This is a genomic window from Thermomonas mangrovi, from assembly GCF_028201335.1.
Taxonomy (GTDB): Bacteria; Pseudomonadota; Gammaproteobacteria; order Xanthomonadales; family Xanthomonadaceae; genus Thermomonas; species Thermomonas mangrovi.
Genome location: NZ_JAPEVV010000003.1, coordinates 169,732 through 283,664, shown reverse-complemented (window position 1 = coordinate 283,664; position 113,933 = coordinate 169,732). Strand labels below are relative to the sequence as shown.

The window sequence follows — 113,933 nt, the reverse complement described above, 5'->3', positions numbered from 1 at the left end:
CCCACCACACCTTCGCGCCGCATGGCGCATTCCCTGGAGCATCGACATGACATCCCGCACCCTGCTCAGCATCGCCAGCCTCGCCGTCGGCATCGGCCTGGCCATCGGCCCGGTCGGCACCACCTCGGCCCAGAACAGCAACAGCCTGCGCGACCTCGTCGGCGCGCGCGCCGCCGGTGGCGAATCCGACCTCGAATCGCGCGGCTACACCTTCATCACCGGCGCGCCGGCCTACGGCGGCAGCAAGGCGGGGTTCTGGTGGAACGCCTCCAGCAGGAATTGCGTGCGCGTGGAAACCTTCGACGGCAAGTTCCGCTCGATCACCGAAGCGACCGGCGCGCAATGCAACCAGCATTCCTCCGGCAGCAACAGCGAGCGCAACACCGCCGCCGCGATCATCGGAGCCGCGGCCATCGCCGCCGCGATCGCGCACAAGAACAATGCGCACGACAACAAGGCGGATAGCGGCGGCCAGTACGACCTCGGCTACAACGACGGCCTGCACAACGCGCCCTACTACAACCCCGGCCGCTCGGATGCCTATTCGTCCGGCTACCAGGCCGGCGTCGACCAGCGCTCGCGCAACATCTCGTACCACGGCGGCACCGGCGGGTATGACCGGGTGGACCATCGCCCTGCCCAGGTCACGTGCACGTCGGTTGGCGGCAAGTACACCGAATGCGCGATCCCGGGTGGCGGCGACATCGTCATGAAGCAGCAGTTGAGCAAGGCCAACTGCACCAAGAACGAGACCTGGGGCGAGACCGGCGATGGCGTCTACGTCAAGGACGGTTGCCGCGCGATCTTCGAAGCCATGCCCTGATCGCGGACGCCGCACCAGGCCCCGCGTGGCGATGCCGTGCTGTTGTCCGGCAGCACGGCATCGCGTTCGATGTTCCGTCCTCGTCATTCCATCGGAAATGCCTCCATGACGCGCGCAACCCCCATGCATCGCCACCCGCCCCTGCCCCTGTTCGCCGCCATCCTGCTCGCGCTTGGCGGCCTGGCTGCCGTGCATGCGCAGGGCGCAGCGGGGACTGAGGTCAAGCTGCCGCTGGGCTATTCGCCGTTGAAGATGGATCGCTCGGCGGATCCGCGCCAGGACTTCTACCGCTATGCCGCCGGCCAATGGGTGCAACAGACCGAGATCCCGGCCAGCGACCCGGACATCGGGTCGTTCGCGCTGCTGGGCCACCAGCTGGACCAGAAGCTGATGGCACTGGTCCGGCAGGCCGCCACGGCGGGCGACGCCCCGAAGGGCAGCCCCCGCCAGCAGGTGGGCGACTACTACCGCGCGGCGATGGACGACGCGCGCCGCGATGCCGCGGGGCTGAAGCCGCTGCAGGGCGACCTGCAGGCGATCGCCACCGCCGGCGCCACGCCTGCCGATTACGGCCGCCTGGCCGGCAGGCTGCAGGACGGCTACAGCGCCTCGCCGCTGCTCAATGCGATGGCGATGCCGGATGCCAAGGACAGCAGCATCTACGTGCTGGCGCTGGGACCAGGGGCGCAACTGCTGGAGCAGGACGAGTACGCCAAGCCGGAACACGCGGGCCTGCGCGCCACCTATCGCGCGTACGTGGCCTCGCTGCTGCAGGCGACCGGGGACTCCGCGGCGACGGCGGCCGCCAACGCGGACCGCATCCTGGCCCTGGAGTCGCGCAACGCCGCGGCGATGATGACCGTGCTGGACATGCGCGATCCGGCCAAGACCTACAACATGATGTCGCTGGAGCAGGCGCAGGCCCTGATCCCGGCGCTGGACCTGCGCGCTTTCCTGGCGGCGCAGGGCGTGGCGGCGCCGGCACGGGTGCAGGTACTCGACATCGGAGCGATGAAGGCGTTGCAGCGCCTGCTCACCGAGCTGCCCGCATCCGACGTCAGGCTGCTGCTGCGCTGGTTCCTGGTGGCCAGCCGCGCGTCCGAACTCGGCCAGCCGTATCGCGGGCTGGAACAGGAGTTCTCGCGCCAGCGCAAGGGCCTGGCGGCGGCCCCGGACCGGGAGCGCGTGCTCAGCCAGCAGATCGGCATGCAGCTCTACCACCCGCTGTCGCAGCTTTACGTGCAGGCGCATTTCCCGGATTCCACCCGGCGCGAGATCGCCGAAATGGTGGGCCACTTCAAGGACGAATTCGCGGCCCGCCTGCGCGCGAATGCGTGGCTGGACGAGGCCACCCGCACCGCGGCGCTGGCGAAGCTGGCGCGGATGGACATCCAGGTGGGCTACCCGCAGGAGTGGGTCGACTTCGCCCCGCTCGACATCCGCGCGGACGACCATTTCGGCAACGTGCAGCGCGCCAACCGCTTCGCGGTCCAGCGCGAGCTGTCGCGGATCGGCCAGAAGGTGCTGGACGACCGCTTCGGGGTGGCCGGCAAGACCACTCCGATCGCGGCGAACTCCGCCTACAACTTCACCACCAATTCGATCGACATCACCGCCGCGATCCTGCAACCGCCGTTCTTCCGGCCGGGCGGGGACGCCGCCGCCAACTACTGCGCGATCGGCGCGGTGATCGGGCATGAACTCACCCATGGCTTCGACAGCCTCGGGCGCCAGTACGACCCGCAGGGCAACCTGCGCAACTGGTGGACGCCGGAGGCGGACCGCCAGTTCCAGCAGCGCACCGACGTGCTGGTCGACCAGTACAACCGCTTCGAGATCCTGCCCGGGCTGATGCACAACGGCGCGCAGACCGTCACCGAGAACACCGCCGACCTGGGCGGCCTCACCCTCGCGCATGCGGCCCTGCAACGCCACCTGGCCAGCCATCCGGAGGCGAAGGCGAAGGTCGACGGCCTGACCGCCGACCAGCGCTGCTTCGTGGCGTGGACCCAGATGTGGGCGTTCAAGGCGCGCCCGGAGCGCCTGCGCTTCCTGGTGTCCGTGGATGTCCACGGGGTCTCGTTCGTGCGCGCCGTGGCACCGCTGGTGCACCTGGACGCCTTCCACCAGGCGTTCGGTACCCGCCCCGGCGACGCCATGTGGCGCGCGCCCGAACAGCGGGTGGTGATCTGGTGATCGCCACGCGGGTGCGGGTGGCCATCGCGGTCGCGTTGCTGGCCTGCGCAGGCGGGGCCGTTGCGGCGGAGGATGAGCCTGCCTGGCTCACGCGCGCGAAGGCAGAACCGGCGCGCGTCGAGGTCCGCGGCGACACTCTGTACTACAGCGGCAACCTGTCGGCGGCGAGCACGAAGGTGTTCGATGCCGCGGTGGCCGGCATCGCACCCGGCCAGCTCACCCGGCTGGTCGTCAGTTCAGGCGGCGGCGACACCATCGCAGGCCGCCATGTCGGTCGCTGGGTCCAGCGCATGGGACTGGTGGTCGAGGTCGACGCGATCTGCTTCTCGTCCTGCGCCGACTACCTGTTCCCGGCCGGCCGCGCGCGGGTGATCCGCGCCGATGCCTGGGTCGGCTGGCATGGCAACGAGCGCCAGTTCGACGTGCTGGCCGCGCGCCACGGCGTGCCGCTCGCCGACGAGCTGCGCCGTTTCGTGCCAGCGAACACGCCGAAACCCCAGGCGGATGCGTTCGTACGCGATCTCGTCGCGCGCATCGCCGAAACCCGCCAGGACGAAGCGGATTTCTACGCCGGGCATGGCATGGACGATGCCTTCGCGGTGTGTGCCGTGGGCGATGAACTGGAACAGCGCTTCGGCTTCACCGGGCGCAAGGGCTGGGGCTTCTCGGTCGAGGACATGGTGCAGCTGGGCCTGGCCAACACCGTCTACCTCGGCAGCGGCCGCTACGAACAGGATTCGGCAGGCTTCAAGCGCTACCTGGCGCAGATCAGCGCCGGGGATTGCCGCCAGTTGTTGCAACCACCCACCCCTTCACCTGAGCACGGGACACCCACGCGATGACATCCACCATGCAAGCGCAAGCAACCAGCGGCGAGCGGTTCAAGCGGCTGGAAGACGCGGGGCGGGACTTCCCGTACTACAACGACGCGCCGACCACGATCACGACCGCGCAGTGGCTGCTCGTACTGGTGGCAGTGGTGGTCGCGTTCCTGCTGCTGGCCTTGCCGATCGACTGGCCCGGCGATGCCATCGGGCCATGGATTCCGGCCCTGCTGTTCCCGGGCCTGCCCCTCGCCGCCCTCGCCTTCGTGGCTGGGAAGCACTGGACGGCGATCTTCGGCAAGGTGGGCTTCCGCGAAGTGCGCCTGATGATCGGGTTCGCGTTGCTCAACATCGTCGTCAGCATGGCCATCGGCTTCGCGGTCAAGGCGATTACCGACGTCGCCCCGAACGCCGCCAACGCGATCCTGGCGGGCATGGGCACCGGCGAGCGGGCCGGCTTCTTCGCCAAGATGATCCCGCAGCTGCTTGGCGAAGAGGTCATCACCCTGCTGCCGTTCCTGGCCCTGCTGCAATGGTCCACCCGCAACCTCGGGATGGGCCGCAAGGCGGCGATCATAGGCGCATGGCTGGTCTCGTCGCTGGTGTTCGGCCTGATCCACCTGCCGACGTATGACTGGAACTTCGTCCAGTGCATCGTGATCATCGGTTCGGCGCGGTTGGTGCTGACCCTGCCGTGGATCCTGACCAAGAACATCTGGGTCTCGACCGGCGCGCACGTGATCAACGACTGGCTGCTGCTCGGGATGGGCCTGCTGGGCGCGGGGCTGGTGGCCAACACATGATCCCCGCCGTGCCGATGCCCTCGTACGAGGGGCGCGTCACGAAGGCATCGGCAGGCCGTGCAGGGTGCGCGGGACCTGTGCATCATGGCGGCACGCGGCGCTCGCCCCGGTCGCAGGCAGTGGGAGGCTGACATGAATCCAAGCATGCCGGCATGGCGCGTCCTGATCGTGGACGACCACCCGATCGTGCGCACCGGGCTGGCCGCGCTGATCGACGCCGAAGCGGACATGACGGTGTGCGGCCAGGCCGAGGACTTCGACGGCGCGCTGGCGGCGATGGCCGAACTGCGCCCGGACGTGGCCCTGGTCGACCTGTCGCTGCGCGGTGCGAGCGGGCTGGAGCTGGTGAAGGAAGCAGGACGCCATGGCATCCCGACCATCGTGGTCTCCATGCACGAGGCGCCGACCTGGGCCCAGCGCAGCCTGGCAGCGGGTGCGCGCGGCTACGTGCAGAAGAGCGAGGCCGGCCGCACCGTGGTCAATGCGATCCGCCGCGTGCGCGCGCGCCGGATCTACCTGGGCGATGCGATGGCGCAAGCCCTGCTGGAGCGCCGGCACGGCCACCACCACGACGAGGCCGGCGTCCACGTGGAGGCCCTGAGCGACCGCGAGATCGAAGTGCTCACCCGCATCGGCAACGGCCTGACCACCCAGCAGATCGCGGCCGAGCTGGCGATCAGCGTCAAGACCGTGCAGACCTTCCGCGAGCGCATCAAGCGCAAGCTGGACCTCGGCAGCGCCGCCGAACTGTCGAGCATGGCCACGCGCTGGGTGCTGGAACGCGCCGACTGACCACCCGCCACGCGCGGCTGCACTGAAGTTGCGCCGCCAGGAATGTCACGCGGGAGATGGATCGGCACCGCGCTGCTCCGTGCAGCGGATGGTGATCCGGGTACCCTGCCCAGGTGCACTCCCGATTTCCAGACCAAGGCCTGCCAACCGCGCACGCTCGCGCATGCTGGACAGGCCCAGGCTGTCCGCCTGCCGCCGCTGCGCCGGATCGAAGCCGGTCCCGTCGTCCTCGATGGCCACCCGGAACCCGCCCTCGCAGGCCGCGACCCGGACCTGCACCCGGCATGGCCCGGCGTGGACCCGGGCATTCCGGAGCGCTTCCTGCACGATGCGATAGACGGCGATGCCGACGTCTTCCTCCACGTCCACCGATGCCAGGTCCGCGCGATAGGCGACCGCCATGCCGGTGCGCCGCGAGAAATTGGCGCATTCCGCGGCCAGCGCATCCAGCAGGCCCAGGCCTGCCAGCGCCGGCGGATGCAGCTCCCGTGCCATCGCCTGCACATCGTTGGCGAGCCGTTCCAGCTCGCCGGCGAGTTCCTGCAGGTTCTCGCCGGTTCCCGACTTTGGCGTCGACGCCGCGGTGCTCCAGGCCAGCATCGCCAGGCCCGCCAGTCGCTGGGTCAGGTCGTCGTGCATCTCGGCCGCGAGCCGACGGCGTTCGTCCTCCTGCGCATGCAGCAACCGCCGCGACAGGTCGCGCGCTTCCTCGCGGCTTTCCCGCAACACTTCGCGGTTGCGCAGCAATTCGAGCTCCGCCAGCTTGAAGCTGGTGACGTCCACCGCGGTGCCGATCACGTGGTCGACCGCATCGGCATCGGGCCCGATGCCCGGGCGCTTGACCACCCGGAACCAGCGCGCGCGGCCGTGGACATCGGTGATCGCCAGCTCCGGGATGCTGCGCTCCTCGCCGGTCCGCAGCACGTCCTCGTCCATCGCTTCCAGGCGCCGCAGCGGCCCTAAATCGGAGCCATACGCGGTCGCTGGATCCTGCAAAGCCGCATCGAGGCCGGGGATCTCCATCGCGGCCCGGTTGACCACCGCGTAGTCGCCGTCGCGGCGACGCACGAAGATCGGATTGGGGCTGGTGTCGATGACGTCGCGCAGGAAGGCCCGGGCCTTCGCCAGCGAGCGCGCCACGCGCTTGTCCTGGCGCCTGCGCACCCGCCACAACGCGAACAGCGCCAATCCGGCGAGCGCCGCGAGCGCGCCCTTGAACAGCATGGTCTCCCAGAAGTACGGCTCCACCGTGATCGGCACGCCTCCGGGTGCTTCCACCCAGTCCTGGCCGGGCAGCCGCGCCTGCAGGCGGAACCGGAATGTCCCGGGGTCGAGGTGCGGGTAGACCACGTCGCCGGACCGGCCGGCCGGCAGCCAGTCCGCATCCAGCCCTTCCAACCGGTAACGGAAGGTCACCGACTCCGGGCGCAGCTTCTCGATGGCGGAGAACTCCACCCGCAGCGCCCGCTCCTCCGGCACCAGCACGGCGGCGCGCCCCACTGGCAACTGCCTGGCGTCGGCCCACAGCCGATCCACGTAGACCTCGCCGGGGTCGAGGCGGGATGTGTCGCGGTGGCTGACATCCACCAGCGCGATGCTCGCGCTCCCCGGATAGGCCAGGGTGCCGTGCGGCAGGCGCAACGAATCCGGGCTGCCCCAGCCATTGATCTCGACGTCGCGCAGGCCATCGCGGTGGCCCAGCTGCACCATCGGGATGGCATCGATCTCGCCGTTGCGCCAGCGCGCATGGTCGGCCAGCAGGAAGTTCACCAGGCCGTCGTCGCCCGACATCCAGAGCCGGCCATGGTCGTCCAGTTGCAGGCTGTGCACCGGCCAGAACGGCAAGCCCTGCGCGGTACCGTAGGCGCGCACGTCGCCGCCCTCGACCCGCACCAGGCCGGCGGTATCGCTGGCGAGCCAGAGCACGCCCGCCTCGCCCTCGATGATCGCCGACACCGCAGCCACCCCGTGGCGCGCCGGCAGCAGCGGGTGCCAGCCACTGCTGTCCAGGACGTAGACACCCCGGGCCCCGCCCACCAGCAGGCGACCGCGGCGGTCGCGCAGGAAGGCATGCACGAAGCCGACATCCAGGCCGTGGCGGCCATCGTGCGCACGCGCGCCCTGCGGCCGCAGCTCGACCACGCCGGCTTCCGGATGCCCGATCCACAGGGTGTCCGGTTGCGCCGGATCGACATACATGAAGCGGATCGGATCGCGATAGGCCAAGCCGGCGGGGCCTTGCCGGCGCAAGGCGCCGTCCTGCCACCAGGCCAGGCCCTCATCGCCGCCCACCCAGAAGCCTTGCGGGTGCCTGGGATCCGCGGCGAGTGCCCACGCCCCGCGACCCGGCAACCCGGTGTCCTGCGTCCAGCGGCCGGTGACGCCCCGGTTCCAGGCCCAGCGCGCCAAGCCGCCCGGCATCGCGCCCACGAACAGATCGCCGCCGGGCCCCAGCAACAGCGCGGTGGGACCATCGACCTCGAGTCCCTCGGGCGCCCCGATGCTGCGCACCACGCCATCGTGCAGCCGCACCAGTCCACCGGAGAACGTGCCCAGCCAGAGGTCGCCGGCGCTGTCGCGATGGAAGGCGCGCATGCGCCAGTCGGGCAGCATCAGCGCCCCGCGGCGGACGTCGGTGCGTCCGCGGTGCCAGCGGGTGAGGCCCTCGCGGGCCCCGAACCACACCGCGTCGTTGCGGTCCACGTGCAACGGGCCCACGCCGGCCGCATCGCTGACCCGTTCCCAGCGCGACGCATCGCTGTCCCACCGCCAGATGCCTTCGGCGCACGAGGTGTAGAGGCTGCCGGCTTCGCCGGTCGCCACCGACGACCCCTTGCAGCCGGGCGCATCCGGATGCGCGGAGATGCGGCCACCGTCGATCCGCAGCAGGCCGTCGTTGCGGGTGCGCACCCAGAGCACGTCGCCTTGCAGCGCCAGTGCGCGGATATCGCCGGAACGCACCTGTTGCGCGGTGCCGCCCGCAAGGCGCCACAAGCCCTGCGGGGTCGCCGCCCACAGCACGTCGTGGCGATCCACCAGCATGTCCACGGCGTGGTTGTCGACGGGGAATGCGGCCGCTGCGGGCGGGCGTTCGATGATCCCGCCGCGCATGACCCGGATTCCGCCATGGTCCAGGCCCAGCCACAGCCGCCCATCCCGGGTCATTGCAAGCGCGCTGATGCCGTTGTGCGGCAGGCCCGGCGTATCCACCGCGGTGAAGCGGCGGAAGCGGCGGCCATCGAAACGCGCCAACCCGTTCGGCGTGGCCAGCCAGATGAATCCCCGTGGATCCTCGGCGATGTCCCGCACCCAGCCCGCACCCGGTCCGTCGGGGCCGTCCCACACATCCACGCCCAGTTGCTCGATCGGCGACAACCCGGCCTTCGCTGGCGATGGCGTGGCTGCGCGCGCACCGGGCAGCGTGCCGCACAGGCAGGCCGCGAGCAGGAGCGCGCGGAGGGCGTGCCGATGGTGTGCGCCTCGCATCTGCTGAGTCTTCGTGCTTGCCCCGTGTGGATCCCAGCATAACCACGGGTCCGCGCCCGCTGTCAGTGAAACGCTGATCCCGCATCCGCGTCCCGCCGATGGACACCCCTGTTCCGCCCACGCAATCCTGCCTCGATGGCTGCGCGCGCATGCAACCTCCTGCTGGTGCTCTGCACAGCCGTGGCCGGCGCCGCATGCGGACGCGCGCAGGTGGCGCCGACGATGTCGCAGGCATCGCCGCCGAACCCGCCTTCGCCTCCCACCGCCATGGTCGCGGTCCCCGTGGAGAAGACGACGCCATTCCACCGCACGCTGGAATCACAGGGCATCCGCTTCGTGGTGGACAGCCCGAACCGTGCCGGCGGCAACATCGTGCGCATTTCCACCGAAGGCCTGGCCGACGACGCCGTCACCGTCGATCGCGACATTCCTGGACCGGTCGTTGCTGCCGAAGTGGCCGACCTCGATGCGGACGGCGCGCCCGAGGTCTACATCCATGTCGGCGCGTCCCCCCGCAGCGGTCGCGCCGCACTGGTGGCCTACAGCGCCAACCGCGGCACATCGCTGCGCGACATCTACCTGCCCCCGCTCGAGGATGGACCGGGCGCCGCCATCGGGTTCGTCGGACCCGAGGAGATGGCGGTGGTCGATGCTTCGCTGCTGCGTCGCTTCCGCGTCGAAGGTGGCAAGACGCGCCAGCTCCGGTACCGCCTGCATGCAGGCGATGCAGGCTGGGAATTCCGGCTCCAGCGCACCGACGAATTCTGACGTGGTGGCCGCCCCGCCTGGCCATCTGCGTCCAAGCCGCAGCGAAGTCTCCGGGCATTCTGTCAAGGACGCTTGACAAGCGTTTCGTGATGTCCGTATCTTGTTGTCAAGCGACCTTGACATGCGGTGGGGCGATGAAAACGACCAAGAACCTGAAGGGCGCCGGCCTGGCCTACCTCGGCGCCGGCACGGCCTTCTTCGTGGCGGCGCTGGCCGCCGGCCAGACCGCCTTCATCGGCGTCGGTGCGGCCTTCATCGCCCTCGGCGTGGTGTTCCTGGGCAAGTCGCGGCAGGACGGCTGAGATGACCCTGCGCCGCTTCATGTGGATCTTCGTGGCGATCGCCGTCGGCGCCTTCGCGCTGGCGCTGCTCGGCCGCTTCGTGCTGGCCTGGCCGGACAACATGGTCGGGATGTGGACCGGCATCGGCGCCGGCTACCTGCTGGGCGCGCTGCTGTTCCTGCTGACCCCGCGCTGGTGGCGCCAGCATTGCGATGACATGTACGCACAGCCGGCCGGCCGCCGTTACCTGCGCGTGCTGTGGCCGGCGCTGGTCGCCTATTCGCTGGCGTTGTTCGCCTCCATCTGGCTGATCAAGCAGGGCATCGCTTCGGTCCCGCTGCGGGCGGTGGTCGCGGTGCTGCCGGTGCTGCCGATCGCGCTGATGATGGGCGCCGGGCTGCGCTACCTGCGCGAGATCGACGAACTGCAGCGGCGGATCGAAACCGAGGCGATCGGCATCGCCAGCCTGCTGGTGGCGCTGCTGTATTTCGCCGGCGGCCTGCTGCAGAAGGCGAAGGTGGTCGACCTGGATGCCGCGATGGCGATGATCTGGGTGTTCCCGCTGCTGTGCGCCGCCTACGGCATCGCCAAGATGGTCCTGGCCCGGCGCTACCTGTGAGGCCGGCCCGGTGAACAACCGCCTGCGCGAACTGCGCGAACGCGAGGGCCTGTCGCAGGGCGAGCTGGCGCTGCGGCTGGAGGTCTCGCGGCAGACCATCAACGCCCTGGAGACCGGCAAGTACGATCCGTCGCTGCCGCTGGCCTTCCGCATCGCCCGCCTGTTCGGGACCCGCATCGAGGACGTGTTCCTGCCCGACCAGGCCTGAACCGCCCGCCCGTTTTTCCACCGCAACCACCACGAGGGGTTGTCCACATGATGTCCCGCAAGACCCGCATTTCCATCATCGCTGCCGTGGTGGTCGTGCTGCTCGGCCAGAAGGTCCTGCAGCGCAAGTCCGACGACACGCCGGCGGACGGCAAGCGCAAGCCCGCCGTGGCGACCGCGATCGCCCCGGCGAAGCCGCGCATGTACGGCGCCATCGCCTTCACCCCCTGCACGCTGCGCTCGTTCATGAGCCGCGACAGCCTGGAGGCGCAATGCGCGACCTTCGAGGTGCCCGAGGACCACGCCAGGCCGGGCGGCCGCAAGATCGCGCTCAACCTCGCCTGGCTACCGGCGACGAACGAGGCCGACGCCACCCCCGACCCGCTGTTCATGCTCGCCGGCGGTCCCGGCCAGGCGGCGGTCGAGACCTTCCCGGCGATGGATCCGCTGCTGCGCGAGGTGCGCAAGCGCCGGCACATCGTGCTGGTCGACCAGCGCGGCACCGGCAAGTCGAACAAGCTCGCCTGCAAGCCCGGCGACGAGGCGCCGGACGCGGCCGTCGAACCGTCCGCCGAGGCCATGCGCACGCAGGCCGCGGCCTGCGTGGCCGACCTGTCGAAGCGCGCGGACCTGCGCTTCTACACCACCACCGACGCGGTGGCGGACCTGGAGGCGGTGCGCAAGGCGATCGGCGCCGACCGGGTCAACCTGATGGGCGTGAGCTACGGCACCCGCGTCGCCCAGCAGTACGCGATGCACCACCCCGACGCGATCCGCAGCATCGTGCTGGATTCGCCGGTGCCGAACACGATCAAGCTCGGCAACATCTTCGCGCGCAACCTCGAGGACGCGCTCGCCCTGCAGTTCGCCCAATGCACCAAGGTGGCCGCCTGCAAGGACGCGCTGGGCGACCCGCGCGCGGAGCTGGAGACCCTGCTCACCAGCCTGCGCGCGCAACCCGCGACCGTCCGCTACCGCGACGCGGTGACCGGCGAGCAACGCGAAGGCCTGCTGCGCGCCGAGAGCGTCGCCGGGCTGGTGCGGATGTACGCGTACATGCCCGCCGCGGCCGCCCTGTTGCCGAAGCTGATCCACGAGGCCAACAACGGTCGCCGCGAGGACCTCATGGCGCTGGCGCAGATGATCGCCGGCAGCATGCAGGACTCGATGGCCATCGGCATGCAGATGTCGGTCGTGTGCAGCGAGGATGGCGACAGCATGGTGTCGCGCGCGGAGGATGCCGGCACCGTGCTCGGCAACCTGATGCCGCGCGGGATGGCGGCGATGTGCGCGGCCTGGCCGAAGGGGAAGGTGCCCGCCGACTTCAACCGGCCGCTGGCGACCAAGGTGCCAGCCCTGGTGCTGGCCGGCGAGTTCGATCCGGTGACGCCGCCCCGCTATGGCGAGGAGATCGCCAAGTCGCTGCCCAACGGTCGCCTGTTCGTGCTGCGCGGGCAGGGCCACAGCGTGCTCGGCGCCGGCTGCATGCCGAAGCTGTTCGCGCAGTTCGTCGAGAAGGCCGACGCCAAGGCGCTGGACGGCCGCTGCCTGGACAAGCTCGGCTACACGCCGCCGTTCACCAGCTTCAACGGCTGGGAACCCTGAGCGCACACCGGACCAAGGAACCCCTGACATGATCGTTGCAGAACAGCTACGCAAGACCTTCCCGGCGCGCGGCAAGGACAAGACCCCGGTGGTCGCGGTGGACGACGTCGGCTTCACCGCCCGCGACGGCGAGATCACCGGCCTGCTCGGCCCCAACGGCGCCGGCAAGACCACCACCCTGCGCATGCTCTACACCCTGATGTCGCCCGAGCGCGGCCGCGTGCTGGTCGACGGCGTCGACGTCGCCGGCGACCCGGAGCGGGTGCGCCGCAGCCTGGGCGTGCTGCCCGACGCGCGCGGCGTGTACAAGCGCCTGACCGCGCGCGAGAACATCACCTACTTCGGCGAACTGCACGGCCTGTCGGCCGCGACCATCGCCGAACGCACCGCCAGGCTGTCCGCCGCGCTGCAGATGGACGACTTCCTCGACCGCGCCACCGAAGGCTTCAGCCAGGGACAGCGGACCAAGACCGCGATCGCCCGCGCGCTGATCCACGACCCGCGCAACGTGATCCTCGACGAGCCCACCAACGGCCTCGACGTGATGACCACCCGCGGCCTGCGCGGCTTCCTGCACGAGCTGCGCGCCGAAGGCCGCTGCGTGATCTTCTCCAGCCACATCATGCAGGAGGTCGCCGCGCTCTGCGATCGCATCGTGATCGTCTCCCGCGGGCGGGTGTCCGCCGAGGGCACCCCTGAAGAACTGCGCGCACTGGCCGGCGAGGACAACCTGGAGGACGCATTCGTGAAACTGATCGGCAGCGAAGAGGGTCTGCACGCATGAACAAGACCTCCTTCTTCGCCAATGTACTCACGGTCGTGCGCAAGGAATGGCGCGACTTCGCCCGCGACCGCCGCACCTTGCTGTTGAGCCTGCTGGTCGCGCCGCTGCTGTATCCGGTGCTGTTCCTTGGTATGGGCAAGTTGAGCCAGATGCGCGCGGAAACCCAGCTGGAGAAAACCCTGTCGCTGCCGGTGGTCGGCATCGAGCACGCCCCCAACCTGATCGCCTTCCTGCGCGCCTACGGCATCGAAGCGGAAAAGGCGCCGGCCGACATCGAGGACCGGATCCGCGCCCAAGACGAGGATCTAGCGTTGCTCATCGACGAGGATTTCACCGAGGACTGGCGTGCCGGCAAGCCGGCCAAGGTCGACGTGGTCACCGACACCACCCGCCGCAATGCCGACGTCGCGGTGGCACGGGTCAGCAAGGTGATCGAGGGCTACGGCCGCACCGTGGGCAGCCTGCGCCTGCTGGTGCGCGGCATCGACCCGAGCATCGCCGCTCCGCTCAATGTAGGGACCCGAGACTTAGCCTCCGAGGAAGCCAAGCGCAACATGTTCCTGTCTGTGGTGCTCCCCGTCATCCTGACCATGTTCGCCTTTATCGGTGGCGCCCATCTGGCGATGGACACCACCGCAGGCGAACGCGAGCGGCAGTCGCTGGAACCGCTGCTGGCCACCCCGGCATCACGTGCCGCATTGGTCAGCGGCAAGATGCTGGCCGCGGCGGTGTTGGGCGTGATCTCGATGCTGCTGATCCTGCTGTCATTCAAGGTCAGCGCGAGCCTCGCCAGCGGCGCGATCTCGCTTGACGTGAGCTTCGCCGCCATGGGCAAGTTGCTGCTGGTGCTGCTGCCGCTGGTGCTGATCGGCACCGCGCTGCTCACCGCGCTGGCCGCCGCGGCCAAGAGTATGAAAGAAGCGCAAAGTCACATGGTGTGGCTCATGATGCTGCCGATGCTGCCGCTTTACGCGTTGATCGCCTATCCGATCAAGGACACCGCGCTGTGGCAATACGCCGTGCCCTTCCTGGCGCAGAACCAGATGATCCAGAAGATCACTCGCGGCGAGAACGCCTCGATCGAGCAATGGGGCATCTACCTAGGCGCCTCGCTTGCAATCGCGACAGTGTTCTGGTTGCTCGCAGTGTGGCGCTACAAGCAGGAGAAACTGGCGATCAGTGCCTGATCGAAGCCGGCCTGGCGGCGGGATCCACACGCAAGAAAAAGCCCGGCGCGAGCCGGGCTTTTTCGTTGCCGCGGAAGCGTCCCGCTTACTGCTGGAACGCGATCGTGCGGCGGGTGGTGGTGGACTGCGACATCGGCTGGAAGCGCCAGCGCTTCGCCGCCGCCACCGCCTCGCGTTCGAACTCGCGCGTGTACTGGCGCGGGCCATCCGAGCTGACCGCGCGCACGGCGCCCACGCTGCCGTCCGGGTTCACGGTGAACTCGACCACCACCGAACCGGTCGCGCCGGCGCGTTGCGCGGCCTGCGGATAGCGCGGGCTGGGCGTGCTGACCGCACGCAGCTCGTTCGACGCTGCGGCCGGGCGCGCGGCGGGCTGCGCGGCCTGTTGCTGGGCGGCAGCCTGTTGCTGGCGCTGGCGCTCCGCTTCCGCGGCGGCCTGGCGCTGGCGCTCGGCCTCGGCCGCGCGTTCCTGCTCGGCCGCGGCCTGTTGCTGAGCGGCGGTCGGCGCCGGCGGCGTCGCCGGCTGCGCGGCCTGTTGGCGCGCCTGCTCCTGCTGGCGGCGCTGGTCTTCCTCGCGCTGCTTGAGCAAGTCGGCCTGGCGCTTGGCTTCCTGCTCGGCGGTCAGCTGCTGCTGGGCGATGCGCGAGGCCGCAGCGGTCTCGCTGCCGGCGATGCTGGACTTCAGGCGGCCCAGCGCCGGATGCAGGCCGTCGGCCTTCTCGATCAAGGCGACCAGCCGCTTGGCTTCCGCGAAGTCCTCGCGCGCGATGGCCTGCTCGCTGGCGATCACCGTCATCGGCATCAGGTCGGTCAACGCGCTCGACGCGCCGGCGTCGGCCGGTTGCTTGTCGCGCAACGCGAGGTAGTACTCCATCGCGTTGTTGCCGGCCGGGGCATACAGGCGATTCTCGCCATAGGCCTTCGAGGCGGCATCGCGCAGCTGGTCCGGGCTCATCGCCGCGACCGTCGCCGACACCACCGATTCCGGGGTCGGTGCAGGCGCCTGTTGCTGGGCGGCGCCCGCTGCTGCGGCATCCGCCGCGGGTTCGTCCTTCTTGCAGGCGCCGAGCGCGCACGCAATGGCGAGCGTCAACGCCACCGGGCCAAGGCGGCGCAAAGAATTGTTGGCAGACATCGTGGAACTCCCCTGTGATGCAAGACGCACCTGTCGATAGGACGCGTCAGTCCGGCACGTTTGTCAAGGCGGGGGAGCTCGAAAACCCCTACTTGCCGATGCAGAAGGTCCCGAAAATGTGACCGAGTAGACCATCCGCGTCGAGCTTGCCGCCGATCTCGCCCAAGGCGGCGTGCGCCCGTGCCAGTGCATCCGCCGCCAGGTCCAGCCGCTCCGCCGCCAGTTCATCGGCGCTGCGCGACAGGTGATCGGCGGCGGCGGCGAGGGCATCCAGGTGGCGGACGCGGGCGCTGAATGCGCCTTCGTCCGCCCCTGCGCCCGCACCGGCCAGCGCCAGCAGGCGGGCGTGCAGCGCCTCCAGCCCCTCGCCGGTGCGCGCCGACACGTAGAGCGCATCCGCCGGCAAGGCGGGGCGCCCGTCGAGCAGGTCGGCCTTGTTGTGCAGCCACAGCCAATGCCCGGCCGCATGCACGTCGCCATCCAGCGCATTGCGCCCGGCGGCGGGGTCGCGGGCATCGACCAGCGCCAGGGCAAGATCCGCGCGTGCCAGTTCGGCGCGCGCACGGCGGATGCCTTCGGCTTCGATCGCATCGCCCGCGTCGCGCAGGCCCGCGGTATCGACCAGGGTCAGTTCGACGCCGTCGATGCGCAGGGTTTCCTGCAGCAGGTCGCGGGTGGTGCCGGCGATGTCGGTGACGATGGCGCGCTCGCTGCCCGCCAGCGCGTTGAGCAGCGAACTCTTGCCGGCATTGGGCGGGCCGACCAGCACCACGTGCAGGCCGTCGCGCAGGCGCCGCCCGCGTTCGGCGGCGCGACGCAGCAGGGCGAGCTGGTCGCTCGCCTCGCGCAGGCGCTCGCGCAACGCGGCACCGCCCAGCGTGTCCAGCGACTCGTCGGCGAAGTCGATCGCCGCCTCGACGTGCACGCGGATTGCCAGCACCGCCTCCATCAGCGCCTCGACGCGGCGGGAAAAATCGCCTTCCAGCGAGCGCCGCGCGGCGCGTGCCGCGCGCAGGTCGGTGGCGGCGATGAGGTCGGCCACCGCTTCGGCCTGGGCGAGGTCGAGCTTGCCGTTGAGGAAGGCGCGCTGGCTGAACTCGCCGGCCGCCGCCTGGCGCGCGCCGAGGCCGATGCAACGCGCCACCAGCGCGCGCAGCGCCACCGGGCTGCCATGCGCCTGCAGTTCGACCACGTCCTCGCCGGTGAAGCTGGCGGGCGCGCGGAAGCGCAGCGCGATGCCGTCGTCGATGGCCTCGCCGCCGGCGTCGAGGAACCGCGCATGGGTCGCCATGCGCGGCGCCAGCGGCTTGCCTGCGATGGCTTCGCCGATCCGCTGCGCCCGCGGCCCCGACAGGCGCACGATGCCCACCCCGCCCGGGCCCGGCGCGGTGGCGATGGCGACGATGGTGTCGACAGAGGTCACGGCGGGATGATCGCAGAAACGCGAAGCCCGCCTGACGGCGGGCTCCGGTGGTCACGACGCGGCCCGGTCAGGCCTTCGCCGGTTCCTCGGCGTAGCGCTTGGTGTTCCACCACTGCTGCAGCATCCCGAGCGCGCCGTTGGTCACCCAGTACAACACCAGGCCTGCAGGGAAGAAGGCGAACATCACCGCCATCACCAGCGGCATCATCTGCATCATCTTCTTCTGCATGGGATCCATGCCGACCATCGGCGTCATCTTCTGGGTCAGCCACATGACCGCGCCGTTGACGATGGGCAGGATGAAGTACGGGTCGCGCGCGGTGAGGTCGTTGATCCAGCCGAGGATCCACGGCGCCTGCCGCAGCTCCACCGCCTCCAGCAGCACGTAGTACAGGGCGAGGAACACCGGCATCTGGATCAGGATCGGCAGGCAGCCGCCGGCCGGGTTGATCTTCTCCTTCTTGTACAGCTCCAGCATCGCCATCTGGAACTTCTGCTTGTCGTCGCCGTAGCGCTCCTTCAGCTGCTCGATGCGCGGCTGGAACTTGCGCATCTTCGCCATCGACCGGTACTGCGCGGCCGACAGCGGGTACAGCGCCAGCTTGATCAGGATCACCAGCAGCACGATCGCCCAGCCCCAGTTGTGGGTCAGCTTGTGCAGCAGGGTCAGCAGCGAATGGATCGGCTGCGAGAGCACGGTGAAGTAGCCGTAGTCCATCGCCTTTTCCAGGCCCGTCGCGACCGGTTCCAGCTGGGCGGCGAGCTTGGGCCCGACCCACAGGGTGGCGTCGCTGGTGATCTTCTGGCCGGGGGCCAGCGTCGCCTGCGGCCCGTCGGCGTCGACCGCATGTAGCGGCCCGGCGACGCGCAGCGAATACAACGCGCCCTGGTCGGCCTGCGGGATCCACGCGGTGAGGAAGTAGTGCTGCGACAGCGCGATCCAGCCACCCTTCACTTCCTTGCCCTTGGGCGCATCCGGGTCCAGCGGCTTGTCGGCGAAGTCCTGGAATTTGCGCTTCTCGTATTTGTCCTGCGGGCTGTACCAGGCGGCGCCGCTGAGGCTGAACGCCTCCGGGTTGGTGAGGCCACGCTTGGGCACCGGCGGGATGCGCTGCAGGCGACGATCCACCTGCCCGGTCCAGCTTGTGCTTCCGGTATTGAGCACCTCGTCGTGCACGCGCAGCGCATAACTTCCACGGGCCAGGCGATAGGTGCGGCGCAGGGTCACGCCGTCGGCCAGGCGGCCGCTGAACACCGCTTCGACCTGGGTGGCCCCATCGGCCAGCACATGCTCGTGGACCGCGCCTTCCGGCTGCAGCGGGATGGCCTGCCCATTCGCCCCGCGCCAGCTGCTGCTCGCGCTGAAGGCCTGCGCGGCATCGTTGTCGAACAGGACGACCGGCGGGCTGCCGGTCTCGCGGGTCTGGCGATAGGCCAACAGCTCGGCTCGCACGACCTGGATGCCATCGAGCTGCAGGTCGAGCACGTCGTTGCGCAGCCGCACCAACGGTGCGCTCGCGGACGCGGTCGCGACGGCTTGCGCCGCGGGCGCTCCGGTCGGGGTCGCGGCAGGGACACCGCCCGTGGGCAAGGTGGCGGCAGGCGCGGCCATGGGGGTGGCCGGCGCCACCGGCGCCTGTTGTTCCTTGCCCCACTCCATCCACAACAGGGTGGCCACCATCAGCCAGGCAAGGAGCAGGAACGTGCGGGTCTGGGTCATCGGGCAGGCTGGTCCGGCCGTCCTGGAGCACGGCGCGTGGAGGGGGACGGGAGGGATGCGGCCGGCATTGTGCCGGCCGAGGCCGGGAGGGGCAATGCAGCGGCGCGCTGCAGCAGGGCGGCGAAGGCGGCGCGCAAGGCGGTGTTGTCGGCGCGGGCGGCGGCAGCGCGGGCCACCACCACGTAGGCGGCCGGGGCCAGGCCCGCGCGCTGGCGGCGGAAGGCGTCGCGGAGCACGCGCTTGATCCGGTTGCGGCCGACCGCATTCGGATCGACCTTGCGCGCGACCGCCAGGCCCAGCCTCGGCGCTTCGCCATCGGCGAGCAGGTGCAGCACGAATTCGGGCGCTGCGATGCGCCGGCCGCGGGCGAACACCGCGTCGAACTCCGCCTTCGCGCGCACCCGGGCTTGGCGCGGGAACGCCTGGCGGTCCGTGGATGCAGACGCGGAGACGCCGGCATCCTCGTCGGATACCGGCGTCCCGGAAGACTTCGACATCGTCACGCGCGATCCCGGCCAGCTGGCCGGAAGACGGGTCAGACGGTCAGGCGGCGACGGCCCTTGGCGCGGCGGCGAGCCAGGATCTTGCGGCCATCGGCGGTCTTCATGCGCGCACGGAAGCCGTGGTCGCGCTTGCGCTTGAGGTTGCTGGGTTGGTAAGTGCGCTTGGTCGCCATGGCGGGGCCTGCGTCGTGTTTTGGCGGAAAAGACTTGAAAGTCTAGCAGCCAATGCCTCTCGTCGCAAGGTATCCCCGCTGGCCCAAACCAGAGCGCGCTGGTGGATGGCCCGACTCGGGCCGCGGTGATACGCTGCCGCCCTCCCGAACTTATCCACAGGCGCCCTGCCCGGCGCCTGCCGGCGTCGACCCTGCCTTCGTGAACATGCCCGCCATCCCGGATCTCTGGCCGCTGTGCCTGCACCACCTCGAGGCCGAATTCCCCGCGGAAGACGTGCGCACCTGGCTCAAGCCATTGCAGCCTGACCAGCGCGGCGACGCCCTGGTGCTGTACGCCCCCAACGGCTTCGTGCGCGACGAGGTGCACAGCCGCTACCTGCCGCGCATCCGCGAGCTCGCCCGCCACTACGGCGAAGCCGGGGTCCTGCTGGACGTGGGCGCGGTGCGCCGCGCGGATCCGGCGCCGAACGCATCGCCGGCGGCCACCACCACGGCCGCCGGGCGCCCGCAAGAGCCATTCCACGGCAACCTGGATGGCCACTACACCTTCGACAACTTCGTCGAGGGGCGCAGCAACCAGCTCGGCCGCGCAGCGGCCTGGCAGGCGGCCCAGCGCCCGGGCGACCGCGCCCATAACCCCCTGCTGCTGTACGGCGGCACCGGGCTGGGCAAGACCCACTTGATGTTCGCCGCCGGCAACCTGATGCGCGCGCGCAACCCGGGCGCCAAGGTGCTCTACATGCGCTCCAACGAGTTCTACAACGCGTTCTTCCGCGCGCTGCAGGAGCGCACCGCCGACCAGTTCAAGCGCCAGTTCCAGGGCATCGACGCGCTGCTCATCGACGACATCCAGTTCTTCGCCGGGAAGGACCGCACCCAGGAGGAGTTCTTCCACACCTTCAACGCGCTGTTCGACGGCAAGCAGCAGATCATCCTGACCTGCGACCGTTACCCGCGCGAGGTCGAAGGCCTCGAACCGCGCCTGAAGTCCCGCCTGGGCTGGGGGTTGTCGGTGGCGATCGACCCGCCGGACTTCGAGACCCGCGCGCAGATCGTGCTGGCCAAGGCGCGCGAGCGCGGCGCCGAGGTCCCGCCCGAGGTCGCCCAGCTGATCGCCAAGAAGATGCGCAGCAACGTGCGCGAACTGGAAGGCGCGATCAACAAGCTGATCGCCGAGGCCGGCATGGCCGGGCGCCAGGTCACCCTGGCCTTCGCCCAGGAGAGCCTGCGCGACCTGCTGCGCGCGCAGCAACAGGCGATCAGCATCCCCAACATCCAGAAGGTCGTGGCAGACTACTACGGCCTGCAAATCAAGGATTTGTTGTCGAAACGGCGGACGCGCTCGTTGGCCCGCCCGCGCCAGGTTGCGATGGCGCTGGCCAAGGAACTGACCGAGCACAGCCTGCCCGAGATCGGCGATGCCTTCGCGGGCCGCGACCACACCACCGTGCTGCATGCCTGCCGGCAGGTCCGGCACCTCATGGAGACCGATGGCAAGCTGCACGAGGACTGGGAAAAGCTGATCCGGAAACTCAGTGAATGACGACGGGGCAACCTGTGGACAAGTCGGGGCGGGACCCCGGGGCGACGCGTTATCCACAGGCTGTCCCCCGCCGAGCGGGGCCATCATCCACCGGGTTTCTTTTCTGAAATATCGAATAAAAACAAGAGGTTGATGCAGTTATACCGGAAATTCGGCGCTACCAGCACCACCGCTTTCTGATTTATCTCTGCATCCTCAAGAGCATTGGACGCCCGCACGACGCGGGTCCCGGCATCGGAACATAGGGGTCGACATGCGGTTCTCCTTGCAACGCGAAGTCCTGTTGAAGCCACTGGCCCAGGTCGTCAACGTGGTCGAACGCCGGCAGACCCTGCCGGTCCTCGCCAACCTGCTGGCCAAGGTACGCGATGGCCAGCTGTCGCTGACCGGCACCGACCTCGAGGTCGAGATGGTGGCGCGCACGGCGGTCGACGACGCCCAGGATGGCGAAACCACGATCCCGGCCCGCAAGCTGTTCGAGATCGTCCGCGCCCTGCCCGATGGCAGCAAGGTCACGATCAGCCAGACCGGCGACAAGATCGCGGTGCAGGCCGGCCGCAGCCGCTTCAGCCTGGCCAGCCTGCCGGCGAACGACTTCCCCTCGGTCGACGAGGTCGAGGCGACCGAACAGGTCGACGTCCCCGAAAGCACGCTCAAGGAATTGATCGAACGCACCGCCTTCGCCATGGCCCAGCAGGACGTGCGCTACTACCTCAATGGCCTGTTGTTCGACCTGCGCGATGGCGCGCTGCGTTGCGTGGCCACCGACGGCCACCGCCTGGCGCTGTGCGAAGCCAGCCTCGAGGGCGGCGGCGGCAACAAGCGCCAGATCATCGTGCCGCGCAAGGGCGTACAGGAATTGCAGCGCCTGCTTGAAGGCGGCGATCGCACGTTGGGACTGGAACTCGGCAAGGGCCACATCCGGGTCAAGCGCGACGATGTGACCTTCACCAGCAAGCTGATCGACGGCAAGTTCCCCGATTACGAGGCGGTGATCCCGATCGGCGCGGACAAGGACGTGCGGGTCGATCGCGAGGTCCTGCGGGCTGCGCTGCAGCGGGCGTCGATCCTGTCCAACGAGAAGTACCGCGGCGTGCGCGTCGAAGTCTCGCCGGGCCAACTCCGGATCAGCGCCCACAACCCGGAGCAGGAAGAAGCCCAGGAAGAGATCGAGGCCGACACCCGGGTCGACGGGCTTGCGATCGGCTTCAACGTGAACTACCTGCTGGATGCGCTCGGCGCGCTGCGCGACGAGCAGGTCGTCATCCAGCTCCGCGACGCCAATTCATCTGCACTGGTGCGCGGCGCGGATACCGGCCATGCGCGGCACGTGGTCATGCCGCTGCGTCTCTGACGCATTCGTGTTCCACGTGGAACCGGCAACACGACGCCCGGCTGGTCCGGGCGTCGTCGTTTCCTGCCCTGTGAGCCCCGCCTGATGCAGATCCAGCACGTGCGCCTGCGCGATGTGCGCCGCTTCGAGGCCGTGGATTTCCATCCTCGGCCCGGGTTCAACCTCGTGACCGGGGCCAACGGGAGCGGCAAGACCAGCCTGCTCGAAGCGATCCACTTGCTCGCCCATGCGCGCAGTTTCCGCGGCCGCGTGCGCGATGGCCTCATCCGCCAAGGCCAACCATCGCTGGACGTGTTCGCCGAATGGCGGGACCGCACCGATACCCCGCATCGGGCCGGGCTGAGGCATGCCGGCGGCGATTGGGAGGCGCGCCTGGATGGCGCCCCAGTCTCCCATCTTGGCCAGCTCTGCGAGGCCATGGCCGTGGTGACGTTCGAACCGGGCAGCCATGCACTCATCGATGGAAACAGCGAGCAGCGTCGGCGCTTCCTCGACTGGGGCTTGTTCCACGTGGAACGTCACTTGGGCGATGACGGATTCCTTGCCCTGTGGCGCCGTCACGCGCGGGCGCACAAGCAGCGCAACGCCTTGCTGCGGCAGCAGGCCGATGGTGCACAGCTGGATGCCTGGGAGCATGAATTGGCGCAGGCCGGCGAGGCCCTGACCCGGTGCCGGGAGCGTTATGTCGTCCAGCTTGCGCCCTATGTCGAGGCTGGCATGGCCGAATTGCTGCCATCGGCCGGCGGGGCCGCCATTGCACTACAGCCGGGCTGGCGCCGGCAGGAACTGCCGCTCGCGGATGCGCTGCTGCTGTCCCGCGACCGCGACCGCCTGCTTGGGCATACCAGCCTGGGACCGCACCGGGCCGACCTGAAGCTGGTGCTGGAGGCGCTGCCGGGCCGCGATGGTCTCTCGCGTGGGCAGGCGAAGCTGGCGGCGCTGGCCCTGCTGCTGGCGCAGGCGCGGCATCTGGCCGACGTGGAGGGCCATTGGCCACTCCTGCAACTGGATGATCTTGCGTCCGAGCTGGATCGCGACCACCAGGCTGGGGTACTGCGTGCGCTAGCGGGGAGTGGGGCGCAAGTGATCGTGACCGGCACCGAAGCGCCGCCCGGTTTGGCGATGCTGGACATGACGGTGTCGAGGTTCCACGTGGAACAGGGGCGTGTCACGCTCGCCGACGCGGCCTGAGCGGCGGGGCCCAAGGTCGGGTTGCTATACTGCCGATCCCTATAGCTAATGTGTCGAGGCGCGCTGCAAGCCGCGCCACGGGAGCCTGAGCCGTTGATGTCGCAGCATGAGCACACCCCGGGCGACGCGCCCGCCGTCCCGTCCGGAACCTACGATTCCAGCAAGATCACCGTGCTGCGCGGCCTGGAGGCCGTGCGCAAGCGTCCCGGCATGTACATCGGCGACGTCCATGACGGCACCGGCCTGCACCACATGGTGTTCGAGGTGGTCGACAACTCGGTCGACGAGGCGCTCGCCGGCCACGCCGACGACATCGTGGTCACCATCCACGAAGACGGGTCGGTGTCGGTGTCGGACAACGGGCGCGGCATCCCGGTCGACATCCACAAGGAAGAGGGTGTCTCCGCGGCCGAGGTGATCCTCACCGTGCTGCACGCCGGCGGCAAGTTCGACGACAACAGCTACAAGGTCTCCGGCGGACTGCATGGCGTGGGTGTCTCCGTGGTCAATGCGCTGTCCAGCAAGCTGACCCTGGACATCTGGCGCGATGGCGGCCACCACCAGCAGGAATACGCGCTCGGCGAGCCGGTCTACCCGCTCAAGCGCCTTGGCGACCAGGGTGGACGACGCGGCACCACGTTGCGGTTCTGGCCGGCCGCCGAAATCTTCACCGACGTCGAGTTCCACTACGACATCCTGGCCCGGCGCCTGCGCGAGCTGAGCTTCCTCAACTCCGGGGTCAAGATCACCCTCGTCGACGAGCGCGGCGAAGGGCGCCGTGACGTGTTCCAGTACGAAGGCGGCATCCGCAGCTTCGTGGAACACCTGGCCCAGCTGAAGACCCCGCTGCATCCCAACGTGATCTCGGTCAGCGGCGAGCAGAACGGCATCACCGTGGACGTTGCCCTGCAATGGACCGACGCCTACCAAGAAGCGATGTTCTGCTTCACCAACAACATCCCGCAGAAGGATGGCGGCACCCACCTGCAAGGCTTCCGTTCGGCGTTGACCCGCACGCTCACGAACTACATCGAGCAGAGCGGCATCGCCAAGCAAGCCAAGGTCGCCCTGTCGGGCGACGACATGCGCGAGGGCATGATCGCCGTGCTGTCGGTCAAGGTGCCGGATCCGAGCTTCTCCAGCCAGACCAAGGAGAAACTTGTCTCATCGGATGTGCGACCTGTCGTTGACAGCACGTTCGCTGCACGTTTGGAGGAGTTCCTGCAGGAACACCCCAATGAGGCGCGTGCGATCGCCGGCAAGATCGTGGATGCCGCGCGCGCCCGCGAGGCCGCGCGCAAGGCCCGCGACCTGACCCGCCGCAAGGGTGCGCTCGACATCGCCGGCCTGCCGGGCAAGCTGGCCGATTGCCAGGAGAAGGATCCGGCGCTGTCCGAACTGTTCATCGTCGAGGGCGACTCGGCCGGCGGCTCCGCCAAGCAGGGCCGCAACCGCAAGACCCAGGCGATCCTGCCGCTGAAGGGCAAGATCCTGAACGTCGAACGCGCGCGCTTCGACCGCATGCTGGCCAGCGCGGAGGTCGGCACCCTGATCACCGCGCTCGGCACCGGCATCGGCAAAGACGAGTACAACCCGGACAAGCTGCGCTACCACCGCATCATCCTGATGACTGACGCCGACGTCGACGGCAGCCACATCCGCACCTTGCTGCTGACCTTCTTCTACCGGCAGATGCCGGAGCTGATCGAGCGCGGCCACATCTACATCGGCCTGCCGCCGCTGTACAAGATCAAGCAGGGCAAGAACGAGCTCTACCTGAAGGACGATGCCGCGCTGGATGCGTATTTGGCCGGCAACGCGGTGGAAGGCGCGCAGCTGGTGCCGGCCGCCGGCGAGCCGCCGATCGACGGGGCCGCGCTGGAATCGCTGCTGCTGGCTTACGCGAAGGCGCGCGAGGCGATCGCCCGCAATGCGCACCGCTACGACCCGCAGGTCCTCGAGGCGCTGATCGACTTCACCCCGCTGGATGCCGGAAGCCTGGCGCAGGGCATCGACGCCGGCGAACTGGCGGCGCTGGCATCCCGGCTCAACCGCAGTGGCCTGGGCAAGCCGCGTTACACGCTCAGCCTGCAACCGACGTCCGAACAGCGCCCGGCAGCGCTGCTGGTGACCCGCCTGCACATGGGCGAATCGCTGACCCAGGTGCTGCCGCTCTCGGCGTTCGAGCATGGCGAACTCAAGCCGTTGCGCGAAGCCGCGGCGGCGCTGCATGGCCTGATCCACGAGGGTGCACAGATCCAGCGCGGCACCCGCGCGCAAGCCATCGCCAGCTTCGCCGAGGCGCAGGCCTGGTTGCTGGAGGAAGCCAAGAAGGGTCGCCAGATCCAGCGCTTCAAGGGCCTCGGCGAAATGAACCCCGAGCAGCTCTGGGACACCACGGTGAACCCGGAGACCAGGCGCCTGCTGCAGGTCAGGATCGAGGACGCGGTCGCCGCCGACGCCATCTTCAGCACGCTGATGGGCGACGTGGTGGAGCCGCGCCGCGAGTTCATCGAGGACAACGCGTTGAAGGTGGCCAACCTCGACGTGTGAGCCATCAAGGGCGCGTCGCATTGACGCGCCCTTGAGCCGCGGGACGCTACAACGCGGGCACTCCCACGACCACCGGATCCCGCCGATGCCCCGCGCCCGCCTCCTTGCCGTCCTGCTGGCGGCCTCCCTCGTCGGCGCCTGCGCCACCACCACGTCGCCCACCGGCCGCACCCAGTACGTCGGCGCGGTTTCGCAGGCCCAGCTCGACCAGCTGGGGGCGAAGGCCTTCGCCGAACAGAAGGCGACCAAGCCGCAGGCCAGCGATGCCGCGCAACGCCGCTACGTCGCCTGCGTGACCGACTCGATCGCGGCTGGACTGCCTGCGCAATGGCGCACCTATCGCTGGGAGTCGGCGCTGTTCGTCGACGAGGAACCGAACGCCTTCGCGCTTCCGGGGGGGAAGGTCGGGGTGTATTCGGGCATCTTCCGGGTGGCCCGTGACCAGGATCAGTTGGCGGCGGTGATCGCCCACGAAATCGGCCACGTCGTGGCCCGCCACCACGACGAGCGGATCACCCGCCAGGTGGGCGCGGCGGGCGCTGTGCAGCTGCTCGGGGCCTTGGCCGGCGATTACGGGCAGGTGGCCGCCCAAGGCGGTTCGATCCTGGCCCAGGCCGGCTTCCTGCTGCCGAATTCGCGCGCGCAGGAGACCGAGGCGGACGTGGTCGGCCAGCAGCTCATGGCGGAGGCGGGATACGACCCGCGCGGCGCCGTGGTGCTGTGGCGCAACATGGCGGAGCTGGGCGGCGCACGCCCCCCGCGCTGGCTATCCACCCATCCCGAGCCTGCCTCGCGCCTGCGCGAGCTCGATGCCCGCGCGGCCAGCCTGGTGCCCGTCATGGAGCAGGCACGGCGTGCGGGCCGCATGCCGCGTTGCCGCTGACTTAACGGCGGGGACGGACAGAATGCCGGCACGGTCGAATCGGCGTACTTTCTGCTAGGGTGCGTCCCCTCGCCGGCTGTTGGCGGCAATAGTCCACATTCGAGGTGTTGCATGAACAAGTCGATCCGTCGTCCCCTCGTCGCGGCGCTCTGCGGTGCGCTCGGGTTGATGGTCCTCGCGCCGTCGGCCAATGCCCAACAGCAGTCCGGCACCACCAGCATGCGCGAGCAGCGCGCGAAGCGGATGGCGGAACTTGGCAAGACCAAGGATGCCGAGCAGAAGACCGAGGAAGCTGCGGCGCTGTACCCGAACGCGACCCGTGTGCAGCCCGAGGCCAAGGCGAACCCGAAGATCGTCAAGCAACTGCAGGAGATGCAGGAGCTGTTCGAGAAGCAGGAGAACGACAAGGTCATCGCCAAGGCCGAGGCGATCGTCGCGATGCCGTCGGCCGGCGCGTACGAGAAGTCCTTCGCCTACTCGCTCGCCGGCAACGCCGCGGCCGACAAGGACGACCAGGCGGCTGCCGCCGGCTACTTCGCCAAGTCGGTGGAAGCCAACGGCCTCGACAACAACAGCCACTTCTCCACCATGTACAACCTGGCGGTGATCCAGTTCGGCGAAGAGAAGTACGCCGACGCGCTTGCCACCATGGATCGCTTTCTGGCTGAGACCAAGTCGACCAAGCCTGAGCACGCGGCGTTCCGCGCCGGCATCCTCGCCAACATGGGGCGCCATGACGAGGCGGCGACGGCTTACAAGAAACTCGTCGCCGACAACCCCGCCGACAAGCGCCTGCTGATGAATGCCGTTGCCGCGCTGCAGAACGCCGACAAGTTCGCAGAAGGCAACGTCCTGCTGGAGGACGCCTACAAGCGCGGCATGCTGACAGAGCCGCGCGAGCTGCGCGCCCTGTACGTGGGCTACATGAACGCCTCGCGCTGGGATGAGGCGCAGAAGGTCATGGACGACGGCGCGGCGAAGGGCATCCTGCAGGCGGGGCCGGAGCTGGCCAAGGACTACATGGTGCTGGCCCAGAACGCCTACGTGGACGACAAGATCCCGCAGGCGATCGTGCTGTACGGCAAGGCAGCGCCGATGGCGGCCGACGGCGAGGCCTACCTCAACCTGGCCAAGGTGCTGGAATACGCCGGCAAGAAGAGCGACGCGAAGGCCGCCGCGCAGAAGGCGATCGACAAGGGGATCAAGAAGCCTGAGGAAGCGAAGGCGATCCTCGCGCGTTGAGACCCGGTTCGCGAAAAGGCCCGCGCGACCGGGTTTCCGGGAAGACTAGTTGGAAGAGTCGCAGGGGATTGTATAGACTACGTGGTTCCTGCGCCCGCCCGGTCGCAGGATGATGTCCCGGCGCGAGGCGCCAGGGGCCACCCTCACCAGAGCCGTGCGCATGACGCAAGATCTCGCCAACCCCGAGAACAACGACAACCGCGAAGGCGGTTTGAGCTGGCCGCGCATCGCCGGCATCAGTTTTGCCCTTGCCCTGCATGCCGCGGCCCTGCTGCTGCTGCTGGCGCCGATTTCGCCGCCGGCGCAGGATGCCGATGAGGAGGACGTGGTGAACGTCACCTTCATCGAGCCGCCGCCGCCGCCGCCGCCGCCCCCGCCGCCGCCGCCGCCGACGGACAAGCCGCCGCCGCCGATCAAGACCCTGGCGCCGCCGACCAAGGCGCCCGTGTTGCCGCCGCCGGAAGATCCGCCGGTGGTGCTCGACACCCCACGTGCGGTCGACGTGCAGGCGCCGCCACCGTCGCCGCCGGCACCGCCTGCCGCGGTCTCTGACATGAGTTCCGGCGTGGATCCGTCTTCGCGCGCCATGAATCCGCCGAAGTATCCGCCGGAAGAGCAGCGCCGTGGCATCCAGGGCACAACGGTGCTGGTCGTCAGCATCGACGCCAGTGGTGGCGTGCTCGACGTCGAAGTGGAGAAGTCGAGCGGCAACCGCAACCTCGACCGCGCCGCGGTTCAGGCCGCCCGTCGCTGGCGTTTCAACCCGGAAGTCCGCAATGGCCAGAAGGTGGCCAGCCGCGTGCGCGTCCCGGTCGAATTCAAGATGTAACGTCGATCCTGCGTTCCACCCGCTCCCGCCGTACCCGTAGTTCCTTTGTAAACCCCATCCACGACATCCAAAGGTAAGCGTATGTTGCAAGAAACGACTGCTGCCGCACCTGCCGCCGCCGGAGGCAACAACGCCGCCGCGCTGCAGCAGATGGGCTTCGACCATCTGATCCAGAACTTCGACGTGGTCGGCTGGGCCGTGTTCATCACCCTGTCGATCATGTCGGTGATGTCCTGGTACTGGATCATCATCAACTTCATCAAGAACAGCCGCCTGCGCGGCCGCGCCGACAAGGTCGTCGGCACGTTCTGGGAAACCCCGAACGCGCAGGATGCGATCCGCTTCATGGAAGAGCAGCCGGCCTCCGAGCCGTTCTCGAAGATCGCGCTCGATGCCGCCCAGGCCGCCGCGCACCACCAGCGCCATGACGGTTCGCGCCTGGCCGAGTCGCTGAACCGCTCGGAGTTCGTCGACCGCGCCCTGCGCCAGGCCGTGACCCGCGAGTCCTCGCGCCTGGAGAACGGCCTGACCGTGCTGGCGACCACCGGTTCGACCGCGCCGTTCGTCGGCCTGCTCGGCACCGTGTGGGGCATCTACCACGCGCTGATCAAGATCGGTTCGTCGGGCGACGCCTCGATCTCCGCGGTGGCCGGCCCGGTGGGCGAGGCGCTGATTATGACCGCGATCGGCCTGTTCGTGGCCATCCCGGCGGTGCTCGCGTACAACTTCTTCGTCCGCCTGAACCGCGTCACCAACAACCAGTTCGACACCTTCGCGCACGACCTGCACGACTTCTTCGCCACCGGCGCTCGCGTCGGCGAAGTGGCCGGCAAGCGCTGATCGAACGACTCGTCTGACGGAGCAACCCCATGGCCTTCAGTTCCGGTAACGACAGCGGCGGCCCGATGGCCGAGATCAACGTCACGCCCCTCGTGGACGTGATGTTGGTGCTGCTGATCATCTTCATGATCACCACCCCGCTGATGAACCATAAGGTCAAGGTGAAGCTGCCCGAGGTGGTCGTCGAGAAGAAGGACGATGAGAGGCAGAAGATCCCGCCGATCACCATCTCGGTGACCGAAGCGGGCGCGCTCTTCCTCAACGACGAGCCGACCACCAAGCAGGCGATCGAAAGCCGCCTGTCGGTCGAGGCGCAGAAGGTGCCGCAGCCGCCGGTGCAGATCCGTGGCGACAAGACCACGCCGTACCGGATGGTGAGCGACATCGTGAAGGTCGCCCAGCAGCAGGGCATCGCCAAGGTCGGCTTCATCACCACCCCGCCGAAGAAAGGCCAGTAAGGAGGATCCGCCATGGCGTTTTCGAGCAATTCCGGCGGCGGTGCGATGGCCGACATCAACGTCACGCCGCTGGTCGACGTGATGCTGGTGCTGCTGATCATCTTCATGGTGACCATGCCGATCCAGTCGGTGCCGGTCGATGTCGACCTGCCGCAGAAGACGGACAAGCCGCCGGAGAATCCGAAGGAGCCGCCGGAACCGATCAGCCTGCGCATCGACGGCTCCGGCCAGGTGTTCTGGAACGACAGCCCGACCCCGGTTTCTGCGCTGCAGAAGATGATGGAAACCGAAGTCGAGCGCGATCCGACCAACCAGCCCGAGCTGCAGATCGACACCAACGACAATGCCGAGTACGGCGTGCTGGCCAAGGTCTTGGCCGCCGCCAAGAACGCGCAGATGGTGAAGATCGGTTTCGTCCAGAACTGAACCAGACTTTCATAGGCTCCGGCTTCCGGAGCACGTCGTGGATGACGGCGCCGCCCCGCAACGGGCGGCGCTTTTTTCTTGCGCGCTTGACGCGCCAAGCGGACGGGCGCAGCGTGGAGGCGGGCATCCCGCCCCTGGAAGGAGGTTCACGATGGCCGCTTCCGCATTCCCGTCGCCGCGTGCCGTGCCGGCCGCGATCGCCGGCATCAACATCACCCCCCTCGTCGACGTGATGCTGGTCCTGCTGGTGATCTTCATGGTCACCATGCCGATCCGCAGCGAGGTGCTGGCGCTCGATATCCCGCAGGTCGGGCCACCGCAACCGCCGACGCCGAGGCCCGAGCCGGTGCGGCTCGACGTGCTGGCCGACGGCGGCGTCATGCTCGACGGGGTGCGCCTGGAGCTCGCGGTGCTGCCCGCCGAGCTGCGCGCCCAGCATTCCCAGGCGCTGACCGCCACCGTCTCGTTGCACAGCAGCGAGGCCGCCGAGTACCGCGTCTTCGCGCTGGCGCTGGCCGCGGCGCGCGCCGCCGGATACCGCGAGATCGCGATCAGGCGGTAGCGCAGGTCCCGTCCACGATGCGGCGGTACGCACGGACCGTCGCGTCGAGGCCGGCATACAGGGATTCGCCGATCAGCGCGTGGCCGATCGAGACCTCGCGCACGTCGGGGACATGGGCCAGGAAGGTGGCGAGGTTGGCCTGGCTCAGGTCATGGCCGGCATTCACCGCCACGCCGGCGGCCTGCGCGCGGCGCGCCGTGTCCGCGGCGGCTGCCAGTGCGGCCCGGGCATCGCCGGCGGCGAAGGCCTCGGCATAGGGGCCGGTGTAGAGCTCGACCCGATCGGCGCCGCAATCGGCGGCGCGTGCCACGGCGGGATCGCCGACATCCACGAACAGGCTGACCCGCGCGCCGAGCGCCTTGTACGCGGCGACCAGCGGACGCAGGCCGGCGGCATCACGCGCGAAATCGAAGCCGTGGTCCGAGGTCAACTGGCCGTCGCCATCGGGGACGAAGGTGACCTGCGCGGGCCGGGCGGCTTCGCACAACGCCAGCAGGCCGGGATAGCCGGGGCGGGGCGGGGCGAACGGGTTGCCCTCGATGTTGTATTCGACGCCGCGCGCGCGGCAGAGCGAGGCGAGCGCCAGCACGTCGTCGGCCCGGATGTGGCGCGCATCGGGGCGCGGATGCACGGTCAGGCCATGGGCACCGGCGTCGAGGCAGGCGGTTCCGGCGCGCACGACATCGGGCTCGTCGCCGCCGCGCGAGTTGCGCAGGACCGCGATCTTGTTGAGGTTGACGCTGAGCGCGGTGCTCAAGGCGCGGGCGGTTCGGTGTCGCGGGCGGCCGCCTTGCGCGCTTCGGCCTGCTCGCGCAGGCGGCGGAGTTCGGCGGGATCGATCATGCTCGACGGGTCCCGGCTGCCGCCCGCCATCCGCGCCGAGTACAGGCCGGCGAGCCATAGGATCCAGAGGCCGAGTGCAGCCAGCATGCCAAGCACCATCAGGATGCTCGACGTGGTCTTGACCGCGAACGCCAATGCAGCGAAGCCGAGCAGGAGGAACAGCCAGTGCATGCGCGGGTTCCGGCAGGGAGAAGCGCGCAGTGTACGCCGCGCCGCCGCGCCTGCGCAGCGCTCAGAGCAGGGGCGAGAGCAGGCGGGCGAAGGCCTCGGGCAGGCGCGCGCGCCATAGCGGGCGCGCCCGGTCCACCCGTACCCGCGGGGCGTTGGCGAATTCGCCCTCGATGAGTTTGGCCAGCGCGGTCGCAAGCCCCGCATCGCGCAAGAGCACGCTCACCTCGAAGTTGAGGCGGAAACTGCGGTGGTCGAAGTTGGCGCTGCCGACCATCGCGAGGTCGTCGTCGACCAGCAGGGCCTTGGTGTGCAGCATGCGCGGGCCGTATTCGTAGACCTTGACCCCCGCCGCCAACAGGGTGTCGAAATAGGAGCGCGCGGCCAGCGTCACCAGCCGGCTGTCGCTCTGGCGCGGCACCAGCAGGCGCACGTCGAGCCCGCCGAAGGCGGCGGACGTCAGCGCCATCATCGCCGCCTCGCCGGGCACGAAGTAGGGCGTGACCAGCCAGACCCGATGGCGCGCCGCGTGGATCGCGGCGACATGCAACCGGTGGATCGCTTCCCAATCCGAATCCGGGCCGGAGGTGAGCACCTGCGCGTGGATCGGGTCCTCGCTGGCCGCGATCTCGCTGCGCGGCAGGCTGGCCAGCACGCTGCGGTCGTCGGTGGCGTAGGCCCAATCCTCGACGAACACCAGCTGCAGGATGGCGACGACCTCACCCTCGAGGCGCAGGTGCAGGTCGCGATAGGCATCGGCGCGCAGCCGGTCGTTCTCCTCGTCGGTGATGTTGATGCCGCCGGCGAAGCCGACCCGGCCATCCACCACCACGATCTTGCGGTGCGTGCGCAGGTTCATCCACGAGCGTTCCCACACGCGCCCGAAGCGGATCGGGTGGAACCACGCGAGTTCGCCGCCGGCCTCCAGCAGCGGGGCGAAGAAGCGCTGCGGCGCCTTGCTGCTGCCGACCGCGTCCAGCAGCAGGCGCACCTTCACCCCGGCGCGGGCGCGCTCGACCAGGGCATCGCGCAAGGCGGTGCCGCTCTGGTCCGGGTGGTAGATGTAGTACTCGAGGTGGACATGGTCGCGGGCGCCGCGCACCGCCTCCAGCAGGGCTTCGTAGGTCGCCGCTCCATCCACCAGCAGGTCGATGCGGCGCGCGGTGCTCGGCGGCAGGCCGGTGGTGGCCTTGCCCAGCCGTGCCAGCTCGCGGGCATCGGGGTCGTCCAGCGTCGGCACCTCCCCCGCCTGCACCCGCGCACGCGCGCGGCGCAGCCGGTGGCGCCGGATCCGCAGCGGGCCGAACAGCTGGTAGACCACCAGGCCGACATAGGGCAGCGCGGCCAGCCCCAGCAGCCAGCTGAGCGTGGCCACCGGCTCGCGCTTCTGCAGCACGATCCACACGCCCAGCCCGACCAGGTAGGCGATCCAGCCCAGCGACAGGTACAGGCGGATGTGCGGGATCGCCCACAGGGCGTCCCAGGCCTGGTGCACCAGGTCGATCATCGGGGCTCCGTCGTCGCGGCCGTTGCGACCGCCACAGGGTAGGGTGCGCGAATGGAAATGTCGCGTGACGAGGACGCCCGCCAGGCCACCGCGCCGATCCGCGGGCGCGGGGCGGCGTCGCGGGTGGCCGGCCGTTTCGAGCGGCGCGAGTTGCGGGGCGAGGACGACGGCTGGGGATCGGTCTACGCCGACCTCGAAGGCGTGCCGAAGCCGGCGACGACGGTCGCCGAGGAACGCGCGCGCAGCATCATCAGCCGCAACCGCTCGCCGGACATCGCGTTCTCGCAGTCGGTGAACCCGTACCGCGGCTGCGAGCACGGCTGCGTCTACTGCTTCGCGCGGCCCTCGCACGCCTACCTCGACCTCTCGCCCGGGCTGGATTTCGAGACCCGCCTGTTCGCCAAAACGAATGCGGCGGACTTGCTGCGCACCGAGCTGGCCAAGCCGGGCTACGTCCCCGCCCCGATCGCACTGGGCATCAACACCGACGGCTGGCAGCCGATCGAGCGCGAACGCGGGATCAGCCGCGCCTGCCTCGAGGTGCTGCTGGAGGCGCGGCATCCGGTGTCCATCGTCACCAAGGGCAGCGCGATCACCCGCGACCTCGACCTGCTGGCGGCCCTCGCCCGCCAGGGCCTGGCCAGCGTGTTCGTGTCGGTGACCAGCCTCGACAACGCCTTGTCGTCGAAACTGGAACCGCGCGCGGCGGCCCCGCACACCCGCCTGAAGATGATCGCCGCGCTACGCGAGGCGGGCGTGCCCGTCGGGGTGCTGGTGGCGCCGGTGATCCCGATGGTCACCGACGCCGACCTCGAGCGCATCCTGGAAGCGGCGCGGGACGCGGGTGCGCAGACGGCCGGTTACGTGATGCTGCGGCTGCCGTACGAGCTCAAGGACATCTGGCGCGAATGGCTGCAGCTGCACGTGCCGGCGCGCGCGGCCCACGTGATGAGCCTGGTCCGGCAGATGCGCGGCGGCAAGGACTACGACAGCCGGTTCGGGACCCGCCAGCGCGGCGAAGGCCCGTTCGCCGACCTGGTGGCGATGCGTTTCGCCAAGACCCGCAAGCGGCTGGGCTTCGAAGGCCTGCCGGCGTTGCGCACGGATATGTTCCTGCCGCCGCGCATCCCGACGCCGCAGGGCGAGCTGTTCTGAATCGTCGCAGCGCCGGGCGGGGCGGGCCGGCATGGCCCGCCGCTCAGGCTCCGCATCCGGCTTCGATTCGCGGACGCAGGCCATCCATGGCCTGCTCGGTGCATGCCGGCCCGTCCCGCCCGGCCCGGAAACTCAACGCGCGGGCAGCGGGATCCGCTCGACGTCGTCGCCGGGAATCAGCCCGAACGCGCCGGCCTCCCAGTCGCGCTTGGCTTGTTCGATCCGCTCCTGCGACGACGACACGAAGTTCCACCACATATGCCGCGGCGCATCCAGCGGCTCGCCACCGAACAGCATCGCCTTGAGCGGGGTCTTCGCCCGCAGCACGTGGCGCGCGCCGCGGTCGAGCAGGACCAGGTGCTTGGCGGGGAGGTCGGTCCCGTCGAGCTGGGCCTCGCCCTCCAGCACGTAGAGCGCGCGTTCCGGCGCCTCGGGATCGATCGCCAGTTCGGCATCGGGCAGCAGGTCCAGCGCGGCGTTGAAGGTATCGGCGAACACCCGCACCGGCGATTCCATCCCGAAGCCGCGCCCGGCCACCACCCGCAGGTGCGCGCCGGCATGCCGGCGTTCCGGAAGGGTGGCCGCGGGGTGGTGGTGGAAGGACGGCGCAGTCTCCTCGTGGCTGCGCGGCAGCGCCACCCAGGTCTGCATCCCGTGCAGCGCATGCCCGTCGGCGCGGGGGTCGGGCGGGGTGCGTTCGGAATGGGCGATGCCGCGGCCGGCGGTCATCCAGTTCACGTCGCCGGGCAGGATGTCCTGCAGGCTGCCCAGGGTGTCGCGATGGCGAATCGCGCCGGCCCACAGGTAGGTCACGGTGGCCAGCCCGATGTGCGGATGCGGGCGCACGTCGATGCCGAGGCCGGGCTCGAACAGCGCCGGCCCCATGTGGTCGACGAACACGAACGGGCCGACGCTGCGCGCCTGCAGGGTGGGCACGGCGCGGCGCACTTCGAAGCCGCCGCCGAGGTCGTGGGTGCGCGGGGTCACCAGCTGGGTCATGGGTCGGGCCTCATCCGAAATGCGGCAGCATCGGGCCGCCCAGCCACAGCCAGCGCGCCATCCACGCACTGACCAGGCCGATCAGCACGGTCAGCGGCAGGCCGATGCGGGTGAAATCGCTGAACCGGTACTGGCCGGGGCCGAGGATCAGCAGGTTGCCGTGGTGGCCGATCGGGGTCAGGAACGCGACCACCGCGCCCAGCGCGGTGCACACCACGTACGGCGTCGGTGGCTGGTCCAGCACCTGCGCCAGCGCGATCGCGATCGGTCCCAGCAGCGCGGTGGTGGCGGCATCGGACATCACCTGGGTGAGCAGCGCGGCGACGGTGAACATCACCAGCAGCACCGCCAGCGGCGGCCAGTGCGCGACCACCCCCGACAGGTGCGTGGCCAGCAGGTCGGCGGTGCCGGTCTGTTCCATCGCGATGCCGAGCGGGATCACCCCGGCGATCATCACGAAGATGCGCACGTCGATCTCGCGGTAGGCCTGCTGGATGTCGATGCAGCGGGTGGCGACCATCGCCACCGCGCCCAGCAGGAAGGCCAGCGGCGCGGGCAGCCATTCGGTGGCCGCGGCGAGGATGGTGGCGCCGAGGATCGCCAGCGCCAGCGGCGCGCGCAGCCGGCGCTTGGCCTCGCCGGCGAAGGGCGCCAGCAGCAGGAACCCGTGGTGGGTGGCGAGTTCGGCGAAGCGCGAGGGCCGGCCCCACAGCACCAGCAGGTCGCCTTCGCGCAGGCGCGCGTCCGACAGGCGCTCGGCGACCTGCCCGGCGTGCCGCCACAGGCCGACCACCACCGCGTGGAACTGGCGCGAGAAATCCAGCTCGCGGATGCTGCGGCCGATGAACTCCGAGCCCGGCGCGACCACCGTCTGCACCAGCTGCGGCGTGCCGTCCCCGGACAGGGTGTCGCCGTAGCGGACGATCGCGTTGAGGTCCAGGCCGGGGTCGTCGTGCAGCGACATCAGCTCGTCGGCGCCGGCTTCGATCAGCAGGATGTCGCCCCCGAGCAGGGCGCTGCCGGCGGTCAGGTCGGTGCGCGAGGCGCCGTCGCGCAACCAGCCCAGCACCTGCACCGACTTGCCGATGGCCTTCTGCATGTCGGTCAGGCTGCGGGTGGCCCACTGCCCGCCCGGCACCACCAGCAGCTCGGTGCGGAAGCGCCCGAGGCGCAGGTAGTCGTCGTCGCCGCCCTCGCCGCTGCGCTTGGGCAACAGCCAGCGGGTGGCGAGCATGTAGGCGGTGCCGACCAGCACCAATGCGATGCCGATCGGGGTGATCGAGAAGATCCCCAGCCCTTCGGCGCCGGCGCGCTGCAGCTGGTCGTTGGCGAGCAGGAACGCTGGCGCGCTGACCAGGGTCAGGGTGGTGCCGAGCGAAGCTGCCAGCGACATCGGCATCAGCAGCCGCGAGGCCGGCATGTGGCGATCGCGCGCGTGCCGCAGCAGCAGCGGCAGCATCATCGCGGTGACCATCACGTGGTGGGTGAAGGCGGCGAGCAACGCCACCACCGGCATCACCACCGCGATCGTGCGCCACTCGTGACGGCCGCCGGCGCGACCGATCCAGGCGCCGATGTGCTCGCTCACCCCGGTGGCCGCCAACGCGCCGGAGATCACGAACACCGCGGCGACGATGATGGCGGGCTCGCTGGCGAACCCGGACAGCGCCTGCTTGCTGTCGAGCACGCCGGTCAGCACCAGCGCCAGCAGGATCAGCATGGCGGTCACGTCGACCCGCAGCTTCTCGGTGATGAACAGGTACAGCGCGCCGGCCAGGATCAGGCCGAACGCGATCTGCGACCACAGCAGGGGATAGGCGGCGAGCATGCGGGCATTGTGGCAAATCCCGGCGGCGCGACCGCCACGCCGCGCATGCACGCGGGCTTTACATTTGCCACCGGTAGACTGCGCGGATGCAGCCATCGTCGCCCGGCGCCACCGAAGCGGGCGCAAGCGCAGCAGCCACCGACGCCGCACCGGACCACGCCGCCGTGGAGCTGCAGGCCGTGCATGCGCGCCTGGAAGCCCTTGCACGTGGCATGTCGCACGACCTGCGTGCGCCATTGCGGGCGATCGAGGGCTTCGCCCGGCAGGTGGCGCGCGATCCCGCCGCGCCCGAGGCCCAGGCCCAGCTCGAGCGGATCCGCCAGGCCGCGGCGCGCATGGGTGGGTTGATCGACGGGCTGGTGGAGCTGATGCGCATCGACGGCCTGCCGCTGCGGCCGGGGCCGGTCGACCTGGGCCTGCTCGCCGAGTGGGTGGCCGCCGAGCTGCAGGATGCGCAGCCCGAGCCGCCGTTGCAGCTCGAGGTGCAGGACGGGCTCGGCGTCACCGGCGACGAGCGCCTGCTCAAGACCCTGTTGCAGCAGGTGCTGCGCAATGCACGCCAATTCGCGGGCGACGGCCCGGCCCGGGTCGAGGTCGGCGGCGAGCGCGAGGGCGACACCCTGCGCCTGCGCGTCCGTGACCACGGTATCGGTTTCGACATGGCCCATGCAGGGAAACTGTTCCAGCCGTTCCAGCGCCTGCACGGGCGCGACGAGGGGGCCGGCGACGGGCTCGGGTTGGCGATCGCGCAGCGGGTGGCGGTGCGCCACCGCGGCGGGATCGAGGCCGAGGCACGCCCGGGCGAAGGCGCCACGTTCCACGTGGTGCTGCGCGATCTGCAATGACGAGGAAGGACGCGAAGGCATGAATGGCAACAGGGACATCCTGCTGATCGAGGACAACCCGGACGACGTCGAGCTGACCCGCATCGCGTTCGCCGAGGCGGGGAGCGCACACCGGCTCACCGTGGTCAGCGATGGCGCCGAGGCGCTGGATTACCTGTTCGCCCGCGGCGCGCACGCGGGACGCGCCGCGACGGACCTGCCGGCGGTGGTGCTGCTGGACCTCAACCTGCCCAAGCTCAATGGCCGCGAGGTGCTGCAGGCGATCCGCAGCGACCCCGCCACCCGCAGCCTGCCGGTGGTGGTGCTGACCACCAGCGCCGAGCCCTTCGATGTCGACGCCGTCTACGAACTCGGCGCCAACAGCTACATCCAGAAGCCGGTGGAGTTCGAGCGCTTCGTCGATGCGGTGCGCCAGATCGGGCTGTACTGGCTGACCCTCAACCAGGCGCCCGGCAATCCCTGAGGCGGGTCAGCCCGCGTCGTGTGCGTGGTGGTAGCGGACCGCGGCCTCGACTTCGGCCTTCGAGCCCAGGAACACCGGCACCCGCATGTGCAGGCCGGTCGGCTGCACTTCCAGCATGCGCTGGCGGCCGGTGCTGGCGGCACCGCCGGCCTGCTCGACCAGGAAGCTCATCGGGTTGGCCTCGTACATCAGCCGCAGCTTGCCGCCCTTGGGCGCGCATTTGCTGTCCAGCGGATAGCTGAAGATGCCGCCGCGGGTCAGGATGCGATGCACGTCGGCCACCATGCTGGCCACCCAGCGCATGTTGAAGTCCTTGCCGCGCGGACCTTCCCTGCCGGCCAGCAGGTCGCCGACGTAGGCCTGCATCGGCGGCTCCCAGAAGCGCTGGTTCGACATGTTGACCGCGAATTCCTTCGTTTCCTCCGGGATCCGCATCCCGCGCGTGGTCAGCACGAAGCTGCCGATCTCGCGGTCCAGGGTGAAGGCATGGGTGCCGTGGCCGACGGTCAGCACCAGCATGGTGCTGGGTCCGTAGGTGCAGTAGCCGGCGGCGACCTGCGCGGTGCCCGGCTGCAGGAAGTGCTCGTCGCCCGGATGGGTGACGCCGTCCGGGCAGCGCAGCACCGAGAAGATGGTGCCCACCGAGATGTTGACGTCGATGTTCGACGAGCCGTCCAGCGGATCGAACAGCAGCAGGTAGTTGCCGCGCGGGTAGACGTCGGGGATCGGGTGCGAGGTGTCCATTTCCTCCGAGGCCAGCCCGGCCAGGTGCCCGCCCCAGGCGTTGGCTTCGAGCAGGATCTCGTTGCTCAGCACGTCCAGTTTCTTCTGCGCCTCGCCCTGCACGTTGATGCTGGCTTCGCCGGCGCTGAGCGCGTCGCCGAGCACGCCGCCCAGCGCGCCCTTGCCGACCGCGATGGAGATCGACTTGCAGGCGCGCGCGACCACCTCGACCAGCAGCCGCAGGTCGGGGTTGATGCGTCCGGCGCGTTGTTCCTCGATCAGGAAGCGGGTCAGCGAGATGGCGTGGGTGGACATGGCGGCTGGCGGGCTGGGGAAAGCGCTATTGTCGCCGATGACCATCCCCGGAGGCCGACATGCGACCCCATGCCCTGAGTGCCCTGCTGCTGGCCAGCCTGCCACTGGCGGCGTGTTCGCCCGCCCCCGCCCCGCCGACGATACCGGGCGGCAATGCCGCCGGGGCCCTCCCTGCCGCAGCGCCTCCTCCCGCCACCGAGCGCGCCGCCACCCCCGCCGCGCCGGCCGATGCCGCGCCTGCCGCCGATGGCGCGTCGATCGCGGGCGCGATCCATGACGGCAACCGCGCCCCGCCCGCGCTCCGGGTCTGCGCGCATCCGCTGGATGGCGGCAAGCCGCGTTGCATCGACACCGCGCCGGGCGCGACCGCGTACCGCCTCGCGCTGGCGCCCGGTCGCTACGTGGTCGTGGCCCAGGCCAAGGACGACCCGGGCCTGCGCTTCGCCCATGCGAGCCGGATCCGTTGCATCCGCGCACCGTGCCCGCCCGATGCCCTGGTCGAACTGTCACTGGCCCCCGGCGAGGCGCTGGCGGGCATCGACCTCACGGCGGGCGCGGCCGAACCGCCGGCCGCCGCAGACGGCTGAGCGGGCTCAGGACGCGGGCAAGGCCAGCTGCAGCGTGGCTTCGCCGCCGCGGCGGCGTTCCACTTCGCCGATGGCGATGCCGCGCGCCGACAGGACGCTGCGCAGCGCCTGTTCCCACGCATCCGCGCGGGCGTCGTCGACGCCGGCGAGGACGACGTCCACGCGCATCGCCCGCCAGCGCTGCAGCGCCCAGCCCTGGGCTTCCAGCGCCGCCTGCTGCGTGGGATCGGGGCCGATGGCGTCGTCGGTCGCGGGACCGAGCGCGATCGGCGGCAGGCCCTGCAGGGCCGGCACCACCCGCAGCGGGTCGTCGCCTTCCTGGCGCGCGCCGTCGATCTCGCGCTCGATCCGCTGCGCCCGGGCCAGCGGCACCCGCGCGTCGGCCGCCAGCCACAGTTCCCACCCGGGTCCGCTGGTCGCGCGCTGCAACCGACCGAGGTAGGGCAACAAGGCCGCGGTGACCCGCGCCTGCTGCGCCTGCGCCGCCTGCTGCTTCTGCGCGCGCACGCTCTCGGCATCCTGCAGGGCCAGCACGCTGCGCTTGAGTTCGGCGAGGGTGCCCTGCTGGCGCGCCACGGTCGCATCGTCAGCCGTCAGCACCTCGCGCACGCGCACCGCGACCGGGCGCCCGAGGCGCTCGCCCAGCGTGCGTTGCAGCCGCGCCTCGAGGCCGGCGGCGTGCGTGGGCACCAGCACCACCGCGTCCACGCCGACGCCCTCGCCGGTCGTGTCCACGCGCAAGGCCGAGACCCGCCCGTTGACGCCGGCGGCGGCCGCGTCCAGGGTCGAGCGCACGGTCAGTTCGGTCTGCGACTGCAGCGCGATCCGCTTGAGCGCCAGGCCCAGCGGAATCGACAGCAGGACGAAGGTGCCGACGATCAGCAGCGCCTGCCAGGCAGACTGCTTGGGCGTGTCGTCGCCGCCGAAACCGTACCAGCGCGCGACGATGGTCACCGACAGCGCGATCGCCAGCAGGTTGGTCATGAACAGGAACGCGGCGCCGCGCGCGATGTCCCAGTTGCCCACCGCGGTGCCGAAGCCGACCACCGCAAGCGGCGGCATCAGCGCGGTGGCGATCGCCACGCCGACGATGGTCTCGCCCTTGCGGGTGATGGTGGCGTAGGCGCCGGCGAGGCCGGACAGCACCGCGACCAGCAGGTCGAAGAAGGTCGGGCGGGTGCGCGCGAGGATCTCGCCGGTCGCCTCCTGCAGCGGCGACAGCCAGACCAGCGGGATCGCGATCGCCAAGGCCAGCGCGACCCCCGCGCCCAGCGTGCGCAGCGATTCGCGCACGGTGCGCAGGTCGAACGTCGCCAGGCCCATCCCGAGGTTGATGATCGGCCCCATCAGTGGCGAGATCAGCATCGCGCCGATGATCACCGCGGCGGAGTCCTGCAGCAGCCCGAGCGCGGCGATCCCGCAGGACATCACCACCATGAAGGCGTAGCGCGGCCCCAGCTCGCCGCCCTCGTGTACGTGCTCGAGCACGGCGATGCGGTCGACGCCGTCGACCAGCCGGGTCTTGCGCCATTGGCGGGCCCAGCGCCACCAGGCGGCGGGGGATGCGAGGTCGGGGGCGTGGTCCATCCGCGCAGGATAGCCGCGGTTCGGGGCGTTGCGGCTCAGGCGGCGCGCGGCATCCCGGCCAGTGCGTGGCGCTGCAGCAGGCGGCGCAAGGTGTCCTGGACCAGGCCCAGCGCGGCCAGCGGCGCAGCGGGATCGGCGGAGCACAGCACCCGCAGGCAGGCCTCGCGGAAATCGTCGGCCAGGGCGGCCACGTCCGCGTCTCCGAGCGTGCGCAGGCGGCGGGTCAGCCGCGCGAGCAGGGCGTCGTGCTCCGGCATCGGCGTCTGGCCGGCATCGCGGCGGATGCGGGCGCCGGCGTCATCGAGGGCGTCGAGCGCCTGTCGCCATTCGTCGGGTCCGGCGCGGGAGAGATCCTGGGCCATGCACGGGCACCTTGGTGGGTGGTGGCGCAGGATCGGCGGCGCGGCGTGATGCCGCGGTGAGCGGGTTCACGCGCGGCCCGCTTGGCGCAGGCATGCGAACTCCGCATCGGTGAACAGCCTCGATCGCACGAGGAAGCGCACGCCCTCGCCGTTCTCCAGCGAGAACATCCCGCCGCGGCCGGGCACCACGTCGATGATCAGCTGGGTGTGTTTCCAGTAGTCGAATTGCGCGGCGCTGATGTAGAAGTCGGCACCGCCGATCACGCCCAACTTCACGTCACGGTCGCCCACGATGAAATCGCCGACCGGATAGCACATCGGCGACGAGCCGTCGCAGCAGCCGCCCGACTGGTGGAAGAGCAGCGCGCCATGCTTCGTGCGCAGCCTTTCGATCAGCTGCAGCGCGGGGATCGTGGCGATGACCTGGCGGGTGTCCATGCGAAGCGATGCCTGCAGGCAAGAGACGGCGGATGCACGCCGGGGAGGGTGAGCGCGCATCCGCCGCACGGGAACCTGCCGCCATCCCCGCTCGCGCGGGGATGGCGGGCGCCGGTCAGAAGAAGCCCAGTGCCTTCGGCGAATAGCTCACCAGCAGGTTCTTGGTCTGCTGGTAGTGGTTGAGCATGTCGAGGTGGTTTTCGCGGCCGATGCCGGACTGCTTGTAGCCGCCGAACGCTGCGTGCGCCGGATAGGCGTGGTAGCAGTTGGTCCACACGCGGCCGGCCTGGATCGCGCGGCCCATTCGGTACAGGCGGTTGGCGTCGCGGCTCCACACGCCGGCCCCGAGGCCATAGAGCGTGTCGTTGGCGATCTGCAACGCCTCTGCCTCATCCTTGAACGTCGTGACCGACACCACGGGTCCGAAGATCTCCTCCTGGAAGATGCGCATCCGGTTGTGGCCCTTGAACACGGTCGGCTTGACGTAGAAGCCGCCGGCCAGTTCGCCGTCGAGCACGTTTTGCTCGCCGCCGATCAACACCTCGGCCCCTTCCTGCCGCCCGATGTCGATGTAGCTGAGGATCTTCTCCAGCTGCTCGTTGCTGGCCTGCGCGCCGACCATGGTGTTCGGGTCGAGCGGATTGCCCTGCTTGATGGCCGCGACACGCGCGAGCACCTTCTCCATGAACCGCTCGTAGATCGATTCCTGGACCAGCGCGCGGCTCGGGCAGGTGCAGACCTCGCCCTGGTTGAAGGCGAACAGCACGAAGCCTTCGATCGCCTTGTCGAGGAAATCGTCGTCCTCCGCCATCACGTCGGCGAAGAAGATGTTCGGCGACTTGCCGCCCAGCTCGAGCGTCACCGGGATCAGGTTCTGGCTGGCGTACTGCATGATCAACCGGCCGGTGGTGGTCTCGCCGGTGAAGGCGATCTTGGCGATCCGGTTGCTGGATGCCAGCGGCTTGCCCGCCTCCAGCCCGAAGCCGTTGACCACGTTGAGCACGCCGTCCGGCAGCAGGTCGCCGATCACTTCCAGCAGCACCAGGATGCTCGCCGGGGTCTGCTCGGCCGGCTTCATCACCACGCAGTTGCCCGCCGCCAGCGCCGGCGCCAGCTTCCAGCAGGCCATCAGCAGCGGGAAGTTCCACGGGATGATCTGGCCGACCACGCCCAGCGGTTCGTGGAAGTGGTAGGCGATGGTGTCGTGGTCGATCTCGGAGATGCCGCCTTCCTGCGCGCGGATCGCGCCGGCGAAGTAGCGGAAATGGTCAGCGCACAGCGGGATGTCGGCGTTGAGGGTTTCGCGGATCGGCTTGCCGTTGTCCCAGGTTTCGGCATGCGCGAGCAGCTCGAGGTTCTGTTCGATGCGGTCGGCGATCTTGTTGAGGATGTTGGCGCGCGCGGTCGTGCTGGTCTTGCCCCAGGCGTCCTTGGCCGCATGCGCGGCATCCAGCGCCAACTCGACATCGGCGGCCTGCGAGCGCGCGACGGCGGTGATCACCTTGCCGGTGATCGGGCTGGTGTCCTCGAAGTACTGCCCGCCGACCGGCGCCACCCACTGGCCGCCGATGAAATTGTCGTAGCGGGTCTTGAAGATCGAGGACGGATCGACGGCTTGCGGGCGGGGCGAGGCGACTGCGTTCATGCGGGACTCCGTGCGTGGATGTGGACCCGGTGCGGGTACTGCTGCTGGCGCAGGCCGCGTGCCACCTCGTGCTGTTGCGGTGCGTCATCGCGTGGACGCGCATGAGGACAGGCATTGCGCAAGAAACGTCCCGCAGCGCAGCATCGAAAATCGTTGCAGGGTGTCGCAATGCCGTGTTGTGTATCGGGACAGCAGGCGATCGCGCTGTCGCAAATTGCGACACATCGCCAGGAGGCACTCCGATGGGCCACGCGCCACCGACCCGCAACCCCGATCTCGCGCATGCCCGCCGCGCCTTCTTCGAGCAAGGCGGCGCGCCGGTGGGACAGCTTCCCAATGCGATCCTGCAGTCGTGGCGGCGCTGCCGTTCCCTCGGCCTGGCCGCCGATCGTCGTCCGGCGATCGAACCGGTCGGCGATGCGCGCCTGCGCGAGATGCGCGAACAACACGAGCGCCTCTGGCGACTCGCGCGCGCCGAGATCGAGATGCTCGCCAGCGACGCCGCCACGACCGGGAGCATCGCGATCCTCACCGACGCCGACGGCTGGATCCTCGACGCCGCCGGCAGCACCGTCTTCCTCGACAAGGCCGGACGGGTGGCGCTGATGCCGGGCGCCTGCTGGAACGAGGCCCGGGTGGGTACCAACGCGATCGGCACGGCGATCGCGGAAGGGCACGCCGTCGAGGTCCGCGGCGGCGAACATTACGCCGCCGCCAACCGCATCCTCAATTGCGCGGCGGCGCCGATCTTCGACCCCCGCGGCCAACTGGTCGGCGTGCTGGACATCTCGGGCGATGCCGCCATCGCGCAGGTGCACGCGCTCGGGCTGGCGAGGCTGGCCGTGGCCAACATCGAACACCGCTTCTTCGATGAAGGCCTCCCGGAGTGCGAGCTGCTGCGCGTCCATCGCGACCGCGCCCTGCTGGGCAGCGCGCGCGAAGGGTTGCTGGCCTTCCGCGATGGACGCCTGGTGGCAGCCAATCGCGCGGGGCTGGATCTGTTCGGGCTGGAGCGCCACGAACTCGGGCGCGCCAGTTGGGAGAGCCTGTTCGGTGATGCGTTGTCGCGGCTGCGGGACGACGGCATGTTGCTCGATCGCTTCGGCCGCGCGCTGTACGGGCACGTGGATGCGCCCACCCGCGCGCGGCGCGCGCGCGTACCCGCTGCGATCACCGTGTCGGCGGCCAGCCGGCCTGGCGATCCCCTGTTCGACGCCACCCAGGACCTGGAACTCGACCGAGCCAGGCGCGTGCTGGACGCCGGCATCGCGGTCCTGCTGCAGGGTGAGACCGGCTGCGGCAAGGAAGTGTTCGCGCGCGAGTTGCACCGGCGCAGCGCGCGGGCCGGCAAGCCCTTCGTGGCGGTGAACTGCGCGGCACTGCCGGAAGGACTCATCGAAGCGGAGCTGTTCGGCTACGAGAGCGGCGCCTTCACCGGTGCGCGCAAGCAGGGCAGCCAGGGCCTGTTGCGGCAGGCCGACGGCGGGGTGCTGTTCCTCGACGAGATCGGCGACATGCCACTGGCGCTGCAGCCGCGCCTGCTCCGCGTCCTGCAGGAGCGGGAGTTGTCGCCGCTCGGCGGGGGCAAGCCGGTGCCACTGGACTTCGCGCTGGTATGCGCGACCCATCGCGACCTGCAGGCAGCGATCGAGGAAGGGCGCTTCCGCGCCGACCTGTACTACCGGATCTGCGACCACGTGGTCCGCCTGCCCGCGCTGCGCGAGCGCGCCGCGCGCACGGAGGTCGTGCAAGCGTTGTGGGCGCGGATCGGCAGCGGGCGTCGCCTCGCCGAGCCCGCCCTCTCATTGCTGACCGGCTACGACTGGCCGGGCAACATGCGGCAGCTGGTCTCGTGCCTGCGGACCCTCGCGGCCTTGTCGGAACCCGGCGGCGAGGTGGGGATCGATGCGCTGCCGGCCTATCTCCGCCAACCGCCGGCCGCGGGGCACGTCGAGCCCGTGCGGATGCCGGCAGCAGCGCTCGATGCGCTCGAACTGGCGGCGATGCGCGCCGCGGTCGAAGCCTGCGACGGCAACGTGGCGAAGGCCGCGCGTCGGCTCGGGGTCAGTCGCAGCACGTTGTACCGGCGACTCGGCGGGGACGTGCGCCGACCCGCCTGAGCATGCGCCTCAGACGTCGCCGTCGGTGGGCCAGCCCTCGCCGCTGCCTCGCTGGTACACGTGGTCGGAATCGAGCACGTCGCCGGCCGGGATCGCGCCCTGGGTCGCCACCCGCGCGTAGATCGGGGTGAAGTCGGGGCGGGTCGCGTCCATCAGCTGCTCGAAGCTGTCGATCACGAAGTAGGTCTTCTGGTAGCTGTCGATGCGGTAGCGGGTGCGCATGATCCGCTCCAGGTCGAAGCCGATCCGGTTGGGCGCCGCGCTCTCCAGGCAGTGGATCGATTCGCCCTTGCTGGACACGATCCCGCTGCCGTAGATGCGCAGGCCGTCGTGCTGCCGGATCAGGCCGAACTCGACCGTGTACCAGTACAGGCGGGTGAGGTTGGCCAGCGCGTCCGCGCCGATGCCGTGCGCCTTGACCCCGCCGCGGCCGTAGGCCTGCATGTAGTCGGCGAAGGCCGGGATCATCAGCAGCGGCACGTGCCCGAACAGGTCGTGGAAGAGGTCCGGTTCCTCGATGTAGTCCAGCTGGTCCGGGCGGCGGATCCACCAGCTCACCGGGAAGCGGCGGTTGGCCAGGTGCTCGAAGAAATCGAGTTCGGGCAGCAGTCCTTCGACGCCGACGATCGTCCAGCCGGTCGCGGCCTCGAGCACGGCGTTGAGTTCGGCGAAGCGCGGGATGCGGTCCGGGCTCATGCCCATCATGTCCTGCGCCTGCAGGAACTCGTCCGAGGCGCGGCCGACCAGGATCTCGCGCTGGCGCTGGTACAGCGCCTTCCACACGCCGTGGTCGACGTCGCTGTAGTCGTCCCAGGGCTGGTCCACCACGCCGGTGGCGTAGACCGGGACCTTGCCCTTGTCGGTGACGATGTTCTCGAGGCGGGCGGGCTTGGCGTTCATGCCCAGAGTTTACGCCCGCGCCATCGCCGCGGCTTGATCGCGCTCAGCCGCCGCGGCAGTCGGGGTCGCGGCGCAGCACGTCGAGCCAGCCCTGCTGCGCGGCGCAGCGCGTCTTGCGCTCGGCCTCGCGCTGGCGCGCGGCTTCCGCCTCGGCGGCTTGCCTCGCCTGCGCCAGGCGGGCATCGCGCATCGCGGCCAGGCGCGCGCGGATCTGCGGCAGCGCGGCCTGCGCGGCGCGCTCGCCTTCCAGGATCGCGCGGTTACGCTGGGCGAAGTCGGCGGCGCCGATGTCGTTGACCTTCGGCCGGATCACGATGTCGGCACGCGCCAGTTCCTGCGCGCCGAGCTTCTGGCCCATGATCTTGATGCTCTGGTTGACGTTGCCGACCATGCTCGCCGGGCTGGCGATGCCGTCGGCCTTGCTGCCGATGTCGACCGCGATGACGAAGTCGGCGCCGAGCTCGCGCGCGGCATCGACCGGGACCGGGCTGACCACCCCGCCATCGACATAATGCGCCTTGCCGATCGCGACCGCCTCGAACACGCCCGGGATCGAGCTCGAGGCGCGCACCGCCTGCCCGGTGTTGCCGCGCACGAACACCGTGCGCTGGCCATCCTCCAGCCGCGTCGCGACCGCCGCGAACGGCTTGCGCATCTGCTCCATGCGGCGCCCGTCGACCAGTTCGTTGACGTAGTCCTGCAGCTTCTGGCCCTTAACCACGCCGCCGGAGAACAGGCTGACGTCGCGGATCCGCGATTCGTCCAGCGCGAACGCCTTCTGTTGCATCGCGTAGGCATCCATCCCGCTGGCGTAGAGCGCGCCGACCACGCTGCCGGCGCTGGTGCCGGACACCACCGCCGGCGTGATGCCGTTGGCCTCCAGGATCTTGATCACCCCGATGTGGGCGAAGCCCTTGGCCGCGCCACCGCCGAGGGCGATGCCGACCTTGACCGGCGGCGGCGTGCTGGCGACCACGCTGACCGGCGCGCGCACCTCGGGGGCACTGGCGCAGGCGGCAAGCAGGCTGGCGAGCAGGGCGGCGGCGAAGGCGCGGGGCATCGGGGGCGGTCTCGGGGCGAAGGCGGGACGGGGTCGCCGGCGGGCGAGGGCGCAGCTTAATGCGCGCTTCCGCAACGGCGGCCCAATGCAGGCGCTAGCATCGCGCGATGGACACCCCCCGCATCGCCGTCCCGCCCACCCGCCGCGAGCGCTGGCTGCTGGCCGGCGCGACCGTGCTCGCGCTGGCGGCGTCCTTCGCCATTGCCGGTGATCGCCTGACCTGGCTGCTGGAAACCGTGTGGGCGATGGCCGGATTGGCGCTGGTCGCATGGAAGTGGGATCGCTTCCCGCTGACCCGCCTGCTGTGCTGGCTGCTGTTCCTGCACGCGCTGGTGCTGGTCCACGGCGGCGCGCATACCTACGCGCAAACCCCGCTGGGGTTCTGGCTGCAGGACCTGCTGGGCACCGCGCGCAATCCGTGGGACCGGTTGGGGCACTGGATGCAGGGCTTCGTGCCGGCGATCCTCGCCCGCGAGCTGCTGCTGCGCCTGACCCCGCTGCGCCGCGGCGGCTGGCTGGCGTATCTGGTGCTGGCCGCCGCGCTGAGCTTCTCCGCGTTCTTCGAACTGATCGAATGGTGGGCGGCGCTGGTCTACGGCGCGGATGCCGACGCCTTCCTCGCCACCCAGGGCGACCCGTGGGACACGCAGTGGGACATGTTCCTGTGCCTGTGCGGCGCGGCGACATCGCTGCTCCTGCTGTCGCGCTGGCACGACCGCCAGCTGGGCGCGGCGGTGCTGGCCGGCAAGTAGTTCATTCGCCGGGGCGGCGGAACGGCAGCACCTTGCCGCGCGGTTCTTCCCCGGCGTCGCGCTGCCACAGCACCGGCACCTCGCGCGGGGCATCGGGTTCGTACATGTCGCGCTCGCGCGCCGCCTGTTCGCGCGCCAGTTCCTCCTCGATCTCCCAGCTGTACTTGCGGCGCGGCGGCGCGGGGTCGCTGCGGCGGAACAGGAAGGCGGCCAGCACCCCCGCGAGCGCGCCGCCGAGGTGCGATTCCCAGGACACCCCGGCCTCGCGCGGGAGGATGGTCATCAGCATCCCGCCGTAGAACGCGAACGCGAGCATGCCGGCGGCGATCGCGGCGCGGTCGCGGCGCAGCAGGCCGAGCACGAACACCAGGAACATCAGCCCATGGGTGACGCCGCTGGCGCCGAGGTGGTGCGAACCGGGCTGGCCGAGCAGCCAGGCGCCGAGCCCGGAGCCGAGCCACAGCAGCGGCAGGGCGCGCACCGTGGCCTTGGGGAAGGCGGTCAGCGCCAGCGTGCCCAGCATCAACAAGGCCGAGCTGTTGGCCAGCAGGTGTCCCGCCGAGCCGTGCAGCAGCGGTGCGCCGAGCAGGCCCAGCAGCCCGGCCGCCGAGCCCGGGGTGACGCTCAGGAAGGTCCAGTCGAAGGCATGCTGGGCGGCGAAGCAGGCCGCCAGCAGCAGCACGAAGCCGAGGCTGGCGTTGAACGCGCCACGCAACCGGCGCCGGTCCTGCTGCGATTGCGTGTCGGGGGTCGCGGGCGGTGGCATGCAGCCGAGGTGGGGCGCCGTGCCTGCGAATGCAAGGCGCCCCGCGCGGTCAGCCGTGGCCGGCGGGCGGCGACGCCTGCGGCCGCAGCATGCTCAACGCGATCGTCGCGCCGATGGTCGCCGCGACCACGCCCAGCGAGACCGTGATCGGGATCTTGTACACGTCGATCAGCAGCATCTTCGCGCCGATGAACATCAGCACCAGGGCCAGCCCATAGGGCAGCAGGTGGAAGCGGTCGGCCATGCCCTGCAGCAGGAAGAACATCGCGCGCAGGCCGAGCACCGCGAACACGTTCGAGGTCAGCACGATGAACGGATCCTCGGTGATCGCGAAGATCGCCGGGATCGAGTCCACCGCGAAGATCACGTCGGTGATGCCGATCATCACGATCACGATGAACAGCGGGGTGTAGAGCCGCTTGCCGTCCTGCAGGATCGACAACGCACTGCCGTGGTAGCCGCGGGTCATCGGCACGTGCCCGGTCAGCCAGCGCAGCAGCGGGTTCTTCTCCAGGTCCGGCGCCTTGCCCGCGGCCATGATCATCTTGATGCCGGTCAGCAGCAGGAACGCGCCGAACACGTAGAGGATCCAGTGGAACTTCGCCAGCAGCAGCGCACCCGCGAAGATCAGGATCGCGCGCAGCACGATGGCAGCAATGATCCCGATCACCAGCACGCGCTGCTTCTGCTCCTCCGGCACCGCGAAGTAGGTGAAGATCATGAGGAACACGAAGATGTTGTCGACCGCCAGCGACTTCTCGACCAGGTAGCCGGTCAGGAATTCCATGCCGATGCGGTTGCCGGCGTCGGGGCCGAGCTGCTGGCCGCTGTACCACCACAGCCAGGCGTTGAAGGCCAGCGCCAGCGCGACCCAGCCCACGCTCCACCAGGCCGCTTCCTTGAACGTCACCTTGTGCGGGCCGCCATGGCGCATCAGCACCAGGTCGACCAGCAGCGCGGCGGCGACCACCACGCCGAACACCAGCCACAGGAGGGGAGAACCGATCGTTTCCATGCGCAATCCACCGTCGTCGGCCGGCGGGCGCGTCCTTGCGGGATGCAAAGAGGGTGAGCGCGCTTCGCCTGGCGGCGAAGGTCTCACTCACAGGCGGTTGGCCTGCCACGGCGCCGGGGCTGTGCGCTGCTGGCAGCGGGCCCGTAATGACGACGACGTGCGCGGAGTTACTCCCCTTCTTGGGCGACAATGATGGGCCAGGCGTGAAGGCGCCGTCAATGCGAACCGCTCGCAACCGTCATGACCGAACCCCTGCCCGTCGTCCGCCTGAAGAATGCGTGGAACTCCACCCATCCGTGGATCTTCCAGCGCCTGGTCGAGAAGCCCGCGCAGCGCCCCAAGCCGGGCAGCATCGTCGAGGTGGTCGGCGTGGACGGCGCCTGGATCGGCCGCGGGTTCTACAACGGCCACTCGCGCATCGCCCTGCGCATGTTGGAGCGCGACCCCGACATCGCCGTCGACGGCGGCTGGTTCGTGCGCAAGATCGGCGAGGCGGTGCGCCTGCGCCGCGAGATCCTCAAGCTGGACGAGGTGTCCAACGCCTGGCGGGTGGTGCACAGCGAGGGCGACGGCATCAGCGGCCTGGTCGTGGACCGCTACGACGACCTGCTGGTGGTCGAGTTCTTCAGCGCCGGCGCGTGGCGGCATCGCGCGGTGATCTTCGACGCGCTGCGCGAGCATTTCCCCGGCTCCCGCTTCCACAGCTTCGCCGACGAGCACGTGCAGAAGCAGGAGAGCTTCGACTACAAGGACACCCACGGCACCGCGCCGGCGATCGTCACCGAGCACGGGCTGCGCTTCCGCGCCGACCCGGCGGGCGCGCACAAGACCGGCTTCTTCGCCGACCAGCGCGAGAACCGCGAATGGCTGTCGCGGCAGTGCGCCGGCAAGCGCGTGCTCGACCTGTGCTGCAACACCGGCGGCTTCGGCGTGTACGCGGCGGCGCGCGGCGCCAGCGAGGTGGTCGGCATCGACATCGACGCGGCGGTGATCGAGATCGCGAAGGAGAACGCCTACCTCAACACGACGCTGATCGGCGGCCGCAAGCCGCGCTTCGTGCAGGCCGACATCTTCCCGTGGCTGCGCGATGCCGGGAACAACGGCGAGCGCTTCGACGTGGTGATCCTGGACCCGGCGAAGATGACCCGCGACCGCGAACAGGTGATCAACGCGCTGAAGAAGTACCTCGACATGAACAAGCTGGCGCTGGGCGTGGTCAAGCCCGGCGGGCTGTTCGCCACCTACAGCTGCACCGGGCTGGTCAGCGAGGACCAGTTCCTCGACATGCTGCGCCGCGCCGCGTTCTACGCCGGCCGCACGGTGCAGGTGCTGAAGGTCGCCGGCGCCGGCCCGGACCACCCGTGGCTGGCGCAGGTGCCGGAATCGCGCTATCTGAAGGCCGTGTTCTGCCGGGTGCTCGACTGATGGACGCATTGCACGAACACATCGAATCGCATCGCAGCCAGCGCGCCGGCTGGCTGCGCGCCGCGGTGCTGGGCGCCAACGACGGCCTGATCTCCACCGGCAGCCTGGTGCTGGGCATGGCCACCGCGCAGGCGGCGCCCGGCGCGATCCTGCTCAGCGGCGTCGCCGGCCTGGCCGCGGGTGCGTTCTCGATGGCCGCGGGCGAGTACGTGTCGGTGAGCTCGCAGTCCGATGCGGAAGCGGCCGATGCCAGGCGCGAGGCGGATGCGCTGCGCGACCATCCGGAAACCGAGCTTGCGGAGCTCGCCGAGATCTACGAACGCCGCGGGCTGGAGTCTTCTCTCGCGCGCGAGGTGGCGGTGCAGCTCACCCGTCACGACAGCCTGGCCACCCACCTGCGCGACGAGCTCGGCATCCAGGACCACTTGCGGGCGCGCCCGGTGCAGGCCGCGCTGGCCTCGGCCGCGGCGTTCACCGCGGGCGCATTGCCGCCGGTGCTGCTGGCCTGGCTTTGGCCGGGGCCCGGACTGGCCGCGGGCATCGTCGCGTGCACGCTGGTGTTGCTCGCGGTGCTCGGTTACATCGCCGAGCGCATTGCCGGTGGCGGCGGCGTCAAGGGCGCCTTGCGCGTGCTCTTTTGGGGGGCGTTGGCGCAGGGTGCGACCGCGCTGATCGGCCACCTGTTCGGGGTGGCCACCGCCTGACCCGGACCCGCCTAGCGGGCGCGGCCGTCGTAATGGGTGACCGGGACGGCCTCGAGGTCGATGCCCTCGATGCAGCGCAGGTTGATCGCGGCCATCGCGGTGCCATCCGGGCCGACGCCCTCGCCGAACGGGTGGATCCCGCAAGTCGGGCAGAAGCGGTGGCGCACCACGTGCTTGTTGAAGGTGTAGGTGGCCAGCGCGTCCTCGCCGGAGGCGACCCGCAGGGCCGTGCGCGGCACGAACCACAGCAGCGAGCCCTTGCGCTGGCACATCGAGCAGTTGCAGGACACCCCGCCCGTGATCTCGCCCTCGACCTCGAACGCGACCTGTCCGCAATGGCAGCTGCCGGAATGGGTCGTCATCGCGTCGCTCCTGTTGGTGGGGAGCGGCGAGCATACGCCGGGGGATGCCATCGCGGCGTCGAGGTCGCAGCGCCTGCGACGGCGCTCGCTACACTGGCGGGATGGAGACGAACACCCTGTTGCTGGTCCTGTTGCTGCTGGCCGCGTTGGCGATCCTCGGCCTGCAGTTCGCGGCCCTGCGTCGTCGCCCGGGCGATGCGCTTGCGGACCTGCTGCGCGAGGAGCAGCGCGCGGGCCGTGGTGAATTGCGCGAGCAGTTGGAAAGCCTGTCGCGGCAGCAGGAACACCGCATCGACGGCTTCGGCCGGCACCTCGTCGACCTCACCCAGCGCACCGACGCGCGGCTCGACGAATTGCGCAGCGCCTTGAACGACGATGCGCACAAGGCACGCCTGGAACTGGCGACCCGCCAGCAGCAGTTCGCCGACAGCCTCGGCCAGCAGGTGCGCGAGCTCGCGCAGCGCAACGAGCTCGGCCTGGCCCAGGTGCGCGCCACCCTGGAGCAGCAGCTGCAGGCGCTGCAGGCCGACAACGCGGCCAAGCTCGAGCAGATGCGCGCAACCGTCGACGAAAAGCTGCATGCCACCTTGGAGACGCGGCTCGGCCAGTCCTTCAAGCTGGTGTCCGAGCGCTTGGAGGCGGTGCAACGCGGCCTCGGCGAAATGCAGTCGCTGGCTGCCGGCGTCGGCGACCTCAAGCGCGTGCTGACCAACGTCAAGGACCGCGGCGGCTGGGGCGAAGTGCAGCTGGGGGGCATCCTCGACCAGGTGCTGACCGGCGAGCAGTTCGCGCGCGGCGTGCGGGTGCGCCCGGGCAGCAACGAGGCGGTGGATTTCGCGGTGCGCCTGCCCGGTCGCGGCGAGGACGACGTGCACGTGTGGCTGCCGATCGACGCCAAGTTCCCGCGCGAGGACTACGAGCGCCTGCTGGATGCGCAGGAACGCAGCGACGTGGACGGCGTGCGCAGCGCCGGCGCGCAACTGGAGCGCGCGATCCGGATCCAGGCCAAGTCGATCAGCGAGAAATACGTGGTGCCGCCGCATACCACCGACTTCGCGCTGATGTTCCTGCCGACCGAGGGCCTGTACGCGGAAACCATCCGTCGTCCCGGCCTGATCGATGCGTTGCAGCGCGAACACCGCGTGGTCATCGCCGGGCCGACCACCTTCACCGCCTTGCTCAACAGCCTGCAGATGGGCTTCCGCACGCTGGCCATCGAGCAGCGCTCGAGCGAGGTGTGGCGGCTGCTCGGCGCGGTCAAGAACGAATTCGGCAAGTTCGCCACGGTGCTGGAGAAGGCGCATGGCCAGCTCGACACCGTGCAGAACAGCCTCAAGCAGGCCGGCGTGCGCACGCGCCAGATCGAAAAGAAGCTCAAGGGCGTGGAATCGCTGCCCGGCACCGACGCGCAGCACTTGCTCGGCGGCAGCGACGGCGACGCCGACGAGGCGTGATCGCACGCCACGCGCGCATTCACCTGCCTGACGCGTTCATGAGTGCGAAGACGGCCTGCACGACTCCTTGACCCGGCGCAGACGCCGCGCCGCGCAAGGTGGGCACGTCCCGGACACGAGGTCCCGGATCAACCCCACACAAGGAGCAGGACATGAGCGACATCAAGAAGGATCACAGCATCGGTGAAGGCACGGGCGCGGTCGCGGGTGCGGTCGCGGGCGCCGCAGTGGGGTCGATGGCCGGTCCGGTCGGTACCGTGGTCGGCGCGATCGCCGGCGGCGCGCTCGGCGCCAAGGGCGGCGGCGCGGTGGCCGAGGCGGTCAACCCGACCGAGTACAACAACTACTTCGAGAAGAACTACACCTCCGCCCCGTACTACGTCGGCGGCAGCGAGTGGCGCGATTACAAGCCGGCCTACCAGTACGGCTACGACACCTACGGCCAGTACCGCGGCCAGCGCTTCGAGGACGTCGAGAACACCCTGGAGCGCAACTGGAACGAAGCCAAGGCCGACTCCCGCCTGGCGTGGAGCGAAGCCAAGGGCGCGGTGCGCGATGGCTGGCACCACATCGAGCGCGCGATGCCGGGCGACGCGGACCGCGACGGCCGCTAAGTAAGCCGCACCAGGGGACGGCGATCCGCCGCTCCCGACCCTCCGTGGCCTGCGGTGGCACGCCGCACACGTGGCGACACGGCCGATCGCATCCAACGGGCCACTCCGAAGGCCGCCGCAAGGCGGCCTTCGTCTTTGTCGCGCGGCGCGCGGGCGGCGGTCTCCAACCCTGCGACCGGGCTCCGGCACAATGCGGCACCGATGAGCGCCGCGCCCGACTTCCGCCTCTACCACTCGAACGCGCTCGACGTGCTCGCGGGGTTGCTGGCCGAAGCCCTGCGCGACAACGTGCCCGGGCAGTCGCTGCTGCAGCTGGACACCGTGCTGATCCCGCAGGTGGCGATGCGGCGCTGGTTGCAGGCGACACTGGCCGCGCGCCACGGCATCGCCGCCAACATCGCGTTCCTGACCCCCGGCGAATTCGTCGCCCGCGCGCTGGACGCGAACCTCGGCAAGGCCGATGACGAACTCGACGCCGCCGGCCTGCGCTGGCGGCTGTACGCCGCGCTCGCCGATGCACGGCTGATGGCGCTGCCGGCGATGGCGACGCTCGCGGGCTATCTGCACGACGACGATGCCGCACGGCGCTGGGCGCTGGCCGGCGAACTCGCCGGCGTCTTCGAGAAATACCAGGCCTGGCGACGCGACTGGCTGCTGCGCTGGGACGGCGGCGCCGACCCGGACGATCCGCAGGCGATCCTGTGGCGCGCGGTCGCGGGCGGCCGCGGACATCGCGCACGGCGGATCCAGGCCTACCTCGCGCGCTTCGGCGACGGCGACGCGCTGCCCGCCGGCCTGCCGGCGCGGCTGTTCGCCTTCGCCACCCTCAACATCTCGCCCGACGTGCTGCGCGTGCTCGCCACCCAGGCGCGCGTCGGCACCCTGCATTTCTACCTGCCCACCCCGAGCCGCGCGTACTGGGGCGACCTGCAATCGCTCGGCGCGCGCTTGCGCGCGGGCGAGGATCCGTTCGCCGGCGATGCCGACGAGAACCCGCTGCTGCGCGACTGGGGCGCGGCGGGCCGCGATTTCATGGCCCTGCTCGGCAGCTACGAGGTGGTGCATCCCTCGGGCGAGTTCGCCGCTTACATCGATCCGCAGGACAGCAGGCACGACGACCGCCCGGACTTGATGCAGCACAGCCTGCTGCGCCGCCTGCAGGGCGACCTGTTCCATCGCCGCGCAACGCCGGCCACGCCGTTGCGCGCCGAGGTCCAGGCCGACGACACCAGCCTGCAGTTCCACGCCTGCCATACCCGGCTGCGCGAACTGCAGGTGCTGCACGACCGCCTGCGCGGACTGCTCGAGGACACGCGCTTCGACCCGCCGCTGCAGCCGCGCGAGATCGCGGTGCTGGCCCCGGACATCGATCCCTACGTGCCCTACCTGGATGCGGTGTTCGGCGGGCAGGGCGAACGCCATCCAATCCCCTACGCGCTGGCCGACGCGAGTCCGCTCGCCGACGAACCGCTGGCCGACGTGTTCCTGCGCCTGCTCGGGCTGCCGCTGTCGCGCTTCGGGCTGGAGGAAATCCTCGACCTGCTGGCCAGCCCGCCGCTGGCCGAGGCCAATGGCCTGCAGGCCGACGACATCGAGCGCCTGCGCGGCTGGCTGCGCGAGGCAGGCGCGCGCTGGGGACTGGATGCGGCGCACCGTGCGCAACAGGGCGCGCCCGCCGACGATGGCTGGACCTGGCAATTCGCGCTGGACCGCCTGCTGCTGGGCCATGCCAGCGGTGACGAGGCCGAGGTCGCCGGCGCGGGCGATCGCCAGGTTGCGCCGTGGATCGGGCTGGAAGGCAGTGCGCTGGATGCGCTCGACCGCCTGCTGCGCCTGCTGCGCGAACTGGCGCGGCAGGCGCGCGTACTCGGCGAGGCGATGCCGCCGGCGCGCTGGCGCGAGGCGCTGCTGGCCATGCTCGAGCGGGTGCTGCCGGTACCGCCGGCGACCGCGCAGGGCCAGCGTGCGCTGGACCGCCTGCGCGGCCTGGTCGATGGCTTCGCGCAACAGGCGCAGCGCGCGGACTACGAGGCCGCGGTGCCGCCCGAGGTGGTGCGTGCGCATTTCGCCGCGGTGCTGGGCGAGGCCGACACCCGCGCCCCGTTGCTCACCGGCGGGGTCAGCTTCGCGCGGATGGTGCCAATGCGGCTCCTGCCGTTCCGCGCGATCTGCCTGCTCGGCATGAACGACGGCGACTTCCCGCGCCGCGATCCCGCCGCCGGGCTCAACCGCCTCACCGCCACGCAGGGCACGCCGGAGCGGCGCCATGGCGATCGCTCGACGCGCGACGACGACCGCTTCCTGTTCCTGCAGCTGTTCGCTTCCGCGCAGGACGTATTCCACGTCAGCTGGCTCGGCGCCGACCCGCGCGACGGCAGCGCGCGCGAGCCCTCGGTGCTGGTCTCGGAATTGCTGGCCGCCGCGGCCGCGCAGCACGCCGATCCCGCCGCTGCGACGGAGGCGCTGGTGCTGCACCATCCGCTGCAGCCGTTCTCGCCGGCCGCATTCGGCAGCGAGGATGCGCGCCTCTTCAGCTATCGCGCGCAGTGGCACCCGGCCGCCGGGCGTTTGTCGGGCGCGCGCAGCGCGCTGGCGCCGTGGAGCGATGCCGCGCAGGCGCTCGCCGCGCCGGCAGGCGAGGAGGCCTCGCTGTCGCTGGATGCGCTGCGCCGTTTCCTGCTGGCGCCGGCCGCGCGCTTCCTGCGCGAGCGCCTGCAGCTGCGCCTGCCCGACGCCGACGACGCCGGCGACGACCTCGAACCGCTGCAGGTGCCCTCGCGCGGGATGCAGCGATCGCGCCTGCAGCGTGCGGTGTTCGCGCGCCTGCTGGACGGCGACGGGATCGATGCATTGCAGGCGCGGTTGCGCGCGCGCGGGCTGCTGCCGGCCGGGCCGGCCGGGCGACACGCGCTGGACGCGCTGGTCGCCGAGGTCGCGCCCTACGTCGCTGCGTTCGCGCGCTGGCGCGGCGCGGACAGTGCGGCGTCGCGGGTGCTGGAGGTCGACCTCGACGGCCTGCGCCTGCACGGCCGCATCGCCGACGTGTACGCGCCGGGCGTGGCGCGGCTGCGCATCGGCATGCCGAACGGGCCGTCGGTGATCCGCACCGGCCTGGACTGGTTGCTGCTGCGCGCGGCCGAGGTCGACGCGCCCTTCGTCGAGTTCCATGACACCGCGGACGCGGGCATCGGGCCATTCGCGCGCGACCCGCTGTCGCCCGAGGCCGCGCGCGACGCGCTGCGCGCCCTGCTCGCGCTGTGGCGCGAAGGCCTGCGCCGGCCGCTGCCGTTCGCGCCGTACGCCGGCTGGACGCTGTTCGAACGGCGCGACGACCCGGGGCGTGCGATCGACGCGGCGATGAAGCAGTGGCGTGGCCGCGACGACGGCGGCTGGGCCGAGGGCGCCGACGACGCGCTGCGATTGGCGCTGCGCGGCCGCGACCCGTTCGCCGACGGCGAGGCCCTGCGCGACTTCGCGCGGATCGCCGGCATCGTGTTCGGTGCGGTGCAGGACGGCCAGCCGCAGCCGATCGCGCTCGGCCACGTCGACCTGCCGGACGACGACGAGGCGGAGGACGCCGCATGAGCGCGCCCGATCCCTACCTCGTGCTGCCGCTGGCCGGCGTGCAGCGGATCGAGGCCAGCGCCGGCACCGGCAAGACCTTCACCCTCGCCACCCTGGTGGTGCGGCTGGTGGTCGAGCGCGGCCTGCGCATCGGCCAGGTGCTCGCGGTCACCTACACCGAGGCCGCCACCCAGGAATTGCGCAAGCGCATCCGCGAGCGCCTGCAACTGACCCTGCGCCTGCTGGATAGCGCGCCGAACGATGACGACGGCGCCGAGGCCGCGCTGACCCATGCCTTGCTGCAGCGCCATCGCGCGTCCAGCGGCGAGGACTTGGCGGCGCTGCGGCGACGCCTGCGCCAGGCCGTACTGGAGATCGACCTCGCCGCGATCCACACCATCCACGGCTTCTGCGCGCGGGTGCTGCGCGAGCATGCGTTGGACGCCGGTCAGGGCTTCGATGCGCCGGAGCTGCTGGCCAACGATCGCGAGCTGTACGCCGAAGTCGCCGCCGACCTGTGGCGCGTGCATGCGCAGGACGCGACCACCGTGGAGGACCTGGCGGCGCTGTGGCCGAACGGCCACGACGAGCTCGCGCGCGACCTGCCGGCGCTGCTGCAGGCGCCGGTGGTGCTGCCGCCGGCGGCGTTGCCCGCGCACGACCCGACGCCGGTGCTGGGCGCGGCGTCTGCCACGCTCGTCGAGGCCATCGAGATGCACGGCGAAGACGCGCGGAAGCGGATCGCGCGCGCCTTCGACGGCAAGGTCTTCGATGGTCGCCGCGCGCGTCGGCCAAGTTTCGACAAGGCGTTCGAGGAGTTGGACCGCGGGCGCGCCACCGGGCGTTGGCCACGCACCGACAAGACGCATCTGCAAAAGCTGTTGCCGGCCCAACTGCGCGATTACTGCAAGGAAGGCCAGGCCGCGCAAATTCCCGCATCGCCATTGTTCGATGCGCTTGCGGCGTGGTGCACGGCGGATGATGCGATGGAGGCCTGGCTCGCCCGTCGCCGCGCCGCCTTGCTGCACCGCCTGCGCGACGAAGGCCGCGCGCGCGTGGCCCGGCTCAAGCACCAGCGCGGCGTGCAGGGCTACGACGACCTGATCGCCGGGGTCGCCGCCGCGCTCGACGGCGCCGGCGGCGAGGTGCTCGCGCGGGCGCTGCGCGCGCAGTACGCGGTCGCCCTGGTCGACGAATTCCAGGACACCGACGATCGCCAGTGGCGGATCTTCGACCGCGTGTTCGGCCGCGGCAGCCCGGCGCCGACGCTGTTCGTGATCGGCGATCCCAAGCAGGCGATCTACGGCTTCCGCGGCGGCGACGTGCACACCTACCTCGCCGCCAGCGCGGCCGCCGCGCACGCGCCCGACCTGCGCGAGAACTTCCGTTCGCGGCCGGCGCTGCTCGCCGCGCTCGCCGCGCTGTACGCGAATGCCGGCGACATGCTGTCGCGCGATCCCGACATCGCCTTCCATCCGGTGGTGCCCGGCGGCAATCGCAGCGATGCCGATTTCCTCCGCGATGGGCTGCCTGCGCCCGCGCTGACCGTGTGGCAGGCGCCACCGCCGCCGACGGACGACCAGGGCAAGCGCAAGCCGTGGCGCGCGGGCGAAGCACGGGCGCTGGCCACCCGCGCCTGCGTCGCCGCCATCCATGATGTGTTGTCGCAGGCCCGCAACCGCGACGCACGAATCGAAGGCAAGCCGGTGCAGCCGGGCGACATCGCGGTGCTGGTGCGCACCCACCACGAGGCCACGCGCGTGCAGCAGGCGTTGGCGCTGGCCGGCATCCCCGCAGTCGCGGCCGGCAAGCAGAGCCTGTTCGCCACCGCCGAGGCGCGCGAGCTGCAGGTGCTGCTGCTCGCCCTGCTGCATGGTGGCAATGATGGCCGCCTGCGCGCCGCGCTAGCCACCGTGCTGGTCGGCGAGGATGCCGCGGCGATCGACGCACTCGACCGCGACGGCGACGCGCATCGCGCCTGGCAGTTGCAGGCGCAGCACTGGCGCGACCGCCTGCGCAGCGGCGGGCCGCTGGCACTGGTCGGCGACCTCTGCGCCGCGCAGGCCGAACGCTTGCTCGGCCTGCTGGATGGCGAACGCCGGGTCAGCAACTACCTGCAGCTGGCCGAGCAGTTGCAGGACGCGCAACGCCAGGCGCTGGGCCTGCAGGGCCTGGCCGAATGGCTGGCGCGCCGCATCGCCCGTGCCGACGCGAACGACGAGGCGCAGCTGCTGCGGCTGGAGTCCGACGCACGCCGCGTGCAGATCGTGACCCTGCACAAGAGCAAGGGCCTGGAGTATCCGTTGGTGTTCCTGCCGTTCATCGGCATCGGCGGCAAGACGCCATCGCCGGGCCGCTATTGCAGCGTGCACGACCAGCACGCGGGGCGCCGCCTGCACTGGAAGTTCGAGGCCTTGCCCGAGGCCGGCTGGGCGGCCGCCCAGGAGGCGTGGAAGCGCGAGCAAACCTCCGAGCAGGCGCGCCTGCTGTACGTCGGGCTGACCCGCGCGCGGCATGCGCTGTGGCTGGCCAGCGGTGCGTTCTACAACGCCGACAAGACCGCGCTGCACCCGTTGCTGCGCGATCAAGCCGCGTTGGCCGGGGCTGGCGTGGTGTTCGATGCGAGCGAGCCGCCCACCGCGCTCCCGCGCCTGCCGGTGCAGGACGATGCGCCGGTGCCGGCCGCGCGCCCGGTGCTGCGCCGGCTCGCCACCGACTGGTGGGTGCATAGCTTCAGCCAGCTGGCGAAGGCCGATGCCGGCCTCGACACCGCCAGCGCCGCGACCCTGCCGGTGGCCGGTGGCAACGACGAACCGGAGGCTCCCGACGATGAGGCGGGCGAGACGCGCATCGACGATCCGCGCTTCGCCGGCAACCGTTACGGCGTGGCCCTGCACGCCGCGTTCGAACATGCCGATTTCGCGGCCTGGCGCGACTGGCGCGAAGGCGACGCCGCGCCCGCCGACGAAGCGCGCGTGATCGCCGGGGCGCTGCGCGCGGAAGGCTATGCGGAGGACGTGCTGGACGACGGCATCGCGCTGACCACGCGGCTCATCGGCCATACCCTGACCGTGCCGCTGCCGGAAGGCCTGCGCCTGTGCGACCTGCCGGACGGCGAGCGTCGCGCCGAAATCGAATTCCAGTTCTCGTTGCAGCCCACCCGCGTGGACGCGCTGCTCGCCTTGCTGCATGCGCATGGCGTGGTGCGCGAGCGCCACGGCTTCGGCCTGCGCCAGCGGCTGGACGGGCTGATGACCGGCCTCATCGACCTGACCTACCGCCACGATGGCCGCTGGTACGTGCTCGACTACAAGTCCAACCGCCTGCCCGCGTACGACGCCGGCAGCCTGCAGCGCGCGATGCAGCACAGCGAATACGACCTGCAGGCGCTGCTCTACACCCTGGCCCTGCATCGCTGGCTGCGCTTCCGCCTCGGCGACGGCTACGACTACGCGCGCGACTTCGGCGGCATCCGCTACCTGTTCTGCCGCGGGCTGGATGCCGCGCGCGACGACGGCGCCGGCCTGCACGCGCAACGCTTCGCGCCCGCGCTGATCCATGCGCTGGACGCGCTGTTCGGCCTGCCGCCGGGGGAGGCCGCCGCATGAGCCTGCTGCGCGAACTCAACCGGCTCAAGGCGCTGCGCCCGCTCGACGACGCGCTGGCGCACAGCCTGCGACGGCTGGATCCCGACACCCACGACGACGTGCTGGCCGCCGCCGCGCTGGCTTCCCTTGCCGTCGCGCAGGGCCATGCCGGCTTCGATCCCGCCAACCCGCGCCGCCTGGTGGATGCCGATGTCGCCTGGCCGCAGGCCGATGCGTGGATCGCGCAGCTCGCGGCCTCGCGCTTCGTCGCCACCCCGGACACGCCGGAAGCCCCAGCCGCAAGCGCGCCGCTGGTGCTCGAGCACGGCCTGCTCTACCTGCGCCGCTACCGCGAATACGAACGCCGGCTCGCGCTGCAGTTGCGCCGCATCGCATCACACCCGATGGCAGGCACCGGCCTCGACGCCATCGCGCCGCTGTTCGCGCAGATCTTCCCCTCTCCCCTTGAGGGAGAGGGTGGCGCGCAGCGCCGGGAGAGGGGTGAGCAGCACGACGATGCCCAGGCCCGCGCCGCCGCGCTGGCCCTGCGTCGCGCCTTGCTGCTGGTCACCGGCGGCCCCGGCACCGGCAAGACCACCACCATCGCGCGCCTGCTGGTACTGCGCATCGCTCAGGCGCGCGCCGACGCTGTCGCGCCGCCGCGGATCGCACTGGCCGCGCCCACCGGCCGCGCCGCCGACCGCATGGCCGAGAGCCTGCGCCAGGCCGCGCAGGGCCTGCGCGCGCTCGGCATCGACGACGGCCTGCTCGACGCGCTGCCCACCGGCGCCAGCACCCTGCATCGCCTGCTCGGCGTGATCCCGGAGTCGCCCGACTTCCGCCACCATGCCGGCCATCCGCTGCCGCTGGACCTGCTGGTGGTGGACGAAGCCTCGATGGTCGACCTGCCGCTGATGTGCAAGCTGGCCGAGGCCGTGCCAGATGGCGCGCAACTGATCCTGCTGGGCGACCCCGACCAGCTGCCCTCGGTGGAAGCCGGCGACGTGCTCGCCGCCATCCTCGAGGCCGCCGGCGCGGGCGAGGCCCTGCGCCCCGACGATGCCGACGCACTGCAGCCGTTGCTCGGCGATGCGCCGCGCCTGGCCGACGCGCCTGCCGGCCTGCACGGCCACCGCGTCCACCTGCGCCGCGGCTGGCGCCAGCACGACAGCCTGCAACTGGCGCCGCTGGCCGAGGCCGTGCGCGCCGGCGATGCCGCCCGCACCCTCGACCTGCTGCGCCCCGGCCAGCTCGCCAACGTGCATCGCCACGAGGCCGACGCCGACCCGTTGCAGGACCCCGCGCTCGGCCTGCTCGCGCATTTCCGCGCGCTGGCCGCCGCCACCGATCCCGCAGTCGCCCTGCGCCAGACCCAGCGCCTGCGCCTGCTCACCGCCCTGCGCGAAGGCCCGCACGGCGCGCGTGGCCTCAACGCGCGGATCGAGGCCGCGCTCTCCGGCCGCCGCATCGGCAGCCCGCCCGCGTGGTACCCCGGGCGCCTGCTGCTGGTCACCGAGAACACCTATCGCCACGGCCTGTTCAACGGCGACGTCGGCATCTGCCTGCCTGATGCCGAGGGCGCGTTGCTGGCCTGGTTCGCCGAACCCGGCGGCCACGGCGCCCGCGCCTTCCATCCCGCCGCGCTGCCCGCGCACGACAGCGCCTTCGCGATGACCGTGCACAAGGCGCAGGGCAGCGAGTTCGACACCGTATGGCTGCAGCTGCCGCGCCAGGACGCCCGCGTGCTCAGCCGCGAGCTGCTCTACACCGGCATCACCCGCGCGCGCGCCGCGCTGCACGTGGCCGGCGGCGCCGAGGTCATCGCCGCCGCGTTGTCGCGGCATGCCAGCCGGGTGTCGGGGCTGGGCTGGCGCTTGTCCGCGGCCGTGGGCTGAGGCCACCCGCCCACGCGGACGCGTGCCGCGCAGCGCCGCGTGTGCAATCCGAACGGTGCGCGCCGGCGCGCAATGGGCAGGATGGTGCGCACACGGCCACCCGCGGGGAACGCATGAAACTGACCGACTTGCTGGCGCTGGTCGCCATCGGCGCGATCGCGCTGGTCGGCTTCGACCATTTCAAGTCCAGGCAGGACGCACCGGCCGAACCCGTTGCCGCGCCCGCGCGCCTCGCCGAGGTGGAGGCGGAACCGCAGGCCGAGGATCGGTCGTGGATCAAGCCCCGCGAAGGCGAACGCGCTGCGCCGGCGGCCTCAGGCGGCGGCTTCCAGTGCGATGGCCGCACGCATTGCTCGCAGATGCGCTCCTGCGAGGAGGCGCGTTACTTCATCCAGCATTGCCCGAACACCAAGATGGATGGGGATCGCGATGGCGTGCCGTGCGAGCAGCAGTGGTGTTAGGTGGGGAGCGAGTTTGCAAACGCCCAATTTGCGGGAATTAGTTCGAGAGATTAAGTCTGGAGGAATGTCTGCTTTCGACCCAAAGCGGACATCGTCATGCAACGTGCAATTGTGTATCGCGGTTGCGACCGCCTATCATTCGCAGATGCCCCGGCACACCGCTCGCTTCCGCCTGTCATTCCGTACCGTCTGGGTCGGGCTGCTGGCGCTTGCCTTGATGGTGCAGCCGCTAGTTGCGGCTATTGGCGAAGTCCACGAGTTGAGCCACGCCGCCGGGTCGCTTAGCGCAGTCGCCGCGCATGCGGACGACCATAGCGGCGCGCACCACGCTGACCAGGCTCCGAACGAGCCGGAAAGCAACGACGCCATGCACGTGCTGCTGCACTTCGCCCACTGCTGCTCGCAGACGCCGACCACCCTAGGGGCTGCGCAAGTGCAGTTTCTGGCCATCGCTGGTTCCGATGCGCCACTGGTCGCAGCTTCACCGCTTCCCCTCCAGGCTTCCACCAACGACGTTCTGAGACCTCCGATCGCGGCATGACGCCTGCCGTGCGCCGTCGTGCGCACGTCCGTTCGTGCTGACTACCGGAGAGTTTTATGCGTATGCGTGCCGCAGCCGTGGCTGCGTGTCTGATGGCGTTGTGGGCCAGCGTTCCGGCCACCGCTGCAGAGAAGATGACCCTGGACGATGCCTTTCGCCGCGTCCAGCAAGCCCACCCAAACCTGCGCTTGGTGGATGCCAGGCGCGATGTCCTCTCCGCCGAACTCGACCGGGCTGAACTCCGCCCGAGCTTGAACCTGGGTGTCGGCATCGAGAACGTGGTCGGCACCGGCGAGCGCAGCGGGTTCGACAGCGCCGAGACCACCGTCACTCTGGCCTCGGTGTTCGAGCGAGGCGGCAAGCTGGAAGCCCGCCGCGCCTTGGCCCAGTCCCGGATCGACGGCGTGGCCGTCGAGCGCGAGGCCAAGCGGCTGGACCTGCTGGCCGAAGTCGCCCGACGGTACCTGGCGGTGGTTGCCGTGCAACGGCAACGCGAGATCGCCGATCTGGAGATCGAGCAACGGCGCCGAACGGTTGCGGGTGCTCGCCATCGCTTCACTGCAGGCGCATCCCCGCAGTCCGTGGTGTTCGCTGCGGAGGCAGCGCTATCGCGCGCAGAGCTGGAACGCGCGCGCGCCCTGCAGCGCGAGCAGAGCGCCCGGCAACACCTTGCCGCGCTCTGGGGCGAGCGTGATCCGCAGTTCGCCGTGGCGAGCGGGAATCCCTACGCGCTGCCGGCGCTGGATCCCTTCACGCAGTTGGCCGACTGGTTGGAACGCACGCCGGAGATTGCCCAGTTCACGGGCGAGCGGCGCATCCGCGAGGCGCGCTTGCAGCTTGCACGCAGCCAGGCGACCCCAGACTGGAACTGGGAGGTCGGTGCCCGGCATTTCCGGGCGGGCAACGATGTCGGACTCCTGGCGAGCATCTCCATGCCGCTGGGCAGCCGCTCGCGCGCACAACCCGAGATCCGGGCCGCCGAGGCGGAACTGGCGCTGCTGGAAGTCGAGCGCGAATCCACCGATGTGGCTCTGTATTCCACCCTGGCCGAAGCCCACGGCCGCTACCTCAGCGCCCAACTGGAAGTGCGGCTGTTGGGGCGGGACGTGATCCCGAAGCTCGGCCAGGCCGAAAAGGCAGCCGAGCGCGCTTACCGCGCCGGCGCCATCAGTTACCTGGAGTGGGCGCAGTTGCAGGCGGAGCGGACGCTCGCGCGCAAGCAGCAGTTGGACGCTGCCCTGGACGCACAGCGCGCGCTGATCGAGATCCAGCGCCTCACCGGCCAGTCCTTCGTGGACGGGCCTGCCACCAATGAGCAAGGGGAAGATCGATGAACCTGCACCGCTGGATCGCATCGATCCTGTTCGCAATGATGCTCGCGGCCTGCGGAGGCAACGTCCCCGAGGACGAACACGGGCATGCCGAGGGCGGCGAAGAGGGTGGCGAGCACGCCGAAGAAGCCACCAAGGGCAGCCATGGCGGTCGCCTGCTGCAACAAGGCGGCTTCTCGGTCGAACTTGCCATCGCGGAAGACGGCACGCCCCCGAAGTACCAGGCGTGGTTGTACAAGGGCGACGAGGCGCTGCCTGCGACCGCTGGCAAGGTCGTGGTCAGGCTCAAGCGTCTGGGGAACGTGCAGGAATCGCACACGCTCGCCCAGCAGGCCGACGGTAGCCTGATGGCTACCACCGTCGTCGGTGAGCCCCATTCCTTTGATGTGGAAGTGCTGGCCGAGATCGAGGGCAAGCCGCTGCGCTGGGCCTACGAGAGCTATGAAGGGCGTACGCGCATCCCGCAGGCCATCGCCGAGCAGTCGGGCATCAAGGTAGCGGCGGCGGGTGCCGGCATCGTCGCCGACGAGCACGAGGTCCAGGGGCTGCTGACGCCCGTCGAAGGGCGCAGCGCCAAGGTCACCGCGAGGTTTCCGGGGCCGATCCGTCGGCTGTCCGCCAACGTCGGCGACCGGGTCGTGGCGGGTCAGACGCTCGCCGTGATCGAAAGCAACCTGAGCCTCAGCAACTACAACATCACCGCGCCGCTTTCCGGCGTGGTGGTGGCGCGGGACGCTTCGGTGGGTGCGGTCGCTGGCGAAGGCATGGTGCTCTACGAGATCGCCGACCTGAGCCGCCTGTGGGTCGACCTGCACATCTTCGGTGCCGATGCGCAGCACATCCAGCCCGGTGGCCGTGTCCAGGTCACCCGCATGAGCGACGGCATGACCATCGATACGGTGATCGACCGGATCCTGCCCGGCACCGCAACCGCAAGCCAGAGCACCGTTGCCCGCGCCACCATCGCCAACGCCGATGGTCAGTGGCGACCGGGATCCGCGGTCAAGGCGCGCATCACCGTTGACCTGCAACCGACCTCGCTTGTGGTGCCGCTGGCGGCACTGCAGAAGTTCCGCGACTGGGACGTGGTGTTCATCCGCGTGGGCGACGACTACGAAGTCCGCCCGGTCACACTGGGCAAGCGCGATGCAACGCGCGTCGAGATCCTGGATGGGTTGAAGGCTGGCGACCAGGTCGTGATCGAACAGAGCTACCTGGTGAAGGCGGACATCGAAAAGTCCGGTGCGTCCCATGACCACTAACGATACCGGCATGCTGGAGAGGATCATCCGCTTCGCCATCGCGCACCGATGGCTGATGCTTGCACTGACCCTGGCCCTGGTCGCGCTCGGTGCCTGGAGCTTCACCAAGCTGCCCATCGACGCCACCCCCGACATCACCAACGTGCAGGTGCAGGTCAACACTGCCGCACCCGGGTACTCGCCGCTGGAGGCCGAGCAGCGCATCACATGGCCGGTGGAGACGGCCATGGCGGGGATCCCAGGGCTGGACTACAGCCGCTCCATTTCCCGCTACGGTCTGTCGCAAGTCACCGTGGCGTTCAAGGACGGCACCGACCTGTATTTCGCCCGCCAGCAGGTGGCGGAACGCCTGCAGCAGGTGAAGTCGCAGTTGCCGGCGGGGATTGAACCGGAGATGGGGCCGATTGCCACCGGCCTCGGCGAGATCTTCATGTACACCGTTGAGGCCAAGCCGGGCGCTCGCAAGCCTGACGGCACGCCTTGGAACTCGACCGACCTGCGCACGCTGCAGGACTGGGTGATCCGTCCGCAACTACGCAACGTCACCGGCGTGACCGAGGTCAACACCATCGGCGGCTATGCCCGGCAGATCCACATCACGCCGGATCCTGCCCGCCTGCGCACGCTGGGCTTCACCCTGGAGGACGTGGTCCAGGCGGTCGCGGCCAACAACCAGAACATGGGCGCCGGCTACATCGAGCGCAACGGCCAGCAGTTCCTCGTCCGCGTGCCGGGCCAGGTCACCGGCCTCGACGAGATTCGCGACATCATCCTCGACCGTCGCGAGGGCGTGCCGATCCGCGTACGCGACGTTGCCGGCGTCGGTGAAGGACCGGAGCTGCGCACGGGTGCAGCCACGCAGAACGGCGAAGAAGTCGTCCTGGGCACGGTGTTCATGCTGGTGGGATCCAATAGCCGCACCGTCGCGCAGGCATCGGCGGCGAAGCTGGAGGAAGCCAACAAGAGCCTGCCCAAGGGCGTGAAGGCGAACGCGGTGTACGACCGCACGGCGCTCGTCGACCGCACCATCCGGACGGTGGCGAAGAACCTGATCGAAGGCGCGCTGTTGGTGATCGCCGTGCTGTTCGCTTTGCTCGGCAACTTCCGGGCGGCCCTGATCACCGCCGCCGTGATTCCCTTGTCGATGCTGTTCACGGTGTTCGGCATGGTGCGCGGCGGTGTGTCCGGCAACCTGATGAGCCTGGGCGCGCTGGATTTCGGGCTGATCGTGGACGGCGCCGTGATCATCATCGAGAACTGCCTGCGCCGCTTCGGTGAGCTGCAACACCGCCTCGGGCGCGTGCTGTCGCCGGAAGAGCGATTCGATGCGACCGCCTCGGCGACCGCCGAGGTCATCCGTCCCAGCCTGTTCGGGCTTGGGATCATCGCGGCGGTGTATCTCCCGATCTTCGCGCTCACCGGCGTCGAGGGGAAGATGTTCCACCCGATGGCGATCACGGTCGTGCTGGCGCTCACCGGTGCCATGCTGCTGTCGATCACCTTCGTGCCGGCCGCCATCGCCGTGTTCCTGGGCGGCAAGGTGGACGAGAAGGAGAACCGGGTCATGGCCTGGGTGCGCGGGCGCTACGTGCCGCTGCTGGCCTGGTCGCTCAAGCGCAGCAGCTTGGTGTTTGCGGGTGCTGCGGCGCTGGTCGTCCTGACCGGCCTGCTGGCCACGCGCTTGGGCACCGAGTTCATCCCGAACCTGGATGAAGGCGACCTGGCGGTCCATGCCCTGCGCATCCCCGGCACGGGCCTGGATCAGGCGGTGGACATGCAGGCCACGCTGGAGCGGCGGATCATGCAGTTTCCGGAGGTCGAGCGCGTGTTCGGCAAGATCGGCACCGCTGAGGTGGCGACCGACCCCATGCCACCGTCGGTCACCGACACCTTCGTCATGCTCAAGCCGCGCGCCCAATGGCCCGACCCACGCAAGTCACGCGACACGCTGGTGGCCGAGATCGAGCGCGCCCTCAGGCAGATCCCGGGCAACAACTACGAGTTCACCCAGCCGATCCAGATGCGCATGAACGAGCTGATCTCAGGCGTTCGTGCGGACGTTGCGATCAAGCTCTACGGCGACGACCTGGACACACTCGTCGAGGTGGGCACCCAGATCGAGGCCGTCGCCAAGGGCGTGGCAGGAGCCGCCGATGTGAAGATCGAGCAGGCCACCGGCTTGCCCATGCTCAGCATCGTCCCGGATCGACAGGCGCTGGCCGGCTATGGCCTCAACCCGGGCGTGGTCCAGGAAACACTGGCCACGGCGGTGGGTGGCGAGACCGCGGGCCAACTCTTCGAGGGGGATCGGCGCTTCGATATCGTCGTGCGCCTGCCGGAGGCGATCCGCCAGGATCCCGCCGCCCTTGAGGACCTGCCGATCACCCTGAACCCAGCCGCCAGCGCCACTGCGGATCTATCCAGCGGGACCGTGGGAAGCGCCGCACCGCCCCCGGGCACTGTGCCGCTGCGGGAAGTCGCCAAGCTGGAAATGACACTGGGACCGAACCAGGTCAATCGCGAGAACGGCAAGCGGCGCGTGGTGGTGACCGCGAACGTGCGCGGCCGCGACCTCGGCGGCTTCGTCCAGGAACTGCGCACCAAGATCGATGCGGAGGTCGAGGTGCCCCCCGGCTACTGGATCGACTACGGCGGCACGTTCGAGCAACTGATCTCTGCCAGCCAGCGCCTGGCGGTGGTGGTGCCGGTCACGCTGGCGCTCATCCTCGCCCTGCTGTTCTGGGCGTTCGGCTCGATGAAGGATGCGGTCATCGTGTTCACCGGCGTCCCGCTGGCGCTCACGGGCGGCGTCATCGCGCTTGCAGCGCGCGGTATCCCGCTGTCGATCTCGGCAGGAATCGGCTTCATCGCGTTGTCCGGCGTGGCCGTGCTCAACGGGCTAGTGATGATTGCCTTCATCCGCAAGCTGCGCGAACAGGGCGATCCTCTCGATGAGGCTGTGGTGGATGGTGCCCTGGGGCGCCTGCGGCCCGTGCTGATGACCGCACTGGTGGCCTCGCTGGGGTTCATCCCGATGGCGTTCAACGTGGGCGCGGGTTCGGAGGTGCAACGCCCGCTGGCGACCGTGGTGATCGGCGGCATCATCTCCTCGACCCTGCTCACGCTGCTGGTACTTCCGGCGCTTTATCGTCGGCTGCATCGCGTGAGGCGGACTGGACTGGAGACTGCCAGTGTCTGATTGCTGCAACTGCGGCGGGACGGTCGAACTGGCCGCAATGCAGGCCCGGCAACGCCGAGTCCTGCTGATCGTCATGCTAATCAACATCGGCAGCTGCGCGATGATGGTTGCCGCCGCGTACCTCAGCCGATCCTCGGCGCTGCTCTCCGGAACGCTCGACAACCTGGGCGACGCATTGACCTACCTGCTGAGCCTGCTGGTGATCGGTGCAGGCTTCAAGGCGAAGGCGAGGGTCGCGCTGTTCAAGGGACTGCTGATCCTCGCTGCCGCCTTGGCGGTTGGGGCACAGATCGTCTGGCGGATCCGGAACCCAGCCGTTCCGCTGTTCGAGACCATGGGCGTGGCCGCACTCCTGAATCTAGGGCTCAACGGCATCTGCCTGTGGCTGCTGACACCGCTACGGCATAGCGACATCAACCTCGCGTCTGCGTGGGAGTGCTCCCGCAACGACATGTTCGAGGGGCTGGCGGTCCTCGCTGCCGCGCTCGGGGTGTGGCTCTTCAAGGGTGGCTGGCCGGACCTGGTGGTCGCCAGCCTGCTGCTCGTGCTGTTCCTGAGCTCCGCGTGGCGAGTGCTGGGCATGGCTTGGCGCGGCTTGCGTACCCCGGAACAACCGGCGCCGAAGTGCGCCACGCCAGAGTAAGGAGAACAGGATGGGTGCAGGACACGACCACGGCGGCGGCGAGATCCGCTACGAGAAGCCCCTTTGGATCGCCCTCGGGCTGACATTCGCGTTCCTCGTCGCCGAAGTCATCGGCGCGCTCGTCACCAATAGTCTGGCGCTGCTCTCCGACGCCGCCCACATGGGCACCGACGTGCTCGCGCTGGGGATCTCGCTGTTCGCGGTATGGATGAGCAAGCGACCAGCCGATGCGAAGCGGACCTACGGCTACGCCCGGATGGAGGCCATCGGCGCAATGATCAACGGCGGGCTGCTGTTCGTCGTCGCCGGTTACATCCTGTGGGAGGCGGTTGGCCGCTTCCAGCAGCCACCAGAAGTCGCTTCCACCGGGATGCTGGTGGTGGCCAGCTTGGGCCTGGTCGTCAACCTGATCTCGATGCGCCTCCTCAAAGCGGGCGCCGGCGAGAGCCTGAACGTCAAGGGCGCCTACCTGGAGGTCTGGGCAGACATGCTGGGGTCGGTGGGCGTGATTACCGGCGCGTTGGCGATCAAGTTCACGGGCTGGACCATCGTTGACCCGATCGTCGCGGTGTTGATCGGACTCTGGGTGCTACCACGCACGTGGAGCCTGATGCGGCAATCCGGGAACATCCTCATGCAGGGCGTGCCGGACGGGCTGGACCTGGAGGCTGTCCGCAAGGCGCTCACCGAGTTCCCAGGCGTTGTAGCAGTACATGACCTACACGCCTGGGCGCTGGGCTCGAAGGAGGCGGTAGTGACGGTGCACGTCGTGGGTGACGATGCCAAGACCACTGGCGAGCAACTGCGCCGGGAGCTATCCGCCATGCTGGAGGAGCGGTTCGGGATCGAGCATGCGACGTTGCAGGTCGAGGCGGTGCCATGCGGAGATCACGGCATTCACAATTGATGTCCGCTTCTGGCCGAAAGCAGTCTCTCAACCAGCGAAATGCTTTCAAATAGGGCGAGACAAGAATCCCGTAAAAAATCTTGCTGGAAACTGCACGTCGCCCCCCACAGTCCCGCCGCAGCACGCACGCTGCACACCCCGATGACCCGACTCCTCGCCCTGCTGCTTTGCCTCATGGCCCAGTGCGCACCGGCCTTCGCCGCGCAGGGCCGCATCGTGGTGGAAACGCTGCGCCTGCAGGCGCTGGAGGGCAACCGCATCGGCGACACCGCCGAGCGCCGGGTCACGATCTACCTGCCCGCCAGCTATGACCGCGATCCCGCGCGGCGCTATCCGGTGGTGTACCTGCTGCATGGCGCCACCTCCGATCCGCGCGAATGGCTGGACGGCACCTACCAGGGCATGGACCTGCGGGTCGCGCTGGACGCCGTCGCCGACGACGCGGCCTACATCGTGGTGATGCCGATGGCCGACAACGCCCTCGGCGGGAGCTTCTACGTGGACTCCGCGGCGTTCGGGCGCTGGGAGCAGGCGATCGCCGGGGAGCTGGTCGCCTTCGTCGATGCCCGCTTCCGCACCTTGCCGACGCGCGAAAGCCGCGGCCTGGCGGGGCAGTCGATGGGCGGCTTCGGCGCGCTGGCGCTGGCCGGTCGCCATCCCGACACCTTCGGCCACGTGTATGCGACCAGTCCGTGCTGCCTGGGCCTGGTCGGCGACCTCGCACCCGGTGGCGCGCGTTGGCGACAGGCGCCGGGGGGATTGCTGCGTGCGATGGCGATGGCGTTCGCGCCTGCCGATGCCGATGCCGATGCCGCCACGCCGCCGCTGCCGTTCGTGGCCGGCCCCGATGGGCGAGTGCGCGAGGTGCCCGCCGTCGCGCAGGCATGGCGGGCGCACATGCCGCTGGAGGGCCTGCGCCGCGACCCCGCGCCCTACCGGCGCTTGTGCAGCATCGCGCTGGACGCGGGCCTGCAGGACGAAATCCCCAACGTCACCGCAGGCGCCGCGGCGTTCTCGCAGGCCTTGCAGCAGGCCGGCGTCGCGCATGCGTACGAGGCCTTCGCGGGCACCCACATCGACCACCTGCGCCAGCGCTTCGAGACCGCGGTGCTGCCGTTCTTCGCGCGCGTGCTGGCGACGCCCGCGCGCCCCGGCGCCTGCGCGGGCGGGTGAGCCGATTGGGAAAGCGGCGCGATGAAGCAGGCCTGCTTCGCCATTCCCATTACCCCATCGCCACGCCTCAGGGCTGCAACTTCACCTCGAATAGCAGCGGATAGCCCGGCGCCTCGGCGACCTCGGGCGGCGCGGGCAGGCGGATCTGCTTGCCGGCCTGCTTGGCCATGCAGGCGGTCCATGCGTTGGCGGGGCGGACGTCGATGTTGCGCGTCGTCCCATCCGGCAGGACATCGAGCACGAGGGTGAATTGAGGAACCACGGCCGTGGCGCGATTGCCCTGGCAGGCCGAGATCGCCTCGGCCATCCCGCCAGCGCGCGGCGCGGCGCGGATCCGTTGGTAGTAGGCCCAACCCGCGAAGGTGCCCTCCTGTTCCTTCGCCAGCCTCACCCGCGTGTCGAAGTCCGGCGCGCTTGCGCCTTCACCGAAACGCGCCTGCTGGATGCCGCGCAGCCTCTCTGCCGCCTTGGCGTGGTAGTTCCACCGCCGCGGATCCTGCAAGCGCAGGAAATTCTCCAGCGCTTGCTTCGACTGCGGTGCGTACAGGCCGACGAGATAAAGCCGCTGCCGCCAGGCTTCCGGGTTTTCGGGAAATTCCGCGAGCATTGTGTCGAGGCAGGCGCCGGCCTCGTTGCCGCGCTTCAGCTCGAGCAGGGTGCCGCAATAGTCGTTGCTGGCGTCCTCCCGGGTGGCCGCGTCGTCCATCGCCTTGCGGAAATGCGGCAGTGACGCCTCGGCTTGCTTCAGCTCGCGCAGGATCTGGCCGAGTTGCTGCTGCGCACGCCCGTTGGCAGGCGCCAGCGCGACCGCGCGTTCGGCGTCGGCGCGCGCCCAGGCGGTCTCGCCCAGCTCACGCAACGCGAGGGCGCGGAACCGCGACTCCTGTGCCTGGTCGGGGCTGAAGCGCAGCGACTGCGACAGGTAGGCCAGTGCCTTCCAGGTCTCGTTCTTGCGCAGGTAGGCGCCGCCGACCAGCCGCGCGAAGGCGGCGTTCGGCACCTGCAGGGCGGCAGGCTCCAGCACCTCGATCGCCTGCTGGTCGCCGTCGTCCATGCGCTCGATCGCGTAGAAGGCATGGTGGAACTGCAGGATGTTCAGGACCGGGTTCTGCTCCACGCGCGTCATCGCGTAGGCGGCGACGCTGCGCATCGCGGCGTCGGACCCACCCCAGCGCGGCTCGGCGGCGGTCATCATCTCGTCGAGGACGAAGTACGAGGTCGGGTCCGCCTGCAGGCAGCGCTGGGTCGCGAGCGACTGGATCTCGCTCGAACTCTGCCTGCCGATCGACATCAGGCCCAGGCATGCCGGCAGCAGGCGCGGATTCTTGTCGAGCGCAAGGGTGTAGGCCTCGGCCGCCTTGAGGAAGTAGGCCGTCATCTTCTCCAGGTTGGCGTCCGGGGTGTCGCGTGCGTACTTGGTGCCGCGCGCATCCCAGCCCAAACGTTCGAGCGCGTGTCCCAGCGCCGCCTGCGCGAATTCGCTGTCGGGCGCGACCGCGGTCCAGCGGCGTGCGGTGCGTTCGGCCTTGGCGCGGTCGCGGTCGCTGAAGACGTCGAGCAGGCGCGTGATCTGTTCGCGCTTGGCGGGCACGGTGTAGTGCGCCTCCAGCAATTGCCGGAAGGTGGCATCCAGCGTGGCGGCGCCCCCGTCCTTCTCGAGCAGGCTGGCGATGTCGTCGAGGGTGTACGGCAATGGCGACAGGAACATCGTGCAGCGCGCCTGCGCGACGCCTGGCGTCCAGGTATTGCCGGGCAGGTCCGGATAGGCGAGGCAACGCTGCAGCGGGTCCTTGATGGCATCCGCCTTGCGCATCGCGGCGACATGGCTGGCGTATTCCGGTGGCGGTTGCTGGCTGGCGGCGATGGCGCCGAATGGAAGGCTGGCGAGGGCCACGAAGGCCAGGACACGGCGCTGGATCAAAGGGTTCCCCGAGGTGCACGGAAGAGGGCGATGCGCGCGAGTATCCCATCGCCGCTTGCGTTGCCCACCGGGAAAATTCCCTTCAGCTTCGCGAAGGGCGTCATGCGGTCGGGTGCGCGTGCGGTGAATTGCGACCGCACGCATGCCGCTACTGCGTGGTCGACTCGCCTCGCGCCTGCGCCACGATCCAGCCGACGATCGCATCGAAGCGTTCCGGGTCCAGCGCATGCCCGCGGTCGACGCGCAGGGCAGTGATGAAGTCGCCCGCGACCCGCGCCACCACCGCATCGGCATCGCGCGAATACTTGTCCTGCGTGCCCGACACCACCAGCGCCGGGCGCGGGCCGATGGCCGCCAGCAGGTCGTGGTGGTCGAGGTCGCGGGCCAGCCGGGGCACGGCTTCGAACAACAGGATGCCGGTGCCTTCGCGCTGGCGCGTGGCCAGGCTGCAGACCGCGCCGCTGATGGCGGCGAAGCGGCAACGGGGATCCAGCGCGGCGTGGTACAGCGCGGTGGTGCCGCCGTACGAGTGGCCGGCCACGCCCACGCGTCGCGGATCGACGCCGCCCAGCTGCAGCAGCACGCCAAGCGCGCGCTGCGCATCGTCCAGGCATTTGCGCATGAGCAGGTCGCCCTGCAGCAGGCGATAGCTCATCGCGTTGTAGTGCTGCAGCCAGTCGTGCGGGTCGGATTCGACGCCGCGCACGCCGGCGCGCCGGTCCTCGAAGCTGATGCTGTCCGGGGCGAGGACCACCAGCCCCGCGCGCGCCAGCGCCGGGCCGAAGGCCTGGCAGGGATCGCCGACCAGCCCGGCGACCTCGCTCTTGCCGAAGTGGAACTCGCCGTTGTGCTGGTGGAAGGCGACCACGCCGCCGCGCGCCGCGCGCCCGTGCGGGGTGAACAGGAAGGCGGGGATCGGATCGCCCTCCAGGCAGGGGTATTCGATCCGTTCGCGGTCGTAGCCGTCGCAGGCCTCGACCGCGCCGCGGGTGACCGCGACATCGACCGGCGCGGCCAACCCGATCCGGTCGCGGAGGAAGGTGGCGACATCGTCCATGGCGGCGATGATAGGCGGCGGCGACCACGCTGGGCAGAGGCGAGGCCGGCGAGCGGCTGGCGGAACTGCGCAGCGACGCCGGTGGGCGTATGCCTGCCGAGAAGCGGGCCGCGGGTTCAGGGCCGGACTGCACCCCGGTGCGAATCGCACCGGGGCGCCTGGGGCGCCCGCCCCGTACGCGCGGCCATCGCTTGGTCGCTTAGTGGGTCGCGGAACCCACGCGCTGCAGCGCCGGCGGGAACCACTTGCCGTCCAGCACGGCCTGCTTGGGCACGTACATGCGCAAGGTCAGGGAGAAGCCCTTGCCCTTGGGCGCCGGTAGCCAGTTGGACTCGGGTGCCAGCGAGGCGTTCGGCGCGTCGGCGAAGAGCAGGCTCAGCGAACCATCCGGGGCGCTCTTCAGGCCGGAATAGCTGTTGAAGTTGAAGCGATTCATCGGATTGGGCACGACCCGGTAGTCCGGGACGTCGACCAGGATGATCGACCAGTACGCATTCACCATCGCCTCAGGGCGTTCGTCCGGGGCGAACTTCAGCACGTAGGCGTTGTCGCCATTGAGCGGCTGGCCGTCGGCGTCCTTGGTCACCACGAAGTAGACGACTTCCTCGTTGGTGTTTGCCCACAGGCCGACCAGGTTGGCCGCGGTGCGCTTGCGGTAGTCGCTGCCGTAGGTGCCGGTGCCGATGGTGGCGAGCCAGTTGTTCTGGTAGCGACCCGAACCGGTGACGGCGAAATTGAGGAACGCGGGCACGACCTGGTCGCGCAGCACTTGCGCCAGCGCCGCGCGTTGGGCCGGGTCGCGGGCGATCTGCTGGTAGTGGCGCGCGCGCGCCTGCATCTGCGGCGCGATCGGCGACACGTCGAGCGCGCTGTCGATGATCTCGTCGGCGTGGTCGAAGATCTCCATGCCGGCCAGCGACTTATTGTCGAATGCCAGCGGCGGTGCGGATGCCCGCACCTTCGGCTGGCCCAGCGACGACAACTTGAACTGCCGCTGCAACGCCACGGCGCCGGCATTGTCGCCCTTGAGCTCGACGCGGCCCAGCATCTTGGCCTTGTTGGAATGCAGCTCGATCCGCACGCTGTCCGCGGGGATCGCGGCGCGCGAGCCCGGCGCCACCAGCGCGAACTTCCCGTACGGGTGGTTCGGGTAGTTGCGCTCGTTGATGTTGGTGATGACCTCGCCCCATTCGTCGAGGATCTGCGCCACGTAGTAGCGGCCTTCGACGCGCGGGATCTCCAGTAGCGCGGGCGTGTCCGCGTCCACCGCGATCCAGGCCTCGAGATAGGCCACGTCGAGGTTGGGGTTCACGAAGTCGGCCTTGCCGGCCGGGTTGTACTTGATCGTGTTGTACGCGACGCCCGGTTCCCGCAGGTCTGTTTGCTCCTGCCGCAGAACGATGGCGCGACCGAGCAGGTAGGCGTAGGCATCGGCAAGATCGCGGGCATCGACGGCGGAGGCCGGCGACGTGGACGCGGTACCGGTGGCGGCGAGCGCCGCGCCGGACAGCGCCAGCGGAAGCAATGCGGCGACCAACATGCCGCGGATGCGGGACGACATCCCGTTCATTCGGTGTACTCCTGGCGGGGCATGGAACCCCCGGCGCCTGCTGGCGCCGGGAGCGAGGGCATCACGGCGCCGGTTGCGCTTCGGGGAACTTCCATGTGCCGTTCAGAATCTCCGGACGCGACCGGTACAACCGCACCATGTAGTTCCAGCCCTGGGTGATCGGCAGGCAGTTGGGGATCTTGCCGTCGCAGCCGCCGAACTGCACGTCGATGGTGCCGTCCTCGGCCTTCTTCGCGGTCAGGTTGTTGAGCGTGTAGGCGTTGTACTCGTTCTTGGCGTAGTAGCCTTCCGCGTTGTACACGCTGATCGACCAGAAACCGTCGACCGGCACGTCCTTGACCGACAGTCGGTAGACGGTCTTGCCGTCGTTCTTCGCCGGCGTGAAGTTCAGGTACAGCGCGTCCTTGTCCGGATTGCCGCCCCACGCCGAAGCCGACGCGATCAGGAACCGCACCGGATCGACCGTGCCGCGCGGTCCGAAGGCGCGCCGGGTGTCGGGCAGGGACTCGGACAGGGTAAGCAGCGCGTCGCGGATCTTCTTCTGGCTCACCGGATCCCAGTTGGGGATCTCGAAGGTGCCCACCTGGTCCTGCTTCACCACGATGGCATCCTGCAGGGCGGTGGCCTGCTTCAGGTCTTCCGGATCGTTCGGGTCGGCCAGCGTGCGCACGGCCGCGCCCACGTAGCGCGTGCCGATCCCTTCGCGGGTCAGCGTGTGCGAACCCTTGCCATAGAAGACGTTCGGGACGTACTGGTCCTGGTCGATGATCTGCAGCGCCTGGAAGCGCTGACCCGGGTCGGGCATGGTGATGGTGACCGGACCTGCATCGAGGTCGAACACCGCGACCGAGTAGAGCGTGTCGCGGTTGCCGCGCACCACGAACTGGTCGTCGACGCCCATCACGTTGCGCCGGTGCAGGAACTTGCCGAACGCGCCGTCCTTCAGCGCCGACAGCCCGAAGAACAGATCGGTCTCGGCACGGGTGAAGTTCTCGGCGGTGACCGGCACCAGCGGACCCTTCTTGGCGGCATCGAGCGGCGACGGCGCGGGGGCTTCCGCAGCCGGGGCGGCGGGCGTGGCGGCAGGGGCCCCTGCCGCCGGCGCGTTGCCCGCCTCGGGCGCGCGCGTGCACCCGATGGCCAATGCCAGCGCGGACAAGGCCACGCACCAAGAGCCAGCGTTCCGGAGTCGTGCCACGGCTTTGCCTTTGCCCGCCGATCGGGCGACATGAGTTATCCACAGAGTGTCGACTCGCCCTGAAACGGGGGGTATAGGACTTTGGTCCTATCAGGCGGCACGGGCCAGCTGTGGTGGCAGGCACCACAATCGAGGCCGGGATTCGCCAGTTCACGCTAGGCGACCGCCGGCCGCCTAGCGTGGCCGCCTCTTCCAGGCGCGACGAGGCCGCCATGTCACGCACCATCCCGACGTCCTCGTGCGCGCTCCTCGCCGCGCTGTTGGCAGGATGCGGCACCACGGTCACGCCGACCGAACTGCGGCAGACCGGTGCCGACCCGGAGTTGCCGGCACCGGCGGGCAAGCGCCTGGTCCCGACCGTGAACATCGCCCCGGCCACCGGCTGGGCCGCGGATGAAGCGCCCACGGCGGCGCCGGGTCTGGCCGTGAACGCCTTCGCCAGCGGCCTGTCGCATCCGCGTTGGTTGCTGGTGCTGCCGAATGGCGATGTGCTGGTGGCCGAATCGAATGCCCCGCCGAAGCCCGCCGAAACCGGGCTGCGTGCCTGGGCGATGAAGGTGGTGATGGGCCGCGCGGGTGCCGGCGTACCCAGCGCGGATCGCATCACCCTGCTCAGGGATGCCGACCGCGATGGCGTTGCCGAGACACGCTCGGTGCTGTTGTCCGGGCTGCATTCGCCGTTCGGCATGGCCCTGGTCGGCGAGCGCCTGTATGTCGCCAACGCCGATGCCGTGGTCAGCGTGCCGTTCCGGCCGGGCATGACCGTGGTGCAGGCGCGGCCGGTGCAACTGGCGACGCTTCCCGGCGGGCCGCGCAACCATCACTGGACCAAGAGCCTGCTCGCCAGCGCGGATGGCAGCCGCCTGTACGTGGGCGTGGGCTCCAACAGCAATGCGGCCGAACACGGCATGGCCGAAGAGGCGGAGCGCGCGGCCATCCACGAGATCCGCATCGCGGACGGCGCGCGGCGGGTGTTCGCGTCCGGGCTTCGCAATCCGGTGGGTCTGGCATGGGAACCCCACGGCGGGGCGCTGTGGACGGTGGTGAACGAGCGCGATGAGCTGGGCGATGCGCTGGTACCCGACTACCTGACCTCGGTGCGCGAGGACGCGTTCTACGGCTGGCCCTACAGCTATTACGGCCGCCATCTCGACCCGCGCGTGCAACCGCAGCGCCCCGACCTGGTGGCGCGGGCGCAGGTGCCCGACTACGCCTTGGGTTCGCATGTCGCGCCGCTCGGCCTGGCCTTCGCGCAGGGCGCCCGCTTGCCGGGCTTCACCGAGGGCGCCTTCATCGGCTTGCACGGTTCGTGGAACCGGCGCGCGCTTGCGGGCTACGTGGTGGTGTTCGTGCGCTTCGCCGATGGACGCCCGCAGGGAACGCCGGTCGACGTGCTGGGCGGCTTCGTCGATCGCGAGGGCCGAGCCCGCGGACGCCCGGTCGGCGTGGCGGTGGCGACGGACGGCAGCCTGCTGGTGGCCGACGACGTCGGCGACCGGATCTGGCGGGTGTCCGCCGCGCCCTGAGTCATTGCCCGTCATGCGGCTGCGGTACTGTCGATCCCGCCCCCCGCCATTCGTCATCGGGGGACAGCCGAGAGGATCCAGCACATGCACGCCACCCCGCCCGACACGCCCGCCGCCGCGCCGCCCGACTCGCTGTGGCAGGGGCTGCGCGACGCGATCCGCGGCACCAATGCCGACTACACCCGCATCCCGCTGCGCCGCGCGGTGTTCCTGCTGGCGGTGCCGATGGTGCTGGAGCTGGTGCTGGAATCGACCTTCGCGGTGGTCGACATCTTCTTCGTCGCCAAGCTGGGGCCCTCGGCGGTCGCGACCGTCGGCCTGACCGAGAGCTACCTGTTCCTGCTCTATTCGATCGCGATGGGCCTGGCGATGGGCATCACCGCGCTGGTCGCGCGGCGCGTCGGCGAAGGCGAGCGCGAGGCGGCCTCGGTGACCGCGGCGCAGGCGCTGTGGGTGGCGGTGCTGGCCTCGGTGCCGTTCGCGATCGCCGGCATCGTGTGGGCGCGCGAATTGCTGGCGCTGATGGGCGCGGATGCGTGGACGCTCGAGCACGGTGTCGGCTACATGCAGTGGATGCTCGGCGGCAACGTGGTGATCCTGCTGCTGTTCGTGATCAACGCGATCTTCCGCGGCGCCGGCGACGCGGCCATCGCGATGCGCGTGCTGTGGGTGGCGAACGGCCTGAACATCCTGCTCGACCCGCTGCTCATCTTCGGCTGGGGCCCGGTGCCGGCGTTCGGCGTGGAAGGCGCGGCGATCGCCACCAACATCGGCCGCGGCGTCGGCGTGCTGATGCAGCTGTGGATCCTGTTCCGCGGCGGCCAGCACATCCGGGTGACCGCGGCGCAACTGGCGTGGCGCGCCGGGATCGCCTGGCAGATCGTGCGCACCTCGCTGGGCGGCGTCGGCCAGATGATCGTGGCGATGACCTCGTGGATCTTCCTGATGCGGATCCTCGCCAGCATCGGCAGCGAGGCGGTGGCCGGCGCCACGATTGCCATTCGCGTGATGATGTTCACGATGATGCCGGCGTGGGGCATGTCGAATGCCGCCGCCACGCTGGTGGGGCAGAACCTGGGCGCGCAGCAGCCGGAGCGTGCCGAGGCGTCGGTGTGGCAGATCGGCCGCTACAACATGGCCTACCTGGTCGCCATCGCGCTGCTGTTCCTCCTGCTGCCGCGCGAGCTGGTCGGGGTGTTCAGCGACGATCCGCGGGTGGTCGCGGTCGGTGCCGAGTGGCTGCGGATCCTGTCGTACTCGCTGTTCGTGTACGGCTGGTGGATGGTCAGCGTGCAGGCCTTCAACGGCGCCGGCGACACCGTCACCCCGACCTGGATCAACGTGGTGTTCTTCTGGCTGATCCAGATCCCGCTGGCCTGGTGGCTGGCGCTGCACCTGCAGCTCGGCCACACCGGCGTGTTCTGGGCGGTGTTCGTGTCGGAGACCGCGGTCGGCCTGTTCACCCTGTGGCTGTTCAGCCGCGGGCGCTGGAAATCCAAGCAGGTGTAGGCGGCGCGGGGTTTGCCTACACTCGCGCCTGTTCCTTGCCCGCTGCCCGCCATGCGCCGTTTGCTCCTGCCCTGCATCCTGCTCGCCGCCGCCACCTGCGCCCACGCGGGGAGCGTCAATCCCAAGCGCCTGCAGCCGGTGGAGGGCGGGACCACGTATCGGCTGCAGGAGGCCTGGTCGTACCAGGAGAAGGCGGCGACCTTCACCCTCCAGCCCGGCGATTACCTGGAAGCCTTCGAGGATGCCGAGGACCGCTACCTGCTGGGCCCGGGCAGCTGCGCGGCGATGCGCGTGGTGCCGCCGAAGCAGCCGGAGATGGCCAACACGCAGCATTTCCCCTGCGGCATCGTCCTGCCCAAGGACACCGGCAAGCCGGCCTCGTTGTTCTTCATCCGCGGCAAGGCGCCGCACTACGACGGCATGGGCCCGGTGGTGAACGCGATGATCAAGGCCGGCGAGGGCAGTTTCGATTTCCCGACCGGGCGCCGCGGCGACGACCGCCTGCGCGCGCTGCTGGTGCCGATGCCCTGCGGGTCGGCGTCGTGTTGAGCGCGCCACGGGTTCACCTGCCGCGATCGCCCGCGCAGTAGAGTAGGCCCATGCGCCGCACCGGCCTCGCCTTCCGCCTGCTGCTGTCCCTGCTGCTGGTCCTGAACGGGATCGGTAGCGCGGTGGCGGGCGTGCGCATGGCGATGCCGGCGATGACCGCCGTTGCCGTGCAGGAGGCCGCGGCCGACGCATCCCTGCCGCCCTGCCACCAGGCGGCGATGGCCGATGCGACGCCCGCGATGCCGATGCCGCCTGCCGGCGACCATCGCCAGGGCGATGGCGACTGCTGCACGTCCGGCGCCTGCGACGCCGCGGGCTGTCCCTGCCCGTGCACGGCCCTCGCCGTCGCGTTGTGGCCGATGCCCCCGGTGCTGGCGCCGCTCGCGCTCGCCTTGCCGCCTGCGGTCGCGCGCATCGCCCCGCATCCGTCGCCGCCGCGCCACCAACCGGATCGACCGCCGATCGCCTGACCGTTGCGCCGCGCCCCGCGGCGGCATCGCGCACCCCCGTGCGCCCCACGGCCAAGCAAGGATCCGCATCCATGTCATCGTCATTCCCCGCGGTGCCGCCCGGCGGCCCGCATCCCACGCGCCGGCGCTTCGTGCAGGGCCTGGCCTCCGGCGGCGCGCTGTTCGGGCTGGGCCTGTGGCCGCGCGCCGGGCTGGCCCTGCAAGCGCAGCCCGAGGTCCTCGCCGGCACCGACTTCACCCTGTCGGTCGGCGAAACCCTGGTGAACTACACCGGCAAGACCCGCCCCGCGGTCACCGTCAACGGCCGCCTGCCGGCGCCGCTGCTGCGCTGGAAGGAGGGCAGCGCGGTCACCCTGCGCGTCCGCAACGACCTGCCGCGCGGGTCGATCCACGGCCCGGACACCTCGATCCACTGGCACGGCATCCTGCTGCCCGCGAACATGGATGGCGTGCCCGGCATGAGCTTCGACGGCATCCGCCCCGGCGAGAGCTACCTCTACCGCTTCCGGGTACGGCAGTCCGGCACCTACTGGTACCACAGCCATTCCGGCTACCAGGAACAGGGTGGCCTGTACGGCCCGCTGGTGATCGATCCCGCCGGGCCGGAGCCGCATCCCAGCGACCGCGAGCACGTGCTGCTGCTGTCCGACTGGACCGACCTCGACCCCGCCGACCTGTTCGCGCGGCTGAAGAAGATGGCCAGCCACGACAACCACGACCAGCGCACGGTCGCCGACTTCCTGCGCGACGCCGAGGCCGATGGCCTGCGCGCCACCCTGGCCGACCGCGGCGCGTGGGGCCGGATGCGGATGACCCCGACCGACCTCTCCGACGTCAACGCGCACACCTATACCTACCTGCTCAATGGCACCACCGCGCTGGGCAACTGGACCGGCCTGTTCGCGCCCGGCGAGACCGTGCGCCTGCGCCTCATCAACGGCTCGGCGATGACCTATTTCGACGTCCGCATCCCGGGGCTGGCGATGACCATCATCGCCGCCGACGGACAACCGGTGGAACCGCTGACGGTCGACGAATTGCGGATCGCGGTGGCCGAGACCTACGACGTGCTGGTCCGTCCGTCCGGGCAGGAGGCCTACACCGTGTTCGCCCAGGACGCCGCGCGCACCGGCTACGTGTCCGGCACCCTGGCGGTGCGCGCCGGCCTGCGCGCCGAGGTGCCGGCGCTGGATCCGCGCCCATTGCTGACCATGGCCGACATGGGCCATGGCGGGATGGGCCGCGTCGGTGGCATGGAAGGCGCATGCGGGGCGTCGATGCGCGGCATGGAAGGCGGTTGCGGCGCGGCCATGCACGGCGGCCATGCGATGCCCGGCATGGACCACGGCGGCATGCCGATGCAGGCGCATCCGCCGAGCGAGACGGACAACCCGCTGGTGGACATGCAGACGATGGCGCCGACCCCGCGGCTGGACGATCCCGGCATCGGCCTGCGCGGCAACGGACGCAAGGTCGCGACCTATGCCGACCTGCGCAGCGCGTTCGCGGATCCCGATGGCCGCGAACCGGGGCGCACCGTGGAGCTGCACCTGACCGGCCACATGGAGAAGTTCGCGTGGTCCTTCGATGGCATCAAGTTCGCGCAGGCCGAACCGCTGCGAATGACCTACGGCGAACGCCTGCGCATCGTGCTGGTCAACGACACCATGATGAGCCACCCGATCCACCTGCACGGGCTGTGGAGCGACCTCGAGGACGCCGACGGCGGCTTCCACCTGCGCAAGCACACCATCGACATGCCGCCGGGCACGCGCCGCAGCTACCGCGTGCGCGCCGATGCGCTGGGGCGTTGGGCCTACCACTGCCACCTGTTCTTCCACATGGAATCCGGCATGTTCCGGGAAGTGCGGGTGCAGGAATGAACGCGCGCCTCGCGACCGCCGCCGCGCTGGCGGCCTGCCTCGGCATCGTCGCGCCGGCATCGGCGCAGCACGCCGGGCATGCGATGCCGGCCGTGCCGGCATCGCCCGCGCCCACGCCCGCGCCATCGCAGGAATCGCCGCAGGAACCCCCGCAAGCGACGCCCGTGCGGACCGACCACGCCGCGATGGACCATGCCGCGATGGGCCACGGCGCGATGGATCACGGCGCGATGGACCATGACGCGATGGACCATGACGCGATGGACCATGCCGCGATGGACCATGCCCCTGCGCCGGCCGCTGCCGTCGACCTTGCGTTGCCGCGCACACCGATCCCGGTGCCGACCGACGCCGATCGCGCGGCGGCGTTCCCGGAGGTGCATGCGCACCACATGCACGGCACCCGCCCGCACACGTACTGGCTGCTCGACCGGCTGGAGATCGACGACGGCGACCACGGTCGCGGCACCGCATGGGAAGGCAGCGCCTGGATCGGTGGCGACGTGCAGCGCCTGTGGCTGCGCAGCGAGGGCCACGCGCGCGACGGCAAGCTCGAACGCGGCGACCTCGAAGCGTTGTACGGCCGCGGCGTGCGCGCCTGGTGGGACGTGCTGGCGGGCGTGCGCCACGAGGACGGCGAAGGACCGTCGCGGACCTGGGCCGCGTTCGGCGTGCAGGGCATGGCGCCGTACAAGTTCGAGGTGTCGGCCACCGCCTACCTCGGCCAGGGCGGCCGCAGCGCGGCGCGGCTCGAAGCGGAGTACGACACCCTGTTCACCGACCGCTGGATCCTGCAGTGGCGCGCCGAAGCCAGCCTCCACGGGCAGGCCGATCCCGCGCTCCGCCGCGGCGCCGGGCTGTCCACCCTCGAGGCCGGGTTGCGCCTGCGCTACGAGGTCACCCGCCGGTTCGCGCCGTACGTCGGCATCGAACACGAACGCGCGTTCGGCGAGACCGCGACCCTGCGCCGCGCCGACGGCGAGGCCGAGCGCGAGACCAAGGTCGTGGCCGGACTGCGCCTCTGGTTCTGAGCCCGCTCAGCCAGCGGGGTCGTAGGCGCGCACGCTCTCCTGCTCGTCGGGGTCGTTGCGCGCCACCAGCGCGATCGCGTCGGTGTCGGCGCTGAGGTTGATCGGCTGGTGCGGCACCCCGGCGGGAATGAACAGGAAATCGCCGGCGCGGTTGGTGCACGACTTCGCCAGGCCTGCGCCGTACAGCGTCTGCACCTCGCCCTGCAGCAGGTAGATCGCGGTCTCGTCGCGCTCGTGGTCGTGCGGACGGCGCGCGCGCCGGCCGGGGGTGGTGCCGGCGGCAGGCTAGAGCGCGCTGGGCACGTGCACGCCGTCGCGCAGGCGCGCCTCCCACTGGATCGCCCAATCGGTGACGTAGGTGATCGCCGCGTCCATCGAGTCGAAGTGCGCGTAGCGGATGCTGAAGCTCAGCGGGTTCAGGCAGGCCCGGCACTGTCCCTGGTCGAGCGGCATGATGTCGGCGACCACCCGGCCATCGACCAGCAACGCTTGGCCATCGCCGATGGCATCGAAGCGGAAGCCGCGTGGCAAGCGGGACGGCGGGCGTGGATCCATGCGGGCGTCGGCGGGCGAACCAGCGACGAGTGTGGCCCGGCGCAGGCCGCGAAACCGGAACCGGCGTCGGGATTCGCGCAAGCGACGTGGATGCCGCGTTGACGCCGACCCGGCGAGACTGGCGCACCGCCGCACGGAGCCGCGCATGGACACCACCCCTTCGAGCATGACCAACCTGTTCCTGCAGCTCGGGCTGCCGGCCGGGAAGGACGAGATCGCCGCGTTCCTTCGCGCGCACCAGTTGCCGGAGGACGTGCGCGTGTCGGAAGCGCCATTCTGGAATGACGGCCAGCGCCAGTTCCTGCGCGAGGAATGGGGCGAGGACGCCGACTGGGCGATCGTGGTCGATGCGCTCAACGAGGCCCTGCACGCCGACGCAATCGCCGCCCGCGCCGGCTGAGCCGCGCGGGTATCGTGGGCGCATGGCCAAGGCCTTCGACCCGATCCGCTGCCGCGCGACCCTGCGTCGCCCGGCCAGCCCCGCGAACGCGACGTGGGGCTTCCTGCGCCTGCCGCCCGGGGCCAGCGCGGCGCTGCCCTCGCGCGGGATGGTCGCGGTGGACGTGGCGATCGGCGCACATGCATTCACCGCGGTGCTGGAACCCGATGGCGAAGGCGGCCACTGGCTGAAGTTGCCGCGCGCGGTGCAGGGCGCGGCCGGCATCGCGCCGGGCGACCGCGTGTCGCTGCTGCTGTCGCCCGCGCAGCGCGAACCGGAGCCGGCGCTGCCCGCGGACCTGCGCGCCGCGTTGGCGCAGGCGCCTGGCGCCAATGCGCAGTGGCAGGCGATCACCATCGCCGCGCGCCGCGATTTCATCCAGTGGCTGGAGACCGCGCGCCAGGCCGAGACCCGCGCGCGCCGCATCCGCACCGCCTGCGACATGCTCGCCCGGGGCAAGCGCCGGATCTGCTGCTTCGACCGGTCCGGCCTGCATGGCAAGGGCCCGCGCGCGCCGGCGGCGGCCGACGACTGACCGCGAGCGGTCCTCAGCGCATCGTGCCAGCGCCGATGAAGCGCAGGCCGACGCCGGGTTCGGTCGCGATCCAGCGCGGTGCGGCGGCATCGTCGCCGAGCTTCTGGCGAAGCTTGCCGACCAGCACGCGCAAGTAATGGGTGTCGTGCTCGTGGTGGCTGCCCCACAGTTCGCGCAACATCTGCGGCTGGGTGACCACGCGACCCGCATGCTTCAGCAACAGCGCCAGGAGCGCGTATTCCTTGCGCGCGAGTTGCACGGCGTCTCCGTCGAGGAAGACTTCTCGCCGGGCCAAGTCGACCCGCAACCGCCCGTCGTCGAACACCGGCGGCGCCTCGCCGGATGTGGCGCGGTCGCGCAACAGGGCGCGGATGCGCGCCATCAGTTCCTGCACGCCGAACGGCTTGGTCACGTAGTCGTTGGCGCCGGCATCCAGCGCGGCGACCTTTTCGCGTTCGTCGGCACGCACGGTGAGCACGATGACCGGCACGTGCGACCATCCACGGATTCGCGTGAGCACTTCGTGTCCATCGATGTCGGGCAGGCCAAGATCGAGGACGACCAGGTCCGCGCCGTGCGTCGCCATCGCCAGCACGCCGGCTTCGCCGTTTTCCGCGCTTTCGACCCGATAGCCCTGCGCGCGCAGGCTGATGTCGAGGAACTTGCGGATCTGCGGTTCGTCGTCGATCACCAGCACCCGGGCCGGCGTGGCGGTCGTCTCATTCATGCGCGGCGGGAGGGGACGTCATGCGCGGCAGGGTAATGCGGATGGTGGTGCCCTTGCCATCGCGGCCCGGCAAGGCTTCCACGCTGCCGCCATGCGCGCCGACCATGCCCTGCGTGATCGCCAGCCCCAACCCGGTGCCCTGGCGGCCACGGTCGCCGCGTTCCACGCTGAAGAACATGTCGAAGATGCGCTTGCGTTCCTCGTCGGGGATGCCGGGGCCCCGATCGATCACGTCGATCCGGAGTTGGCCGTCGACGTCGCTGGCCTCGACCACGATGACGTCGTCCGGGGGCGAGAACTTGGCGGCGTTCTCCAGCACGTTGAACAAGGCCTGTTCGAGCAGGGCCGGATGCACCCACAACGGCGCGAGGTCGGGCGCGATGCGCCGATCGAAGCGGAGGCCGGGCTGGTAGCGCTGCAGGCGGGTCACCGCGGAGCCGATCAGTTCGTCCACGCCGATCCAGTCGCGGTTGAGCGACAGCCCGCCGTGGCCGAGCCGGGTCATGTCCAGCAGGTTCTGGATGTAACGATCCAGCCGCTCGCCTTCCAGGTGGATGGTCTCGAGCAGCGCGTCGCGATCCTCCTTGCCCATCGCCTCGCCGTAGTGCTGCAGGCTTTCGGCGCCGCCGATCATCGCCGCCAGCGGCGAGCGCAGGTCGTGCGAGACCGAGGACAGCAGCGCGGAGCGCAGGCGTTCGGTTTCGCTGGTGACGCGGGCGTGTTCGAGATCGGCGACCAGCCGCGTGCGCACGATAGCCTGGGCGATGTCGTCCGCCATCGCGTCGACCAGCCGCTGCAGTTCGGGGCCGGGGCGCGATGCGTGCCCGGGGAAACGCAGCCCGACCAGGCCGGCGAGCCTGCCGTCGCTGGCCAACGGCTGGAACCACCAGTCGGCATTGCCGAGCGTGTCGGTGTTGCGGCCAGCGGCCTGTCGATGCCGGATCGCCCAATCGGCCGCGGCGCGGTCCTTGTCGGACAGGGCATACGGCCCGTCCTGGGCCAGCGCGTCGGTGCCGGCCTGCACCAGCGCATCGGCGCCGGTGGCCTGCTTCAGCGCGCGTCGACCCGCTTCCAGCACCTGGCCGAGGTCGGCGGCGCTCGCCAGGTGCTGGCCCAGGGCCTGCAGCGCGGTCGCGTGCGCATTGGCCGCGCGCAGCGCCACCACCTGCATCCGCAGGCGCGAGGCGAGGCGGCCCGCCACCAGCGCCGCGGCCAGGAACAGGAACACGGTGACCACGCCCTGGCGCGCGCCGATGAAGAAGGTGAAGCGCGGGGCGATGAAGAAGAAGTTGTAGGACAGGAAGCACAACGCCGCCGCCAGCACGGCCGCGGCCATCCGCGTCTTCGAGGCGACCAGCACCACCGCGACGATGAAGATCATCGACAGGTCGTCCAGGCCCAGCCAGCGTTCGGTCAACGCGCTGGCAGCGGTCGCCAGGACCGCCGCCAGCACCGCCAGGCCGATGTCGCTGCCGGTCAGCCAGTGGCCGACCCGGCGCGTCGACTGCCGCGCCTTCGCGCGCGCCTCCGGCGTGCTGAAGATCGTGAGTTCGTAGTGCGCGCCACGCTGCAGCAGCTGCTGCGTGAGCGTGCGGTTGAACATGCGCGCGAAGGGACGCTCGCGGGTGCGCCCGAGCACGATGGTCGAGGCCCCGCTGCGCGCGGCGTGGTCGAGGATGGCATCGACGACATTGCCGCCATGCAGCACCTCGACCTCACCGCCGAGCCGGCGCGCGAGCGCGAAGGCCTGGTCGAGCTCGCGTTGCCTCGCCGCGTCCACGGGGCCACCGGCCTGCACCGTGACCACCGTCCATGGCGCATCGCGGCGTTCGGCCAGCCGGCGCGAGACCCGCACCAGGTACTCGGACTGGCCGCGGCCATCGATCGCGACCAGCACCCGCCGCCGCAACGGCATCCCCGGCAGGCCGCGCGCCGCATGGGCCTCGCGCAGGTCGCTGTCCACCCGGTCCGCGGCGGTCTGCATCGCAAGCTCGCGCAGTGCGGTCAGGTTGGAGGGCGAGAAGAACGCCTGCAGCGCGTGCGCCGCCTGCTCCGGCACGTAGACCTTGCCCTGCTGCAGCCGCTCGATCAGTTCGCGCGGCGGCAGGTCCACCAGCTTGATGTCGCGCAGGCGGTCGAACACGCTGTCTGGCACGGTCTCGCTCACGCGTACGCCGGTGATCCGGTGGACCACGTCGTTGAGGCTTTCCAGGTGCTGGATGTTGATCGTGGTGCAGACGTCGATGCCGGCGTCGAGCAGTTCGACCACGTCCTGCCAGCGGCGTTCGTGGCGGCTGCCGGGCGCGTTGCGGTGCGCCAGTTCGTCCACCAGCGCCAGCCCGGGCCTGCGCGCGAGCAGGGCGTCGAGGTCGAGTTCCTCCAGCGTGCGGCCCTGGTATTCGATGCGCTTGCGCGGCAGGACTTCGAGTCCTTCGATCAACCCCATCGTCTCGCTGCGACCGTGGGTTTCCACCAGCCCCACGACCACGTCCACGCCCTGCCTCTTCAATTCGCGCGCCCGCGACAGCATCGCGTAGGTCTTGCCCACGCCGGGCGCGGCGCCGAGGAAGATCGTCAGCCGCCCGGCGCCCTGGCGCTGCAGCTCGCCGAGCAAGGCATCGGCTTGCTGGTCCCGGACGGCGTCGCCGTTGGCTGCGTTCATGCGCGAATTGTGCGCCACGCTCAGCGTGGCAGCGCATCCAGCGCCAGGTTCAGGCGCAGGACGTTGACCCGCGGCTGCCCGAGCAGGCCGAACTGCGGGGTTTCCGTCTCGGCATCGACCAGCCGCTGCACGACGGCCGGGTCGAGTCCACGGGCCTTCGCCACGCGCGCGACCTGCACGCGCGCGCCGGTGGGGCTGACGTGCGGGTCGAGGCCGCCGCCGGACTGGGTCACGAGCTCCATCGGGACCGCCGATGGCGCAATGCCATCTCGCTTGGCCACCGCAATGACGGCTTCCGAGATGCGCTTGCGCAGGGCGGGATTGCTGCGCGCCATGTTGCTGCCGGCGGCGGCCATCGGATCGTAGTTCGCCGCCGACGGACGCGGCTGGAAGTAGCGCGCATCGGCGAATGGCTGCGCCACCAGCGAGGAACCGACGGGGTGGCCGTCGCGCTCGATGAGGCTGCCGGTCGCGGCCGCGGGGAACAGCATCCGCCCCAGCGCGGTGCCGGCCAGCGAATACAGCAGGCCGAAGCCGAGCAGGACGAGCGAGGCGAACAGCAGCGGCGCGCGCAGGCCGACGTGCTCCTGCAAGGGTTGCGTGGGCATGTGGTTGTTCATGGGCTCTCCTCAGGCACCGAGCGTCGCGGCCAGCGCCAGGTCGATCAGCTTGATGGCGAAGAACGGCAGCAGCACGCCGCCAACGCCGTACACGAGCATGTTCCGGCGCAGCAGCACGGTGGCGCTGGCCGGCGTGAAGCGCACGCCGCGCAGGGCGAGCGGGATCAGCGCGGGGATCACCAGCGCATTGAAGACCAGCGCCGCCAGCACCGCGTTCCTGGGGCTGGACAGGCCCATCACGTTGAGGGCGGCCATCGACGGAATCGCGGCGGCGAACAGGGCCGGCAGGATCGCGAAATACTTGGACACGTCGTTGGCCAGCGAGAACGTGGTCAGCGCGCCGCGGGTGATCAGCTGCTGCTTGCCGACCTCGACCACCGCCAGCAGCTTGGCCGGGTCGCTGTCGAGATCGACCATGTTGCCGGCCTCCTTCGCCGCCTGCGTGCCGGAATTCATCGCCAGGCCGACGTCGGCCTGCGCCAACGCCGGCGCGTCGTTGGTGCCGTCGCCGACCATCGCCACCAACCGGCCGCTGGCCTGCTCGCTGCGGATGCGCGCCAGCTTGTCCTCCGGCCTGGCTTCGGCGATGTAGTCGTCCACGCCGGCTTCGGCGGCGATCGCGGCGGCGGTCAGCGGGTTGTCGCCGGTGATCATCACGGTCTTGATGCCCATCGCGCGCAGCCGCGCGAACTTGTCCTTGACGCCGTGCTTGACCACGTCGGACAGCTCGACCACGCCCAACACGAACCGGCCTTCGCTCACCACCAGCGGCGTCGCGCCCCTGCGCGCGACCTGTTCGACCCGCGCCCGCAGTTCCGCCGGTACCTCCCCTCCCAGCGTAGCGACATGGCGCTCGATGGCGTCGCCCGCACCCTTGCGGATCACCCGCGCGCCGCCGTCCAGGTCGACGCCGGACATGCGGGTCTGCGCGCTGAACTGCACGTAGTGGGCATGGTCCGGGTCCTGCATCGCCGCGCCCTGTTCTCGCGCCAGCCTGACGATCGACTTGCCTTCCGGCGTCGGGTCGGCGAGCGAGGAGAGCAGGGCGGCATCGCGCAACTGGTCGAGGCCGATCCCGGCCAGCGCATGGAACGCGGTGGCCTGGCGGTCGCCGTGGGTGATGGTGCCGGTCTTGTCGAGCAGCAGCACGTCGACGTCGCCGGCCACTTCCACCGCCTTGCCCGATTTGGCGAGTACGTTTGCCGAAAGCGCACGGTTCATGCCGGCGATGCCGATCGCCGGCAGCAGGCCGCCGATGGTGGTCGGGATCAGGCAGACCAGCAACGCGATCAGCAGCAGTGGATCGACCTTGACTCCGACGAAGGCACCGATCGCGGGCAGCGTCGCGCAGACGATCAGGAAGGTCAGCGTCATCGCCGCCAGCAGCATGGTCAATGCGATCTCGTTCGGCGTCTTCTGCCGGTTGGCGCCTTCCACCAGCGCGATCATGCGATCGAGGAAGCTGTGGCCGGGTTCGGCGGTGACGCGCACCACGATCTCGTCCGACAGTACCTTGGTCCCGCCGATCACGCCGCTGCGGTCGGTCCCGGCCTCGCGCAGCACCGGCGCGGATTCGCCGGTGACCGCGGCTTCGTTGATGGTGGCGAGGCCGTGGACGATCTCGCCATCGGCCGGGATCAGTTCGCCTTCCGAGACCACGACGAGATCGCCGGGGCGCAGTTCGGCGGCGGGAAGTTGCGTCTCGCTGCCGCGCAGCGCCGGCGCATGGCCTTTCGGGTCGAGCAGCTTGCGCGCGACCAGGTCCTTGCGCGCGCGCCGCAGCGAGGCGGCCTGGCCGCGGCCCCGCGCCTCCGCCACCGCCTCGGCGAAATTGCCGAACAGCACGGTGACCAGCAGGATCGCGCTCACCGTCCAACCGAAACCCGCGGGCGCGGCACCGGCAAGCGTGATCAGCGCGGCGAGCAGGGTGCCGCCGAGCACGATCGCCATGACCGGGCTCTTGGCGATGTGCTTCGGCGCGAGCTTGAGGAAGGCATCGCGGATCGACGCGCGCAAGGCGGCGGCGTCGACCAGCGCGGGACGGCCCTGCCGTGTCGGGGATTGGTGGGATTGTTGGATCATGGCGTCTCCTTAACGCACCGCCAGGCTCAGGTGGTCGGCGACGGGGCCGAGCACCAGCGCAGGCATGAATTGCAGCAGGGTCAGGATCACGATCACCGCGATGGTGGTGAGTGCGAACGTCGGGGTTTCGATGTGCAGGCTGCCGGGCCCTTCGGGCGCGTGGCGCTTGCGGGCGAGGCTCGCGGCGATGGCGAGCGGCACGACCAGCGCCGGATAGCGGCCGAGCGCAAGCACGACGACGCAACTCAGGTTCCACCAGCTCGTCGCATCGCCCAGCCCCTCGAAACCGGAGCCGTTGTTCGCGAAGGCCGAGGTGTACTCGTAGAACACCTGGCTGATGCCGTGGAAGCCGGGATTCGAGTTGCCCGTGAGCGAGGGGATGGCCAGCGCGGCCGCGGTGAAGCCCAGCACCACCAGCGGCTGCAGCAGGATCAGCAGCGACAGCAGGCGCACTTCGCGCGCTTCGATCTTGCGGCCGAACAATTCCGGCGTGCGCCCGGTCATCAGCCCGGCGAGGAAGACCGCCAGCATCAGGTAGACGAGGAACTGCTGCAGGCCGCAGCCGATGCCACCCCAGATCGCGTTGACCAGCATGTTGCCCAGCGTCACCAGCCCGGTGAGCGGGGCCAGCGAGTCGTGCATCGCGTTGACCGAGCCGTTGCTGGTCTGGGTGGTCAGCGTCGCCCACAGGGCGGAGGCATCCGCGCCGAAACGCACTTCCTTGCCTTCCATCAGCGCCGGCGTGGCGGTGCTGGCGGCGGCGTGGCCTTCCAGCAGGATGCCGGCACCGGTCGACAGCACCGACATCAGCAGCATGCTGCCGAACACCAACGCGGTGAACTTCCGGCGCCCGGTGAACGGGCCGACCATGAAGGCCACCGCGACCGGGACCAGGACGAGGGCGAGGGTTTCCAGCAGATTGGAGAGCGGCGTCGGGTTCTCCAGCGGAACCGCGCTGTTCGGGCCGTACCAGCCGCCGCCGTTGGTGCCGAGCTGCTTGACCGCGATCATCGGCGCGACCGGGCCCAGCGGGATCTTCTGTTGCTTCATCTCGACGCTGGCGTCGACCGGCGTCGCCACCGGACCGGCCTGCAGGGTCGCAGGCACGCCCTGCGAGGTCAGCAGCACGCTCCACAGCAAGCACAGCGGCAGCATGAAACGCAGGGTGGGGCGGACCAGGTCGGCCCAGTAGTTGCCGACGTCGGGTTCGCTGCCTGCGGTCTTCGCCGGATCGTTGCCCGGTGCCATCGCCTGGCGGCCACCCATCAACGCGCGCAGCGTGGCGACGACCAGTGCCAGGCCCATCATCGGCGTGATCACCTGCAGGCCGACGATGCCCACCATCTGCGACAGGTAGGACAGCTGCGCCTGGCCGGAATAATGCTGCTGGTTGGTGTTGGTGAGGAACGAGACCATCGTGTGCAACGCGGTGTCCCAGCCCATGTTCGGAATCGCATCGGGATTCAGCGGCAGCCAGGCATGGGTCATGAACAGCACCCACACCAGCCCACCCACCACCAGGTTGCTGAGCAGGAAGGCCTTGGCGTAACCGCGCCAACTCATGCCGCGCGACGGATCGGTGCCGAGCAGGCGATACAAGGGGCGTTCGACCGGCGAGAACGCGCGGTCGAGCCTCATCGATTCGCCGCGCATCACCGCGGCCAGGTAGCGCCCGAGCGGCCAGCCGAGGCCGATCGCCAGCGCGAAAACGAGGATTGCTTCGGTCATGGTCGCGTCTCCTCAGAACCTATCGGGGCGCAGGATCACGTACAGCAGGTAGATCGCGGCGACGGCCACCGCGATCGCGCACACCAGGGAAAGCCAGCCGGGCATGGTCGTTCTCCTCAGAAGGACGCTTGCAGCGCCGCTTCGATGCGCGAGCCGGCGTAGTCGTCGCCGAAGATCGCCTTGGCGTCGGAATCGGTGGCGTGCGCGGTGACGCGCAACTCGACATGCTTGCCGGGAGCCTGCGCGTTGAATGCCCAGATCGCGCTGACCTGGCCGTGCGTGTAGCCGTTTTCGGCCACCACCGCGTCATCGAGGAAGTAATGCGCCACGGCGGCCTCGACGCGGAACGCATCGTTGACCGGGAACTTCGCACCGAGCTGCGCATAGGTGCCACTGGCGTCGTAACCGAGCGCCTCGTTGGAATGGCCGACGGACGCCCAGGTATTGCCCTTGTACGTGACGGTGCCGTTCAACTCGGTCCAGTTCAGGTCGACGGCGGTCGATGGGTACTGGTAGCGCAGGACGTTGACGTCCAGCGCCCAGTCGTCGTTGAGCGACTTGCCCCAGCCGACGGTGGAGTCGAATTCGCTGCTGGCGTCGCTGCCCGGGGCGAACTTGACGTTCGAGCCCCAGATCGAGGCGTACAGGCCGGATTCGCCGGTGACCTTGAAGCCGGCTTGCACGGCAGGGTCGCCGGAGCTCTGGCTGCTGCCACGCCACACGTAGTCGGTGGTGACGGCGGCATTGCCGCTGAGGTCGCTGGCCCGCGCCTGTGCGGCGCAGGCAAGGGTGATCGCGGCCAGGCTTGTGCAGGCGAACGCGAGCTGGGCGCGGACGAGGAAGCGGGAAAGGTGTTGCATCGCGGGGTGCCGTGGCGCGGCCGGGACTGGCCGCGGCGGCATTCTCGGGACCCAGCACGTAAAGCCTCCATTCCCGCTGCCGGCCACCGCGTCAATTCGGCGTAAAGCCGTGCGCTCCCCGCAGCTTGCCGGTCCTGCATCCCGCTTTAGACTGCGCGCATTCCCCCAGCCCCCGAGGACGACGCGATGAGCCAGTGGTACCTGCACGATTCCGCCAGCCAGCAGCGCCTGGGCCCGATGGACCTGGATGCCGCGCGCGCGCAGGCCGCGCGCAACCCCGCCCTGCTCGCATGGAAGGAGGGCATGGGCGACTGGTTGCCGGCGCGCAACATCGCCGAGCTGGTCGAAGGGGTGCCGGGTGATCCGGCGTCCGCACCGCCGCCGCCGCCGCGCAATGGCGGCAAAGGCCGTGCCGACGAGATCGACTTCCGCATCCACGGCCAGGAGATGCAGTTCGTCGAGATCGAACTGGATCCGGGCGAGTCCGCCATCGCCGAAGCTGGCGCGCTGATGTTCAAGGACAGCGCGGTCCAGATGGACACCGTGTTCGGCGATGGTTCGCACGCGGGCCAGGGCGGCGGTTTCATGGACAAGCTGCTGGCCGCGGGCAAGCGCGTGGTCACCGGCGAGAGCCTGTTCACCACGCTGTACACGCATGCCGGCAGCGGCAAGGCCAAGGTCGCGTTCGCCGCGCCCTACCCGGGCACGGTGATGGCGATGAAGCTGGACGAACACGGCGGCCGCATCATCTGCCAGAAGGACAGCTTCCTCGCCGGCGCGCGCGGCGTGCAGGTCGGCATCCATTTCCAGAAGAAGGTGCTCACCGGCCTGTTCGGCGGCGAGGGTTTCATCATGCAGAAGCTTGAGGGCGATGGCTGGGTGTTCATCCATGCCGGGGGCTGCGTGGTCGAGCGGGAGCTGGCAGCGGGCGAGCGCATCGACGTCGATACCGGCTGCGTGGTCGGCTACCACGCCAGCGTGAGCATGGACGTGCAGCGCGTCGCCGGCCTGAAGAGCATGTTCTTCGGTGGTGAAGGCGTGTTCCTGGCCACCCTCACCGGTCCCGGCAAGGTCTGGCTGCAGTCGCTGCCGTTCTCGCGCCTGGCCGGGCGCATGCTGGCCGCCGCCCCGCAGAACGGCGGCGCGCGCGGCGAGGGTTCGGTGCTCGGCGGCATCGGCCGCATCCTCGACGGCGACAACAGCTTCTGAAGCGACGCGCCGGGAAGGGCGTTCGTCGCGTCCTCCCGGCCTTCGTCGCATCGCGCTTGCCCATGCCGCCGCGCCATCGCAACGTGGGTCCGCGCCGTTGGCGTGCCTGCCCCAGAGATCCGATGAACACCCTCGCTGCCGTCCTGCTGTGGTGCCTGTTGCTGGTCGTGTGCTGGCCGCTCGCCGCGCTGGCGCTGGTGCTGTGGCCGATCGCCTGGGTGCTGTCGCTGCCGTTCCGCTTGGTCGGCATCACCTTCGGCGCGCTGTTCGCGTTCCTGCAGGCGCTGCTGATGCTGCCGGCGCGCGTGCTCGGCGGCGGGATGAAGCCGACGGCCGCCTGATCGCGCGGGCTGCATCGGCCGCGCGCCGCGTCGCGTAGGACCTGCATCGACGCCGCCCGGAGTGCCGGGCGCGGTACGATGCCACCCCCACGCGACGGCCCTCCCGATGACCGAACACGACTCCGCCGGCGACCGCCGGAACGACGTCAGCCGCGAACAGGCGGAGGACGCGGTGCGCACGCTACTGCGCTGGGCCGGCGAGGATCCGGCGCGCGAGGGCCTGCTCGACACTCCCAAGCGGGTGGTCAAGGCCTACCGCGACTGGTTCAGCGGCTACGAGACCGATCCCGACGCCTACCTGCTGCGGACCTTCGAGGAAGTCGGCGGCTACGACGAGATGATCGTGCTGCGCGACATCGAGTACGAAAGCCATTGCGAGCACCACATGGCGCCGATCATCGGGCGGGTGCACGTCGGCTACCTGCCGGACGGCAAGGTGGTCGGGATCAGCAAGCTGGCACGCGTGGTCGATGCGTTCGCGCGCCGCTTCCAGGTGCAGGAGAAGATGACCGCGCAGATCGCGCGCTGCATCCAGGACGCCCTGCAGCCGCGCGGCGTGGGCGTGGTGGTCGAGGGCGCGCACGAGTGCATGACCACCCGCGGCGTGCACAAGCGCGGGGTCAGCATGGTCACCAGCAAGATGCTGGGCTGCTTCCGCGACGACGCCCGCACCCGCGCCGAGTTCCTGCGCTTCATCGAGGCCGGCGGCAAGCGTTGATCCGGGTTTGACGGTCAATTAAGCCCGGGTAATAATGCGCGCCCGCCCGCAGGCTGCGCAGATGGCGTCCCCCACCCTTCGTTGCACCGCCTTCGCCGGCCACCGCCGCATCGCCAGTGGCGAGTTGCGGCATGTCGCGCTCAAGGCCAAGCAGGCCCGCGACCTCGGCCGGCCGGTGCTGGTGTTCGAGGACGCGAGCGGCCGGCAGGTCGATCTGCCGCTGGAACTGCCGGCCGCCGAACTACTCAAGCACCTGGTCGAGCCGCTGCCGGTGCCGCCCGCCGCCGTCGCGCCACGCGGTCCGGGCCGGCCGCGGCTGGGCGTGGTCGCGCGCGAGGTGACCCTGCTGCCGCGCCACTGGGACTGGCTGGCGGCGCAGCCGGGCGGAGCCTCGGTCGCGTTGCGCAAGCTGGTCGACGACGCGCGCAAGGCCGCGGCCGGCGGCGACCGCCGGCGCGCCTCGCAGGAGGCCGCCTACCGCTTCCTGCAGGCGCTGGCCGGCGACCTGCCGCTGTACGAGGAGGCCTGCCGCGCGCTGTTCGCCGGCGACATCGGGCGCTTCGAGGAAACCACCCTGCACTGGCCGGACGATGTGCGCGACCATGCCGCGCTGCTCGCCGCCGACGCCTTACATTCCCACTGAGGCGCGGCCCAGGCCCCGTCCGCACCCCGCGAGGTTCGATTGAACGCAAGTACCGCGCCCGCCGCCCGCAAGGCCGCGCTCGCCTTCATCTTCATCACCGTGCTGATCGACGTGATCGCGTTCGGCGTGATCATCCCGGTGCTGCCGCACCTGGTGCAGCAGTTCGTCGGCGGCGACACCTCGGTGGCGGCGTACTGGACCGGCGTGTTCGCGTTCGCGTTCTCGCTGGTGCAGTTCTTCAGCGCGCCGATCCAGGGCGCGCTGTCCGACCGCTACGGGCGGCGCCCGGTGATCCTGCTGTCCTGCCTCGGGCTGGGCCTGGACTTCGTGCTGATGGCGCTGGCGCCAAGCCTGGCCTGGCTGTTCGTCGGCCGGATCATCTCCGCGGTCACCTCCGCCAGCTTCACCACCGCGAACGCGTACATCGCCGACGTGGTGCCGGCGGAGCGGCGCGCCAAGAGCTACGGGATGATCGGCGCGGCGTTCGGGCTCGGCTTCATCGTCGGCCCGCTGGTCGGCGGCGTGCTCGGCGACATCGACCATCGCCTGCCGTTCTGGTGCGCGGCGTCGCTGGCACTGCTGAACTTCCTGTACGGCCTGTTCGTGCTGCCGGAATCGCACCCGGTGGAGCGACGTTCGAAGGCGTTCGACTGGAAGCACGCCAAGCCGATGGGCGGGGTCAAGATGCTGCGCGAGTACCCGCACATCTGGGGCCTGGTGGCGGTGGTGTTCCTCGCCAACTTCGCCCATTACGTCTACCCGAGCACCTTCGTGCTGTTCGCCGACGCGGCCTACGGCTGGAAGGAGAAGCAGGCCGGCTACGTGCTGGCGGTGGTCGGGGTGCTCAGCGTGATCGTGAACGTGATGGTGGTCGGGCGGATGGTCAAGGCGCTCGGCGAGCGCCGCGCGATGATGCTGGGCCTGGCCTGCGGCACGGCGGGGTTCGTGGTGTACGGGCTGGCCGGGTCGGGCTGGCTGTTCCTGCTCGGCCTGCCGATCAGCGCGCTGTGGGCGGTCGCCGCGCCGGCGACGATGGCGCTGGTCACCCAGCAGGTACCGGCCGACGTGCAGGGCCGCATCCAGGGCTCGTTGAGCAGCCTGGTGTCGCTGGCCGGGATCTTCGCGCCGGCGCTGTTCGCGGGCGCCTTCGGCTTCTTCATCGGGCCCAGCGCACCGGTGCGCCTGCCCGGGGTGTCGTTCCTGCTCGCGGCGGTGCTGCTCGGGGTCGCCGCGCTGGTGGCGTGGCGTTACACCGACGCCTCGCACTTGCGCGCGGCGCCGGACGGCACGCCGTGATCAGCCGCAGCTGATCTTCTCGATCGCGCCGTTGGCGTCCTGCACCACGTTCACGCGGTCGGCGCGGTAATCCATGGTCATCGCGTCGCCCGGCTTCAGCGACCGCAGGCTCTTCGCGCCGGTCGCCTTGAACGCGGCTTGCACGTTCGCGTCGGTGGCCGGCTTGCCGATCCAGGCCTGCGCGGCCTCGGCGTTGCACGCGCCGGGAACGGGCGGCGCCGCGGGATCTGTCGGGTGGCCGGCGCAGGCGGCAAGCCACAGGACGGCGGGCAGGACGGCGAGGGTGCGGTTCCGTGGCATGGGCGGGGCCTCTGGTCGGTGGCGGGGTGCCAGCGTCCGAGATCCTGCCTGAATGCCGCTTCCATGGCTTCCGGCAGGGGGGCGCATACCCACGGCGGCATACGATGGCGGTCTTGTCCGTGTGCCGGAGCCCTCGATGTCGCGTCGCCGCCTGCTGCCCCTCGTCCTGTCCCTGCTGCTCGCCGGTGGCGTGCATGCGCAACAGGCGGAATCGTCCATCCCGCCGCCGCGCGACGTGCCCTATGCCGGCACCATGCGCCTGGAGATCGATGCCACCAACCTGTCGCAGCGCATCTTCCGGGTGAAGCAGACCATCCCCGCGCAGCCGGGCGCGCTGACCCTGCTGTACCCGATGTGGATCCCGGGCGGCCACACGCCGCGCGGCGCGATCGACAAGGTCGCCGGCATCGAGTTCTGGGCCAACGGCAAGCGCCTGGACTGGAAGCGCGACCCGCTCGACGTCGCCGCGTTCCACCTCACCGTGCCCGAGGGTGCGTCGGAAGTCGTCGCCAAATTCGACTTCCTCACCCCGACCGCCGGCAACCAGGGGCGGATCGTGATGACCCCCAGCATGCTCAACCTGCAGACCATCTCGACCGTGCTGTACCCGGCCGGCTACTACGCGCGCCGCATCCCGGTCGACATGCGGGTGACCTACCCCAGCGGCTGGACCGCGTTCACCGCCCTGCACGAGGACGGCCGCAGCGGCGACACGGTCGATTACGAAGACGTGCCGCTGGACATCCTGGTCGATTCGCCGATTTACGCCGGACGCCATGCCAGGAACATCGACCTCACCCCGGCCGGCAGCAAGGTGCCGGTGAAGCTGGGCGTGGTCGCCGACGAGGCGAAGTACCTGGAGACCAAGCCGGAGCAGGTGAAGGTGCACCAGGCGATGGTGGTGCAGGCGCTCAAGCTGTTCGGCGCGCAGCATTACGACCACTACCAGTTCCTGTTCTCGCTGTCCGGGCAGATGGGCGGCAACGGGCTGGAGCACCAGCGCTCCAGCGAAAACGGCATGGGCACCGATTACTTCACCGGCTGGAACGAGAAGACCGGTTTCGACGACCTGCTGCCGCACGAGTTCACGCACAGCTGGAACGGCAAGTACCGCCGCCCGGCCGACCTGTGGACGCCGAACTACAACGTGCCGATGCAGGACAGCCTGCTGTGGGTATACGAGGGACAGACCCAGTACTGGGGCAACGTGCTGGCCGCGCGCAGCGGCATGCGCCCGTTGCAGGCGTCAATCGACGACCTCGCGCTGGTCGCGGCGACCTACGCGGACAACCGCCCCGGCCTGGCCTGGCGCAACGTGCAGGACACCACCAACGATCCGATCATCGCCGCGCGCGCGCCGCGCGCCTACCGCAACTACCAGATGAGCGAGGACTACTACTCCGGCGGGCAGATGATGTGGCTGGAGGCCGATGCCCTGATCCGCACCCGCACCGGCGGCAAGAAATCGCTGGACGACTTCGCGCGGGCGTTCTTCGGCATCAACGATGGCGAATGGAAGCAGCAGGCGACCTACACCTTCGACGACGTGGTGGCGACGCTGAACGGGGTGGTGGCCTACGACTGGGCGACCTTCCTGCGCGACCGCATGGACGGCAAGACCGGCCTGGTCGGCGGCATCGAGGCCAGCGGCTGGAGGCTCGTCTACAAGGACACGCCGAATGCCTACGCCAAGGCCAACATGCGCGGCGGCGCGGATTACACCTACTCGCTGGGCCTCTCGCTCGGCGGCGATGGGGTGATCGGCGACGTGCGCTGGGACGGCCCGGCATTCAACGCGGGCCTGGGCAGCGGCACCACCGTGGTCGCGGTCAACGGCCAGGCCTACGGCAAGGACGTGCTCGACGACGCGGTGAAGGCGGCGAAGGACGGCAAGGCGCCGATCGAATTGCTGGTGAAGGAATTCGACCGCTTCCGCACGGTCAAGCTCGACTACCGTGGCGGCCTGCGCTACCCGCACCTGGAGCGCATTCCGGGCAAGCCCGACACCCTCTCCGCGATCTTCGCCCCACGCAAGTAACGGGCCACGCGGGCGTCGCGGACGCGCGGCGCCTTGCGCGCATTCAGCCAGCGCACGGGAAGTTCAAACCGGGCATCACGCGACGCGCGCTAGCGTGGCGACATGGACCTTCCGCGCGTGCTCTTTCGTCGTTCCCTCGCCCTGTTGCTCGCCCTCGCGTTCGCCGCGCCGTTGCAGGCGCAGTCGCTGCCGGCATCGCCCGTCGCGCTCGACGATGCCGGCGTCGCTGCGCTCGGAGCGGGGGACTACCTGTGGGCGCCAGAGGCCGCCCCCGCCGGACAGGTGCTGGTGGTGGTCAGCCTGCCGGAACAGCGGGCCTATGTGTATCGCGCCGGCGTGCGCATCGGCGTGAGCAGCGTGAGCACCGGCACCGCCACGCATCCGACCCCGACCGGCGTGTTCGAGATCCTGCAGAAGAAGGTCGACCACCGCTCCAACCTCTACAACGACGCGCCGATGCCGTACATGCAGCGGCTCACCTGGGACGGGATCGCCCTGCATGCCGGCAATGTCACCGGCCGGCCGGCGTCGCATGGCTGCGTGCGGCTGCCGCGCGCCTTCGCCGAGGCGCTGTACGCGGAAACCGAAAAGGGCGGCATCGTGGTCATCGCCGACGATGCCTCGCATGCCGCCGACGTGGTCCACCCGGGCGCGACCGCGCCGGTCGACACCTACACCGGCCTGCCGCTGCAGGGCGACGCCGACCGCATCGCGCAGCTCGAGTGAGGTCGCGTCGCCCGCGGGAAAATCCGCACGGTGTCGCAAACTCGCGTTAACCAATTGTTATTGTTCAGCTTTTTCGGGTGCTGTTCAGCGACATGACGTGCCCGTGACGGGTATGGTCGCGGGATGCAGCAGTCCCGCCTCCTTCCGTCCGTGTTCGCCGCCGCGTTGCTCGCGGGCTGCGCCGGCCCCGCCACCCGCGCGGATGCCCCGGCCGAGGCCATCGTCGCGCCGCCGGCCGCACAGCCGCCGGCGCCCACGCCTGCGCCATCCACGTCGCCGATGGGCGCCGAACTCGCGCAGCTGGAGCGCCTCGCCCCGGATGCCGATCCGGGGGTGCTGGCGTTGGCGCTGGAAGCCCGCGCCTGCGCGGTGCGCAACGGCACCGTCGATCCGGCGTCGCGCCTGGCGGTGATCGACTACTCGCGGCCCTCCACCGCCAAGCGACTGTGGGTGTTCGACCTTGCGCAGCCGCGCCTGCTGCACCACGAGCACGTGGCGCACGGGCAGGGCACCGGCGACAACCTCGCCCGCCGCTTCTCCAACGAGGACGGCAGCCACGCCACCAGCCTCGGCCTGTTCCGCACCGCCGAGACCTACATGGGCGGCAACGGGTATTCGCTGCGCATGGACGGCCTGGATCCCGGCTTCAACGACAACGCCCGCCGGCGCGCCATCGTCGTGCATGGCGCGGACTACGCCGAGCCGTCGCGGATCCCCGCGTTGGGCCGCCTCGGCCGCAGCCACGGCTGCCCGGCCGTGCGCCGGTCGGTGGCGCGGGTGCTGATCGACGACCTCAAGCAACGCCAGTTGCTGTTCGCGTATGCGGACGATGCCGACTTCCTGCGCCGTGGCCGCAGCTTCGCCTGCGATGGCCGCAGCGCCGGCCAGATCCTCGCCCAGGCGCGCGAGGCCGCGCGCCGCGGCGGCCTGCCGCAGGACGCGGTCGCCGCGCCCTAGCCCGCTGCCACCTGGTCGCACATGAAGAAGCCCGCTTGCGCGGGCTTCTTCATGTGGCGTGACGCCAGGCTCAAGCCGCCTGCACCACCCGCAGCGGGTTGTCCCATTCCTTCAAGAGTTCGGCCTCGCGCGCCTTGGCCTTGTGCAGGTGCGCCTCCTTGACGTGGCCGTAGCCGCGGATGTGTTCGGGGATGCTGGCGATGTCGGCGGCCAGGTCCACGTTGCCTGCATCGAGGCGCTCCAGCAGGCGGGCGATGGTCTGCTCGTACGCGCCGATCAGGGCGCGCTCGCCGCGGCGCTCGGCGGTGTAGCCGAACACGTCCAGCGGCGTGCCGCGCAGGCCGCGCAGCCTGGCCATCACCTTGAACGCGGTGAACACCCAGCTGCCGTATTCCCGCTTCATCAGCTGGCCCTGCGCATTCTTTTTCGCCAGCAGCGGCGGGGCGAGGTGGAACTTGAGCGTGTAGTCGCCCTCGAACTGCTGCTCGACGCGGCGCTTGAACTCGCCGCTGGTGTACAGCCGCGCCACTTCGTACTCGTCCTTGTAGGCCATCAGCTTGAAGAAGTAGCGGGCCACGGCCTCGGACAGATCGGTGCTGCCCGGTGCCTTCGCGGTTTCCGCCGCGCGCACCTTGGCCACGAAATCGCTGTAGCGCCTGGCGTACCTGGCGTTCTGGTACTCGGTGAGGAAGGCGACGCGCCGCGCGATCACCTCGTCCAGCGAACGCGACAGGCGCGCATCGTCCAACGGCAGGAACGCGACTTCGCCTGCGTTCGATGCCGGCACGTGGCGCAGCTCGTCCTCGCTGCGCAGGTCGGCGGCGAACGGGGTCAGCCCGGATTCGCCGGCGTCGTTGTTGGTCGCGCCGAGCATCGGCAGCGGCAACGCGGTGCGTTCGGCGGCGGTCGGCGCATTGCGCACGATGCCCGCGGCTTCGACCACTGCATCGAGGTCCACCACCGCCAGCCGTCCCCAGGCGAACGCGGTCTTGTTCATCTCCACCGCCGCGCCGTTGAGCTCGATCGCGCGCATCAGTGCATCGAAGCTGATCGGCACCAGGCCCTGCTGCCAGGCATAGCCGAGCATGAACAGGTTGGCCGCGATCGCATCGCCCATCAGCGCGGTGGCGATGTGGGTGGCATCGATTTGCAGCGGTGCCTCGCCGTTGAGCGCGGTGCTCACCGCCTTGACGATGTCGGCCGCGGGGAACTGCATGTCCGGGCGGGTGGTGAAGGTGCCCGGCATCGCCTCGTAGGTGTTCATCACCACCGTGCTGCGCTCGGGGCGGATCTTCGAGAGCACCCAGTAGTCATTGACCACCACCATGTCGCAGCCCAGCACCAGGTCGGCTTCGCCGGCGGCGATGCGCACCGCGTGGATGTCGGCCGGCGACTTGGCGATGCGGATATGCGTGGTCACCGCGCCGCCCTTCTGCGCCAGGCCGGTCTGGTCGAGCACGCTGGAGCCCTTGCCTTCCAGATGGCCGGCCATGCCGAGCAGCGCGCCGATGGTCACCACGCCGGTGCCGCCGACGCCGGTGATCAGGATGTTCCAGGGCTGCGACAGGTCGCTGCGGACCTGCGGGGCGGGCAGCGACGCCAGCCTGTCCGCGGCGTTGACCTTCTTGCCCTTTCGCGGCTTGCCGCCGTGCACGGTGACGAAGCTGGGGCAGAAGCCCTCGACGCAGCTGAAGTCCTTGTTGCAGTTGCTCTGGTCGATTTCGCGCTTGCGGCCGAACTCGGTGTCCTTCGGAAGCACGCTGACGCAGAAGCTCTTCTGCCCGCAGTCGCCGCAGCCCTCGCAGACCAGCGAATTGACCACCACGCGCTTCTGCGGGTCGGCGATCTTGCCGCGCTTGCGGCGGCGGCGCTTCTCGGTGGCGCAGGTCTGGTCGTAGATGAGGATCGACGTGCCCTTCACCTCGCGCAGCATCTTCTGCACGGCGTCGAGGTCGCGGCGGTCGTGGAAGGTGACGCCAGCCGGGAAGATCGACGGGTCCGTCCACTTGTCGATGTCGTCGGACACCAGCGCGATGGTCTGCACGCCCTCGCTGCGCATCTGGTGCGCGATCTGCGGCACGGTCAGCACGCCGTCGACCGGCTGCCCGCCGGTCATCGCCACCGCGTCGTTGTAAAGGATCTTGTAGGTGATGTTGACGCCGGCGGCGATCGCCTGGCGGATCGCCAGCGAACCGCTGTGGAAATAGGTGCCGTCGCCGAGGTTCTGGAAGATGTGCGGGGTATCGGTGAACGCCGCCTGGCCCGCCCACGTCACGCCTTCGCCGCCCATGTGGGTGAAGGTGTCGGTGTTGCGGTCCATCCAGGTCACCATGTAGTGGCAACCGATGCCGCCCTGCGCGCGCGAGCCTTCCGGCACCTTGGTGCTGGTGTTGTGCGGGCAGCCCGAGCAGTAGTGCGGCACGCGCGGGAAGTTGGCGCGCGGCAGCGCCAGCTCGCCTTCCTTGCTTTCCATCCAGCGCAGCACCTCGCGGATGTGCTCGCTGTCGTGGAAGCGCTGGATGCGCCGCGCGATCACGCCGGCGATGCGCGCAGGCGTCAGCTCGCCGGTGGAGGGCAGGATCCATTCGCCGGCTTCGTCGTACTTGCCGACGATCGACGGGCGCTGGCCCTCGAAGTTGTAGAACAGCTCCTTCATCTGCGACTCGATGAAGGCGTGCTTCTCCTCGACCACGAGGATGTCCTCCAGCCCGCGCGCGAACGCGCGGATGCCCTGCGGCTCCAGCGGCCAGGTCATGCCGACCTTGTACACGCGGATGCCGAGCTCGCGGCAGGCGGCGTCGTCGAGGCCCAGGTACTCCAGCGCCTGCAACACGTCGAGGTAGCTCTTGCCGGTGGTCGCGATGCCGAGCCGCGCGTTCGGCGAATCCACCACGATGCGGTCGATGCCGTTGGCGCGCGCGAACGCCTGCGCGGCCTTCACCGCGTAGCGATGCAGGCGCATCTCCTGGTCCAGCGGCGGATCCGGCCAGCGGATGTTGAGGCCGCCGGCCGGCATCCCGAAGTCGGCGTCGCCCGGCAGCACGATCTGCAGCGCGAACGGATCCACCTCGACCGAGGCCGAGGACTCCACGGTCTCGGCGATGGTCTTGAAGCCGACCCAGCGGCCGGTGAAGCGCGACATCGCGAAGCCGAGCAGGCCCATGTCGAGGATGTCCTGCACCCCGGCCGGGTTGAGCACCGGCATCATCGCGCTGACGAATTCGTGCTCGCTGCCGTGCGGCAGGGTGGAGCTGCGGCAGTTGTGGTCGTCGGCCGCCAATGCGAGCACGCCGCCGTGCTTCGACGTGCCGGCGGCATTGGCGTGCTTGAACACGTCGCCGCAGCGGTCCACGCCCGGCCCCTTGCCGTACCACATGCCGAACACGCCATCGTGCCTGGCGCCCGGGAACAGGCCGGTCTGCTGGGTGCCCCAGACCATGGTCGCGCCCAGGTCCTCGTTGAGGCCGGGGCTGAACTTCACCTTAGAGGCCTCGAGGTGCTTGCGCGCGCGCCACAGCTCCAGGTCGAAGCCGCCCAGCGGCGAGCCGCGGTAGCCGCTGATGAAGCCGGCGGTGTCCAGCCCGGCGCGTTCGTCGCGCAGCTTCTGCATGATCGGCAGGCGGACCAGCGCCTGCACGCCGCTGAGGTAGATCCGGCCCTGGGTGCGGCGGTACTTGTCCTCCAAGGTGTAGTCGGGATCGACCACGCCGTGGGTGAGGGACGTGTTGGCCGAGGCCGGGGAGGAAAGTTCGGCGGTGCTGGTCATGGCGGGGGTTCCGGACGGGCGGTCGGGCCGCGGGCGCGGCCGTCGAGCAAAGACTCGACATTTTAGCAGCGGGGTGCGGGCCACCCGCCGCCGGGCCCACCCAGGTGAGGCTGTTCGCGCGCGGCGCCGCCCGGTAGCCTGCGCGCTTCGCCCCGCTCGGACACGCCGCATGGCCGTCGACGCCTTCGCCCTGGTGCTCGCGATGCTGGCGCTGGGCGCGCTGTTCGCGCGCCTGCGGCTGTTGCCCGGGAACGCCGCCGACGCGCTCAACATGGTGGTGCTGCATGTCTGCCTGCCGGCGGCGGTGCTGCGTTACGTGCCGCGGCTGCACTGGGACCCCGCCCTGGCCGCGGTGGTGGCCACGCCGTGGCTGCTGGCGCTGGTGGCGATCGTGCTGGTATCGGCGCTGGCGCGCGGCTTGCGCTTCCGCCGCGACGAGGCGGCGGTGGTCTTGCTGTGCGTGGCGCTGGGCAACACCAGTTTCATCGGCTATCCGCTGGTGCAGGCGCTGCTGGGCGAGGATGCCCTCCCGCATGCGGTGGTCTACGACCAGCTCGGCACCTTCCTGCTGCTGTCGACCTTCGGCCTGTACGTGGTCGCGCGCTATGCCGGCGATGCCCCGCCCGACGCGCGCACGATGGCGCTGCGGATGCTGCGGTTCCCGCCGCTATGGGCGCTGGCGATCGCCCTGGTGGCGATGCCGGCGCAGCCGCCCGCCTGGCTGGACGCGATGCTGCAGCGGCTTGCGGACGCCCTGCTGCCGCTGGCGATGCTGGCGGTCGGGCTCGCCCTGAAGCTGAAGCTGCCGCGCGACGAGCTGGCGCCGCTGGCGGTGGGCCTGGGCCTGAAGCTGGTCGCGATGCCGCTGCTGGCGTTCGCCGGCGTGGCCGCGATCGGCATGGCCTCGCCCGCCCGCGAGGTGGTCGTGCTGGAATCCGGCATGCCGGCGATGATCAGCGCCGCGGCGTTGGCCGGCGCGCACGGGCTCGCCCCTCGGCTGGCGGCCGCGCTGGTCGGCTACGGCATCCTGCTGGCGATGGCCACGCTGCCGGCTTGGCGGTGGATATTGCACATCGCGTGAGCGCCGCCGTGCGCCTTCGGTTGGAGTAGGCTTGCGTCCTTGCGCCTGCGTCCGGGGGGAGATCGGCATGGGCTGGTCGGAGTTGCGGGTAATGGTGGTCGAAGACCACGGCTTCCAGCGCCGGATCGCCCTGCGCCTGCTCGGCGAGCTCGGCGTGGCGCAGGTGATGGAAGGGGCGGACGGGCTGCACGCCCTGGAACTGCTGCGCCGCGAGCAGGTGCCGCCGGACGTGGTGCTGGTGGACCTCGACATGCCCGGCATGGACGGCATCGAATGCATCGGCCACATCGCGCAGGAGCGCCTGGCGCGCGCGGTGGTGGTGGTCAGTGCGCTGGATCCGGCCCTGCTGCACACGGTGCAGACCATGGCCCGCGCCTATGGCCTGCGCGTGCTGGGCAGCGTGGAGAAGCCCTTGACCCGCGAGAAGCTGGAAGGCGCGTTGCTCCGCCTCGAGGAGCACGCGGGCGAGGAGCCGGACGATGCGGCGGGCGACGTGGATTTCGAATCCGCGGCCTCGGCCTTGCGCGCGGGTGAAGTGGTTGCGTGGTTCCAGCCGCAGGTGGAGTTCGCCAACGGCAAGGTGATCGGCGTCGAGGCGCTGGCGCGTTGGGAACGCCGCGATGGCGGCCTGGTCCATCCGCAGGCGTTCGTGCCCTTGCTGGAACAGGGCGGGCTGGCGAATGCGCTGACCGACCGCATGCTGGACGAGGCGTGTCGCTGGAAGCAGCGCTGGGATGGCGGCGGCACCCGCCTGAAGATCTCGGTCAACGTCTCGCCGATGGCGCTCGCCGACCCCTCTGCCGCTGATCGCTACCAGTCGATCGTCGAGGCCTACGGGATCGCGCCCGACGAAGTGGTGCTGGAGATCACCGAGAGTTCGGTGATGTCCGATGCCGCGCGCGGCCTCGGCCTGCTGGCGCGCCTGCGCCTCAAGGGGTTCGGCTTGTCGATCGACGACTTCGGCACCGGCTACTCCTCGCTCGCCCAGCTCTCGCAGATCCCGTTCACCGAGCTCAAGATCGACCGCGGCTTCGTGTCCGGCGCGCATGCGCAGCCGCGCCAGCGTGCGGTGGTGGAAGCCAGCCTCGACCTCGCGCGCAAGCTGGGGCTGACCACGGTCGCCGAGGGCGTCGAGGCGGTCGAGGACTGGCAGATGCTGGCCGAGCTCGGTTGCGACATCGCCCAGGGCTACCTGATCGCGCGCCCGGTCCCCGGGAGCGAACTGCAAGCGGCGATCGCGCGGTGGCGGCGGCCGGCGCATTGAGCCCGGCCGGGCGCGTCGGCATGGCTGCCCGGGGCGGCGCGCATGCGGCTTGACCTGTCCCGCTTCGGCCTGCGCCAGCAGTTGCTCGGTCTGTTCGGCCTGTTCCTGGCGACCGGTGCCCTCGTGCTGGTCCTGGACGAGGTCGGCCAGCACTTCGCGCAGCAATCGCTGGTGCGGATGCGTGACGACGTGCTCGCGGGCATGCGCGGGATCCGCCGGCTCTCGGATGCGTACGGGCGCGATGTCGTCGACACCACCTTCCGGGTGCGCAACTACCTGATCGACTTCGACGAGGGCGTGGCCCGGCTGGACCGCGCCCGCCTCGCCGCCGACGTCGAATGGCGCGCGCTGCAGGCGGACCGCTTCGGCTTCGACGACCGCGCCCTGCTCGACCAGGCCCTGCAGGCGCGGCCGCGCGCCGATGCCGCGGTCGACAACCTCCGCCGCGCGATGGCGGCGCGCGACGTGCGCGCATTGGGCCGGTTCGCCGACCGTGAGCTGTACCCGGCGATGGACCCGCTGACCGAACGCCTGCAGCGGATCGCCGACCACGCGCAACGGCGCGCCGACGATGTCGTGCGGGCCGATCTCGCGCACGGCCGCTGGCTGAGCTGGGCGCGGATCGCGCTGACCGTGGCCTGCCTGCTGCTGGTCGTGATGTTCGGGCGCCGCATCCTGCGCAACGGGTATCGCGGGGTCGAGGCGCTGGCCGACCTGGCGCGGCGGATGGAGGGCCACGACTATTCGGCGCAGCCGCGGTTCCGCCCGACCGGCGAGCTGGGCGAGGTGCTGGACGGCTTCCTGCGCATGCGCAGCCACGTGCAGCGGGTGGAGCGGCAGCTGACCGACCAGCTGATGCGCAACGACCGCGTGCGCGTCGCGCTGGAGCGCCGCGAGCACTTCCAGCGCCTGCTGCTGGAGGCCGCGCAGACCGCGATCTTCGCGGTGGACGAGGATGGCGTGTTCTCCCAGGTCAACCCGTTCGCCGAGCAGCTGCTGGGCTGGCCGGAGGGATCGCTGCTCGGGCGCGAGAAGCTGGATGCGATCCTCGATCCGGAGGCGCTGCGCGCGCTCGCGCGGTCGCTCGCCGATGCTTACGGCCAACCGGTCGCGGCCGACTGGACCGCGTTGCGCGCGCTGGCCCAGCACCGCGAGCCGCCGCGCGAGTTCGTGCTCCGCCACCAGCGCGGGCGCACCCTGCCGGTGTTGCTGGCGTTGTCGGCGATGCGCGACGACACCGGCGCGATGGTCGGCCTGCTGGCGGTCGCCACCGACCTGACCGCGCTCAAGCGGCTCGAGCGCGCCCTGCGCGACAGCGAGGCGAGGGCGCGCGAGGCCAACCAGGCCAAGAGCGCGTTCCTGGCCGCGATGAGCCACGAGATCCGCACCCCGATGATCGGGGTGACCGGGATGATCGAAGTGCTCTCCCACACGCCGCTCGACGTGGAGCAGCGGCGCGCGCTCAACGTGGTCCAGGCCTCGGCCGAGGCCCTGCTGCGGATCATCGGCGACATCCTGGACTTCTCGAAGATCGAGGCCGGCCGGCTGGAGATCGAGCCGGTCCCGACCTCGCTGCCGGAGCTGCTGCGCAGCGTCACCGCCAACCACGCCGGCTCGGCGTCGAGCAAGGGCCTGACCCTGCGCTGCGAGGTCGATCCCGCGATCGCCGCTGCCCATTACGCGGACCCGGTCCGCCTCCGGCAGGTCGTCGGCAACTTCCTGTCCAACGCCCTGAAGTTCACCGAGCGCGGCAGCGTGGTGGCCTCGCTGCAGTTGCGCGCCCACGATCCCGCCGATGGCGCGATGGGCAGCGACCTGTTGGTGTTCGCGGTCGCCGATACCGGGATCGGCATCAGCGAGCAGGCGCAGGCGCGCCTGTTCCAGCCGTTCTCCCAGGCCGAGGCGGACACCACGCGGCGGTTCGGCGGCACCGGATTGGGCCTGGCGATCAGCCGCCGCCTGGCCGAGCTGATGGGGGGCGACGTGCACATGGAGTCGGTGCCCGGGGTGGGCACCACCATGCGCCTCGTGGTGCGGTTGGCGCGTGCGCCGGAAGCGGAGCTGCCCGAGCTCGCGGGCCCCGGCCGCAAGGTCCCCGGTTTCGCGCCGCGGCCGCTGCCGAGCGTCGAGCAGGCCGAACGGGAACGCAGCCTGGTGCTGCTGGTCGACGACCACCCGACCAACCGGCAGGTGATCCAGCGCCAGCTGGCCCTGGCCGGCTACGCATCGGAAGCGGCGGAGGACGGGATCGAGGGACTGGCG

At 70.2% G+C, this 113,933-nt stretch carries 98 protein-coding genes and 1 pseudogene (1 of these 99 running past the window's edge); 63 read left to right on the top strand and 36 right to left on the bottom strand.

Annotated features, from left to right (window positions below; translation table 11 throughout):
- The first annotated feature begins 46 nt into the window (after nt 1-46).
- From ON759_RS07845 to ON759_RS07825, 5 genes are all read left to right on the top strand, one after another.
- Nucleotides 47-823: a DUF3011 domain-containing protein gene (locus ON759_RS07845; protein WP_271679811.1), complete on the top strand. Its 777-nt coding sequence runs from the start codon at nt 47-49 to the stop codon at nt 821-823.
- Nucleotides 824-928: 105 nt separating this feature from the next.
- Nucleotides 929-3,019 (top strand): M13 family metallopeptidase, encoded by a 2,091-nt coding sequence (locus tag ON759_RS07840; protein ID WP_271679810.1) that lies wholly within the window; start codon nt 929-931, stop codon nt 3,017-3,019.
- Nucleotides 3,016-3,861: a hypothetical protein gene (locus ON759_RS07835; RefSeq protein ID WP_271679809.1), complete on the top strand. Its 846-nt coding sequence runs from the start codon at nt 3,016-3,018 to the stop codon at nt 3,859-3,861. The genes ON759_RS07840 and ON759_RS07835 overlap by 4 nt, the downstream gene beginning before the upstream one ends.
- Nucleotides 3,858-4,646, top strand: coding sequence for a CPBP family intramembrane glutamic endopeptidase (locus ON759_RS07830; RefSeq protein WP_271679808.1), 789 nt, complete (start codon nt 3,858-3,860; stop codon nt 4,644-4,646). The genes ON759_RS07835 and ON759_RS07830 overlap by 4 nt, the downstream gene beginning before the upstream one ends.
- A gap of 132 nt (nt 4,647-4,778) precedes the next feature.
- Nucleotides 4,779-5,438, top strand: a complete 660-nt coding sequence (locus tag ON759_RS07825) for a response regulator transcription factor (RefSeq protein ID WP_271679807.1) — start codon at nt 4,779-4,781, stop codon at nt 5,436-5,438.
- 45 nt (nt 5,439-5,483) lie between these two features.
- On the opposite strand, the gene ON759_RS07820 is transcribed toward ON759_RS07825, so the two are convergent.
- Nucleotides 5,484-8,924 carry a two-component regulator propeller domain-containing protein gene (locus ON759_RS07820; RefSeq protein WP_271679806.1) on the bottom strand — a complete coding sequence of 1,147 codons (3,441 nt, stop codon included), beginning with the start codon at nt 8,922-8,924 and terminating at the stop codon, nt 5,484-5,486.
- Between the two features lie 135 nt (nt 8,925-9,059).
- On the opposite strand from ON759_RS07820, the gene ON759_RS07815 reads away from it, so the two are divergent.
- The 7 genes from ON759_RS07815 (at nt 9,060) to ON759_RS07785 (ending at nt 14,375) form a co-directional block, all read left to right on the top strand.
- A complete protein-coding gene (locus tag ON759_RS07815; protein ID WP_271679805.1) occupies nt 9,060-9,692 on the top strand; it encodes a hypothetical protein in 633 nt (210 codons plus the stop codon).
- A gap of 134 nt (nt 9,693-9,826) precedes the next feature.
- Entirely contained in the window at nt 9,827-9,994 is a 168-nt protein-coding gene (locus ON759_RS07810; protein WP_271679804.1) for a hypothetical protein, read from the top strand.
- A gap of 1 nt (nt 9,995) precedes the next feature.
- On the top strand, nt 9,996-10,592 hold the full coding sequence (locus ON759_RS07805; RefSeq protein WP_271679803.1) for a hypothetical protein: 597 nt from the start codon (nt 9,996-9,998) through the stop codon (nt 10,590-10,592).
- Between the two features lie 10 nt (nt 10,593-10,602).
- Nucleotides 10,603-10,800 (top strand): helix-turn-helix domain-containing protein, encoded by a 198-nt coding sequence (locus tag ON759_RS07800; protein WP_271679802.1) that lies wholly within the window; start codon nt 10,603-10,605, stop codon nt 10,798-10,800.
- A 47-nt stretch (nt 10,801-10,847) separates the two neighbouring features.
- Complete coding sequence (locus tag ON759_RS07795) at nt 10,848-12,404, top strand: alpha/beta hydrolase (protein ID WP_271679801.1); 1,557 nt, start codon at nt 10,848-10,850, stop codon at nt 12,402-12,404.
- Between the two features lie 28 nt (nt 12,405-12,432).
- Complete coding sequence (locus ON759_RS07790; protein ID WP_271679800.1) at nt 12,433-13,188, top strand: ABC transporter ATP-binding protein; 756 nt, start codon at nt 12,433-12,435, stop codon at nt 13,186-13,188.
- Nucleotides 13,185-14,375 carry an ABC transporter permease gene (locus ON759_RS07785; protein ID WP_271679799.1) on the top strand — a complete coding sequence of 397 codons (1,191 nt, stop codon included), beginning with the start codon at nt 13,185-13,187 and terminating at the stop codon, nt 14,373-14,375. Before ON759_RS07790 ends, ON759_RS07785 begins: the two co-directional genes overlap by 4 nt.
- A gap of 85 nt (nt 14,376-14,460) precedes the next feature.
- On the opposite strand, the gene ON759_RS07780 is transcribed toward ON759_RS07785, so the two are convergent.
- The 5 genes from ON759_RS07780 to rpmH all read right to left on the bottom strand — a co-directional run bounded on the left by ON759_RS07780 (nt 14,461) and on the right by rpmH (nt 19,329).
- Nucleotides 14,461-15,510 (bottom strand): energy transducer TonB, encoded by a 1,050-nt coding sequence (locus ON759_RS07780; protein WP_271679798.1) that lies wholly within the window; start codon nt 15,508-15,510, stop codon nt 14,461-14,463.
- 88 nt (nt 15,511-15,598) lie between these two features.
- Nucleotides 15,599-16,933, bottom strand: coding sequence for a tRNA uridine-5-carboxymethylaminomethyl(34) synthesis GTPase MnmE (gene mnmE / locus ON759_RS07775; RefSeq protein ID WP_271679797.1), 1,335 nt, complete (start codon nt 16,931-16,933; stop codon nt 15,599-15,601).
- 67 nt (nt 16,934-17,000) lie between these two features.
- On the bottom strand, nt 17,001-18,653 hold the full coding sequence (yidC, locus tag ON759_RS07770; RefSeq protein ID WP_271679796.1) for a membrane protein insertase YidC: 1,653 nt from the start codon (nt 18,651-18,653) through the stop codon (nt 17,001-17,003).
- On the bottom strand, nt 18,650-19,150 hold the full coding sequence (gene rnpA, locus ON759_RS07765) for a ribonuclease P protein component (RefSeq protein WP_271679795.1): 501 nt from the start codon (nt 19,148-19,150) through the stop codon (nt 18,650-18,652). Before rnpA ends, yidC begins: the two co-directional genes overlap by 4 nt.
- A gap of 38 nt (nt 19,151-19,188) precedes the next feature.
- Entirely contained in the window at nt 19,189-19,329 is a 141-nt protein-coding gene (gene rpmH / locus ON759_RS07760; protein ID WP_271679794.1) for a 50S ribosomal protein L34, read from the bottom strand.
- 205 nt (nt 19,330-19,534) lie between these two features.
- Here rpmH and dnaA point away from each other — a divergent pair, with 205 nt between their 5' ends.
- The 11 genes from dnaA (at nt 19,535) to ON759_RS07705 (ending at nt 31,210) form a co-directional block, all read left to right on the top strand.
- Nucleotides 19,535-20,872 (top strand): chromosomal replication initiator protein DnaA, encoded by a 1,338-nt coding sequence (gene dnaA / locus ON759_RS07755; RefSeq protein WP_271679793.1) that lies wholly within the window; start codon nt 19,535-19,537, stop codon nt 20,870-20,872.
- A 253-nt stretch (nt 20,873-21,125) separates the two neighbouring features.
- Nucleotides 21,126-22,226, top strand: coding sequence for a DNA polymerase III subunit beta (dnaN, locus tag ON759_RS07750; RefSeq protein WP_271679792.1), 1,101 nt, complete (start codon nt 21,126-21,128; stop codon nt 22,224-22,226).
- A gap of 84 nt (nt 22,227-22,310) precedes the next feature.
- On the top strand, nt 22,311-23,417 hold the full coding sequence (recF, locus tag ON759_RS07745) for a DNA replication/repair protein RecF (protein ID WP_271679791.1): 1,107 nt from the start codon (nt 22,311-22,313) through the stop codon (nt 23,415-23,417).
- 96 nt (nt 23,418-23,513) lie between these two features.
- On the top strand, nt 23,514-25,970 hold the full coding sequence (gene gyrB, locus ON759_RS07740; protein ID WP_271679790.1) for a DNA topoisomerase (ATP-hydrolyzing) subunit B: 2,457 nt from the start codon (nt 23,514-23,516) through the stop codon (nt 25,968-25,970).
- Nucleotides 25,971-26,055: 85 nt separating this feature from the next.
- The gene (locus ON759_RS07735; protein ID WP_271679789.1) at nt 26,056-26,853 is read left to right on the top strand and encodes a M48 family metallopeptidase; all 798 of its coding nucleotides are present in this window, start codon (nt 26,056-26,058) and stop codon (nt 26,851-26,853) included.
- 111 nt (nt 26,854-26,964) lie between these two features.
- Nucleotides 26,965-28,095 (top strand): tetratricopeptide repeat protein, encoded by a 1,131-nt coding sequence (locus ON759_RS07730; protein ID WP_271679788.1) that lies wholly within the window; start codon nt 26,965-26,967, stop codon nt 28,093-28,095.
- A gap of 160 nt (nt 28,096-28,255) precedes the next feature.
- Nucleotides 28,256-28,924 carry an energy transducer TonB gene (locus ON759_RS07725; RefSeq protein WP_271679787.1) on the top strand — a complete coding sequence of 223 codons (669 nt, stop codon included), beginning with the start codon at nt 28,256-28,258 and terminating at the stop codon, nt 28,922-28,924.
- A gap of 81 nt (nt 28,925-29,005) precedes the next feature.
- The gene (locus ON759_RS07720) at nt 29,006-29,764 is read left to right on the top strand and encodes a MotA/TolQ/ExbB proton channel family protein (RefSeq protein WP_271679786.1); all 759 of its coding nucleotides are present in this window, start codon (nt 29,006-29,008) and stop codon (nt 29,762-29,764) included.
- A 29-nt stretch (nt 29,765-29,793) separates the two neighbouring features.
- Nucleotides 29,794-30,222, top strand: coding sequence for an ExbD/TolR family protein (locus ON759_RS07715; protein WP_271679785.1), 429 nt, complete (start codon nt 29,794-29,796; stop codon nt 30,220-30,222).
- A gap of 12 nt (nt 30,223-30,234) precedes the next feature.
- A complete protein-coding gene (locus ON759_RS07710) occupies nt 30,235-30,648 on the top strand; it encodes an ExbD/TolR family protein (protein WP_271679784.1) in 414 nt (137 codons plus the stop codon).
- Between the two features lie 151 nt (nt 30,649-30,799).
- Nucleotides 30,800-31,210, top strand: a complete 411-nt coding sequence (locus tag ON759_RS07705; protein WP_271679783.1) for an ExbD/TolR family protein — start codon at nt 30,800-30,802, stop codon at nt 31,208-31,210.
- Here ON759_RS07705 and ON759_RS07700 read toward each other — a convergent pair.
- From ON759_RS07700 to cls, 3 genes are all read right to left on the bottom strand, one after another.
- Nucleotides 31,200-31,967, bottom strand: a complete 768-nt coding sequence (locus tag ON759_RS07700) for a pyridoxine 5'-phosphate synthase (protein WP_271679782.1) — start codon at nt 31,965-31,967, stop codon at nt 31,200-31,202. The genes ON759_RS07705 and ON759_RS07700 overlap by 11 nt on opposite strands.
- Nucleotides 31,964-32,224, bottom strand: a complete 261-nt coding sequence (locus tag ON759_RS07695) for a hypothetical protein (RefSeq protein WP_271679781.1) — start codon at nt 32,222-32,224, stop codon at nt 31,964-31,966. The genes ON759_RS07700 and ON759_RS07695 overlap by 4 nt, the downstream gene beginning before the upstream one ends.
- A 61-nt stretch (nt 32,225-32,285) precedes the next feature.
- The gene (gene cls, locus ON759_RS07690) at nt 32,286-33,728 is read right to left on the bottom strand and encodes a cardiolipin synthase (RefSeq protein ID WP_271679780.1); all 1,443 of its coding nucleotides are present in this window, start codon (nt 33,726-33,728) and stop codon (nt 32,286-32,288) included.
- 51 nt (nt 33,729-33,779) lie between these two features.
- On the opposite strand from cls, the gene ON759_RS07685 reads away from it, so the two are divergent.
- Nucleotides 33,780-34,883 carry a PA0069 family radical SAM protein gene (locus tag ON759_RS07685; protein ID WP_271679779.1) on the top strand — a complete coding sequence of 368 codons (1,104 nt, stop codon included), beginning with the start codon at nt 33,780-33,782 and terminating at the stop codon, nt 34,881-34,883.
- Nucleotides 34,884-35,015: 132 nt separating this feature from the next.
- Here ON759_RS07685 and ON759_RS07680 read toward each other — a convergent pair whose 3' ends face one another.
- Nucleotides 35,016-35,882: a pirin family protein gene (locus ON759_RS07680; RefSeq protein WP_271679778.1), complete on the bottom strand. Its 867-nt coding sequence runs from the start codon at nt 35,880-35,882 to the stop codon at nt 35,016-35,018.
- 10 nt (nt 35,883-35,892) lie between these two features.
- Nucleotides 35,893-37,710: an SLC13 family permease gene (locus ON759_RS07675; protein ID WP_271679777.1), complete on the bottom strand. Its 1,818-nt coding sequence runs from the start codon at nt 37,708-37,710 to the stop codon at nt 35,893-35,895.
- Nucleotides 37,711-37,796: 86 nt separating this feature from the next.
- On the opposite strand from ON759_RS07675, the gene ON759_RS07670 reads away from it, so the two are divergent.
- Nucleotides 37,797-38,555 carry a sensor histidine kinase gene (locus ON759_RS07670; protein WP_271679776.1) on the top strand — a complete coding sequence of 253 codons (759 nt, stop codon included), beginning with the start codon at nt 37,797-37,799 and terminating at the stop codon, nt 38,553-38,555.
- A 19-nt stretch (nt 38,556-38,574) separates the two neighbouring features.
- Nucleotides 38,575-39,018: a response regulator gene (locus tag ON759_RS07665; RefSeq protein ID WP_271679775.1), complete on the top strand. Its 444-nt coding sequence runs from the start codon at nt 38,575-38,577 to the stop codon at nt 39,016-39,018.
- Between the two features lie 6 nt (nt 39,019-39,024).
- On the opposite strand, the gene ON759_RS07660 is transcribed toward ON759_RS07665, so the two are convergent.
- Nucleotides 39,025-40,056, bottom strand: coding sequence for a class 1 fructose-bisphosphatase (locus ON759_RS07660; RefSeq protein ID WP_271679774.1), 1,032 nt, complete (start codon nt 40,054-40,056; stop codon nt 39,025-39,027).
- 59 nt (nt 40,057-40,115) lie between these two features.
- Here ON759_RS07660 and ON759_RS07655 point away from each other — a divergent pair, with 59 nt between their 5' ends.
- On the top strand, nt 40,116-40,643 hold the full coding sequence (locus ON759_RS07655) for a hypothetical protein (protein ID WP_271679773.1): 528 nt from the start codon (nt 40,116-40,118) through the stop codon (nt 40,641-40,643).
- Nucleotides 40,644-40,649: 6 nt separating this feature from the next.
- On the opposite strand, the gene ON759_RS07650 is transcribed toward ON759_RS07655, so the two are convergent.
- The 4 genes from ON759_RS07650 to adh form a co-directional block, all read right to left on the bottom strand.
- Nucleotides 40,650-42,230 carry a DUF389 domain-containing protein gene (locus tag ON759_RS07650; RefSeq protein WP_271679772.1) on the bottom strand — a complete coding sequence of 527 codons (1,581 nt, stop codon included), beginning with the start codon at nt 42,228-42,230 and terminating at the stop codon, nt 40,650-40,652.
- Between the two features lie 35 nt (nt 42,231-42,265).
- A complete protein-coding gene (locus tag ON759_RS07645; RefSeq protein ID WP_271679771.1) occupies nt 42,266-42,592 on the bottom strand; it encodes a hypothetical protein in 327 nt (108 codons plus the stop codon).
- Nucleotides 42,593-42,658: 66 nt separating this feature from the next.
- On the bottom strand, nt 42,659-43,030 hold the full coding sequence (locus ON759_RS07640) for a DUF779 domain-containing protein (protein WP_271679770.1): 372 nt from the start codon (nt 43,028-43,030) through the stop codon (nt 42,659-42,661).
- 115 nt (nt 43,031-43,145) lie between these two features.
- Nucleotides 43,146-44,675, bottom strand: coding sequence for an aldehyde dehydrogenase (gene adh / locus ON759_RS07635; protein WP_271679769.1), 1,530 nt, complete (start codon nt 44,673-44,675; stop codon nt 43,146-43,148).
- A gap of 242 nt (nt 44,676-44,917) precedes the next feature.
- On the opposite strand from adh, the gene ON759_RS07630 reads away from it, so the two are divergent.
- Complete coding sequence (locus ON759_RS07630) at nt 44,918-46,795, top strand: sigma-54-dependent Fis family transcriptional regulator (RefSeq protein WP_271679768.1); 1,878 nt, start codon at nt 44,918-44,920, stop codon at nt 46,793-46,795.
- Nucleotides 46,796-46,804: 9 nt separating this feature from the next.
- Here the strand turns inward: ON759_RS07630 and phhA are convergent, their stop codons facing one another.
- Together phhA and ON759_RS07620 are read right to left on the bottom strand one after the other, a co-directional pair.
- Nucleotides 46,805-47,695 carry a phenylalanine 4-monooxygenase gene (phhA, locus tag ON759_RS07625; protein WP_271679767.1) on the bottom strand — a complete coding sequence of 297 codons (891 nt, stop codon included), beginning with the start codon at nt 47,693-47,695 and terminating at the stop codon, nt 46,805-46,807.
- A 43-nt stretch (nt 47,696-47,738) separates the two neighbouring features.
- A complete protein-coding gene (locus ON759_RS07620; protein WP_425608460.1) occupies nt 47,739-48,755 on the bottom strand; it encodes a patatin-like phospholipase family protein in 1,017 nt (338 codons plus the stop codon).
- A 107-nt stretch (nt 48,756-48,862) separates the two neighbouring features.
- On the opposite strand from ON759_RS07620, the gene ON759_RS07615 reads away from it, so the two are divergent.
- Complete coding sequence (locus ON759_RS07615; RefSeq protein ID WP_271679766.1) at nt 48,863-49,507, top strand: DUF2238 domain-containing protein; 645 nt, start codon at nt 48,863-48,865, stop codon at nt 49,505-49,507.
- 1 nt (nt 49,508) lies between these two features.
- Here ON759_RS07615 and ON759_RS07610 read toward each other — a convergent pair whose 3' ends face one another.
- Complete coding sequence (locus ON759_RS07610; RefSeq protein WP_271679765.1) at nt 49,509-50,273, bottom strand: rhomboid family intramembrane serine protease; 765 nt, start codon at nt 50,271-50,273, stop codon at nt 49,509-49,511.
- Between the two features lie 49 nt (nt 50,274-50,322).
- Nucleotides 50,323-51,288, bottom strand: a complete 966-nt coding sequence (locus ON759_RS07605) for a TerC family protein (protein WP_271679764.1) — start codon at nt 51,286-51,288, stop codon at nt 50,323-50,325.
- A 240-nt stretch (nt 51,289-51,528) separates the two neighbouring features.
- Between ON759_RS07605 and ON759_RS07600 the strand changes: the two genes are divergently transcribed.
- Nucleotides 51,529-52,713 carry a class I SAM-dependent rRNA methyltransferase gene (locus ON759_RS07600; RefSeq protein WP_271679763.1) on the top strand — a complete coding sequence of 395 codons (1,185 nt, stop codon included), beginning with the start codon at nt 51,529-51,531 and terminating at the stop codon, nt 52,711-52,713.
- Complete coding sequence (locus tag ON759_RS07595) at nt 52,713-53,417, top strand: VIT1/CCC1 transporter family protein (protein ID WP_271679762.1); 705 nt, start codon at nt 52,713-52,715, stop codon at nt 53,415-53,417. Before ON759_RS07600 ends, ON759_RS07595 begins: the two co-directional genes overlap by 1 nt.
- Before the next feature lie 11 nt (nt 53,418-53,428).
- On the opposite strand, the gene ON759_RS07590 is transcribed toward ON759_RS07595, so the two are convergent.
- Nucleotides 53,429-53,779, bottom strand: a complete 351-nt coding sequence (locus ON759_RS07590) for a GFA family protein (RefSeq protein WP_271679761.1) — start codon at nt 53,777-53,779, stop codon at nt 53,429-53,431.
- A gap of 101 nt (nt 53,780-53,880) precedes the next feature.
- Between ON759_RS07590 and ON759_RS07585 the strand changes: the two genes are divergently transcribed.
- The 13 genes from ON759_RS07585 (at nt 53,881) to ON759_RS07525 (ending at nt 74,410) form a co-directional block, all read left to right on the top strand.
- Nucleotides 53,881-55,233, top strand: coding sequence for a DNA recombination protein RmuC (locus ON759_RS07585; RefSeq protein ID WP_271679760.1), 1,353 nt, complete (start codon nt 53,881-53,883; stop codon nt 55,231-55,233).
- 152 nt (nt 55,234-55,385) lie between these two features.
- Nucleotides 55,386-55,847, top strand: coding sequence for a glycine zipper domain-containing protein (locus tag ON759_RS07580; protein WP_271679759.1), 462 nt, complete (start codon nt 55,386-55,388; stop codon nt 55,845-55,847).
- A gap of 201 nt (nt 55,848-56,048) precedes the next feature.
- Nucleotides 56,049-59,432 carry an exodeoxyribonuclease V subunit gamma gene (gene recC / locus ON759_RS07575; protein ID WP_271679758.1) on the top strand — a complete coding sequence of 1,128 codons (3,384 nt, stop codon included), beginning with the start codon at nt 56,049-56,051 and terminating at the stop codon, nt 59,430-59,432.
- A complete protein-coding gene (locus ON759_RS07570) occupies nt 59,429-63,019 on the top strand; it encodes a UvrD-helicase domain-containing protein (RefSeq protein WP_271679757.1) in 3,591 nt (1,196 codons plus the stop codon). Before recC ends, ON759_RS07570 begins: the two co-directional genes overlap by 4 nt.
- Entirely contained in the window at nt 63,016-64,893 is a 1,878-nt protein-coding gene (gene recD / locus ON759_RS07565) for an exodeoxyribonuclease V subunit alpha (RefSeq protein WP_271679756.1), read from the top strand. Before ON759_RS07570 ends, recD begins: the two co-directional genes overlap by 4 nt.
- Nucleotides 64,894-65,006: 113 nt before the next feature.
- Nucleotides 65,007-65,354 carry an excalibur calcium-binding domain-containing protein gene (locus ON759_RS07560; protein ID WP_271679755.1) on the top strand — a complete coding sequence of 116 codons (348 nt, stop codon included), beginning with the start codon at nt 65,007-65,009 and terminating at the stop codon, nt 65,352-65,354.
- A 64-nt stretch (nt 65,355-65,418) separates the two neighbouring features.
- Nucleotides 65,419-65,895 carry a hypothetical protein gene (locus tag ON759_RS07555; protein ID WP_271679754.1) on the top strand — a complete coding sequence of 159 codons (477 nt, stop codon included), beginning with the start codon at nt 65,419-65,421 and terminating at the stop codon, nt 65,893-65,895.
- A 56-nt stretch (nt 65,896-65,951) separates the two neighbouring features.
- Entirely contained in the window at nt 65,952-67,229 is a 1,278-nt protein-coding gene (locus tag ON759_RS07550) for a TolC family protein (protein ID WP_271679753.1), read from the top strand.
- Complete coding sequence (locus ON759_RS07545; protein WP_425608459.1) at nt 67,226-68,488, top strand: efflux RND transporter periplasmic adaptor subunit; 1,263 nt, start codon at nt 67,226-67,228, stop codon at nt 68,486-68,488. Before ON759_RS07550 ends, ON759_RS07545 begins: the two co-directional genes overlap by 4 nt.
- Nucleotides 68,489-68,498: 10 nt before the next feature.
- Nucleotides 68,499-71,687: an efflux RND transporter permease subunit gene (locus ON759_RS07540; RefSeq protein WP_271679752.1), complete on the top strand. Its 3,189-nt coding sequence runs from the start codon at nt 68,499-68,501 to the stop codon at nt 71,685-71,687.
- Nucleotides 71,688-71,724: 37 nt separating this feature from the next.
- Complete coding sequence (locus tag ON759_RS07535) at nt 71,725-72,330, top strand: cation efflux transmembrane domain-containing protein (RefSeq protein WP_271679842.1); 606 nt, start codon at nt 71,725-71,727, stop codon at nt 72,328-72,330.
- Nucleotides 72,331-72,340: 10 nt separating this feature from the next.
- Complete coding sequence (locus ON759_RS07530) at nt 72,341-73,237, top strand: cation diffusion facilitator family transporter (RefSeq protein ID WP_271679751.1); 897 nt, start codon at nt 72,341-72,343, stop codon at nt 73,235-73,237.
- 141 nt (nt 73,238-73,378) lie between these two features.
- Nucleotides 73,379-74,410 (top strand): alpha/beta hydrolase, encoded by a 1,032-nt coding sequence (locus ON759_RS07525; RefSeq protein ID WP_271679750.1) that lies wholly within the window; start codon nt 73,379-73,381, stop codon nt 74,408-74,410.
- 67 nt (nt 74,411-74,477) lie between these two features.
- Here ON759_RS07525 and ON759_RS07520 read toward each other — a convergent pair whose 3' ends face one another.
- The 4 genes from ON759_RS07520 to ON759_RS07505 form a co-directional block, all read right to left on the bottom strand.
- Complete coding sequence (locus ON759_RS07520) at nt 74,478-76,331, bottom strand: tetratricopeptide repeat protein (RefSeq protein ID WP_271679749.1); 1,854 nt, start codon at nt 76,329-76,331, stop codon at nt 74,478-74,480.
- A 148-nt stretch (nt 76,332-76,479) separates the two neighbouring features.
- The gene (locus tag ON759_RS07515; protein ID WP_271679748.1) at nt 76,480-77,388 is read right to left on the bottom strand and encodes a prolyl oligopeptidase family serine peptidase; all 909 of its coding nucleotides are present in this window, start codon (nt 77,386-77,388) and stop codon (nt 76,480-76,482) included.
- Between the two features lie 199 nt (nt 77,389-77,587).
- On the bottom strand, nt 77,588-78,949 hold the full coding sequence (locus ON759_RS07510; protein ID WP_271679747.1) for a DUF1214 domain-containing protein: 1,362 nt from the start codon (nt 78,947-78,949) through the stop codon (nt 77,588-77,590).
- Nucleotides 78,950-79,019: 70 nt separating this feature from the next.
- A complete protein-coding gene (locus ON759_RS07505) occupies nt 79,020-80,123 on the bottom strand; it encodes a DUF1254 domain-containing protein (protein ID WP_271679746.1) in 1,104 nt (367 codons plus the stop codon).
- Nucleotides 80,124-80,368: 245 nt separating this feature from the next.
- Here ON759_RS07505 and ON759_RS07500 point away from each other — a divergent pair, with 245 nt between their 5' ends.
- The 6 genes from ON759_RS07500 (at nt 80,369) to ON759_RS07475 (ending at nt 87,124) form a co-directional block, all read left to right on the top strand.
- Entirely contained in the window at nt 80,369-81,682 is a 1,314-nt protein-coding gene (locus ON759_RS07500) for a PQQ-dependent sugar dehydrogenase (protein ID WP_271679745.1), read from the top strand.
- Between the two features lie 84 nt (nt 81,683-81,766).
- On the top strand, nt 81,767-83,191 hold the full coding sequence (locus ON759_RS07495; RefSeq protein WP_271679744.1) for an MATE family efflux transporter: 1,425 nt from the start codon (nt 81,767-81,769) through the stop codon (nt 83,189-83,191).
- A 51-nt stretch (nt 83,192-83,242) separates the two neighbouring features.
- Complete coding sequence (locus tag ON759_RS07490; RefSeq protein ID WP_271679743.1) at nt 83,243-83,740, top strand: hypothetical protein; 498 nt, start codon at nt 83,243-83,245, stop codon at nt 83,738-83,740.
- A gap of 50 nt (nt 83,741-83,790) precedes the next feature.
- Nucleotides 83,791-84,210, top strand: a complete 420-nt coding sequence (locus ON759_RS07485) for a CopL family metal-binding regulatory protein (protein WP_271679742.1) — start codon at nt 83,791-83,793, stop codon at nt 84,208-84,210.
- Between the two features lie 71 nt (nt 84,211-84,281).
- Nucleotides 84,282-86,093, top strand: coding sequence for a copper resistance system multicopper oxidase (locus tag ON759_RS07480; protein ID WP_271679741.1), 1,812 nt, complete (start codon nt 84,282-84,284; stop codon nt 86,091-86,093).
- The gene (locus tag ON759_RS07475) at nt 86,090-87,124 is read left to right on the top strand and encodes a copper resistance protein B (RefSeq protein ID WP_271679740.1); all 1,035 of its coding nucleotides are present in this window, start codon (nt 86,090-86,092) and stop codon (nt 87,122-87,124) included. Before ON759_RS07480 ends, ON759_RS07475 begins: the two co-directional genes overlap by 4 nt.
- Nucleotides 87,125-87,130: 6 nt before the next feature.
- On the opposite strand, the pseudogene ON759_RS07470 reads toward ON759_RS07475, so the two are convergent.
- Together ON759_RS07470 and ON759_RS07465 are read right to left on the bottom strand one after the other, a co-directional pair.
- Nucleotides 87,131-87,379 (bottom strand): annotated as a pseudogene (locus ON759_RS07470) (cupin domain-containing protein); the annotation flags it as partial.
- A 30-nt stretch (nt 87,380-87,409) separates the two neighbouring features.
- Nucleotides 87,410-87,679, bottom strand: coding sequence for a hypothetical protein (locus ON759_RS07465; protein ID WP_271679739.1), 270 nt, complete (start codon nt 87,677-87,679; stop codon nt 87,410-87,412).
- A gap of 145 nt (nt 87,680-87,824) precedes the next feature.
- On the opposite strand from ON759_RS07465, the gene ON759_RS07460 reads away from it, so the two are divergent.
- Complete coding sequence (locus tag ON759_RS07460) at nt 87,825-88,079, top strand: DUF2789 domain-containing protein (RefSeq protein ID WP_271679738.1); 255 nt, start codon at nt 87,825-87,827, stop codon at nt 88,077-88,079.
- Nucleotides 88,080-88,101: 22 nt separating this feature from the next.
- Entirely contained in the window at nt 88,102-88,653 is a 552-nt protein-coding gene (locus tag ON759_RS07455) for a YdeI/OmpD-associated family protein (RefSeq protein WP_271679737.1), read from the top strand.
- Nucleotides 88,654-88,666: 13 nt separating this feature from the next.
- On the opposite strand, the gene ON759_RS07450 is transcribed toward ON759_RS07455, so the two are convergent.
- Genes ON759_RS07450 through ON759_RS07420 form a run of 7 tightly spaced genes read right to left on the bottom strand, consistent with a single transcriptional unit; the run spans nt 88,667 to nt 97,332 of the window.
- Nucleotides 88,667-89,380 carry a response regulator gene (locus ON759_RS07450; RefSeq protein WP_271679736.1) on the bottom strand — a complete coding sequence of 238 codons (714 nt, stop codon included), beginning with the start codon at nt 89,378-89,380 and terminating at the stop codon, nt 88,667-88,669.
- A complete protein-coding gene (locus ON759_RS07445) occupies nt 89,373-92,042 on the bottom strand; it encodes a sensor histidine kinase (protein WP_271679735.1) in 2,670 nt (889 codons plus the stop codon). Before ON759_RS07445 ends, ON759_RS07450 begins: the two co-directional genes overlap by 8 nt.
- A 20-nt stretch (nt 92,043-92,062) precedes the next feature.
- Nucleotides 92,063-92,662, bottom strand: coding sequence for a potassium-transporting ATPase subunit KdpC (gene kdpC, locus ON759_RS07440; RefSeq protein ID WP_425608458.1), 600 nt, complete (start codon nt 92,660-92,662; stop codon nt 92,063-92,065).
- Between the two features lie 9 nt (nt 92,663-92,671).
- A complete protein-coding gene (kdpB, locus tag ON759_RS07435) occupies nt 92,672-94,744 on the bottom strand; it encodes a potassium-transporting ATPase subunit KdpB (protein WP_271679734.1) in 2,073 nt (690 codons plus the stop codon).
- A 9-nt stretch (nt 94,745-94,753) separates the two neighbouring features.
- Nucleotides 94,754-96,472: a potassium-transporting ATPase subunit KdpA gene (kdpA, locus tag ON759_RS07430; protein ID WP_271679733.1), complete on the bottom strand. Its 1,719-nt coding sequence runs from the start codon at nt 96,470-96,472 to the stop codon at nt 94,754-94,756.
- A 12-nt stretch (nt 96,473-96,484) separates the two neighbouring features.
- On the bottom strand, nt 96,485-96,577 hold the full coding sequence (locus ON759_RS07425) for a potassium-transporting ATPase subunit F (RefSeq protein ID WP_271679732.1): 93 nt from the start codon (nt 96,575-96,577) through the stop codon (nt 96,485-96,487).
- 11 nt (nt 96,578-96,588) lie between these two features.
- Nucleotides 96,589-97,332, bottom strand: a complete 744-nt coding sequence (locus ON759_RS07420; RefSeq protein WP_271679731.1) for a TorF family putative porin — start codon at nt 97,330-97,332, stop codon at nt 96,589-96,591.
- Between the two features lie 186 nt (nt 97,333-97,518).
- Between ON759_RS07420 and ON759_RS07415 the strand changes: the two genes are divergently transcribed.
- From ON759_RS07415 to ON759_RS07395, 5 genes are all read left to right on the top strand, one after another.
- Nucleotides 97,519-98,541 carry a TIGR00266 family protein gene (locus tag ON759_RS07415; protein WP_271679730.1) on the top strand — a complete coding sequence of 341 codons (1,023 nt, stop codon included), beginning with the start codon at nt 97,519-97,521 and terminating at the stop codon, nt 98,539-98,541.
- Between the two features lie 122 nt (nt 98,542-98,663).
- On the top strand, nt 98,664-98,882 hold the full coding sequence (locus ON759_RS07410; protein WP_271679729.1) for a hypothetical protein: 219 nt from the start codon (nt 98,664-98,666) through the stop codon (nt 98,880-98,882).
- Nucleotides 98,883-98,988: 106 nt separating this feature from the next.
- Nucleotides 98,989-99,600 carry a GTP cyclohydrolase I FolE gene (gene folE / locus ON759_RS07405; RefSeq protein ID WP_271679728.1) on the top strand — a complete coding sequence of 204 codons (612 nt, stop codon included), beginning with the start codon at nt 98,989-98,991 and terminating at the stop codon, nt 99,598-99,600.
- 61 nt (nt 99,601-99,661) lie between these two features.
- Nucleotides 99,662-100,243 carry a DUF2239 family protein gene (locus ON759_RS07400; protein ID WP_271679727.1) on the top strand — a complete coding sequence of 194 codons (582 nt, stop codon included), beginning with the start codon at nt 99,662-99,664 and terminating at the stop codon, nt 100,241-100,243.
- Nucleotides 100,244-100,282: 39 nt separating this feature from the next.
- Complete coding sequence (locus ON759_RS07395; RefSeq protein ID WP_271679726.1) at nt 100,283-101,539, top strand: TCR/Tet family MFS transporter; 1,257 nt, start codon at nt 100,283-100,285, stop codon at nt 101,537-101,539.
- On the opposite strand, the gene ON759_RS07390 is transcribed toward ON759_RS07395, so the two are convergent.
- Entirely contained in the window at nt 101,540-101,839 is a 300-nt protein-coding gene (locus tag ON759_RS07390) for an I78 family peptidase inhibitor (RefSeq protein WP_271679725.1), read from the bottom strand.
- A 136-nt stretch (nt 101,840-101,975) separates the two neighbouring features.
- On the opposite strand from ON759_RS07390, the gene ON759_RS07385 reads away from it, so the two are divergent.
- The 3 genes from ON759_RS07385 (at nt 101,976) to ON759_RS07375 (ending at nt 105,560) form a co-directional block, all read left to right on the top strand.
- Complete coding sequence (locus ON759_RS07385) at nt 101,976-103,877, top strand: M61 family metallopeptidase (RefSeq protein WP_271679724.1); 1,902 nt, start codon at nt 101,976-101,978, stop codon at nt 103,875-103,877.
- A gap of 102 nt (nt 103,878-103,979) precedes the next feature.
- The gene (locus tag ON759_RS07380; RefSeq protein WP_425608457.1) at nt 103,980-104,603 is read left to right on the top strand and encodes a L,D-transpeptidase family protein; all 624 of its coding nucleotides are present in this window, start codon (nt 103,980-103,982) and stop codon (nt 104,601-104,603) included.
- A gap of 123 nt (nt 104,604-104,726) precedes the next feature.
- On the top strand, nt 104,727-105,560 hold the full coding sequence (locus tag ON759_RS07375) for a murein L,D-transpeptidase catalytic domain family protein (RefSeq protein WP_271679723.1): 834 nt from the start codon (nt 104,727-104,729) through the stop codon (nt 105,558-105,560).
- Between the two features lie 70 nt (nt 105,561-105,630).
- Here ON759_RS07375 and ON759_RS07370 read toward each other — a convergent pair whose 3' ends face one another.
- Nucleotides 105,631-109,326: an indolepyruvate ferredoxin oxidoreductase family protein gene (locus tag ON759_RS07370; protein WP_271679722.1), complete on the bottom strand. Its 3,696-nt coding sequence runs from the start codon at nt 109,324-109,326 to the stop codon at nt 105,631-105,633.
- Nucleotides 109,327-109,495: 169 nt separating this feature from the next.
- Between ON759_RS07370 and ON759_RS07365 the strand changes: the two genes are divergently transcribed.
- The 3 genes from ON759_RS07365 to ON759_RS07355 all read left to right on the top strand — a co-directional run.
- Nucleotides 109,496-110,407, top strand: a complete 912-nt coding sequence (locus ON759_RS07365; RefSeq protein ID WP_271679721.1) for an AEC family transporter — start codon at nt 109,496-109,498, stop codon at nt 110,405-110,407.
- 67 nt (nt 110,408-110,474) lie between these two features.
- Nucleotides 110,475-111,671 (top strand): EAL domain-containing response regulator, encoded by a 1,197-nt coding sequence (locus tag ON759_RS07360; RefSeq protein WP_271679720.1) that lies wholly within the window; start codon nt 110,475-110,477, stop codon nt 111,669-111,671.
- A 42-nt stretch (nt 111,672-111,713) separates the two neighbouring features.
- A protein-coding gene (locus ON759_RS07355; RefSeq protein ID WP_271679719.1) for an ATP-binding protein crosses the window boundary here: on the top strand, nt 111,714-113,933 show its 5' portion. Its footprint extends 696 nt past the window's final position; the window shows 2,220 of its 2,916 coding nt (coding positions 1-2,220); it begins with the start codon at nt 111,714-111,716; its stop codon lies off the right edge, out of view.

Bases quoted from the DNA above. Each gene is read 5' to 3' on its own strand.
- ON759_RS07845 (WP_271679811.1), top strand. From the start codon at position 47: ATGACATCCCGCACCCTGCTCAGCATCGCCAGCCTCGCCGTCGGCATC.
- ON759_RS07840 (WP_271679810.1), top strand. From the start codon at position 929: ATGACGCGCGCAACCCCCATGCATCGCCACCCGCCCCTGCCCCTGTTC.
- ON759_RS07830 (WP_271679808.1), top strand. From the start codon at position 3,858: ATGACATCCACCATGCAAGCGCAAGCAACCAGCGGCGAGCGGTTCAAG.
- ON759_RS07825 (WP_271679807.1), top strand. From the start codon at position 4,779: ATGAATCCAAGCATGCCGGCATGGCGCGTCCTGATCGTGGACGACCAC.
- ON759_RS07820 (WP_271679806.1), bottom strand. From the start codon at position 8,924: ATGCGAGGCGCACACCATCGGCACGCCCTCCGCGCGCTCCTGCTCGCG.
- ON759_RS07815 (WP_271679805.1), top strand. From the start codon at position 9,060: ATGGCTGCGCGCGCATGCAACCTCCTGCTGGTGCTCTGCACAGCCGTG.
- ON759_RS07810 (WP_271679804.1), top strand. From the start codon at position 9,827: ATGAAAACGACCAAGAACCTGAAGGGCGCCGGCCTGGCCTACCTCGGC.
- ON759_RS07805 (WP_271679803.1), top strand. From the start codon at position 9,996: ATGACCCTGCGCCGCTTCATGTGGATCTTCGTGGCGATCGCCGTCGGC.
- ON759_RS07795 (WP_271679801.1), top strand. From the start codon at position 10,848: ATGATGTCCCGCAAGACCCGCATTTCCATCATCGCTGCCGTGGTGGTC.
- ON759_RS07790 (WP_271679800.1), top strand. From the start codon at position 12,433: ATGATCGTTGCAGAACAGCTACGCAAGACCTTCCCGGCGCGCGGCAAG.
- ON759_RS07785 (WP_271679799.1), top strand. From the start codon at position 13,185: ATGAACAAGACCTCCTTCTTCGCCAATGTACTCACGGTCGTGCGCAAG.
- ON759_RS07780 (WP_271679798.1), bottom strand. From the start codon at position 15,510: ATGTCTGCCAACAATTCTTTGCGCCGCCTTGGCCCGGTGGCGTTGACG.
- yidC (WP_271679796.1), bottom strand. From the start codon at position 18,653: ATGACCCAGACCCGCACGTTCCTGCTCCTTGCCTGGCTGATGGTGGCC.
- rnpA (WP_271679795.1), bottom strand. From the start codon at position 19,150: ATGTCGAAGTCTTCCGGGACGCCGGTATCCGACGAGGATGCCGGCGTC.
- rpmH (WP_271679794.1), bottom strand. From the start codon at position 19,329: ATGGCGACCAAGCGCACTTACCAACCCAGCAACCTCAAGCGCAAGCGC.
- dnaA (WP_271679793.1), top strand. From the start codon at position 19,535: ATGCCCGCCATCCCGGATCTCTGGCCGCTGTGCCTGCACCACCTCGAG.
- dnaN (WP_271679792.1), top strand. From the start codon at position 21,126: ATGCGGTTCTCCTTGCAACGCGAAGTCCTGTTGAAGCCACTGGCCCAG.
- recF (WP_271679791.1), top strand. From the start codon at position 22,311: ATGCAGATCCAGCACGTGCGCCTGCGCGATGTGCGCCGCTTCGAGGCC.
- gyrB (WP_271679790.1), top strand. From the start codon at position 23,514: ATGTCGCAGCATGAGCACACCCCGGGCGACGCGCCCGCCGTCCCGTCC.
- ON759_RS07735 (WP_271679789.1), top strand. From the start codon at position 26,056: ATGCCCCGCGCCCGCCTCCTTGCCGTCCTGCTGGCGGCCTCCCTCGTC.
- ON759_RS07730 (WP_271679788.1), top strand. From the start codon at position 26,965: ATGAACAAGTCGATCCGTCGTCCCCTCGTCGCGGCGCTCTGCGGTGCG.
- ON759_RS07725 (WP_271679787.1), top strand. From the start codon at position 28,256: ATGACGCAAGATCTCGCCAACCCCGAGAACAACGACAACCGCGAAGGC.
- ON759_RS07720 (WP_271679786.1), top strand. From the start codon at position 29,006: ATGTTGCAAGAAACGACTGCTGCCGCACCTGCCGCCGCCGGAGGCAAC.
- ON759_RS07715 (WP_271679785.1), top strand. From the start codon at position 29,794: ATGGCCTTCAGTTCCGGTAACGACAGCGGCGGCCCGATGGCCGAGATC.
- ON759_RS07710 (WP_271679784.1), top strand. From the start codon at position 30,235: ATGGCGTTTTCGAGCAATTCCGGCGGCGGTGCGATGGCCGACATCAAC.
- ON759_RS07705 (WP_271679783.1), top strand. From the start codon at position 30,800: ATGGCCGCTTCCGCATTCCCGTCGCCGCGTGCCGTGCCGGCCGCGATC.
- ON759_RS07695 (WP_271679781.1), bottom strand. From the start codon at position 32,224: ATGCACTGGCTGTTCCTCCTGCTCGGCTTCGCTGCATTGGCGTTCGCG.
- cls (WP_271679780.1), bottom strand. From the start codon at position 33,728: ATGATCGACCTGGTGCACCAGGCCTGGGACGCCCTGTGGGCGATCCCG.
- ON759_RS07685 (WP_271679779.1), top strand. From the start codon at position 33,780: ATGGAAATGTCGCGTGACGAGGACGCCCGCCAGGCCACCGCGCCGATC.
- ON759_RS07680 (WP_271679778.1), bottom strand. From the start codon at position 35,882: ATGACCCAGCTGGTGACCCCGCGCACCCACGACCTCGGCGGCGGCTTC.
- ON759_RS07675 (WP_271679777.1), bottom strand. From the start codon at position 37,710: ATGCTCGCCGCCTATCCCCTGCTGTGGTCGCAGATCGCGTTCGGCCTG.
- ON759_RS07670 (WP_271679776.1), top strand. From the start codon at position 37,797: ATGCAGCCATCGTCGCCCGGCGCCACCGAAGCGGGCGCAAGCGCAGCA.
- ON759_RS07665 (WP_271679775.1), top strand. From the start codon at position 38,575: ATGAATGGCAACAGGGACATCCTGCTGATCGAGGACAACCCGGACGAC.
- ON759_RS07660 (WP_271679774.1), bottom strand. From the start codon at position 40,056: ATGTCCACCCACGCCATCTCGCTGACCCGCTTCCTGATCGAGGAACAA.
- ON759_RS07655 (WP_271679773.1), top strand. From the start codon at position 40,116: ATGCGACCCCATGCCCTGAGTGCCCTGCTGCTGGCCAGCCTGCCACTG.
- ON759_RS07650 (WP_271679772.1), bottom strand. From the start codon at position 42,230: ATGGACCACGCCCCCGACCTCGCATCCCCCGCCGCCTGGTGGCGCTGG.
- ON759_RS07645 (WP_271679771.1), bottom strand. From the start codon at position 42,592: ATGGCCCAGGATCTCTCCCGCGCCGGACCCGACGAATGGCGACAGGCG.
- ON759_RS07640 (WP_271679770.1), bottom strand. From the start codon at position 43,030: ATGGACACCCGCCAGGTCATCGCCACGATCCCCGCGCTGCAGCTGATC.
- adh (WP_271679769.1), bottom strand. From the start codon at position 44,675: ATGAACGCAGTCGCCTCGCCCCGCCCGCAAGCCGTCGATCCGTCCTCG.
- ON759_RS07630 (WP_271679768.1), top strand. From the start codon at position 44,918: ATGGGCCACGCGCCACCGACCCGCAACCCCGATCTCGCGCATGCCCGC.
- phhA (WP_271679767.1), bottom strand. From the start codon at position 47,695: ATGAACGCCAAGCCCGCCCGCCTCGAGAACATCGTCACCGACAAGGGC.
- ON759_RS07620 (WP_425608460.1), bottom strand. From the start codon at position 48,755: ATGCCCCGCGCCTTCGCCGCCGCCCTGCTCGCCAGCCTGCTTGCCGCC.
- ON759_RS07615 (WP_271679766.1), top strand. From the start codon at position 48,863: ATGGACACCCCCCGCATCGCCGTCCCGCCCACCCGCCGCGAGCGCTGG.
- ON759_RS07610 (WP_271679765.1), bottom strand. From the start codon at position 50,273: ATGCCACCGCCCGCGACCCCCGACACGCAATCGCAGCAGGACCGGCGC.
- ON759_RS07605 (WP_271679764.1), bottom strand. From the start codon at position 51,288: ATGGAAACGATCGGTTCTCCCCTCCTGTGGCTGGTGTTCGGCGTGGTG.
- ON759_RS07600 (WP_271679763.1), top strand. From the start codon at position 51,529: ATGACCGAACCCCTGCCCGTCGTCCGCCTGAAGAATGCGTGGAACTCC.
- ON759_RS07595 (WP_271679762.1), top strand. From the start codon at position 52,713: ATGGACGCATTGCACGAACACATCGAATCGCATCGCAGCCAGCGCGCC.
- ON759_RS07590 (WP_271679761.1), bottom strand. From the start codon at position 53,779: ATGACGACCCATTCCGGCAGCTGCCATTGCGGACAGGTCGCGTTCGAG.
- ON759_RS07585 (WP_271679760.1), top strand. From the start codon at position 53,881: ATGGAGACGAACACCCTGTTGCTGGTCCTGTTGCTGCTGGCCGCGTTG.
- ON759_RS07580 (WP_271679759.1), top strand. From the start codon at position 55,386: ATGAGCGACATCAAGAAGGATCACAGCATCGGTGAAGGCACGGGCGCG.
- recC (WP_271679758.1), top strand. From the start codon at position 56,049: ATGAGCGCCGCGCCCGACTTCCGCCTCTACCACTCGAACGCGCTCGAC.
- ON759_RS07570 (WP_271679757.1), top strand. From the start codon at position 59,429: ATGAGCGCGCCCGATCCCTACCTCGTGCTGCCGCTGGCCGGCGTGCAG.
- recD (WP_271679756.1), top strand. From the start codon at position 63,016: ATGAGCCTGCTGCGCGAACTCAACCGGCTCAAGGCGCTGCGCCCGCTC.
- ON759_RS07560 (WP_271679755.1), top strand. From the start codon at position 65,007: ATGAAACTGACCGACTTGCTGGCGCTGGTCGCCATCGGCGCGATCGCG.
- ON759_RS07555 (WP_271679754.1), top strand. From the start codon at position 65,419: ATGTCTGCTTTCGACCCAAAGCGGACATCGTCATGCAACGTGCAATTG.
- ON759_RS07550 (WP_271679753.1), top strand. From the start codon at position 65,952: ATGCGTATGCGTGCCGCAGCCGTGGCTGCGTGTCTGATGGCGTTGTGG.
- ON759_RS07545 (WP_425608459.1), top strand. From the start codon at position 67,226: ATGAACCTGCACCGCTGGATCGCATCGATCCTGTTCGCAATGATGCTC.
- ON759_RS07540 (WP_271679752.1), top strand. From the start codon at position 68,499: ATGCTGGAGAGGATCATCCGCTTCGCCATCGCGCACCGATGGCTGATG.
- ON759_RS07535 (WP_271679842.1), top strand. From the start codon at position 71,725: ATGCAGGCCCGGCAACGCCGAGTCCTGCTGATCGTCATGCTAATCAAC.
- ON759_RS07530 (WP_271679751.1), top strand. From the start codon at position 72,341: ATGGGTGCAGGACACGACCACGGCGGCGGCGAGATCCGCTACGAGAAG.
- ON759_RS07525 (WP_271679750.1), top strand. From the start codon at position 73,379: ATGACCCGACTCCTCGCCCTGCTGCTTTGCCTCATGGCCCAGTGCGCA.
- ON759_RS07515 (WP_271679748.1), bottom strand. From the start codon at position 77,388: ATGGACGATGTCGCCACCTTCCTCCGCGACCGGATCGGGTTGGCCGCG.
- ON759_RS07510 (WP_271679747.1), bottom strand. From the start codon at position 78,949: ATGTCGTCCCGCATCCGCGGCATGTTGGTCGCCGCATTGCTTCCGCTG.
- ON759_RS07500 (WP_271679745.1), top strand. From the start codon at position 80,369: ATGTCACGCACCATCCCGACGTCCTCGTGCGCGCTCCTCGCCGCGCTG.
- ON759_RS07495 (WP_271679744.1), top strand. From the start codon at position 81,767: ATGCACGCCACCCCGCCCGACACGCCCGCCGCCGCGCCGCCCGACTCG.
- ON759_RS07490 (WP_271679743.1), top strand. From the start codon at position 83,243: ATGCGCCGTTTGCTCCTGCCCTGCATCCTGCTCGCCGCCGCCACCTGC.
- ON759_RS07485 (WP_271679742.1), top strand. From the start codon at position 83,791: ATGCGCCGCACCGGCCTCGCCTTCCGCCTGCTGCTGTCCCTGCTGCTG.
- ON759_RS07480 (WP_271679741.1), top strand. From the start codon at position 84,282: ATGTCATCGTCATTCCCCGCGGTGCCGCCCGGCGGCCCGCATCCCACG.
- ON759_RS07475 (WP_271679740.1), top strand. From the start codon at position 86,090: ATGAACGCGCGCCTCGCGACCGCCGCCGCGCTGGCGGCCTGCCTCGGC.
- ON759_RS07465 (WP_271679739.1), bottom strand. From the start codon at position 87,679: ATGGATCCACGCCCGCCGTCCCGCTTGCCACGCGGCTTCCGCTTCGAT.
- ON759_RS07460 (WP_271679738.1), top strand. From the start codon at position 87,825: ATGGACACCACCCCTTCGAGCATGACCAACCTGTTCCTGCAGCTCGGG.
- ON759_RS07455 (WP_271679737.1), top strand. From the start codon at position 88,102: ATGGCCAAGGCCTTCGACCCGATCCGCTGCCGCGCGACCCTGCGTCGC.
- ON759_RS07450 (WP_271679736.1), bottom strand. From the start codon at position 89,380: ATGAATGAGACGACCGCCACGCCGGCCCGGGTGCTGGTGATCGACGAC.
- ON759_RS07445 (WP_271679735.1), bottom strand. From the start codon at position 92,042: ATGAACGCAGCCAACGGCGACGCCGTCCGGGACCAGCAAGCCGATGCC.
- kdpC (WP_425608458.1), bottom strand. From the start codon at position 92,662: ATGAACAACCACATGCCCACGCAACCCTTGCAGGAGCACGTCGGCCTG.
- kdpB (WP_271679734.1), bottom strand. From the start codon at position 94,744: ATGATCCAACAATCCCACCAATCCCCGACACGGCAGGGCCGTCCCGCG.
- kdpA (WP_271679733.1), bottom strand. From the start codon at position 96,472: ATGACCGAAGCAATCCTCGTTTTCGCGCTGGCGATCGGCCTCGGCTGG.
- ON759_RS07425 (WP_271679732.1), bottom strand. From the start codon at position 96,577: ATGCCCGGCTGGCTTTCCCTGGTGTGCGCGATCGCGGTGGCCGTCGCC.
- ON759_RS07420 (WP_271679731.1), bottom strand. From the start codon at position 97,332: ATGCAACACCTTTCCCGCTTCCTCGTCCGCGCCCAGCTCGCGTTCGCC.
- ON759_RS07415 (WP_271679730.1), top strand. From the start codon at position 97,519: ATGAGCCAGTGGTACCTGCACGATTCCGCCAGCCAGCAGCGCCTGGGC.
- ON759_RS07410 (WP_271679729.1), top strand. From the start codon at position 98,664: ATGAACACCCTCGCTGCCGTCCTGCTGTGGTGCCTGTTGCTGGTCGTG.
- folE (WP_271679728.1), top strand. From the start codon at position 98,989: ATGACCGAACACGACTCCGCCGGCGACCGCCGGAACGACGTCAGCCGC.
- ON759_RS07400 (WP_271679727.1), top strand. From the start codon at position 99,662: ATGGCGTCCCCCACCCTTCGTTGCACCGCCTTCGCCGGCCACCGCCGC.
- ON759_RS07390 (WP_271679725.1), bottom strand. From the start codon at position 101,839: ATGCCACGGAACCGCACCCTCGCCGTCCTGCCCGCCGTCCTGTGGCTT.
- ON759_RS07385 (WP_271679724.1), top strand. From the start codon at position 101,976: ATGTCGCGTCGCCGCCTGCTGCCCCTCGTCCTGTCCCTGCTGCTCGCC.
- ON759_RS07380 (WP_425608457.1), top strand. From the start codon at position 103,980: ATGGACCTTCCGCGCGTGCTCTTTCGTCGTTCCCTCGCCCTGTTGCTC.
- ON759_RS07375 (WP_271679723.1), top strand. From the start codon at position 104,727: ATGCAGCAGTCCCGCCTCCTTCCGTCCGTGTTCGCCGCCGCGTTGCTC.
- ON759_RS07370 (WP_271679722.1), bottom strand. From the start codon at position 109,326: ATGACCAGCACCGCCGAACTTTCCTCCCCGGCCTCGGCCAACACGTCC.
- ON759_RS07365 (WP_271679721.1), top strand. From the start codon at position 109,496: ATGGCCGTCGACGCCTTCGCCCTGGTGCTCGCGATGCTGGCGCTGGGC.
- ON759_RS07360 (WP_271679720.1), top strand. From the start codon at position 110,475: ATGGGCTGGTCGGAGTTGCGGGTAATGGTGGTCGAAGACCACGGCTTC.